The sequence below is a fragment of the Mesorhizobium sp. M0870 genome (assembly GCF_040319775.1).
GTDB lineage: Bacteria > Pseudomonadota > Alphaproteobacteria > Rhizobiales > Rhizobiaceae > Mesorhizobium.
This window is the reverse complement of record NZ_JAMYOI010000010.1, coordinates 1-114,647: the sequence shown is the minus strand read 5'-3', so window position 1 is coordinate 114,647 and position 114,647 is coordinate 1. Positions and strand designations below refer to the sequence as shown.

The 114,647-nt window shown below is 63.1% G+C and carries 100 protein-coding genes, 1 tRNA gene and 1 pseudogene (1 of these 102 running past the window's edge); 58 read left to right on the top strand and 44 right to left on the bottom strand.

What is annotated here, in order from left to right:
- The 3 genes in view from NKH97_RS14555 to NKH97_RS14545 are tightly spaced (each overlapping or abutting the next) and all read right to left on the bottom strand, a layout consistent with a single transcriptional unit that may run on beyond the window.
- Positions 1–262 carry the 5' portion of an ABC transporter permease gene (locus NKH97_RS14555; protein ID WP_127322263.1) on the bottom strand. 734 nt of this gene lie to the left of the window's left edge, so only the first 262 of its 996 coding nucleotides appear in the window; its start codon is at positions 260–262; the stop codon falls past the left edge of the window.
- Positions 262–1,260 (bottom strand): ABC transporter permease, encoded by a 999-nt coding sequence (locus NKH97_RS14550; RefSeq protein WP_352439787.1) that lies wholly within the window; start codon positions 1,258–1,260, stop codon positions 262–264. The genes NKH97_RS14555 and NKH97_RS14550 overlap by 1 nt, the downstream gene beginning before the upstream one ends.
- Positions 1,257–2,759: a sugar ABC transporter ATP-binding protein gene (locus NKH97_RS14545; RefSeq protein ID WP_352439788.1), complete on the bottom strand. Its 1,503-nt coding sequence runs from the start codon at positions 2,757–2,759 to the stop codon at positions 1,257–1,259. Before NKH97_RS14545 ends, NKH97_RS14550 begins: the two co-directional genes overlap by 4 nt.
- A gap of 337 nt (positions 2,760–3,096) precedes the next feature.
- Here NKH97_RS14545 and NKH97_RS14540 point away from each other — a divergent pair, with 337 nt between their 5' ends.
- The 4 genes from NKH97_RS14540 (at position 3,097) to NKH97_RS14525 (ending at position 6,683) form a co-directional block, all read left to right on the top strand.
- Positions 3,097–3,771 carry a GntR family transcriptional regulator gene (locus NKH97_RS14540; RefSeq protein WP_352797499.1) on the top strand — a complete coding sequence of 225 codons (675 nt, stop codon included), beginning with the start codon at positions 3,097–3,099 and terminating at the stop codon, positions 3,769–3,771.
- 19 nt (positions 3,772–3,790) lie between these two features.
- Positions 3,791–4,120, top strand: a complete 330-nt coding sequence (locus tag NKH97_RS14535) for an L-rhamnose mutarotase (protein WP_352461279.1) — start codon at positions 3,791–3,793, stop codon at positions 4,118–4,120.
- Between the two features lie 236 nt (positions 4,121–4,356).
- Positions 4,357–5,868 (top strand): UxaA family hydrolase, encoded by a 1,512-nt coding sequence (locus NKH97_RS14530; protein WP_352439790.1) that lies wholly within the window; start codon positions 4,357–4,359, stop codon positions 5,866–5,868.
- A gap of 68 nt (positions 5,869–5,936) precedes the next feature.
- Positions 5,937–6,683: an SDR family NAD(P)-dependent oxidoreductase gene (locus NKH97_RS14525; protein ID WP_128302814.1), complete on the top strand. Its 747-nt coding sequence runs from the start codon at positions 5,937–5,939 to the stop codon at positions 6,681–6,683.
- Positions 6,684–6,697: 14 nt separating this feature from the next.
- Here NKH97_RS14525 and NKH97_RS14520 read toward each other — a convergent pair whose 3' ends face one another.
- The 6 genes from NKH97_RS14520 to NKH97_RS14495 form a co-directional block, all read right to left on the bottom strand.
- Positions 6,698–7,603 (bottom strand): dihydrodipicolinate synthase family protein, encoded by a 906-nt coding sequence (locus tag NKH97_RS14520; protein ID WP_128302813.1) that lies wholly within the window; start codon positions 7,601–7,603, stop codon positions 6,698–6,700.
- A 7-nt stretch (positions 7,604–7,610) separates the two neighbouring features.
- A complete protein-coding gene (locus NKH97_RS14515; protein ID WP_352797493.1) occupies positions 7,611–9,323 on the bottom strand; it encodes an IlvD/Edd family dehydratase in 1,713 nt (570 codons plus the stop codon).
- Positions 9,324–9,337: 14 nt separating this feature from the next.
- Positions 9,338–10,117: an SDR family oxidoreductase gene (locus tag NKH97_RS14510; RefSeq protein ID WP_128302811.1), complete on the bottom strand. Its 780-nt coding sequence runs from the start codon at positions 10,115–10,117 to the stop codon at positions 9,338–9,340.
- 15 nt (positions 10,118–10,132) lie between these two features.
- On the bottom strand, positions 10,133–11,083 hold the full coding sequence (gene araH / locus NKH97_RS14505) for an L-arabinose ABC transporter permease AraH (protein WP_023811524.1): 951 nt from the start codon (positions 11,081–11,083) through the stop codon (positions 10,133–10,135).
- 10 nt (positions 11,084–11,093) lie between these two features.
- Complete coding sequence (gene araG, locus NKH97_RS14500; protein WP_352673253.1) at positions 11,094–12,605, bottom strand: L-arabinose ABC transporter ATP-binding protein AraG; 1,512 nt, start codon at positions 12,603–12,605, stop codon at positions 11,094–11,096.
- Between the two features lie 70 nt (positions 12,606–12,675).
- Positions 12,676–13,665 carry an arabinose ABC transporter substrate-binding protein gene (locus NKH97_RS14495; protein WP_224698169.1) on the bottom strand — a complete coding sequence of 330 codons (990 nt, stop codon included), beginning with the start codon at positions 13,663–13,665 and terminating at the stop codon, positions 12,676–12,678.
- Positions 13,666–13,864: 199 nt separating this feature from the next.
- On the opposite strand from NKH97_RS14495, the gene NKH97_RS14490 reads away from it, so the two are divergent.
- Together NKH97_RS14490 and dgoD are read left to right on the top strand one after the other, a co-directional pair.
- Complete coding sequence (locus NKH97_RS14490; RefSeq protein WP_352774471.1) at positions 13,865–14,611, top strand: FadR/GntR family transcriptional regulator; 747 nt, start codon at positions 13,865–13,867, stop codon at positions 14,609–14,611.
- 7 nt (positions 14,612–14,618) lie between these two features.
- Positions 14,619–15,767 carry a galactonate dehydratase gene (gene dgoD, locus NKH97_RS14485; protein WP_352774470.1) on the top strand — a complete coding sequence of 383 codons (1,149 nt, stop codon included), beginning with the start codon at positions 14,619–14,621 and terminating at the stop codon, positions 15,765–15,767.
- A 192-nt stretch (positions 15,768–15,959) separates the two neighbouring features.
- On the opposite strand, the gene NKH97_RS14480 is transcribed toward dgoD, so the two are convergent.
- Both NKH97_RS14480 and NKH97_RS14475 read right to left on the bottom strand, forming a co-directional pair.
- Positions 15,960–16,035, bottom strand: a tRNA-Ala gene (locus NKH97_RS14480).
- A 173-nt stretch (positions 16,036–16,208) separates the two neighbouring features.
- On the bottom strand, positions 16,209–16,598 hold the full coding sequence (locus tag NKH97_RS14475) for a TIGR02300 family protein (protein ID WP_023811519.1): 390 nt from the start codon (positions 16,596–16,598) through the stop codon (positions 16,209–16,211).
- Between the two features lie 206 nt (positions 16,599–16,804).
- Between NKH97_RS14475 and aroA the strand changes: the two genes are divergently transcribed.
- From aroA to rpsA, 3 genes are all read left to right on the top strand, one after another.
- Complete coding sequence (aroA, locus tag NKH97_RS14470) at positions 16,805–18,163, top strand: 3-phosphoshikimate 1-carboxyvinyltransferase (protein ID WP_352797485.1); 1,359 nt, start codon at positions 16,805–16,807, stop codon at positions 18,161–18,163.
- Between the two features lie 254 nt (positions 18,164–18,417).
- Entirely contained in the window at positions 18,418–19,068 is a 651-nt protein-coding gene (cmk, locus tag NKH97_RS14465; RefSeq protein WP_352774466.1) for a (d)CMP kinase, read from the top strand.
- A gap of 209 nt (positions 19,069–19,277) precedes the next feature.
- Positions 19,278–20,975 (top strand): 30S ribosomal protein S1, encoded by a 1,698-nt coding sequence (gene rpsA / locus NKH97_RS14460; RefSeq protein WP_023811516.1) that lies wholly within the window; start codon positions 19,278–19,280, stop codon positions 20,973–20,975.
- Positions 20,976–21,088: 113 nt separating this feature from the next.
- Here rpsA and NKH97_RS14455 read toward each other — a convergent pair whose 3' ends face one another.
- From NKH97_RS14455 to NKH97_RS14445, 3 genes are all read right to left on the bottom strand, one after another.
- Positions 21,089–21,796 (bottom strand): SDR family NAD(P)-dependent oxidoreductase, encoded by a 708-nt coding sequence (locus tag NKH97_RS14455; protein ID WP_352797480.1) that lies wholly within the window; start codon positions 21,794–21,796, stop codon positions 21,089–21,091.
- A gap of 186 nt (positions 21,797–21,982) precedes the next feature.
- The gene (locus NKH97_RS14450) at positions 21,983–23,584 is read right to left on the bottom strand and encodes a 5-guanidino-2-oxopentanoate decarboxylase (RefSeq protein ID WP_352751704.1); all 1,602 of its coding nucleotides are present in this window, start codon (positions 23,582–23,584) and stop codon (positions 21,983–21,985) included.
- Positions 23,581–24,429 (bottom strand): dimethylarginine dimethylaminohydrolase family protein, encoded by an 849-nt coding sequence (locus NKH97_RS14445; protein ID WP_128302804.1) that lies wholly within the window; start codon positions 24,427–24,429, stop codon positions 23,581–23,583. Before NKH97_RS14445 ends, NKH97_RS14450 begins: the two co-directional genes overlap by 4 nt.
- A 243-nt stretch (positions 24,430–24,672) precedes the next feature.
- On the opposite strand from NKH97_RS14445, the gene NKH97_RS14440 reads away from it, so the two are divergent.
- From NKH97_RS14440 to NKH97_RS14405, 8 genes are all read left to right on the top strand, one after another.
- Entirely contained in the window at positions 24,673–25,488 is an 816-nt protein-coding gene (locus NKH97_RS14440) for an ABC transporter ATP-binding protein (RefSeq protein WP_352439802.1), read from the top strand.
- Between the two features lie 54 nt (positions 25,489–25,542).
- On the top strand, positions 25,543–26,343 hold the full coding sequence (locus NKH97_RS14435; RefSeq protein ID WP_352797475.1) for a transporter substrate-binding domain-containing protein: 801 nt from the start codon (positions 25,543–25,545) through the stop codon (positions 26,341–26,343).
- Positions 26,344–26,545: 202 nt separating this feature from the next.
- Entirely contained in the window at positions 26,546–27,211 is a 666-nt protein-coding gene (locus NKH97_RS14430; protein ID WP_032909264.1) for an ABC transporter permease subunit, read from the top strand.
- On the top strand, positions 27,211–28,020 hold the full coding sequence (locus NKH97_RS14425) for an ABC transporter permease (RefSeq protein ID WP_023811509.1): 810 nt from the start codon (positions 27,211–27,213) through the stop codon (positions 28,018–28,020). The genes NKH97_RS14430 and NKH97_RS14425 overlap by 1 nt, the downstream gene beginning before the upstream one ends.
- 147 nt (positions 28,021–28,167) lie before the next feature.
- Positions 28,168–29,169 carry an Ldh family oxidoreductase gene (locus NKH97_RS14420; protein WP_164892839.1) on the top strand — a complete coding sequence of 334 codons (1,002 nt, stop codon included), beginning with the start codon at positions 28,168–28,170 and terminating at the stop codon, positions 29,167–29,169.
- Between the two features lie 240 nt (positions 29,170–29,409).
- Complete coding sequence (locus tag NKH97_RS14415) at positions 29,410–29,691, top strand: hypothetical protein (protein ID WP_023811506.1); 282 nt, start codon at positions 29,410–29,412, stop codon at positions 29,689–29,691.
- A 195-nt stretch (positions 29,692–29,886) separates the two neighbouring features.
- Positions 29,887–30,339 carry a DoxX family protein gene (locus NKH97_RS14410; protein WP_023811505.1) on the top strand — a complete coding sequence of 151 codons (453 nt, stop codon included), beginning with the start codon at positions 29,887–29,889 and terminating at the stop codon, positions 30,337–30,339.
- A gap of 93 nt (positions 30,340–30,432) precedes the next feature.
- The gene (locus NKH97_RS14405) at positions 30,433–31,410 is read left to right on the top strand and encodes a complex I NDUFA9 subunit family protein (protein WP_023811504.1); all 978 of its coding nucleotides are present in this window, start codon (positions 30,433–30,435) and stop codon (positions 31,408–31,410) included.
- 28 nt (positions 31,411–31,438) lie between these two features.
- Here the strand turns inward: NKH97_RS14405 and NKH97_RS14400 are convergent, their stop codons facing one another.
- Positions 31,439–32,806: a cytochrome P450 gene (locus NKH97_RS14400; RefSeq protein ID WP_023811503.1), complete on the bottom strand. Its 1,368-nt coding sequence runs from the start codon at positions 32,804–32,806 to the stop codon at positions 31,439–31,441.
- Positions 32,807–32,983: 177 nt separating this feature from the next.
- On the opposite strand from NKH97_RS14400, the pseudogene NKH97_RS14395 reads away from it, so the two are divergent.
- The 4 genes and pseudogenes from NKH97_RS14395 (at position 32,984) to NKH97_RS14380 (ending at position 40,046) form a co-directional block, all read left to right on the top strand.
- A pseudogene (locus tag NKH97_RS14395) lies at positions 32,984–33,553 on the top strand (NADPH-dependent FMN reductase).
- A 91-nt stretch (positions 33,554–33,644) separates the two neighbouring features.
- The gene (locus tag NKH97_RS14390) at positions 33,645–36,263 is read left to right on the top strand and encodes a caspase family protein (RefSeq protein ID WP_352439797.1); all 2,619 of its coding nucleotides are present in this window, start codon (positions 33,645–33,647) and stop codon (positions 36,261–36,263) included.
- 161 nt (positions 36,264–36,424) lie between these two features.
- Positions 36,425–38,896, top strand: a complete 2,472-nt coding sequence (gyrB, locus tag NKH97_RS14385) for a DNA topoisomerase (ATP-hydrolyzing) subunit B (RefSeq protein WP_023811500.1) — start codon at positions 36,425–36,427, stop codon at positions 38,894–38,896.
- A gap of 232 nt (positions 38,897–39,128) precedes the next feature.
- The gene (locus tag NKH97_RS14380; RefSeq protein WP_352797469.1) at positions 39,129–40,046 is read left to right on the top strand and encodes a hypothetical protein; all 918 of its coding nucleotides are present in this window, start codon (positions 39,129–39,131) and stop codon (positions 40,044–40,046) included.
- 97 nt (positions 40,047–40,143) lie between these two features.
- Here NKH97_RS14380 and NKH97_RS14375 read toward each other — a convergent pair whose 3' ends face one another.
- From NKH97_RS14375 to NKH97_RS14325, 11 genes are all read right to left on the bottom strand, one after another.
- Complete coding sequence (locus tag NKH97_RS14375) at positions 40,144–41,619, bottom strand: hypothetical protein (RefSeq protein WP_352797467.1); 1,476 nt, start codon at positions 41,617–41,619, stop codon at positions 40,144–40,146.
- Positions 41,620–41,750: 131 nt separating this feature from the next.
- Positions 41,751–43,148 (bottom strand): NAD(P)(+) transhydrogenase (Re/Si-specific) subunit beta, encoded by a 1,398-nt coding sequence (locus tag NKH97_RS14370; protein ID WP_352611587.1) that lies wholly within the window; start codon positions 43,146–43,148, stop codon positions 41,751–41,753.
- 6 nt (positions 43,149–43,154) lie between these two features.
- Positions 43,155–43,580: an NAD(P) transhydrogenase subunit alpha part 2 gene (locus NKH97_RS14365; protein ID WP_502897077.1), complete on the bottom strand. Its 426-nt coding sequence runs from the start codon at positions 43,578–43,580 to the stop codon at positions 43,155–43,157.
- Positions 43,580–44,848, bottom strand: coding sequence for a Re/Si-specific NAD(P)(+) transhydrogenase subunit alpha (locus NKH97_RS14360; protein WP_352797460.1), 1,269 nt, complete (start codon positions 44,846–44,848; stop codon positions 43,580–43,582). The genes NKH97_RS14365 and NKH97_RS14360 overlap by 1 nt, the downstream gene beginning before the upstream one ends.
- A gap of 85 nt (positions 44,849–44,933) precedes the next feature.
- The gene (locus tag NKH97_RS14355; protein ID WP_013528204.1) at positions 44,934–45,158 is read right to left on the bottom strand and encodes an aa3-type cytochrome c oxidase subunit IV; all 225 of its coding nucleotides are present in this window, start codon (positions 45,156–45,158) and stop codon (positions 44,934–44,936) included.
- Positions 45,159–45,362: 204 nt separating this feature from the next.
- Positions 45,363–45,512: a DUF3096 domain-containing protein gene (locus NKH97_RS14350; protein ID WP_013528205.1), complete on the bottom strand. Its 150-nt coding sequence runs from the start codon at positions 45,510–45,512 to the stop codon at positions 45,363–45,365.
- 120 nt (positions 45,513–45,632) lie between these two features.
- Positions 45,633–46,412 (bottom strand): N-acyl amino acid synthase FeeM domain-containing protein, encoded by a 780-nt coding sequence (locus tag NKH97_RS14345; protein WP_352797456.1) that lies wholly within the window; start codon positions 46,410–46,412, stop codon positions 45,633–45,635.
- A gap of 150 nt (positions 46,413–46,562) precedes the next feature.
- A complete protein-coding gene (locus tag NKH97_RS14340) occupies positions 46,563–48,875 on the bottom strand; it encodes a putative bifunctional diguanylate cyclase/phosphodiesterase (RefSeq protein ID WP_352797453.1) in 2,313 nt (770 codons plus the stop codon).
- Between the two features lie 144 nt (positions 48,876–49,019).
- Complete coding sequence (locus tag NKH97_RS14335) at positions 49,020–52,514, bottom strand: indolepyruvate ferredoxin oxidoreductase family protein (protein WP_352797450.1); 3,495 nt, start codon at positions 52,512–52,514, stop codon at positions 49,020–49,022.
- Between the two features lie 218 nt (positions 52,515–52,732).
- The gene (locus NKH97_RS14330; RefSeq protein WP_352611591.1) at positions 52,733–53,269 is read right to left on the bottom strand and encodes a hypothetical protein; all 537 of its coding nucleotides are present in this window, start codon (positions 53,267–53,269) and stop codon (positions 52,733–52,735) included.
- Positions 53,262–53,873, bottom strand: a complete 612-nt coding sequence (locus tag NKH97_RS14325; RefSeq protein WP_352629873.1) for a CGNR zinc finger domain-containing protein — start codon at positions 53,871–53,873, stop codon at positions 53,262–53,264. The genes NKH97_RS14330 and NKH97_RS14325 overlap by 8 nt, the downstream gene beginning before the upstream one ends.
- A 148-nt stretch (positions 53,874–54,021) precedes the next feature.
- Between NKH97_RS14325 and NKH97_RS14320 the strand changes: the two genes are divergently transcribed.
- From NKH97_RS14320 to NKH97_RS14305, 4 genes are all read left to right on the top strand, one after another.
- Positions 54,022–54,927: a branched-chain amino acid ABC transporter permease gene (locus tag NKH97_RS14320; RefSeq protein WP_128302789.1), complete on the top strand. Its 906-nt coding sequence runs from the start codon at positions 54,022–54,024 to the stop codon at positions 54,925–54,927.
- A gap of 190 nt (positions 54,928–55,117) precedes the next feature.
- Positions 55,118–55,702: a TRAP transporter small permease subunit gene (locus NKH97_RS14315; protein ID WP_127412900.1), complete on the top strand. Its 585-nt coding sequence runs from the start codon at positions 55,118–55,120 to the stop codon at positions 55,700–55,702.
- On the top strand, positions 55,702–57,483 hold the full coding sequence (locus tag NKH97_RS14310) for a TRAP transporter large permease (RefSeq protein WP_128302891.1): 1,782 nt from the start codon (positions 55,702–55,704) through the stop codon (positions 57,481–57,483). Before NKH97_RS14315 ends, NKH97_RS14310 begins: the two co-directional genes overlap by 1 nt.
- 18 nt (positions 57,484–57,501) lie before the next feature.
- On the top strand, positions 57,502–58,530 hold the full coding sequence (locus tag NKH97_RS14305) for a zinc-dependent alcohol dehydrogenase family protein (RefSeq protein ID WP_352673199.1): 1,029 nt from the start codon (positions 57,502–57,504) through the stop codon (positions 58,528–58,530).
- 85 nt (positions 58,531–58,615) lie between these two features.
- Here the strand turns inward: NKH97_RS14305 and NKH97_RS14300 are convergent, their stop codons facing one another.
- Positions 58,616–59,725, bottom strand: a complete 1,110-nt coding sequence (locus NKH97_RS14300; RefSeq protein ID WP_013528215.1) for a TRAP transporter substrate-binding protein — start codon at positions 59,723–59,725, stop codon at positions 58,616–58,618.
- Between the two features lie 263 nt (positions 59,726–59,988).
- On the opposite strand from NKH97_RS14300, the gene NKH97_RS14295 reads away from it, so the two are divergent.
- The gene (locus NKH97_RS14295) at positions 59,989–60,762 is read left to right on the top strand and encodes a gamma-glutamyl-gamma-aminobutyrate hydrolase family protein (RefSeq protein WP_023813605.1); all 774 of its coding nucleotides are present in this window, start codon (positions 59,989–59,991) and stop codon (positions 60,760–60,762) included.
- Here NKH97_RS14295 and NKH97_RS14290 read toward each other — a convergent pair whose 3' ends face one another.
- The 5 genes from NKH97_RS14290 to NKH97_RS14270 form a co-directional block, all read right to left on the bottom strand.
- The gene (locus tag NKH97_RS14290; protein ID WP_352442674.1) at positions 60,763–61,167 is read right to left on the bottom strand and encodes a hypothetical protein; all 405 of its coding nucleotides are present in this window, start codon (positions 61,165–61,167) and stop codon (positions 60,763–60,765) included.
- A 77-nt stretch (positions 61,168–61,244) separates the two neighbouring features.
- Positions 61,245–62,228 (bottom strand): 2-hydroxyacid dehydrogenase, encoded by a 984-nt coding sequence (locus tag NKH97_RS14285; RefSeq protein ID WP_352753156.1) that lies wholly within the window; start codon positions 62,226–62,228, stop codon positions 61,245–61,247.
- Positions 62,225–63,247 (bottom strand): LacI family DNA-binding transcriptional regulator, encoded by a 1,023-nt coding sequence (locus NKH97_RS14280; protein ID WP_352673202.1) that lies wholly within the window; start codon positions 63,245–63,247, stop codon positions 62,225–62,227. Before NKH97_RS14280 ends, NKH97_RS14285 begins: the two co-directional genes overlap by 4 nt.
- A 77-nt stretch (positions 63,248–63,324) precedes the next feature.
- Positions 63,325–64,209 (bottom strand): DMT family transporter, encoded by an 885-nt coding sequence (locus NKH97_RS14275; protein ID WP_352753153.1) that lies wholly within the window; start codon positions 64,207–64,209, stop codon positions 63,325–63,327.
- 192 nt (positions 64,210–64,401) lie between these two features.
- On the bottom strand, positions 64,402–64,809 hold the full coding sequence (locus NKH97_RS14270; RefSeq protein ID WP_352753151.1) for a DUF2000 family protein: 408 nt from the start codon (positions 64,807–64,809) through the stop codon (positions 64,402–64,404).
- A gap of 48 nt (positions 64,810–64,857) precedes the next feature.
- On the opposite strand from NKH97_RS14270, the gene NKH97_RS14265 reads away from it, so the two are divergent.
- Positions 64,858–65,727, top strand: a complete 870-nt coding sequence (locus NKH97_RS14265; protein WP_352797442.1) for an AraC family transcriptional regulator — start codon at positions 64,858–64,860, stop codon at positions 65,725–65,727.
- 24 nt (positions 65,728–65,751) lie between these two features.
- Here the strand turns inward: NKH97_RS14265 and NKH97_RS14260 are convergent, their stop codons facing one another.
- Entirely contained in the window at positions 65,752–66,222 is a 471-nt protein-coding gene (locus NKH97_RS14260) for a MarR family winged helix-turn-helix transcriptional regulator (RefSeq protein ID WP_352442660.1), read from the bottom strand.
- 213 nt (positions 66,223–66,435) lie between these two features.
- On the bottom strand, positions 66,436–67,167 hold the full coding sequence (locus NKH97_RS14255; protein WP_352797438.1) for an intradiol ring-cleavage dioxygenase: 732 nt from the start codon (positions 67,165–67,167) through the stop codon (positions 66,436–66,438).
- A 201-nt stretch (positions 67,168–67,368) separates the two neighbouring features.
- Between NKH97_RS14255 and NKH97_RS14250 the strand changes: the two genes are divergently transcribed.
- From NKH97_RS14250 to NKH97_RS14240, 3 genes are all read left to right on the top strand, one after another.
- Positions 67,369–68,421 carry a CobW family GTP-binding protein gene (locus tag NKH97_RS14250; RefSeq protein ID WP_352611596.1) on the top strand — a complete coding sequence of 351 codons (1,053 nt, stop codon included), beginning with the start codon at positions 67,369–67,371 and terminating at the stop codon, positions 68,419–68,421.
- Positions 68,422–68,465: 44 nt separating this feature from the next.
- On the top strand, positions 68,466–68,621 hold the full coding sequence (locus tag NKH97_RS14245; RefSeq protein WP_502895800.1) for a type II toxin -antitoxin system TacA 1-like antitoxin: 156 nt from the start codon (positions 68,466–68,468) through the stop codon (positions 68,619–68,621).
- Between the two features lie 146 nt (positions 68,622–68,767).
- Complete coding sequence (locus tag NKH97_RS14240) at positions 68,768–69,742, top strand: WD40 repeat domain-containing protein (protein WP_352794635.1); 975 nt, start codon at positions 68,768–68,770, stop codon at positions 69,740–69,742.
- Positions 69,743–69,748: 6 nt separating this feature from the next.
- On the opposite strand, the gene NKH97_RS14235 is transcribed toward NKH97_RS14240, so the two are convergent.
- Positions 69,749–70,201 (bottom strand): hypothetical protein, encoded by a 453-nt coding sequence (locus NKH97_RS14235; protein ID WP_352611598.1) that lies wholly within the window; start codon positions 70,199–70,201, stop codon positions 69,749–69,751.
- A 156-nt stretch (positions 70,202–70,357) separates the two neighbouring features.
- Here NKH97_RS14235 and NKH97_RS14230 point away from each other — a divergent pair, with 156 nt between their 5' ends.
- The 4 genes from NKH97_RS14230 to NKH97_RS14215 all read left to right on the top strand — a co-directional run bounded on the left by NKH97_RS14230 (position 70,358) and on the right by NKH97_RS14215 (position 75,943).
- Positions 70,358–71,737, top strand: a complete 1,380-nt coding sequence (locus tag NKH97_RS14230) for an aspartate aminotransferase family protein (RefSeq protein ID WP_352611599.1) — start codon at positions 70,358–70,360, stop codon at positions 71,735–71,737.
- Positions 71,734–73,155, top strand: a complete 1,422-nt coding sequence (locus tag NKH97_RS14225) for a glutamine synthetase family protein (protein WP_502895369.1) — start codon at positions 71,734–71,736, stop codon at positions 73,153–73,155. Before NKH97_RS14230 ends, NKH97_RS14225 begins: the two co-directional genes overlap by 4 nt.
- An 86-nt stretch (positions 73,156–73,241) precedes the next feature.
- Complete coding sequence (locus NKH97_RS14220) at positions 73,242–74,477, top strand: putative DNA modification/repair radical SAM protein (RefSeq protein ID WP_023813618.1); 1,236 nt, start codon at positions 73,242–73,244, stop codon at positions 74,475–74,477.
- 2 nt (positions 74,478–74,479) lie between these two features.
- Positions 74,480–75,943 (top strand): UdgX family uracil-DNA binding protein, encoded by a 1,464-nt coding sequence (locus NKH97_RS14215; protein WP_352442655.1) that lies wholly within the window; start codon positions 74,480–74,482, stop codon positions 75,941–75,943.
- A gap of 63 nt (positions 75,944–76,006) precedes the next feature.
- Here the strand turns inward: NKH97_RS14215 and NKH97_RS14210 are convergent, their stop codons facing one another.
- The 4 genes from NKH97_RS14210 to NKH97_RS14195 form a co-directional block, all read right to left on the bottom strand.
- Positions 76,007–77,272, bottom strand: a complete 1,266-nt coding sequence (locus NKH97_RS14210) for a glycerate kinase type-2 family protein (protein ID WP_352442654.1) — start codon at positions 77,270–77,272, stop codon at positions 76,007–76,009.
- Positions 77,269–77,772, bottom strand: coding sequence for a heme-degrading domain-containing protein (locus tag NKH97_RS14205; RefSeq protein WP_352551286.1), 504 nt, complete (start codon positions 77,770–77,772; stop codon positions 77,269–77,271). Before NKH97_RS14205 ends, NKH97_RS14210 begins: the two co-directional genes overlap by 4 nt.
- Before the next feature lie 217 nt (positions 77,773–77,989).
- Positions 77,990–79,306, bottom strand: a complete 1,317-nt coding sequence (gene guaD / locus NKH97_RS14200; RefSeq protein ID WP_128302777.1) for a guanine deaminase — start codon at positions 79,304–79,306, stop codon at positions 77,990–77,992.
- A 1-nt stretch (position 79,307) separates the two neighbouring features.
- Entirely contained in the window at positions 79,308–80,525 is a 1,218-nt protein-coding gene (locus tag NKH97_RS14195; protein ID WP_352442653.1) for a urate hydroxylase PuuD, read from the bottom strand.
- A gap of 162 nt (positions 80,526–80,687) precedes the next feature.
- Here NKH97_RS14195 and NKH97_RS14190 point away from each other — a divergent pair, with 162 nt between their 5' ends.
- From NKH97_RS14190 to NKH97_RS14180, 3 genes are all read left to right on the top strand, one after another.
- Positions 80,688–81,608: a LysR family transcriptional regulator gene (locus tag NKH97_RS14190; protein ID WP_128302775.1), complete on the top strand. Its 921-nt coding sequence runs from the start codon at positions 80,688–80,690 to the stop codon at positions 81,606–81,608.
- Between the two features lie 103 nt (positions 81,609–81,711).
- On the top strand, positions 81,712–82,728 hold the full coding sequence (locus NKH97_RS14185) for an LLM class flavin-dependent oxidoreductase (protein ID WP_352442652.1): 1,017 nt from the start codon (positions 81,712–81,714) through the stop codon (positions 82,726–82,728).
- On the top strand, positions 82,725–83,978 hold the full coding sequence (locus NKH97_RS14180) for an LLM class flavin-dependent oxidoreductase (protein WP_023813626.1): 1,254 nt from the start codon (positions 82,725–82,727) through the stop codon (positions 83,976–83,978). The genes NKH97_RS14185 and NKH97_RS14180 overlap by 4 nt, the downstream gene beginning before the upstream one ends.
- Positions 83,979–83,997: 19 nt before the next feature.
- On the opposite strand, the gene xdhC is transcribed toward NKH97_RS14180, so the two are convergent.
- The 4 genes from xdhC to uraH all read right to left on the bottom strand — a co-directional run bounded on the left by xdhC (position 83,998) and on the right by uraH (position 89,208).
- Positions 83,998–84,936, bottom strand: coding sequence for a xanthine dehydrogenase accessory protein XdhC (xdhC, locus tag NKH97_RS14175; RefSeq protein WP_023813627.1), 939 nt, complete (start codon positions 84,934–84,936; stop codon positions 83,998–84,000).
- A gap of 61 nt (positions 84,937–84,997) precedes the next feature.
- Positions 84,998–87,349, bottom strand: a complete 2,352-nt coding sequence (gene xdhB / locus NKH97_RS14170) for a xanthine dehydrogenase molybdopterin binding subunit (protein WP_023813628.1) — start codon at positions 87,347–87,349, stop codon at positions 84,998–85,000.
- The gene (gene xdhA / locus NKH97_RS14165) at positions 87,349–88,830 is read right to left on the bottom strand and encodes a xanthine dehydrogenase small subunit (RefSeq protein ID WP_352797427.1); all 1,482 of its coding nucleotides are present in this window, start codon (positions 88,828–88,830) and stop codon (positions 87,349–87,351) included. The genes xdhB and xdhA overlap by 1 nt, the downstream gene beginning before the upstream one ends.
- A 3-nt stretch (positions 88,831–88,833) precedes the next feature.
- Positions 88,834–89,208 carry a hydroxyisourate hydrolase gene (gene uraH, locus NKH97_RS14160; RefSeq protein WP_023813630.1) on the bottom strand — a complete coding sequence of 125 codons (375 nt, stop codon included), beginning with the start codon at positions 89,206–89,208 and terminating at the stop codon, positions 88,834–88,836.
- A gap of 203 nt (positions 89,209–89,411) precedes the next feature.
- On the opposite strand from uraH, the gene puuE reads away from it, so the two are divergent.
- The 16 genes from puuE (at position 89,412) to NKH97_RS14080 (ending at position 106,549) form a co-directional block, all read left to right on the top strand.
- Entirely contained in the window at positions 89,412–90,830 is a 1,419-nt protein-coding gene (puuE, locus tag NKH97_RS14155; protein WP_023813631.1) for an allantoinase PuuE, read from the top strand.
- 10 nt (positions 90,831–90,840) lie between these two features.
- Complete coding sequence (locus NKH97_RS14150; protein WP_352797423.1) at positions 90,841–91,704, top strand: bifunctional allantoicase/(S)-ureidoglycine aminohydrolase; 864 nt, start codon at positions 90,841–90,843, stop codon at positions 91,702–91,704.
- Positions 91,701–92,192, top strand: coding sequence for an ureidoglycolate lyase (locus NKH97_RS14145; protein WP_128302770.1), 492 nt, complete (start codon positions 91,701–91,703; stop codon positions 92,190–92,192). Before NKH97_RS14150 ends, NKH97_RS14145 begins: the two co-directional genes overlap by 4 nt.
- A gap of 67 nt (positions 92,193–92,259) precedes the next feature.
- Positions 92,260–92,853 (top strand): nucleoside deaminase, encoded by a 594-nt coding sequence (locus NKH97_RS14140; protein ID WP_128302769.1) that lies wholly within the window; start codon positions 92,260–92,262, stop codon positions 92,851–92,853.
- A gap of 60 nt (positions 92,854–92,913) precedes the next feature.
- On the top strand, positions 92,914–93,219 hold the full coding sequence (locus NKH97_RS14135) for a type II toxin-antitoxin system MqsR family toxin (protein WP_352797418.1): 306 nt from the start codon (positions 92,914–92,916) through the stop codon (positions 93,217–93,219).
- A complete protein-coding gene (locus NKH97_RS14130; protein WP_050592750.1) occupies positions 93,216–93,635 on the top strand; it encodes a type II toxin-antitoxin system MqsA family antitoxin in 420 nt (139 codons plus the stop codon). The genes NKH97_RS14135 and NKH97_RS14130 overlap by 4 nt, the downstream gene beginning before the upstream one ends.
- A gap of 79 nt (positions 93,636–93,714) precedes the next feature.
- Positions 93,715–95,700 carry a CocE/NonD family hydrolase gene (locus NKH97_RS14125; RefSeq protein ID WP_352797415.1) on the top strand — a complete coding sequence of 662 codons (1,986 nt, stop codon included), beginning with the start codon at positions 93,715–93,717 and terminating at the stop codon, positions 95,698–95,700.
- Between the two features lie 154 nt (positions 95,701–95,854).
- Entirely contained in the window at positions 95,855–97,441 is a 1,587-nt protein-coding gene (locus NKH97_RS14120; RefSeq protein WP_023813638.1) for an ABC transporter substrate-binding protein, read from the top strand.
- A 16-nt stretch (positions 97,442–97,457) separates the two neighbouring features.
- The gene (locus NKH97_RS14115; protein ID WP_352629889.1) at positions 97,458–98,417 is read left to right on the top strand and encodes an ABC transporter permease; all 960 of its coding nucleotides are present in this window, start codon (positions 97,458–97,460) and stop codon (positions 98,415–98,417) included.
- A 9-nt stretch (positions 98,418–98,426) separates the two neighbouring features.
- Positions 98,427–99,251, top strand: coding sequence for an ABC transporter permease (locus tag NKH97_RS14110; RefSeq protein WP_027039888.1), 825 nt, complete (start codon positions 98,427–98,429; stop codon positions 99,249–99,251).
- A complete protein-coding gene (locus NKH97_RS14105; protein WP_352672745.1) occupies positions 99,251–100,906 on the top strand; it encodes an ABC transporter ATP-binding protein in 1,656 nt (551 codons plus the stop codon). Before NKH97_RS14110 ends, NKH97_RS14105 begins: the two co-directional genes overlap by 1 nt.
- 183 nt (positions 100,907–101,089) lie before the next feature.
- Positions 101,090–102,679, top strand: a complete 1,590-nt coding sequence (locus NKH97_RS14100; protein WP_352629893.1) for an ABC transporter substrate-binding protein — start codon at positions 101,090–101,092, stop codon at positions 102,677–102,679.
- A 98-nt stretch (positions 102,680–102,777) separates the two neighbouring features.
- Positions 102,778–103,617, top strand: a complete 840-nt coding sequence (locus tag NKH97_RS14095) for an alkaline phosphatase family protein (protein WP_023813643.1) — start codon at positions 102,778–102,780, stop codon at positions 103,615–103,617.
- Between the two features lie 271 nt (positions 103,618–103,888).
- Entirely contained in the window at positions 103,889–104,455 is a 567-nt protein-coding gene (locus NKH97_RS14090) for a sigma-70 family RNA polymerase sigma factor (RefSeq protein WP_023813644.1), read from the top strand.
- Positions 104,452–105,120 carry a hypothetical protein gene (locus NKH97_RS14085; protein ID WP_023813645.1) on the top strand — a complete coding sequence of 223 codons (669 nt, stop codon included), beginning with the start codon at positions 104,452–104,454 and terminating at the stop codon, positions 105,118–105,120. Before NKH97_RS14090 ends, NKH97_RS14085 begins: the two co-directional genes overlap by 4 nt.
- On the top strand, positions 105,110–106,549 hold the full coding sequence (locus NKH97_RS14080) for a S8 family serine peptidase (protein ID WP_023813646.1): 1,440 nt from the start codon (positions 105,110–105,112) through the stop codon (positions 106,547–106,549). Before NKH97_RS14085 ends, NKH97_RS14080 begins: the two co-directional genes overlap by 11 nt.
- 32 nt (positions 106,550–106,581) lie before the next feature.
- Here the strand turns inward: NKH97_RS14080 and NKH97_RS14075 are convergent, their stop codons facing one another.
- Positions 106,582–107,604, bottom strand: a complete 1,023-nt coding sequence (locus NKH97_RS14075; RefSeq protein WP_023813647.1) for a substrate-binding domain-containing protein — start codon at positions 107,602–107,604, stop codon at positions 106,582–106,584.
- A gap of 361 nt (positions 107,605–107,965) precedes the next feature.
- On the opposite strand from NKH97_RS14075, the gene NKH97_RS14070 reads away from it, so the two are divergent.
- The 5 genes from NKH97_RS14070 (at position 107,966) to NKH97_RS14050 (ending at position 114,524) form a co-directional block, all read left to right on the top strand.
- Positions 107,966–109,321, top strand: a complete 1,356-nt coding sequence (locus NKH97_RS14070; RefSeq protein ID WP_127267791.1) for an ABC transporter substrate-binding protein — start codon at positions 107,966–107,968, stop codon at positions 109,319–109,321.
- 227 nt (positions 109,322–109,548) lie between these two features.
- The gene (locus NKH97_RS14065) at positions 109,549–110,562 is read left to right on the top strand and encodes a carbohydrate ABC transporter permease (protein WP_023813648.1); all 1,014 of its coding nucleotides are present in this window, start codon (positions 109,549–109,551) and stop codon (positions 110,560–110,562) included.
- Position 110,563: 1 nt separating this feature from the next.
- A complete protein-coding gene (locus NKH97_RS14060; RefSeq protein WP_352794646.1) occupies positions 110,564–111,718 on the top strand; it encodes a carbohydrate ABC transporter permease in 1,155 nt (384 codons plus the stop codon).
- 4 nt (positions 111,719–111,722) lie between these two features.
- A complete protein-coding gene (bglA, locus tag NKH97_RS14055; RefSeq protein WP_031213706.1) occupies positions 111,723–113,387 on the top strand; it encodes a beta-galactosidase BglA in 1,665 nt (554 codons plus the stop codon).
- Between the two features lie 24 nt (positions 113,388–113,411).
- Positions 113,412–114,524, top strand: a complete 1,113-nt coding sequence (locus tag NKH97_RS14050; protein ID WP_023813651.1) for an ABC transporter ATP-binding protein — start codon at positions 113,412–113,414, stop codon at positions 114,522–114,524.
- Positions 114,525–114,647: the final 123 nt, after the last annotated feature.

The window sequence follows — 114,647 nt, the reverse complement described above, 5'->3', positions numbered from 1 at the left end:
GGAGGATGCCGATCTCTCGCTGCAGGATGACCGATACGATGCCGGCCAGGGCAAACACCGCGCCACCGGAGAGGTCGATCTGGCCCGATATCAAAAGCACCGTCAGGCCGATCGCGATCAGGCCGATCGTCGCCGCCCGGTCGAGGCCGAGGCCGAGGGTCGATGCCGAGAGGTAGCCGGGGACCACCAGCGCGGAAATGACGAGCGTCAGACCGAGAATGACGATGACGCGATACTGCGAGACAAGCGAAAGAAAACGCATCACGACACGCCCCGCTTGCGCAGCGCCGCATCCATGCCGACGGCGCCGACGATCAGGATGCCGAGCACGAAACCCTGGATCGGCGTGCGCACACCGTCGAGCACCATGACGTTGGTCAGCAGTTGCACGAAGATGAGGCCGGCAATGGCCCGTGGCACCGATCCGAAGCCGCCGACGATCGACACGCCGCCGACCACCACCGCCGTGATGGCACTGAATTCGTAGCCGCCGCCGATGAGCGGCCGCGCGCTCTGCAGCGTCAGCCCGAGCAGGCCGCCGCTGATGCCGGAAGCGAGTGCTGTGATCACGAAGGCGCCAGCCTTCACGGCCTGCACCGGAACCGCACTTGCCTCGGCGGCGCTGTAATTGCCGCCGGTGGCAAGCGTCCATCTGCCCCAGAAGGAGCGGGACAGGACGAAATGGCCGACAAGAGCAATGACCAGGAAGATCAGCACCACGACGGGAATGCCGAACAGCCGGCCCTTGGCGAGTTCGGCGGAGGCGGGATTGCTGCCATAGACGATGACCCCGCCGACAGCCGCCTGGACGATGCCCAGTCCGATCGTGCCAATGCCGAGCGTGGCAATGATTGGATTGATGCCGACATATCCGACCAGGACCCCGTTGAGCAGGCCTATGAGGCCCGCGAGACCAACCGCCAGCACGAAGGCCGGCAGCGGCCCGATCATCGGCTGCAGCCCGAGCGACAGGATGGCGCCGCAGGCGATGGTGGCCGGCACCGACAGGTCGGCCAGGCCGCCGACCACGAGCACGAAGGTCATGCCGACTACGACGATGCCGACGATGGACATCGAGGTCAGGACGTTGAGCAAATTGCCTGATGTGAAGAAGGCGGGGCTGACGAAGGAGCCGTAGAGCATCACGGCGAGGATAGCGAAGGCCAGCCCCGCCTTCGACAGGACATCGACAAGCCTGCTGCCACGCGTAAAGCGGTCGTTGCGGTTCACGCCGCCGATCTCCATGGCAGCTTCGGTCACGCCGTCTCCTCCCCCGTGGCTAGCGCCATGATGCGCTCCTCGCTCAATTCGCTGCGCAGGAGAGGCTCGGAGGCATAGCCATCGCGCATCACCACCACGCGGTCGCAGACGCCGAGGATTTCGGGCAGCTCCGACGAGATCATCACGACCGCCATGCCGCCGGCGACGAGTTGGCCGATGATGTGGTGGATCTCGGCCTTGGCGCCGACGTCGACGCCCCGCGTCGGCTCGTCGAGGATCAAGGCCGAAGGTTTGGCGGCAAGCCATTTGGCGATGACCGCCTTCTGCTGGTTACCGCCCGACAGAAGGCTGATGCGCCGTTCGCCGTCGGGCGGTGAAATCGAAAACTGCTTGACCGAGTCCGCGGCAAGCGAGTGATCGGCGCTGCGGCTGATGCGCCCGAAACGGCTCAGGCGGCGCAGTATGGGCAGGCTGATGTTTTCCCGGATCGACATTCCAGGCACGACGCCGTCGCCCTTGCGATCTTCCGGAACATAGGCAATGCCTGCCCTGACCGCCTGGGATGGCGAGTTGATCGAGACCTCGCGTCCGTTGACGCTGACCGAGCCCTCGACAAGCCGCGACAGGCCGAAGATTGCGCGGGCGACCTCGGTGCGGCCAGCGCCCACCAGCCCCGTCAAGCCCAGTATCTCGCCGGCGCGTACATCGAAGCTGACATTGCGGAAGCGCGTGCCGTCGCTGATGCGTTCGACGCGCAGCACCGACTTGCCGATCTCGGCCGGGCTTTTCGGGAAGACATTGCTGACTTCGCGACCGACCATCAGCCTGATCATGTGAGCGGCATTTATGCCTTCGATCGGACGCGTCTCGATCATTGAGCCGTCGCGCAGCACAGTCACCTCGTCGGCGATTTCCAGCACCTCCTTCAGTCGGTGGCTGATGTAGATGATGGCGATGCCGTCATCGCGCATCTTGCGCAGGATCCGGAACAACGCCGCCGTCTCATGCTCGCTGAGGCTGGATGTCGGTTCGTCCAGGACGATGATCCTGGGCTGCGCCGCGTAGGCCTTGGCGATCTCGACGAGCTGCTGCTGGCTGATAGAAAGGTTGCCGAGCCGTTCACGCGGGTTGATGGCCGCTCCAAGTTCGTCGAGGACGGCAGCGGCCGCCCGGATCATCTCGCCCTTGCGCAGAAAGGACCATTTGCCGGGCATGCGGCCGAGATAGACGTTCTCGGCGACGGTCAGGTCGGGGACCAGATTGATCTCCTGGTGCACCATGCGAATGCCGAGCGCCTGGGCGTCGGCGGGCTGGCGCATGCGCACCTCGGCGCCGCCGACCCTGATTGTGCCGCTGGTGGGCGCGTAGGATCCGTTGAGGACCTTCATGAGCGTCGATTTGCCGGCGCCGTTCTCACCCACGACCGCATGAACGGTACCGAATTTTACGGCGAAATTGACGTTGGACAGAGCCTTCACGCCCGGGAACGTCTTGCTGATGCCTCGCATGTCCAAGGCGCAATCGTCGGCGACAGTCATATCTGGCTAGGTTCCTCCTGGCGGCTGGCCGATCATCCTCTGTATCGGCCATCGATATGTTAGTATAATAGTTTCTTCAACGCAGCTCGACCCCTCTTCGAACTGGCTTGAACATCCGGGCTTTTGAACACGCGGCTCAGTCCAGGCTCTCGGTTGCGGATTGAATTTCTCACCGCGGATGATGACTATTGCACTAATATAACAGTTCTGGCAAGCTGGATTCCGGCGGTCGTTATGGACATCGTGTCACCGACACCCGACGCTTCCATTGGATGCGTTCCAATTGACATTCTAGTATTATCTAGCCATTTCTGGTGAACGAAGACACGGATTTACAATGGACCTGGATCCTTCGACGCTCAATCGGGCTCTTCCGCTCCGCGATCAGATCTACCACAAGATCCGCAACCTGATCGTCGTCGGGCAGCTGAAGCCGGGAGAGGTGATCAACGAAGTCGCCATCGCGGAGGCCCTGGGGGTGTCTCGCACCCCCGTTCGCGAAGCGGTCAAGCGCATCAGCGACGAGGGCCTGGTCAAAATCCTGGCACAGACCGGCACCTATGTCGCTCCGATCAGCCGGGCTGACCTGGAAGAAGCCTATGTCATCCGGCGGGCCCTGGAGACGGAAAGCGCCCGACGCGCGGCCGCCAAGTTCACAGCGGCAGCCAGCGAATTGCTGGAAGACAACATGGCGGCGCACCGGCTTGCCATATCGCGCGGCAGATATGCCACCGCGATACAACTCGACGATGTCTTCCACCGCACCATAGCCGAGATCTGCGGCCTGCCGATGATCTGGAGAGCCGTCGACATCTCGAAGGCACAGATGGACCGCGGACGCTATCTCGCCATCCCAAGACCGGGTTATGGCGAACAGACGATCGAGCAGCACGAGGCCATTTTCGACGCGCTGAAGCGCCACGACGCCGAGGGGGCGGCAAGGGCCATGGAACATCATCTCGAGACGTCGTTCCGCAACACGCTCGAAGTCGCCGCCGACCTTCTCGACTGAAGCCTCGCGAGCAACCGGCATGCAAAGAATGGGGCTTTGTATCGGCGTGAAAGCCGAGGCGATCGCGGACTACAAGCGCGTCCACGCCGCCGTCTGGCCGGAAGTGCTCGACGTCATCAGTCGCGCCGACATCCGCAACTATTCGATCTTCCTGCGCGAACCGGAGAACCTTCTGTTCGCCTGCTGGGAGTATCACGGCAGCGACTTCGCCAGGGATGCGGCGCGGATGAGCGAGTCGCCGGCCATGCGCAAATGGTGGGAACTGTGCGACCCCATGCAGACGCCGCTACCGACGCGCGCCGACGGCGAATGGTGGGCGGCCATGCAAGAGGTCTTCCATCTCGATTGACCGTGTCCCGGGCGTGCGGCGGTCCGTTGTTTCATCCAGCCGTTTGCCGCCCTCAAACTCCGCCGCAAGGCGCACTCATTGCAAGCCACTCACCTAACCGATCCGCCGCAACGCCCTGCAGTCCAAGCCTTTCGCAACCGCACCTTGACCGCTGACATTCTGTTATATTAGTATTCTAAATCACTTTTGTCTCTCGACGCTCCTTGTCGGGGAGGCCTTCTTCAGAGTTTGGGTTCATGGCACGGTTCATCAAGCTGTCGGATATCGACAACATTCTTCTGGCGGTCGATCCGTTGAAGATCGGCGAAAAAGCCGGGGACGTGGCGGCCAGGGCACGCATACCGCGCGGGCACAAAATGGCCTTCCGCGACATCGGCTCGGACGAGCCGATCGTGAAATACGGCCAGACCATTGGTTTTGCGCGGGGATCCATCGTCGCCGGCGACTGGGTTCACGAGCACAATGTGTATCTGCGCAATTTCGAACGCGACTACGTCTTCGGCACCAATACCAGGCAAACCGAGGTCGTTGCCGAGGCCGAGCGCGCTACTTTCATGGGTTACCGCCGGCCGAGCGGCAAGGTGGGCACGCGCAACTTCATTGCCGTCCTGACCTCGGTGAACTGCTCTGCCAGCGTCGCCCGGTTCATCGTCGACGAGGTCAACCGGTCTGGCATCCTGCGCGACTATCCCAATGTCGACGGCATCATCGCACTCGTCCACGGCACTGGCTGCGGCATCGACACCAAGGGCCCCGCTTACGACCTGTTGAAACGGACGCAATGGGGCTTTGCCACCAACCCCAATGTCGGCGGCGTGCTGATGGTCGGACTCGGCTGCGAAGCGTTCCAGATCCCACGCTGGATGCAGTCGTACAACATCGAGGAGAGCACGATTTTCCGCACGATGACCATCCAGGAAACCGGCGGCACGCGAAAGACAGTCGAGGCCGGCGTCAAGGCGATCGTCGACATGCTGCCTACGGTGAACGCCGCCGAAAGGACTCCGCAGCCGGCCTCCGAACTGGTGCTTGCGCTGCAATGCGGCGGATCGGACGGCTATTCCGGCATCAGCGCCAATCCGGCACTGGGTGCTGCGGTGGACCTGCTTGTCGGGCAAGGCGGCACGGCCGTGCTCTCGGAGACGCCCGAGATCTATGGCGCCGAACATCTTCTCGCCTTGCGCGCCGAGAGCCGCGCGGTGGGTGAAAAGCTGATCGAGCGCATCCGCTGGTGGGAGGATTATACCGCCAGGCACGACATGGAGATGAACAACAACCCTTCGCCCGGCAACAAGCTGGGTGGGCTGACGACCATCCTGGAGAAATCGCTCGGCGCCTCCGCCAAGGGCGGCACCACCAATCTGCGCGCGGTGCTGGAATATGCCGAGCCGATCAACGAGCGCGGCCTCGTCTTCATGGATACGCCTGGCTACGATCCGGTCTCGGCCACCGGGCAGGTCGCCGGCGGAGCCAACATATTGTGCTTCACCACCGGCCGCGGTTCGGCCTTCGGCTGCAAGCCGACGCCCTCGATCAAGCTCGCCTCCAACAGCTTCATCTTCGAGCAGATGCGCGAGGACATGGACATCAATTGCGGAGACATACTGGACGGCGTCTCGCTGGCCGAGAAGGGCGAGGAGATCTTCGCCGAGATCCTGCGCGTCGCTTCCGGCGGGCGCACCAGGTCGGAAGCGCTCGGCTATGGCGACAACGAGTTCGTGCCATGGAGCCTCGGCGCGACGATGTAGCGATATCGCCCGCCTGCACAGGCCGGCCTTTATCCCGGAAGTAGCTCAAACGGAAAGAACCGCTCGACATGAACAGGATTGATCTTGACGGCCAGCACGCTGTGGTCACCGGCGGCGCCCAAGGCCTCGGCTTTGCGATGGCCAGACGCTTCGTCGCCTCCGGCGCGACGGTAACCTTGTGGGATCTCGATGAGGCTCGCCTCGAAACCGCCAAGAAGGAACTCGGCAACGCCGCCACGACAGAGATCGTGGACGTCGCCGATTGGGTGTCGGTGGACGCGGCGCGCGCCAGGACCGAAGAGCTGGCCGGCAACATTTCCATTCTGGTCAATTCCGCCGGAATCGCCGGCCCGGCCGTCCCGCTCGACGTCTACGACATCGAGACGTGGAAAAAGGTCATCGACGTCAACGTCAACGGTACGTTCTACGTCAATCGCGCCGTGGTTCCCGGGATGAAGGAGCGCAATTACGGGCGGATCGTCAACATCGCTTCGGTCGCCGGCAAGGAGGGCAACCCCAACGCCTCCGCCTATTCAGCCTCGAAGGCGGCGGTCATCGGCTTGACCAAGTCGCTCGGCAAAGAACTGGCGCAGTACGACATCGCCGTGAACTGCATCTCGCCGGCCACGGCACAGACGCGCATCCTTGAACAACTGACGCCGGAGCATATCGAATATATGCGCTCGCGCATTCCGCGCGGCCGCCTGTTGGAGGTCGATGAGGCCGCTGCCATGGTCGCCTGGCTCGTCTCCAAGGAGAACAGTTTTACAACCGCCTCCACGTTCGACCTGTCGGGTGGGCGGACGACCTATTGAAAGGCAGTTGACGTTCAGCCAGGCAACCGACCGAGACCAATCGCAAAGCGCTCCACCATCGCGAGGCCAGGCTCGCTGGGCCGCATCGCCGGAGCCCGGGCGTGTATCGGGATGCCTGCGCGGGCGCCGAACAGCCGCTTGCCATAGCAGATCAAGTTTTCGATGCCTTGCATGACGAAGACCGCTGCCGGCAACATTCTTGCATATTCAGCCTCGGCCGTGGCTTCGCCTCCGGCGCGGAACGCATGATAGGCGCGCACGGCATAGTCGGCGCAATCCGGCGCCAGGATCATGCCGCGGCAACCGATGCGGAAATTGTCGATCAGTTCCAGGCCGCCACGCCCGTTGAAAACCGGTATCCGGCCATCGGTGCGCTCGATCAGCCCGGCGATGTCGGTAACCGGACCCTCGCCCTTGATCAGCCTAACGTTGGGATACAGCGTGACGAGGTCGCGGATTTCGTCTGATGAAAGGCCGCGCCCGAAAAACGCCGGCGCGTTCTGGATCGCCACCGGCAGATCGGTCGCCTCGGCAACGCGGCCGAAGAACTTGATGTATTCCGGCGCACCATAGGACCCAACCGGCGGCGGCTGCAGGATCACCCAATCCGCTCCCACGCTTTCAGCATGGCGAACCTGTGCGACCTGCTCGGCCACCGAAGCGCCGAAGATGGTGAAAGCGAGTGGCACTTTTCCGTCGGTGTCTTCCGCCGTCCAGTCCATGATCGTCCGGCGCTCGGCCTCGGACAGCTTGGCGACTTCCGTCGCCAAGCCGAGCGCCGCCATGCCGTGCACGCCGCTCGCCAGGCAGATCTCGACCTGCCTGCGCATCGCCGCGCGGTCGAGTTTTTCGTTCTCATCAAAGAGCGCGTAGAGAATGGCGTGAATGCCGTGGAAATCATAAGGTTTGAATTTTGTCACGCGGACCTCAATGGCTTTCGCGTTGAATGGCGTGGCCACGGCATCCGACGAGAAAATCGAGGTCGGCGCCGCGATCCGCCTGCAGCACATAGTCGACGTAAAGACCCTGATAGCCGCCGCGCATAGCCGGCTGCGGCGGAGCCCAGGATGTCCGCCGCTTTGCGAGTTCCTGTTCTGACACGTCGAGATGCAGCTTCCTTGCTTCGACATCGAGCTCGATCATGTCGCCGCTCCTCACCAGCGCCAGCGGGCCGCCGACAGCGGCTTCGGGTGCGGCATGCAGCACGACGGTGCCGAAGGCGGTGCCCGACATGCGGGCATCGGAGATACGGATCATGTCGCGGACGCCTTGCTTCAACAGCTTCTGAGGCAGCGCCATGTTGCCGACCTCGGCCATTCCCGGATAGCCCTTGGGGCCGCAATTCTTCAGCACCATGATCGAGCCCTCGTCGATGTCCAGCAAGGGATCGTCGATGCGCGCCTTGTAGTCGTCAATGTCCTCGAAGACGACGGCGCGGCCGCGATGCTTCATGAGAGCTGGCGACGCGGCTGACGGTTTGATGATGGCGCCGTCGGGCGCCAGATTGCCGCGCAGCACCGCGATGCCGCCGTGCGATGTCAGCGCCTTGTCGCGCGGGCGGATCACCTCCGGATTGTAGTTTTGGGCGTCAGTGATGTTCTCGCGCACGCTCTTGCCGGTGACGGTCAGCGCATCGAGATCGAGCATGTCGGCGATCTCTTTCATGACGGCCGGAATACCGCCGGCGTAGCAGAAATCCTCCATCAGGAAACGGCCTGACGGCATCAGGTCGAGGATGGTCGGCACGTCGCGGCCATATCGATCCCAATCATCCAGGGTCAGCTCGGTGCCGACGCGGCCGGCGATGGCCAGGAGATGCACGACCGCATTGGTGGAGCCGCCGATCGCGCCATTGACGCGGATGGCGTTGGCGAAAGCTTTTCTCGTGAGGATAGCCGACGGGCGCAGATCCTCATTGACCATCACGACGATGCGCCGCCCCGTCATGCGGGCGATGCGGCTGCGGCGCGCGTCGACCGCCGGATAGGCAGCGTTACCGGGCAGCGCCAGGCCGAGCGACTCGACCATGGAAGCCATGGTCGAGGCCGTGCCCATGGTCATGCAGTGACCGGGCGAGCGCGACATGGCGCTCTCGGCATTGGCGAAATCCTGCTCGCTCATCACACCGGCGCGAACGTCTTCCGAAAATTCCCACACATCGGTGCCGGAACCGATTTCGTGGCCCTGGAAGCGGCCATTAAGCATCGGCCCGCCGGAGATGGCGATCGACGGCAGGTCGCAGGAGGCCGCGCCCATGACCAGCGACGGTGTGGTCTTGTCACAGCCGGCCATCAGCACGACGCCGTCCATCGGGTTGCCGCGGATCGCCTCCTCGACATCCATCGAGGCGAGGTTGCGAAACAGCATCGCCGTCGGCCGCAGATTGGACTCGCCGCAAGAGAAGACCGGGAATTCGAGCGGCAGGCCGCCGGCTTCCAGCACGCCGGCCTTGATGTGCTCGATCAGAGCACGGAAATGCACGTGGCAAGGCGTGAATTCGGAGAATGTGTTGCAGATGCCGATCACCGGACGGCCGTCGAAGGCATCGTCGGGCAGGCCGTTGTTCTTCATCCAGCTGCGGTGGATGAAGGCATCCTTGCCCAGCCCGCCGAACCAATGCTGCGATCGTCTCTTGGTCATGGTCTTTCCGGCGTTCAGGCGGGATGCTGCAGCTGGCTCAGCCCGCCATCGACGACGAGCGTCGCCGCGTTCATGAACGGGCATTCGTCGGAGATCATGAACACCGCAGCCCGCGCGATCTCGCGCGCCGTGGCGATGCGGCCGCCGGGATGCAGCGCCATGGTGTTGGCGCGTGCTGCGGCCGGATCGGCAAAGCTGTTCCAGTAGTCGATCGCCTTCTGCGTCTCGACATAGCCCGGCGCCAGCGCGTTCACGCGCACGCCTTGCGCCGCATATTCGAGCGCCAGCGATTTGGTCAGGCCGAGCAGCGCGTGCTTGGCGACGGGATAGGGGAAGGTGTGCGGAATGATGGTGAAGCTGTGCGTCGAGGCGATGTTGAGGATGGCGCCGCCGCCGCTTGTAATCATGCCCGGCAGCACAGCCTTGCTGCAATTCCAGGCGCCCTTGACGTTGACGTCGAAATTGCGGTTCCACTCTTCCTCGGTCGCCTTGAGCGGCGTCGAGAACACATTGACCCCGGCATTGTTGATCAGCGCGTTGATGTGGCCGATTTCGTCGGTCGCTTGGCCGACGGCAGTGGCAATCGCGGCTCCGTCGCTGATGTCGGCTGCCGCATGCCCGACATGGCCGTGCGGCGCGGCAAGGCCGGCGACGGCCTTGTCCAGCAGTGCGCCGTCGCGGTCGACGAGGAACAGTCTTGCACCTTCGGCAAGGCAGGCCTCGGCGATGGCCAGCCCGATGCCTTGCGCGGCGCCGGTCAGGAAGATGCGTTTGCCGGAAAGGCGCTCAGCCATTTTTGTCCCTCCAGCTTAGCGCCGGCCCAGTGCCGACGAGCGCAGATTGTCGAGCAGCACGGCCAGCAGCAGGATCACGCCACGTACGATGTACTGGTAGAAGGCCGGGATGTTGAGCAGGTTCATGGCGTTTTCGGCGATGCCCATGATCAGCACGCCGACGATGACGCCCGACATGGTGGCGCGGCCGCCGGCAAGCGAAACACCGCCGAGCACGCAGGCCGAGATGACCGAGAGTTCGAGCCCGACCGCCGCGTTGGGCTGGCCGGAGGTGATGCGCGACGCCAGCAGGATGCCGGCGATGCCGCAGACGACGCCCTGCAGCGCAAAAATCCAGATGCGCGTCCGGTCGACATTGACGCCGGCAAGACGCGAGGCCTCCGGATTGCCGCCGATGGCCAGCGTGTTCTTGCCGAAGACGGTGCGGTTGAGGACGAAGCCGAAGATGCAAAACAGGATAGCGAGCACCCAGACCGGCGTCGGTATGCCGAGCAGTTTCGAGAGCGCCAGCTGATAGAAATCCGAGCTGTTGATGCCGACGGCACGGCCGTCGGACGCGATCAGCGCAAAGCCGCGCACGATCTGCATGGTGGCCAGCGTCGTGATCAGCGCGTTGATGCGGAATTTGGCGATGACGACGCCGTTGATGAAGCCGACGAAAGCGCCGCAGGCGATTGCCGCCAGCAGGCCAAGCAGGATCGAGCCGGTGTAATTCGACGCCATCACAGCGACCATGCCGGCAAAGGCGACGATCGAACCGACCGACAGGTCGAAGTCGCGCGCGGCGAGGCAGAACATCATGGTGCAGGCGACGATGCCGACGGTGACCACCGACTGCAGCAGGCCGAGCATGTTGCGGTCCGTAAGGAAGTTCGGCACCAGAGCCGACACCAGCGCGAAGGCGACGACGAAGATGACGACGAGGCCCTGTTCGCCGAGCAGGATTTTTTTCAACTGGTCGGTCATGCCAAAGTCCTCAGGATGCGATCGCGTCGGGAGTTTTCTGATCGGGGAGAGCGGCGGCCAGGATCGCCCTTTCGGCGAACTGGTCGCGGGTGAGTTCAGCGCTGACGCGGCCACCGCACATCACCAGAATACGGTCGCAGATGCCCATCACTTCCGGCAGTTCGGACGAGACCACGACGATCGCCATGCCGTCCTGCGCAAGCTGGTAGAGCAATTCGTAGATTTCCGATTTGGCCCCTACGTCGATGCCGCGCGTCGGTTCGTCGACAATGAGAACCCGCACCCCTTGTTCGGACAGCCAGCGGCCAAGGATGACCTTCTGCTGGTTGCCGCCGGAGAGATTGATGATGTCCTGCTTGCGCGACGGCGTGCGCACCTTGAGCTTCTTGATGAAGGTTTCGGCGGTGGCGATCTCGCTGGCGCGGTTGAGCACGCCGAAGCGCGTGTGATGGCGCCGCGACGAGATGTTGATGTTCTCCTCGACCGAGCGGCCCTGGATGATGCCGTCATGCTTGCGATCCTCCGAGCACAGCACGATGCCGGCCCGGATCGTGCCACGCGGATCGGCGGCACGGACCAGCTTGCCGTCGACGGTGATGCTACCGCCCGAGCGCGGATCGGCGCCATAGACCAGCCGCATCAGTTCCGAGCGCCCGGCGCCGATCAGGCCGAAGAAGCCGACGATCTCGCCTGCCCTCGCCTCGAAACTGGCCGGCGTCTTCAGTTTGGGGCCGCTGAGAGCGTCGACCTTCAGGCGGACATCGCCTGCCCTGCGCGGACGAAAACCCCAGATGTCGGAGATTTCGCGACCGACCATTTCGGCGACGACCTGGTCGCGCGTGACACCCTTCAATGATGCATGATGCGCCGCGAGCTTGCCGTCGCGCAGCACGGTCAGGCTGTCGCAGAGCCGGAACACTTCGTCGAGCCTGTGCGAGACGTAGATGATGACCTTGCCCTCGCCGCGCAGGCGGTCGATCAGAGCAAACAGGATTTCGCTTTCGCGCGAGGACAGCGACGAGGTCGGCTCGTCCAGCGCGATGACGCGTGCGTCGAGCATGATCGCCTTGGCGATCTCGACCATCTGGCGTTCGCCGATGGACAGCGTCTTGACCTTGCGGCGCATGTCGATGTCGATGCCGGCCGATTTCAGCTTGGCGCCGACGTCGTCCAGCATCCGGCGGCCGGCGATGATGCCGGCGTTGGCGGGGAAACGACCGAGGCTGAGGTTTTCGGCAACGGTGAGTTCAGGAACGAGTTGCAGTTCCTGATGAATGACAATGACGCCATTGTCGAAGGCATCCCGGGTCGAGGTATAGGCCTGAATCCTACCGTCGATGCGGATCTCGCCCTGATCGGCATGCTGGTCGCCGGACAGTATCTTGATCAGGGTGGATTTGCCGGCGCCGTTCTCGCCCATCAAACCATGCACGGCGCCTTTGTCGACACCGAACGAGACGTCCGACAGCGCCTTGACGCCCGGATAGGTCTTGGTGACGTGCGAGAAGTCGAGAAAGGACACGGGCAGCGATCCTCTTATGGAATGGCAAACAGGCGGCGGGATGAGCCGCCGCCTGTTTGTACAGGGAGGATTATTCGATGCCGAGACCCTGGCGGACCTTCTGGTAGTCGTCGCGCTTGGCGAGTGCACCCGAGGTCAGGATCAGCTTCTCCGGTTCCTTGTTGTTGGCAACCCAGTCATACATGTTGAGCGCCGTCTCGTAGCCATGACGCTTCGGCGAGATGATCACGGTGCCGACGAAGCCGGTGGCCGTCGGCTTCTTGAACTCGTTGATCGCCGAATCCGCGCCGCCAATGCCAACACCGATCATGGCGTCCGCCGGAATGCCAACGCTTTCGGCTGCACGCACGGCGCCGAGCACCGCCTCGTCGTTGAGGCCGAAGGAGACCCACTTCTTGATGTCGGCATGGGCGTTGAGCACGACGGTCGCCGCGTTGAGGGCAGCTTCCGTGTCGGTCTTGGCCTGAGGGGCGTCGAAGATGTTCTCGGCCTTGAAGCCGTTTGCCTTCAGCACCGAGATGGCGCCTTCGACGCGATCGACGGCGGTCGGCAGTTGGTCATACGAGACGCGGATCGCGCCGACCTCGTCGGCCTTCCAGCCGCGCGCCTTCATTTCGTCGACGATCGCCTGGCCGACGGCTTCGCCGATCTTGGTGGCCGAAATGCCCATATGCGGCACGTCTTCCAGTGCCTTGCCGTCGGCGCCGACCAGACGGTCGTCGACAGTCATAAGCTTGAGATTGTTGGCGGCGGCCTTGGCGACGATGCCGGGGCCAAGCTTCACGTCCGGTGTGCAGACGATGAAGCCCTGGGCGCCCTGGGCGCCGAGATTGTCGATCGCCGACATCAGCTTCTCACCGTCCTCGGCACCGATCTTGACCAGGGTAAAACCCTTTTCCTTGGCGGCCTGGTCGGCGAACTTCCATTCGTCCTGGAACCACGGCTCCTCGGGCTGTTTGACGATGAAGCCGATCTTGGTGTCCTGAGCATATGCAGCGATGGTCGTGACGGACAGCACGGCAAGCGCGCCCGCGACGAGCGCGGTCTTTAGAAGTCGCATGATTTCCTCCCAGCGATAGACCGGGCGCTCAGCCCGGATGCCGGACTCTCTAATCGCTTTTATCATACTAGTCAATTGATCTGGTATGATAATTAATGTACATGCTCTGACCAGTGACCGCTGGCGCAATTGATCCGCATCCGTTAAGGCCGGACCGGTTGTGCGAAACCAGCGGTTCGCCGCCTTGGAGGAGGGCTGGGTGACCGGGACTTTGAAGAAACCGCAAGGTGACACAGCCACTCGCCGCCCGCGCGTCATGCCCGATGTGACCAAGGCAATGGCCTCAGACATCTTTTCCGGGCGCTACCCGGCCGGATCCTCCTTGCCGACCGAAAACGAACTCGGCGTCGAATATGGTGTCAGCCGCACTGTCATCCGCGAGGCCCTGAAAGTGTTGGCGGCAAAGGGGCTGGTGCTGTCGCGGCCGCGCGTCGGCACGATCGTCTGCAACGAGGACGACTGGAACATCATCGACCCGCAGGTGCTTGCCTGGCACGCGCCGCACGCGCTGGACGACAAGCTCTTCGACGCCATTCTTGAAACGCGCCGGGCCATCGAGCCGCTGGTTGCCGAACTGGCTGCCACGCGCGCGACGCTGCAGGAGATCGCCGATCTGGAGGCCGCCTGGCGCGGCATGGCCGGCGCCGGCGAGGATCTCGCCGCCTTCTCGCGCAGCGACATCGCTTTCCACCAGATCGTCTATGCCGCGAGCCACAACCCGATCTTTCGCCAGATCGGCAATCTCATCGACACCGGGCTGAAATTCTCGCTCGAGGCGACGGCGGTGATTTCGCTCGACCGGCGCATGGAGGCCGTGGCGGCGCACCGCGAGGTGGTCGAAGCGCTGCGCATGCGCAATGCCGAGGCGGCGCGTGGGGCCGCAAACAAGATCCTCGACCTCGCGGCGCGCGACCTCGTCAGCGCCAAGAAACTCAAAAGCAACTGAGACGCGCATGAAAATCATCTCGCTCACCACCTACATCGTCCCGCCGCGCTGGCTGTTCCTGAAGATCGAAACCGATGCCGGCGTCACCGGCTGGGGCGAGCCGGTCGTCGAAGGCCGGGCGCTGACCGTCGAGGCAGCGGTCAAGGAGCTTGGCGATTATCTCATCGGCAAGGACCCGCGCCTGATCGAGGACCACTGGACGGTGATGCATCGCGGCGGCTTCTACCGCGGTGGGCCGATCCTGATGAGCGCCATTGCGGGCATCGACCAGGCACTGTGGGATATCAAGGGCAAGGCGCTCGGCGTTCCCGTGCATGAATTGCTCGGCGGCAAGCTGCGCGACACGATCAAGGTCTATTCCTGGATCGGAGGGGACCGGCCGGCCGAAGTGGCCGCTGGTGCGAAGGAAATGGTTGCACGCGGTTTCCTGGCGTTGAAGATGAACGGCACCGAGGAACTGCAGATCGTCGACAGCCACGACAAGATCGACGCCGCTGTCGAACGCGTCGCCATGGTGCGCGAGGCTGTCGGACCCAACATCGGCATCGCCGTCGATTTTCACGGCCGCGTGCACCGGCCGATGGCGCGCGCCCTGGTCAAGGAGTTGGAGCCTTACAGGCTGATGTTCATCGAGGAACCGGTACTCAGCGAAAACCGAGAAGCGCTGAAGGAGATTGCCGCGCTTGGCTCGACACCGATCGCGCTCGGCGAGCGGCTCTACAGCCGCTGGGACTTCAAATCCGTGTTCGAGGAAGGCGTCGTCGACATCATCCAGCCCGATTTGTCGCATGCCGGCGGCATCACCGAATGCCGCAAGATCGCGGCGATGGCGGAAGCCTATGACGTCGCGGTGGCGCCGCACTGCCCGCTCGGGCCGATCGCGCTTGCCGCGTGCCTGCAGCTCGACGCAGTCAGCTACAACTGCTTCATCCAGGAGCAGAGCCTCGGCATCCACTACAATGCCGCCAATGACCTGCTCGACTACGCCGCCAACCAGGATGTCTTCCGCTACGAGGATGGTTATGTCGCCATTCCCGACGGCCCGGGCCTGGGTGTCGAGATCGACGAGGAGTATGTCAAGGAACGCGCCAAGGAAGGCCACCGCTGGCGCAACCCTGTCTGGCGCCACAAAGACGGCTCCTTCGCCGAGTGGTGATCGGGCTGGCTTTCAGTCTCCAAGCGCTCCATGAACAGTGAAGACTTTGTCCGGCGAGCAGTTGCTCTCGAGAAATGGCTGGTTCGTTCCGTTTGATGGGGGCGCTTTCAGCGGCGTTGCCTGAACTGACCATCAAACGCAGATGACCGCAGTACGGCACATTCATCGGCTGCGAATTGCAGAGGGACTGTTTGGTGGAGCCAATCGGGATCGAACCGACGACCTCTTGAATGCCATTCAAGCGCTCTCCCAACTGAGCTATGGCCCCACTTCCGGCAGTCAACCGGCGCCGTTTCCGGCGAAGAGATCCGGCGCGGGTTGGAGACCGCGCCGTTAGTGCAGGCGGCTTCTAACCCCGCCCTTCTCAGATATCAAGCCTTCAAGAGCCGCTTTTTCTTCGCAGGCCGCGAAAGCCTGCAAACGCCCGCTTTCAACGCCCGATCAGACCTCGTCGTCGTCGTCGCCGACGCCGATCATGTCGGCAACGTCGTCATCTTCTTCCTCTTCGTCGGCGAGGAAGGTGTCATCCTCGTCGTCGCCCAGGTCGACGTCATCCTCGTCGTCGCCGAGATCCGGCAGGTCGTCGCCCTTGGCGTCCTCGTCGGCCTCTTCAAGCGAGACGACCTCAACGCCCTCTTCTTCCTCGGCGTCCACTTCCTTCTCGGCCACTTCCTCTTCCTCCTCGAGAGCGGCAATCTTGCCTTCCTCGAAATAGGAACGCGGATAGGTCTTGCCGGTGTAGGGCGAGACGATCGGGTCCTTGTTCAGGTCGTAGAATTTTCGGCCCGTCTCCGGGTCGATACGTTTTGTGCCAAGTTCGGTTTTTGCCACGGCAAGCCTCGTCAATAAAAGAGTGGTCCCCTTAACCACAGTTTGCAGCGCTGTCAAAGCGAAAAGCCGGCGTCACAAAACCATACGTTGAAAGGCGTCGCGTCAGTGACGACCATGGGGGATGACCATTTCGGCCCGCCGTGATACGAGACCGCCGCAACAAATGAAAAGCGCCGGCCCGCCGGCATTCCGTCCAGGGAAATTCCATGTCTCACGCCGCCGCGCCCAAGCCGGCCACCGCCCGCCAATCCCCAGCCCTTTCTGGTATCGCGCGCGTGCCGGGCGACAAGTCGATCTCGCACCGCTCCTTCATGTTCGGCGGCCTCGCCTCGGGCGAGACCCGCATCACCGGCCTGCTCGAAGGCGAGGACGTGATGCGCACAGGTGCTGCCATGAAGGCTATGGGCGCACATATCGAGAAGAACGGCGACGAGTGGGTGATCCGCGGCACAGGCAATGGCGCACTGCTGCAGCCGGAAGGCCCGCTCGATTTCGGCAATGCCGGCACCGGCTCGCGGCTCACCATGGGCCTTGTCGGCTCTTATGACATGGAGACGACCTTCATCGGCGACGCCTCGCTGTCGGGCCGGCCGATGGGCCGCGTGCTGGAACCCTTGCGCCAGATGGGCGTGCAGGTGCTGAAGGCGACACCGGGTGACCGCATGCCGATCACGCTGCATGGGCCAAAGCATGCCGCGCCGATCACCTATCGTGTGCCGATGGCCTCGGCGCAGGTCAAGTCGGCGGTGCTGCTTGCCGGGCTGAACACGCCGGGCATCACCACCGTCATCGAGCCCGTCATGACGCGCGACCACACCGAAAAGATGCTCAGAGGATTCGGCGCGAACCTGTCGGTCGAAACCGACGAGCGCGGCGTGCGCCACATCTTCATCGAAGGACAGGGCAGACTGACCGGCCAGACCATCGCCGTGCCGGGCGACCCGTCCTCGGCCGGCTTCCCGCTGGTGGCCGCACTGATCGTGCCGGGTTCGGACATCACAATCGAAAACGTGTTGATGAACCCGACCCGCACCGGCCTGCTTTTGACGTTGCAGGAGATGGGCGGCAAGATCGACATCCTGAACCCGCGCAATGCCGGCGGCGAGGATGTCGCCGATCTGCGCGTGCGCTACTCCGAACTGAAGGGCGTCACCGTGCCGCCCGAGCGGGCGCCGTCGATGATCGATGAGTACCCCGTGCTTGCGGTCGCTGCCAGCTTCGCCGAGGGTGAAACGCTGATGCAGGGGCTGGAGGAACTGCGGGTGAAGGAATCCGACCGGCTGTCTGCCGTCGCCAACGGACTGAAGCTCAACGGCGTCGACTGCACCGAGGGCGAGGCTTCGCTTGCGGTGCGCGGCAAACCCGGCGGTAAGGGCCTTGGCGGCCATCCGAACGGTCAGGACACCACCGTGCAAACCCATCTCGACCACCGCATCGCCATGAGTTTTCTCGTGATGGGCCTGGCGACGGAAAAGCCGGTGACCATTGACGACGCCGCCATGATCGCGACCAGCTTTCCGGAGTTCATGGGCCTGATGAAGGCGCTGGGCGCGGAGATCGGCTAGTCGATGGCTTGGGACCAGACTGCAACGCTGGCGGGACAGCACCCCCCTCTGTCCTGCCGGACATCTCCCCCGCAAGGGGAGAGATTGGCGGCTTTGGCGCTCCATTCAATCCTGCAATATTGGCGATTGGCTAAGTCAGCGGTGATGGCTGATCTCCCCCCTTGCGGGGGAGATGTCCGGCAGGACAGAGGGGGGTGTGAAGAATCTCGGCGCCCGTCTTCTTCATCGCACCTGTCAATCGCGGCGGCCCGCCAATGACTCACACCTTCACCATCGCCATCGACGGCCCCGCAGGCGCCGGAAAAGGCACGCTGGCCCGGCGGCTCGCCGACCACTACCGGCTGAACCTGCTCGACACCGGTCTCACCTATCGCGCCGTCGCCTATGCGCTCATCCAGCACGCGCTGCCGCTCGACAATGTCTCGGCCGCCGAAACCGCGGCCCGCCAGGTCGATCTGGCGAAGCTCGACCGGGCGGTCTTGTCAGCGCATGCCGTCGGCGAGGCTGCCTCCAAGGTCGCGGTGTATCCGACGGTGCGGCGCATCCTCGTCGAAAAGCAGCGCGACTTCGCCAAGACGCCGCCGGGCGCGGTGCTCGACGGGCGCGACATCGGCACCGTTGTCTGCCCCGACGCCGACATCAAACTCTATGTGACAGCGAGCGCCGAGGTGCGGGCACAGCGCCGGCTGTCGGAGATCGAGAGCATCGGCGGGACCGCCGATTTCACCGAAATCCTCGCCGATATCGTGCGCCGCGACGAACGCGACATGAGTCGAGCGGACTCACCGTTGAAGCCGGCGGCCGACGCGCACTTGCTTGATACCAGCGAAATGGCTATAGAAGCCGCGTTTCTTGCAGCCATGGCGATCATAGACGACGTGCTGGCCAAAAGAGACAACGCCTGATCCGGGTTTTCCCTCGTATTTCCGTTGTCGGAGGCGAAGAAAATACCCATATCGGGCACGAACCAGCCTGCCAGCATTCTTCATGCGCCGGAATTGCCGTTTAAAGAGCGGCCCAGGGTTTTTGTAGCCCGGAACGCCGGTAGGCCAAACGCAACGCTAACCCACGGCGCCCGTCCCGCTTTTAGATGCGGGGCACTCCAGGAGAAACAATGTCAGCTGCAAATCCCACTCGCGACGATTTCGCGAGCCTGCTCGAAGAATCTTTTACCGCCGGCCATTCCGGCGAAGGTCAGGTCGTCAAGGGCATCATCACCGCCATTGAAAAAGACATGGCTATCATCGACGTCGGCCTCAAGGTCGAAGGCCGCGTGCCGCTGAAGGAATTCGGCGTCAAGGGCAAGGACACCACCCTCAAGGTCGGTGACACCGTCGAAGTCTATGTCGAGCGCATCGAAAACGCGCTTGGCGAAGCGATGCTTTCACGTGAAAAGGCCCGCCGCGAAGAGAGCTGGGTCCGCCTGGAAGAGAAGTTCACCAAGGGTGAGCGCGTCGAAGGCGTCATCTTCAACCAGGTCAAGGGCGGCTTCACCGTCGACCTCGACGGCGCCGTGGCCTTCCTGCCGCGCAGCCAGGTCGATATCCGCCCGATCCGCGACGTCTCCCCGCTGATGCACAACCCGCAGCCGTTCGAGATCCTCAAGATGGATCGCCGCCGCGGCAACATCGTGGTGTCGCGCCGTACCGTGCTTGAGGAGAGCCGCGCCGAACAGCGTTCGGAAATCGTGCAGAACCTCGAAGAAGGCCAGGTTGTCGAAGGCGTCGTCAAGAACATCACCGATTATGGTGCGTTCGTCGACCTCGGCGGCATCGACGGCCTGCTGCATGTCACCGACATGGCATGGCGCCGCGTCAACCATCCGACCGAAATCCTCAACATCGGTCAGACGGTCAAGGTGCAGATCATCCGCATCAACCAGGAAACCCACCGCATCTCGCTCGGCATGAAGCAGCTCGAGAGCGATCCGTGGTCCGAGATCGGCACCAAGTTCCCGATCGGCAAGAAGATCAAGGGTACCGTCACCAACATCACCGACTACGGCGCGTTCGTCGAACTGGAGCCGGGCATCGAGGGTCTCATCCACGTTTCGGAAATGTCGTGGACGAAGAAGAACGTGCATCCCGGCAAGATCCTGTCGACGACCCAGGAAGTCGACGTGGTGGTGCTCGAGGTCGATCCGGCCAAGCGCCGCATCTCGCTCGGCCTCAAGCAGACGCTCGAGAATCCGTGGCAGGCTTTCGCCTCGAGCCATCCGGTCGGCAGCCAGGTCGAGGGCGAGGTCAAGAACAAGACCGAGTTCGGCCTGTTCATCGGCCTCGAAGGCGACGTGGACGGCATGGTGCACCTTTCCGACCTCGACTGGACCCGTCCGGGCGAGCAGGTCATCGAAGAGTACAATCGCGGCGACATGGTCAAGGCGCAGGTGCTCGACGTCGACATCGACAAGGAGCGCATCTCGCTCGGCATCAAGCAGCTGGCCAAGGATACGGTCGGCGAAGCGGCGACTTCAGGCGAACTGCGCAAGAACGCGGTCGTCACCTGTGAAGTCATCGGCGTCAAGGATGGCGGTCTGGAAGTGCGGCTGGTCGACAGCGGCATCGAAACCTTCATCAAGCGCTCCGATCTGAGCCGTGACCGCGACGAGCAGCGCCCCGAGCGCTTCACCGTCGGCCAGAAGGTCGACGCGCGCGTCATCGCCTTCGACAAGAAGACCCGCAAGCTGCAGGTCTCGATCAAGGCGCTGGAAATCGCCGAAGAGAAGGAAGCGGTCGCTCAGTACGGCTCGACCGACTCCGGCGCTTCGCTGGGCGACATCCTGGGTGCCGCGCTGAAGAAGCAGGGCAGCTAAGCCCTTCGCACCGCGAAGCCCTTCGAAGCGAAGTTTTCGCACAGGCTCGAAAACAAAACCCCGCCGGAGCGATCCGGCGGGGTTTTTCTTTGACCGAGGTAAAGGTTGGAAGGTTACGCCCTGCCGTAAAGCGGCACCAGCGTACCACTCATCGCCTGGTTGGCCGGCGAGGCAAGGTAGGCGATGGCCTCGGCGGCGGCTTCGAGGCTGACCCATCTGGTGACGTCGGCATCCGGCATGTCGGCACGGTTGGCCGGCGTATCGAGCGTCGACGGCGCCACCGCATTGACCAGGATACCCCTGTGCTTCAGCTCTTCGGCCACCGCCACCGTCATGGCTGCCACTGCCGCCTTGCTGGCGGCGTAAGCGACCATGCCGGCGCCGCGCCGCGGGTCGAGCCCGGCGCGCGCCGTGACGTTGACGATGCGGCCCGCCGTGTCCGACGACAGCATCGAGCGGATCGCGGCGCGGCAGCACAGGAAGGCGGTGCGCGCATTGGTGTCCATCATCTCGGCAAAGGACGCCGACTCGATCTTTTCAACAGGTGCCGAGGTGAAGCCGCCGGCCAGATGGATCGAGCCCCAAAGGCCTGGAACCTGGCTGTAGAACGCTTCGACCTTGGCAGGGTCCGAGAGATCGACGTTGTGCACCAGCTGGACACGGTCATGCGTGGTAAAGGGGAAATGCGTGGGGGCGGCAGCATGGGCGTTGGGCACATGGCAGATCGCGCCGTCACTCAGCAGTTTGCCGACAACCGCACCGCCGAGCGCACCGGTTCCACCGGTCACGACGATATGCTTGCCTTCAAGTGTTTCCGTCATCTTGGACGCTCCTGTCATTTTTTTGTCGTTAGGTCGTTTCTGTGCCGCCGACGCGAAGCGTCGCGCCTTTTGCGCCATCACTCAATTGACATCTCGACATGGCAGTTGTCGCGTCTTTGCATGCGTCCGCCCACCGGCCGGCCGTGGTTCAGGGCCGTCGAGACGGGAAATACGTAGCACCGTCCTTCAGTCAACCGTGATTTCGATGACGCGCGGCAGTCCGGTGGCCCGGGCGCGCTTCAACGCGTCCGCGAGAGCGTCGATATCGGCAAGCCGTTCGGCGCCGATGCCATAGGCCTCGGCCAGCTTGCAGAAATCGGGCGGCGCCGGCGATACGCCGACGGGCTCGACACCGACATCGAGCATGGAGGTTTCGATCTCGCGGTAGCCTCTGTTATTCCAGACGATGAAGATGACCGGCGCCCGCGCATCGAGCGCGGCGCCCAACTCCGGCAGCGTGAACTGGAAGCCGCCGTCGCCGGTCAGGCAGACAACCGGCGCATCGGGTATCGCAAGGGCCGCGCCAATCGCCGCCGGCGGGCCATAGCCGAGCGCGCCGAAGCCGGTGGCGGCATTGAACCAGCCGCCTGGGCGGTCGTGGTCGTAATAGAGGTTGGCCGCATAGATCGGCTGCGTCGAATCGCCGACGATGAGCGCGCCCGGCAAGGTGTCGCGGATCATCTCGACGGCACGCACTTGCGCCTGCAGGGTCGGATTGAGCTCGGCAAAGGCTGCTTTTCGTGTAGCAGCGGCGCGCGACGGACCGCCCTCGCTTGCCCGGACATGGCCCGTTTCCAGAAGCAGCGCTTCGAGCGCCTCGGCGCAATCGGCCTGGATCGAAACGGTTGCCGGGCGGCGGGCAATCTGGTCCGCGCCGATATCGATGCGGATCAGATTGGCGGGCAGGACGAAGCCGCCATCGCTGTAGCCGTCATAGTCGGTCGGGCCGAATTCGGTGCCGGCGGCAATGACCAGATCGGCTTCGGCCATCAGCGCCCGTACTGTCTTCAGGCTGGGACTGGCCGGCACGCAAAGCGGATGACCATGCAGCAGGCCGCGCGCATTGGTGGTCTGGACGACCGGCGCTCCCAGCCGCTCGGCCAGACGCCGCAATGGCGCCCCGGCGCGTTTGGCGCCGCCGCCGACCAGGATCAGCGGGCGGCGCGCGGCAGCGATGAGTTTGGCCGCGCTGGCAATTGCGGCACCTTCCGGCGCGGGTGGCGTCACATTGCTCAGCATGGCAGCGATGCCATCCGCCGGCTTGACCATGACGTCGGTCGGGATCTCGATATGCACCGGGCCGGGCCGGGCCAATGAAAACAGGGCGAAGGCCTGCGCCAGAGCAGCGGGCAATTCGCTGGCCTCGGTGACGCGCTTCGAAAACAGCGCCACCTTCTCCATCATGCCGCGCTGATCCGGCAGTTCATGCAGATGGCCGAGGCCCTTGCCCAGCGTCGGCATGGCGTTGACGCCGGATATGACCAGCATCGGCACCGAATCAGCGCGTGCCTGCCCCATGGCGGTGATGGTGTTGGTCAGCCCCGGTCCGGTGATGACGAAGGCGACGCCCGGCCTGCCGCTGGCGCGCGCATAGCCATCGGCCATGAAGCCGGCGCCCTGTTCGTGACGCGGCGTGACGTGGCGGATCTTCGAGCGCGCCAGCCCGCGGTAGAGCTCGACCGTGTGGACGCCCGGAATCCCGAACACCGTGTCGACGCCATGCGCTTCGAGCAGCGAAATCAACGCCTCCCCGACCGTCGTCCCAGTGGTGGCCCCAGTGGCGATCATTGGCGCAGCACCGGGCGCGTCAGGCAGGTCGGACCGCCCTCGCAGGCGATGCAGAGCGCATCCGCATCGAAGGTGGCGACCGTGCAGCCGGCCGCTTCCATGGCGGCCGCCGTCCTGGGAAAGCCGGCAACGGCAATGATCTGGCGCGGCGCGGTCGGCAGCACATTGAGACTGAGCCCGCTGGAGGCGAAGAACTCGTCGGCATCGCCCTCGACCAGCTTGATGCCGCGCGCCCGCAGCATCTGGTAGAAGGCGGCCGGCAGCAAGGGCGCATAGACCAGCGCCAGATCGTCGGCGAGCGGGCTGATCACCGACATCAGATGCAGGCAGGCTTCCTCGCCGTGCCAGAGCGGCAGATCGAAACCGAAGACCGAAATGCCCTTAGGCGAGAGCAGGTTCGAAAGCTGCTGGATGCCGTCCTGGTTGGTGCGTACGCCACGACCGACGGCCAGCGTGGTTGCGTCGACCCAGACACAGTCGCCGCCTTCCACCTGGCCCGGATCGTCGATCCGGCCGAGAATGGGGATCCCCATGCGCTTGTAAGCTGCCTCGTGCAGACCGGGCTCGGCACGGCGCAGCGCCTTGCCCATCGAAAGGATAATCGCGCCATGATCGGTCATCAGCGACGGATCATGGGTGAAGACGGAATCGGCCAGCCCGTCATCGGCGTCCGTCAGCCATTCGATCTCGGCGCCGGAAGCCGCGACCATGCTGGTCAACTGCTCATGCTGGGCCGCGGCCTTCTGCGGATCGAACCCCGGACCATAGTGCCATTCCTGTGCCCTGGCATGACGCATGGCGCTCGTGGCGGACCGCATCAACACGCGTTTCAGGGGTCCGGCCATGGACTGCGACCCGTATGATTTGCCCACTAAATTCTCCCTGAACGTCGGTTGGCGCACTAACCACTACAGCAAGCTGTGATCAATAGTCCAAAAACCATGGTTGACGGAGGCAAGCGGAACGGTCCATCCTGAGCATGGGAACTCTGTCCAGTGACGGGTAATGGGTAAAAGATACCAGCAGCGACGAGCTCGAACGCTCCGCGGAGCGTGGAAGGAATGACGGCCATAAGCGCCGCATCCGGGATGACAGCGCAAAGCGCCGCACCCGCATTGAAACATACGGCGCAGGACGGCGCCGCCGAAGCCATCCATGTCGAGAACCTGCACAAGAGATTCGGTGAGCTGCATGTGCTGAAGGGCGTCTCGCTGTCGGCGCGCGACGGCGAGGTCATCGCCATAATCGGCGGCTCGGGCTCGGGCAAATCGACCCTGCTGCGCTGCATCAACTGCCTGGAAAACCCGACGAGCGGCATCATTCGCGTCAATGGCGAGGAGATCAAGCTCAAGGCCGACAGCCATGGGCACACGGTTCCGGCCGACCGCAAGCAGATCGAACGCATCCGCTCCAAGCTTGGCATGGTGTTCCAGAACTTCAACCTTTGGAGCCACATGACGCTGATCGAAAACGTCATCGAGGTTCCCGTACATGTGCTTGGCATCAAGCGCGATGTGGCGATCGACGAGGCCGAAAAGCTGCTCGCCAGCGTCGGTCTGGCCGAAAAGCGCGACGTCTATCCGGCCTATCTGTCGGGCGGCCAGCAGCAGCGCGCGGCGATCGCCCGGGCGCTGGCCATCAATCCGCGCGTCATGCTGTTCGACGAGCCCACCTCCGCACTCGATCCCGAGCTGGTCGGTGAGGTGCTGAAGGTGATCGGCGACCTGGCGCGCGAAGGCCGCACGATGGTGCTGGTCACCCACGAGATGAAGTTCGCCCGCGAGGTCGCGACGCATGTCGTCTATCTCTACAATGGATTGGTCGAGGAAGAAGGCCCGCCCGAGCAGATCTTCGGCGCGCCCAAATCCGAAAGGCTGAAGCAGTTCATCCGCAACATCGGCTAGGACAGGCCGGGACGGAAGAAAACCGGGAACCAACAACAAACTGGGAGTCGTGACATGAAGACTGTTCTGAAAACATTCGCCGCAGCGCTGCTGCTCGGCGTCGCCGCCATGGGCATGGCCAAGGCCGATCCGGTCAAGATCGGCGTCGCCGCCGAGCCTTATCCGCCCTTCACCTCGCCCGATGCTTCGGGCAAGTGGGTTGGCTGGGAGATCGACTTCATCGATGCCGTCTGCGCCGAGGAGAAGCTCGATTGCGTCATTACCCCGGTCGCCTGGGACGGCATCATCCCGGCACTGACGACCAAGAAGATCGACCTCATCGTCTCCTCGATGTCGATCACCGCCGAACGCGCGAAGACGATCGATTTCTCGGACAAGTACTATAACACGCCGACCGCGATCATCGGCCCCAAGGACCAGAAATTCGGCTCCGCCCCGGACGACCTCAAGGGCAAGATCGTCGGCGTGCAGGTTTCGACGGTGCACGCTGTCTACGCCAAGAAGCACTTTGGCAGCACAGCCTCGGAGATCAAGGAATACCAGACCCAGGACGAGGCCAACAACGATCTGGCCGCCGGCCGCCTCGATGCGGTTCAGGCCGATTCCATCGCGCTTGGCGAGTTCCTGAAATCCGACCAGGGCAAGGCCTGCTGCGACTTGAAGGGGATGGTCGCTCCTGACGACGAAGTGCTCGGACCGGGCGTCGGGGCCGGCGTGCGCAAGGAAGACACCGAACTGAAGGGCAAAATCAACGCCGGCATCAAGGCGATCCGCGCCAACGGCAAATATGACGAGATCTCGAAGAAATACTTCGATTTCGACATTTACGGCGGTGGCGGCGCACAGTCGAACTGACGATCCTCGTATGAGCGGTGGGGCATGGCGCCAGCGCCATGCCCCCTGCTCGATCTTTCCCAGGCATGTTTGCCGCCGACGCAGCCGTCGGCGGTTGGCCAGCACTTCGGGGGCGACGCTGATCGACGCACTTCTTTCGGCCTCCGCGGCCGGCATCACCGAGCTTCTCTCGCCCTACCCGCCAGGCTGGGGCGGGGCTCTTTTGGTTGGGCTGCTCCATTCGATCGAGATCGCGCTGGGCGCCACGTGCCTCGGCCTTCTGATCGGCACCGGCGGCGCCTATGGCAAACTTTATGGCGGGCCGGTGGTGCGCGATCTCCTGGCGGTCTACACCACCATCGTGCGCGCGGTGCCCGAACTGGTGCTGATCCTGCTGCTCTATTACGCCGGAACCGACCTGATCAATCAGGCGCTGACGGCCATGGGCTATCAGCGCGTCGACGTGAGTGGCCTTGCCGCCGGCATCGCCGTGCTCGGCTTTGTCCAGGGCGCCTATTCGACAGAGGTGATACGCGGCGCGATCCTGGCCATTCCGCAGGGCCAGATCGAGGCCGCCCGCGCCTATGGAATGTCTCCGGGCCTGATGTTGCGGCGCATCACCTTGCCGTCAATGCTGCCCTTCGCCATACCGGGCCTCGCCAATCTCTGGCTGATCGCCACCAAGGACACCGCGCTGCTGGCGGTCGTCGGTTTCTACGAACTGGCGCTGGCGACGCGGCAGGCGGCGGGCGTCACCAAAGCCTATTTCACCTTCTTTTTCGCGGCGGGCGTGCTCTATCTGCTGCTGTCGCTGGTCTCCAATCTCATCATCGGCCGGGTCGAGGCATGGTCGCGGCGCGGCATGCCTTCGCTCAAGGAGGCGCGCTGATGGCCAACGAGGCCGCCATCATCAATGTCGTCGCGCGAACGTCGCTGTGGCTGCAGCCGCACCGCATCGTGCTGATCCTGATCGCACTCGGCCTGGTTCTGTCGGCCGCCTTTTTCATGCGCTGGGACTGGCTGCCGCAATATTATGAAATGGGCTTGATCGGCATCTGGCGGTCGCTGTGGATCCTGGCCGTCACCTGCGTCCTGGGCTTCCTGCTGGCCGTGCCGCTAGGGCTGGCGCAAGCCGCCGGCTCATTCTGGTTCGCCGCGCCCGCCAAGGTGTTCTGCACGGTGATCCGGGGCACGCCGCTGCTGATCCAGCTATGGCTGCTTTACTACGGCCTGGGCTCGCTGTTCCCGCAATATCCCTGGATCCGCGAATCCTGGATGTGGCCATATCTGCGGCAAGCCTGGCCCTATGGCGTGCTGGCGTTGACCCTGTCGTTCGCCGGCTATGAGGGCGAGGTGATGCGCGGCGCCTTTGCGGGCGTGCCGAAGGGGCAACTCGAAGCCGCCCGCGCGTTCGGCATGAGCCGCTGGAAGGCGTTCCGGCGCATCTGGCTGCCGCAAGCCATCTATCGGGCGTTGCCGACGCTGACCGGGGAGACCGTGCTGCAGTTGAAATCGACGCCGCTGGTGGCGACGATCAGCGTCATCGACATCTTCGCCGTTTCGTCCAAGGTGCGGCAGGACACCTATCTCACCTATGAACCCCTGCTGCTGCTGGCGCTGATCTACATGATGATCACCGGTATTCTGGTCTTTGCGTTCAGCAGGATAGAAGCGCGGATCCCCAACAAGATTGGTTAGAGGGGAGTAGGGGAGTAGGGGAGTAGGGGAGTAGGGGAGTATCCGGCTACTATCCACATTCACATTTCCATCCCCATTCGCTATTCACTGCTCACTGTCCCCTACTCCCGTACTCCCCTATTCCCTTACTCCCCTAGGACGGCCATGATGCAACTCAGTCTCGACCAGGCAAAAGGACTGTGCCGGATGGCGGCACTTGGCGCCGGCGCCAATGAGGAAGCGGCACAATCGCTCGCTGCTTCGATCATATCAGCCGAGGCCGAAGGGCTTTCCTCGGTCGGTCTGTCGCATTTCATCGACTATCTTGAGGCGCTGGAAGCCGGACGCATCGACGGCAATGCCGATCCGGTGATCACCCGGCCGGCGCTTGCGGTCTATCTCTCCGATGCACGCGGCGGGCTGGCGCATACCGGCTTCGACCGCACCATCGACGACCTCGCCAAGGCGGCAAAGCTGTTCGGTGTCGCCATCTTCTCGCAGAAGAACGCCTATACATGCGGCGCGCTCGGCTATTTCACCGGAAGGCTGGCAGCACTTGGACTGGTGTCGTTCGCCGCCACCAACGGCCCGGCCGTGCTTGCCGGCTCGGGCTCGGTCAAGCCGGTCTATTGCACCAACCCGATGTCGTTTGCCGCACCCGCCGCCGACGGCGCGCCGCTGGTCATCGACCAGTCGTCAAGCGCCACCGCCTTCGTCAACATCCGCAAAGCGGCCGAAGAGGGCAAGACAATCCCGGAAGGCTGGGCGCTGGACGCCAGCGGCAACCCGACCACCGATCCGGCCGCCGCCATGAAGGGCGCCATGCTTGCCTTCGGCGGCCAGCGCGGTGCCAACATCGCGTTGATGGTCGAAGTGCTGGCAGCCGGCCTGTCAGGCGCCAACTGGTCGCTCGACGCGCCATGGTTCAGCGGCGGGCCGGACAGTCCCGGCACCGGCCTGTTCGTGCTTGCCGTCGAGCCCAAGCTGCTCGATCCGGATTTCGAGCAGCGAATGAAGGACCAACTCGACCGGCTGCGGCGGCGCTTCGGCGTGCACGTGCCGGGCCGCGCCCGTGCAGAGGCGGCAGAGAAGGCGCAAGCGCGGGGCATCACCGCATCCAAGGCGGTGGTGCAGCGCATTTCCGAATTCGCCGCACGCTACTCTTCCTGAATAATAATTAAATATCAATTGGTTATCTGAAATCAGCCCGCCCCAGGCGCGGTGCGGTGCGATTTTCTTTGCGCGCCGCTGAACCTTTCCGCGCCTTGCTGCGACACAGCTTTGTCCAGGGCAAGGCGAGCTTGCCCGATCCACACCGGGGGAAGCAGCAAACCGAAATCGAAAGCCTGCATCACGCGATGGCCGGTCCTTCGCGCCTCGGAAACTCAACCCAAATCAAAGGAAATTGTCATGACCAACACCAAGATCACCATGCTGACCGCCGTCCTTCTGCTCGGCTCGTTCATGGGTGCCACACAGGCAGCCACCTTGAAGGCCGCGCCGGCCAAGCCGTCCAGCCCGGGTGTCATCACTGCCCCGAGCGGCGGGGCCACCGAAGATCACTACTGCAAGAACGGCCATGCAAAATTCGCCAATTGCAGCGCCGATTTCGTCGCCGCCTGCAAGAAGGTTGGTGGCACCATGTCGGATGTTCAGGGCTGGGGTGGGCGTACTTGCTTCACGCCCTCCTGATACCGTCTCAGGTCAGGCCGCTCCGTCGGCACCTGACTTCACATGGACGTCGCCCGGAAAACCCCGCTTCTGCGGGGTTTTCTGCGTTTGGCCGCGCAATGTTAAAACATTCGTAGTTTGGTCAACTTTTGTTTATTTGACTTCGTCCGACCTGATCGGCCGTTTGCGCTGATCAAGCAAAACAGAGGAGCTACAATGTCGGCAAGCACGGACAATCCCCGCAACGCCCTTATCATTCCGGCCCTTGGCAGGGTTTACGCCGCTCTGCACGATGGTGCCGAAACGGTTCTTCGCGTCGTCGCCGGTGGGTTTCTAGCCATCCACGGTTCGCAGAAGATCACCAATCCTTTCGGCGCCGCCGAGATGGTCGAGGGTCTCGGCTTTTATCCGGGTGCGTTGTGGTCCTTGCTTTTGGCCTGCACTGAATTCTTCGGCGGCATCTTCATCGCCATCGGGTTTTTGACGCGGCCGGCCGCCTTTGCCGGCCTGTTCGTGCTGCTGGTCACGGTCTGGTTCCACTGGGTTACGATGGACCAGGGTTATTCGGGCGCGGAGAAGTCGCTGCTGTGGGCGGCGATCCTGCTCTTCTTCGTCATTCGCGGCGGCAACCGCCATTCGGTCGACGCCCGTATCGGCAAAGCGTTCTGACAGGCTGATAGCGACGACGCGTCGCCCTTTGCCTTTGGCACGAAACGGATTATGAAACGGCTTCAGCCAAGCTTGCGAGCGCCGGAGCCAGCCATGACCGAAATCCTGCAGACCCCAAAGCTCGTCGTCGTCTTTGGCGGGTCAGGCTTTGTCGGGCGCCATGTCGTGCGTGCGCTGGCCAAGCGCGGCTATCGCATCCGGGTCGCCTGCCGGCGGCCCGATCTTGCCGGCCATTTGCAGCCGCTTGGCAATGTCGGCCAGATCCAGCCGGTCCAGGCCAATGTGCGCGTGCGTTGGTCGGTAGACCGCGCCGTGCAAGGCGCCGACCATGTCGTCAACCTGGTCGCCATCCTGCATGAGAGCGGCCGGCAGAAATTCTCCGCCGTGCACGAATTCGGCGCCCGCGCAGTGGCCGAGGCCGCGCGCTCGGTCGGCGCCGGCCTGACCCACATTTCTGCGCTTGGCGCCGATCTGGACTCCGAATCGGACTACGCGCGCACCAAGGCGCTTGGCGAAAAGGCTGTGCTGGAGACGATCAAGGACGCCGTGATCTTCCGGCCGTCGATCAATTTCGGACCCGAAGACGGCTTCTTCAATCGCTTCGCCAACATGGCGCGCTATTCGCCGGTGCTGCCGCTGATCGGCGGCGGCCAGACCAAGTTCCAGCCGGTCTATGTCGGCGACGTTGCCGAAGCGGTGGCGCGCTCGGTCGACGGCAAGGTGGATGGCGGCCATATCTATGAACTCGGCGGGCCGAAGGTGCTCACCTTCAAGGAATGCATGGAAGAGCTGCTCGAGGTGATCGAGCGCAAGCGCCTGCTGGTGCCGGTGCCGTGGTGGGTGGCCAACATCCAGGCCTCGATCCTCGGCCTCTTGCCCAATCCGCTGCTGACCAAGGACCAGGTGATGCAGCTGCGCGAACACAACATCGTTTCGGACGCGGCCGCCAAGGCCAACCGGACGCTTGCGGGGCTCGGCATCCAGCCGCAATCGATCGCGACGATCCTGCCCAGCTATCTCTGGCGCTACCGCGCCGCCGGCCAGTTCCAGCAGCGCAAGCCTGCAGCATAGTCGTTACAGCTACCTGAAGGGGTCACGCCTATCTTGGCGTCACCCGCATCGGCAGACCGCCTTGTGGCTGCGTGGTGAGTTTCTGCACCGGCCAAGGCTTGGTTTCGGCGGTGGTGTCGAAGCGGAAGCGCGACAGCATGATCGCCAGCGCGATGATCGCCTCCTGCATGGCGAAGCTGGCGCCGATGCAGACGCGAGGACCGGCGCCAAACGGCAGATACTGGAAGCGGTCGATCTTTTCGCGATTTCCCGGGTGGAAGCGCTCCGGCAGGAAGGCATCCGGCCGGTCCCAAAGCTTCCTGTGGCGATGCACGACCCATGGCATCACCAGCACGGCGGCATGCTTGGGGATATGAAGATCCTTCCACATTTCCGGTTCGATCGGCTCGCGGTTGATCGACGGCGCCGGCGGATAGAGCCGGAGCGCCTCGTCGAAGGCGGCGCGGGTGAACGGCATGGCATCGAGCCATTTCGTCGGATCGGGCTCGCGCGCCAGCACCTGGTCAATCTCCTGCTCGACCCGGTTGCGCTCCCACGGTGATTCCGCCAGGCAATACAGCGTCCAGCCCAAAGCCCGCGCGGTCGTCTCATGGCCGGCGCCGATGAAGGTGATGATGTTGTCCTCGACCTCGGCCCGTGTCAGTCCGTCGGGTCCCTCGGCCTTGAGCAGCAGTGTCAGGAAATCCTGCGGCACGGCATCAGGGTCGCGCTTGAATTTCGCTTCGCGCATCGTGACCGTGTCGGTGACGATCTTGCGGAAATAGGCCATGGTCTTGCGGCCGCGGATGCGGGTCAGCCTCGGCAGCCAGTCGGGCGCGCGCAACAGATCGAGCGGATCGACGCGGCCCATGGTCTCGAACAGGCGGTCGATCTCGTTGGCGAAACTGCCCGGCTCGCCCGATATCTCGCCGGAAAATAGCGTCTCGGCCAGGATGTCGTAGGTGAGCAGCGTCATGTCATGAGCGATGTCGGACGTGCCGCCGTCTTCATAGCGGGTGACGAAGTCCAGCGTGCGTCTCAGCATCGGCTGGGCGAAGCCGAAGATGTGGCGCGGCGTGAACACCGGCGCCATCGCCTTGCGCGACCGCTTCCAGACCTCGCCCTCGGCGGTCAGCAGGCCGTCGCGCAGGATCGGCCGCAGGATCTTCTGGCGCACCGTCGCCATCTTGTAGTTCCTGGCGTTGTCGACCAGCACATGGCGGATCAGGCCGGGATCGTTGGCGACGATCAGATGTCCGCCAACGCCATTGGCCGAAATCCAAGGCTCGTTGTAGGTGTGTTCACCCCACAATTCGAGCGGGTTGCGGTAGACGATGCGGATCATCTCCAGCGTCGAGGGCGGCGTCGTGCGCGGCTTCGGCGCCGGGGGAATGAAGGGGGCGGGCTGGATGTCCATGCTGTGCTCCGCTGATGACCCAATGTAGTGGGCCGCAAAGCAGGCGTCCATGTGACCGTACGGCAAGGCCCTGCTCTCCGGAACGTGACCGGTTACCGTGAGGTGCCTTCTTGTTGCCCCGAGCGGCATGCCCTAGGTGGCAGTCACCAATGGATACCGCTATCGCAGGAGCCCAGCTTGAAGCACCAGTTGAACATCATCATCGGCAGCACGCGGCCAGGCCGCGCAGGGCCGGTTTTTGCCAAGTGGCTGGAGACGTTCGCGCGCGAGCATGGAAAATTCGAGCCGGTACTGACCGACATCGACACGTTCAAGCTTCCGGTGCTGGACGAACCGCACCATCCAAGACTCGGCAATTACCAGAACGACCATACCAAGGCCTGGTGAAAAGCGATCGATGCCGCCGATGCCTTCGTCTTCGTGGCGCCGGAATACAATTATTTCGTGGCGCCGGCGATCGTCAACGCGATCGATTATCTCTCGCGTGAATGGAAGTACAAGCCTGCCGCCATTTTCAGCTATGGCGGCGTCTCCGGCGGCCTGCGCGCGGCGCAAGCGCTGAAGCCGCTGCTGACCTCGGTGGGTGTCATGCCGATCTCGGAAGGCGTCGCCCTGCCGATGTATCAGAAACTGCTCGACGAGAACGGCGCTTTCAACGCCGGCGAACAGGTGCAGGGCGGAGCCAAAACCATGCTCGACGAGCTGTTGCGCTGGAGCGAGGCTTTGAAGCCTATGCGGGCTGCCTGAAAACGCTGGTCTTCCGCAAAAAGCCCGGCTTGCTCATGGCATAAAGAGGTGGAATGTTCGCGCAAAGGGACAAGCCGGGGGGCGGTTCGACTTGCGTTTGCTTTTTGCCTTGCTGCTGATGCTCATGACCACCGCCACCGCGGCGGCTGAGCGGCGCGTGGCCTTGATCATCGCCGACGACGACTACCGCCTGATCCGGCCGCTTGCCAACCCGGTTCATGACGGCGAGGCGATGGGAGCGGTGCTGAAGAAGCTCGGCTTCGAGGTCGTCCTCGAAACCAACCGCGACCTGCGGCGCATGCGCCGCGCGCTCGACGATTTTCGCCAGGATGCCAAAGGCGCCGACGTGGCGCTGGTCTACTTCTCCGGCCACGGCGTGGAAATCTCGGGCGATAACCGGCTGCTGCCGGTCGATGCCGACCCCTCTTCGCTCGATGCGCTGGAGAAGACCAGCTTGCCTCTGGAGGAGGTGCGCAAGACCGTGGCCGCCACCGCCAAGGTCGGCCTGATCATGCTCGACGCCTGCCGGAGCGATCCGTTTTCGGGCACGGTGGGTGACGGGCGCGGTGCGACGTCGCTGGTCAAGGATGTCGTGGAAAATGTCCGGCCGGGGCTTGGTCGGACTGGCCGCGCCGAAAACATCCTGTTCGCTTTCTCGGCAGCACCCGGCGAGACGGCGGCCGACGGAACCGGCCAGAACTCGCCATTCACCACGGCGCTGACCAAATATCTCGGCACCAGCGGGCTCGAAATCCGCTCGGTGCTGACGCTGGTGCAGCAGGAGGTCTACGATTTGTCGCGGGGCAAACAGCTGCCTTACGTCGAGAGCGGCCTGCCGAAGCTGTTCTTTGCCGCGGCCGCCATGGAACAATTGCCGGAGCGCGAGCGCCTGTTGCTTGCCATGGCCGACGTGACGCCGGAAATGCGCGGTGAGGTCGAGCAGGTTGCCAGCGATGCCGACATGCCGCTGGCGCCTCTCTACGGCGTGCTGATCAGCTCCGACGCCAGCCACCTTTCGGCGGACAGCCTGAATGCCCGGTTGCGCGAGGCGGCGGACGCCTTCGTCAAGGTGCGCGGCGAAATGAGGACGCTGGCCTCCGATGATCCGCAGGTGACGGAGCTGCGCCGGCAGGCCGAGGAGCAGCTTTCGCTCGGCGCCTTCGATGGGGCTCGCGCCATCCTCGCAAAGGCCGCCGACATCGACAATGTTTCGCGCAACGCCTTGAAGGCCAATTTCGTCGGCCGCACGCTGTCCGAGGCGGCGACGCGTTTCCTGTCCGGCGGTGCGGCGCGCGCCGACCTCGACTACGCCACGGCCATCAACGATTATGAATCGGTCCTGGCTCTTTACCGCGAGGCCGGGCAGACCGATCTGACCCTGGACCAGGCCGACCGCCAGATCCGCACGCTGGACGAACTCGGCAAGCTCTACACCCTTGTCGGCAACACCGATGCGGCAGGCCGCGCCTTTGCAGCGCTGGTATCCAATCTCGAGCTGCGTTCGGCCCGGGAAACCGACCCGAGCGTCAAGCGCGATTTTGCCGTCAGCCACATCAAGCTCGGCAACGTCAAGCTGGCGCAAGGGGACCTGCCGGAAGCGCTGGAAAACTATCGGACCGCCAGAACCATGCTCAGGGATTTGACCGCTGCCGAACCCGATCGGCTGCCATGGTTCGGGGACTTCGCCATGGTCGACGACAAGATCGGCAACGTGCTGGTGACGCAAGGCGATCTGGCCAGCGCCGCACAAGTCTACCAGGAAAGCCTGTCGATCAAGAAGCAACTTGCCGATAATGAACCGGAGCGCGCCGAGCTGCAGCGCGACCTGACCATCACCTATGACGAGATCGGCGGCCTTGCCCGGGTCATGGGGCGACTGGACAACGCCCAGATGGCCTACGAGGAGAGCCTGAAGGTCCGATTGGCGCTGGCCGAGAAGAAGCCGTGGGACGCCGAGCGGCAACGCGATGTCTCCGTCAGCCATGATACGATCGGCGACCTCAAGCGCGAGCGCGGCGATGCGGCGGGCGCACTCGCGTCCTATAAAGCGGGCCATGCGATCGTCGAACAATTGGTGGGCCGCGACCCCGACAACAGTGAGCTGAAGCGCGACCTGTCGGTCGGCAACGCAAAGATCGGCAATGCGCTGAGCGATCAAGAGGACTGGCCGGCAGCCCTCGCCGCCTACAGGCAAGCCCTCTCGATAGCCGGCGTGCTGGCGGCCAGTGACCCTGCCAACGCCGACTGGCAACGCGACCTCTCGGTCAGCTTGGAAAAAGTAGCGGGCATTCGGGCGATACAGGGCGACCGCGCTGGAGCGCTCAAGGCCTATACAGACAGTTTCGCCATCGCCGACCGGCTGGCCAAGCTCGACCCTGCCAATGCCGACTGGCAACGCGACCTGTCGATCACTCTGTCCGAGATCGGCATGCTCAAGGCCAAGCATCGCGACGTCAAAGGCGCGCGGCAGGCTTTCCAGGACAGTCTCGACATCCGCCAGCAGCTCGCCCGGTCCGACCCAAACAACGCCACCTGGCAGCGCGACCTGGTGGTGGCCATGATCGACTACGCTCAGGTCGCCAAGAACCCCAAGGCCGTGCTTTCCCAGGCGCTGGACATGACGCTGGAGCTCGACCGCAGCGGGCGGCTGGCGCCGCGATATAAGTTCATGATCAAGTTTCTCAGGGACCGGCTGGCCAAAGTGAAATAGGGCCTGACGGGAGGCTGTCATGGACAGCCGGCTCATTCCCCGTGAAATGCCTGCAAACCTTGGAAAAACCGCCTTTTGCGCCTATATCTAGTGCATATCAGAGGCGCGATTCGAAGCGGGTTTTTCGCGCCGTGCAAGCGGCATCCAGACAACAGGTTTTCATGAGCGATCAGATCGACAACAACAACGGCGCTGAAGCCGAATACGGCGCCGATTCCATCAAGGTTTTGAAGGGGTTGGATGCTGTCCGCAAACGCCCCGGAATGTATATCGGCGATACCGACGACGGTTCGGGCCTGCATCACATGGTCTATGAAGTGGTCGACAACGCCATCGACGAGGCGCTGGCCGGTCACGCCGATCTCGTCACCGTGACGCTCAACCCCGATGGTTCGGTCACCGTGATCGACAATGGCCGCGGAATTCCAACCGATATCCACACCGGAGAAGGCATTTCGGCGGCCGAAGTGATCATGACGCAGCTGCATGCCGGCGGCAAGTTCGACCAGAATTCCTACAAGGTCTCGGGCGGCCTGCATGGCGTCGGCGTCTCGGTGGTCAACGCGCTGTCGGCGTGGCTGAAGCTGAAAATCCGCCGCAACGGCCAGATCTTCGAGATGAGTTTCACGCATGGCAATGCCGACGCGCCGCTGAAGGCCACCGGCAGCTATGAGCAGGACAAGCAGCCGGGCACCTATGAGGGCCGCAGCGGCAGCCAGATCACCTTCTTCCCGTCGGCCGAGACCTTCACCATGGTCGAGTTCGACTTCGGCACGCTGGAACACCGGCTGCGCGAGCTTGCCTTCCTCAATTCCGGCGTGCGCATCATTTTGACCGATGCCCGTCACGCCGATGTCGTGCGCCATGAACTGCACTATGACGGAGGCCTCGAAGAATTCGTCAAATATCTCGATCGGGTCAAGAAACCGCTGATCGACAAGCCGATCGCCATCAAGGCGGAGCGCGACGGGATCACCGTCGAAGTGGCGATGTGGTGGAACGACAGCTACCACGAGAACGTGCTGGCCTTCACCAACAACATCCCGCAGCGCGATGGCGGCACGCATCTGGCCGGCTTTCGCGGCGCGCTGACGCGCCAGATCACCGGCTATGGCGAATCGTCGGGCCTGACCAAGAAGGAAAAGGTCTCGCTGATCGGCGACGATTGCCGCGAAGGCCTGACGGCGGTGCTTTCAGTCAAGGTTCCAGATCCGAAATTCTCCTCGCAGACCAAGGACAAGCTGGTCTCGTCGGAGGTCCGTCCTGTCGTCGAAGGCCTGGTCAACGAAGCGCTCGGCACCTGGCTTGAAGAACATCCGAGCGAAGGCAAGGTGGTCGTCGACAAGGTGATCCAGGCCGCGGCGGCGCGTGAAGCGGCGCGCAAGGCGCGCGATATCACCCGCAAGAGCTCGCTCGGCGTCACTTCCCTGCCCGGCAAGCTGGCCGACTGCCAGGAACGCGACCCGGCGAAGTCCGAAATCTTCATCGTCGAGGGTGACTCCGCCGGCGGCTCGGCCAAGGGCGGCCGTTCGCGCCAGAATCAGGCCATTCTTCCGCTGCGCGGCAAGATCCTCAATGTCGAGCGGGCTCGCTTCGACCGCATGCTCGGCTCCGACATGATCGGCACGTTGATCACGGCGCTCGGGACCTCGATCGGCAAGGACGAGTTCAACGCCGACAAGCTGCGCTACCACAAGATCATCCTGATGACCGACGCCGATGTCGACGGCGCCCATATCAGAACCTTGCTGCTGACCTTCTTTTTCCGGCAGATGCCGGAGCTGATCGAGCGCGGCCATCTCTACATCGCCCAGCCGCCGCTCTACAAAGTGACGCGCGGCAAGAGCTCGCAATACATCAAGGACGAGAGCGCGTTCGAGGAGTTCCTGATCGGCTCGGGACTGGAGGAAGCATCGCTTACCCTCGGCTCGGGCGAGGTTCGCATCGGACAGGACCTGCGCGGAGCCATCGACGACGCGCTGGCGGTGCGCCAGCTGATCAACGGCCTGCACACGCGCTACAACAGAGGCGTGGTCGAGCAGGCGGCGATCGCCGGCGGGCTCAACCCGGACGTGTTCACCGATCTCGGCCGCGCCAACGACATGGCGGAGCGGATTGCAAAACGCCTCGACATCATCGCCGAGGACACCGAGCGCGGCTGGACCGGCCGCATGTCGACCTCGAATGAAGGCGTCGGCGGCTATGTGTTCGAGCGCACGGTGCGCAGCGTCAAGGAATACGCGCATCTCGACCTGGCGCTGATCAATTCGGCCGACGCACGCCAGCTCGACCGCTACGCACAGCGCCTCAGCGAGGTCTACGGGTCGCCGCCGGTGCTGCGCCGCAAGGATGTCTCCGAAACCATCTCGGGGCCGCTGGCGATGCTCAACGCGGTCTTTGCGACCGGCCGCAAGGGCCTGACGATGCAACGCTACAAGGGTCTCGGCGAGATGAACGCCGAACAGCTGTGGGAAACCACGCTCGATCCGAACGTGCGCTCGCTGCTGCAAGTCAAGGTCAATGACGCGACCGATGCGGATTCGCTGTTTTCGCGGCTGATGGGCGATGAGGTCGAACCCAGGCGCGAGTTCATCCAGGACAACGCGCTGTCGGTCGCCAATCTGGACATCTGATCTGGACATCAAATCTGAATTGGCGCGCTGCGGCGCGCCAATGTTCCGCTGGCGGCAAGAAAATCATTTTACAACGCGCCGGAACGGAAGTTCCCTTGGAACATTGTGACAACATCGATTCACAATATTCTAACAGGAGGCCTCCATGGGACGTGGCATTTTGCTCTGGTTGCTCGGCATTCCGATTCCGATCATCATTCTGATCATGCTGTTCGTACGATAGGGGGCTTCCATGCAGTCCACCCTGTCGGCGGTCGATGTTTCCGCCTCAACCGAGTCCTCCTCCACCGCCGTCAGCTGGGGACCGATCATCGCCGGAGCCTTCGCTGCCTCGACATTGACCCTCATCCTCATGCTGCTCGGTTCGGGGCTGGGATTGACCATGGTGTCGCCATGGTCGGGATCGGGCGCATCTGTGACCACTTTCGCGGCGTCCACCGCGATCTGGCTTGTCATCGTGCAATGGCTGTCCTCCGGCGTCGGCGGCTATCTTGCCGGACGCCTGCGCACCAAATGGGTCGGCATCCACACCGATGAAGTCTATTTCCGGGACACCGCACACGGCTTTCTTGCCTGGGCGCTGGCCACGTTGCTCGTCGTCGGCGTGCTTGGCTCCGCGCTTTCCGCTGCGATAGGCTCAGGCGTGCAGGCGGTGTCCACCATCGCGTCTGGCGCGGCCATGGGCGCATCGGCGGGAGCTTCGGCCAATGCCGACAGCACATCGGCAGACAATGCGACCTCCTACCTGGTGGATTCGCTGTTCCGTCCGGCTGATCCGGGCAGGCTGGCTGCCGCCAATCCGGACAGCGATGCGGCTGCGGTCGGTCAGGCTTCGCGCATCCTGATCGCCGGTGCAGCGGCAGGCGAGGTTTCCGCAGACGACAAAACGTATCTGTCGCAGCTGGTCGCCGTCCGCACAGGGCTTTCTGAAGCAGACGCCAGGACCCGGGTGGATGCCGTCCTCGCCAAGGCTCAGGACGCCAAAGTCAAGGCGCAGCAGGCCGCCGACACCGCCAGGAAGGCCAGTGCGACGTTTGCCCTGCTTGGTGCGCTCTCGCTGGCCATCGGCGCCTTTATCGCCAGTGCCGCCGCGGCCCTCGGAGGCAGGCAGCGCGACGATGAGGAAGCGGTTTTTATCGCCAACCGCTGAACTGCACTTGCAACAAAGCCACTCCGGCCCGCCCGGAGTGGCTTTGCTTTGAATTGTCGCACAGCGTTGCCTCGACCCCGTTCGCTGAAGTCCGTTCCTATTTTCGGGGAGGAATCGTCGGTGCTTCGGCTTGGCTCGGCTCCAGTTTGCGACCGAGGTCGACCGCGTCGCGCAGCACGGCTAGATGCGAGCGCGGCCGATCGCCGACCTCGACACCGGTCGCCGTCAACGACCAGTACAGCGTGTGGGTGAAGACACGGCCGAGGCAACCGCGTAGCTCGACCTGGATGTTCTCCACGCCCGGGCCGAAATTCTCCGCCATCGGCCCGGAGATCGGATCCCCCGTCAGCCAACCGTTGCCGCGGTCGAAGATATTGGTCCAGCGCGTCGCAGCAAACACCGCGCCATGATGCACCGCGCGCTGCGGCTTGCCCGAAGAACGGTTGCGCCCTTCCTGATAAAGCAATGTGCCACCGGCCGCCGCTCCCTCGGCGACCGGTGGACATGCCGAGAACAGACGCTCGGCGATGCCGCGTCTGAATTCGGCGAGATTGTGCGTCACCAGAAATTCGCTGTGGGTCAGCGGGCTGCCAAGCGTGACGAAATCGCTGATCTTCCAAGGCCCATGGTTGTCGTCCTTGGTGCGCAGTTGGCGATAGAGTTCCCACTGATGGCGCCTGAAGCCGGCAAGATCGTCCAGGCTGCCGGGCCATGCCGAGCCGGCGACGAGCGTCGCCTTGTCGATGGCGTGGATCACCTTCAGTTTCGCCTTGTCGCGGATGGCCTCCAGTTTTCGGGGCCTGAAATCGGCCCACAAGATCTGCAGCAGGTCATAGGCGATCATCGACCCGAGGCTGTGCGAGACCAGCACGATGCGATCGTAGGTATCGTCCATCATCAGACACTTCAGCAGCTTCAGACCACGGCTGCGGATCAGAGCCCGCTTCTCGACGGTTGCAGCTTCAGCGCGCACATAGGCCGCGACATCGCCGAAATAGGGAAGGCCAAAACGATCCACTGACCAGATGACGAACGAGGCCAGGATGGTGACGAGCGCGCCGACGGTCCACGAAATTTGCTGCTGCCAAACCGACGTCGCAAGCGCGAGAGCCGCGACCAGAACGATGATGACGGCCAGAAGCGTGACCAGATAGAGCTTTCGGGCGTCGGGTGGTATGTCGGCGGGCTTGCGCCACAGCAGGTTTGTCACCCAGGCGGCAAGTCGGCCCCGCGTCGTGCCCTGCGTGATGTCGGCCCAGTAGAGCTCGTAGAAATCGGTGCGACGGCTATCGACATCGTAAGGCGTGGTGATCCGGCGAAGTTCGTATGAATTGGTCCGGCTGTCGGGTGTGATCCAGCTCTGGTTGATCTTCGCGCCGGCGGGGTCGGCCGGATCGGCGACATGGGCATAAAACGGCGCGCGACTGGGGTCATGGCTCCAGACGGCGCTGACAAAGCCGCGCAGCGTATCCATCGGCCGCTGTTCGCCCATGCCATGCACGATCACCACCGCCTGGCCAGGCTTGCGCGGCGGTTTTCCGACGGGCGGCGGTGCGATGATGGGGTCGGGCACCAACGTCTCCGTTGACGACAATCCCGCCAGCGAGACGGGAATTCTTCATCGTAGCCTGGAAATCGCCATCAAGCCAAGAAAAAGCCCGACGCGAGCCGGGCGTTCCTTGGCGTGTCTCAAGTGATCGCCGATCAGTGGTCCATCGCCTTGACGATCTCTTCGGTCATTTTCTTGGCATCGCCGAGCAACATCATGGTGCCGTCCTTGTAGAACAGCGTGTTGTCGATGCCGGCATAGCCGGAGCCGAGCGAGCGCTTGACGAACAGGCAGGTGCGGGCCTTGTCGACATCGAGGATCGGCATGCCGTAGATGGGTGAGGACTTGTCGTCGCGCGCGGACGGGTTGGTGACGTCGTTGGCGCCGATGACATAGGCAACGTCGGCCTGCGCGAACTCGGAGTTGATGTCCTCGAGCTCGAACACTTCGTCGTAGGGCACATTGGCTTCGGCGAGCAGCACGTTCATGTGGCCGGGCATGCGGCCGGCGACCGGGTGAATGGCGTACTTCACGTCGACGCCATTGGCCTTGAGCTTGTCGGCCATTTCGCGCAGCGCGTGCTGCGCCTGGGCAACCGCCATGCCGTAGCCCGGCACGATGATGACTTTCTGGGCGTTCATCATGAGATAGGCGGCGTCGTCGGCCGAGCCCTGCTTGACCGTGCGCTCGATGCCGTCGTCGGCCTGAGCTGCCGTCTCGCCGCCGAAGCCGCCGAGGATGACGGAGATGAAGCTTCGGTTCATGCCCTTGCACATGATGTAGGACAGGATCGCGCCGGATGAGCCGACCAGCGCGCCGGTGATGATCAGCGCCAGATTGCCGAGCGTGAAGCCGAGGGCGGCAGCTGCCCAGCCCGAATAGGAGTTGAGCATCGAGACGACGACCGGCATGTCGGCGCCGCCGATCGGAATGATCAGCAGGATACCGAGCACCAGCGAGGCGGCAACGATCAGCCAGAAGACCAGCTTCGATTCCGTGGTGACCAGCAGCACGATCAGCACGACGAGCGCGATGGCAAGTGCCGCGTTGATGAAGTGGCGTCCGCCGATCATGATCGGCTTGCCCGACATGCGGCCATCGAGCTTGAGGAAGGCGATGACCGAGCCGGTGAAGGTGATAGCGCCGATGGCGACGCCAAGGCTCATCTCGATCAGCGCCTGGGCGTGGATGTCACCATCCGTGCCGATGCCAAAACTTTCCGGCGCATAGATGGCGGCGGCCGCCACCATGACGGCGGCGAGGCCGACCAGCGAGTGGAAGGCGGCGACCAGTTGCGGCATCGAGGTCATGGCGATGCGCCGCGCGGTGACGGCGCCGACGCCGCCGCCAATGGCAAGGCCGAGCACGATGAGGCCGAAGCGGCCCGCTGACGGGGTTGCCAGCGCCAGCGTGGTGGCGATGGCGATGCCCATGCCGATCATGCCATAGAGATTGCCCTGGCGACTGGTGGTCGGATGCGACAGGCCGCGCAGCGCCATGATGAACAGAACGCCGGAGACCAGATAGAGGAAGGACGCGAAGTTGGCGTTCATGGCGCTCTACTTGTCCTTCTTCTTGTACATGGCCAGCATGCGCTGGGTGACGAGGAAGCCGCCGAAGATGTTGACCGAGACCAGCATCAGCGCGACGAAGCCGAAGCCCGCGGCAATGCCGGAGGCGGCGATGCCGACGGCAAGCAGCGCGCCGACGACGATGACCGAGGAGATGGCGTTGGTGACGGCCATCAGCGGCGTGTGCAGTGCGGGGGTCACCGACCAGACGACGTAGTAGCCGACGAAGATCGCCAGGACGAAGATGGCGAAGCGGAAGACGAAGGGATCGATGGCGCCCCCGGAGAGCGCATGCGCGGCATCACCGGCCGCGTCGACGCCGCCTGGAGCATTTGCCAGGTTCTGCACCGCCAGCCGGACGGCGGCGGAAGCCTGGTCGAGCTGGTCCAGGGCTTTCTGCAGGGTCTGGTCCATCACGCGATCCCTTTCGGCTTCGACGAGGGCGACTTGGAGGCGGCCGCCTTCTTGGGCGCGGCTTTCTTGGGCGAAGCATCGGCGACCATGGTCTTGGCCGGGATTGCGGCCGGCTCGACATGGGGCTGCTGGTCGGCCTTTATGAAAGCCGGATGCACGATCTTGCCGCCATCGGTCAGCATCGTCGCCTTGACCAGATCGTCGTCGCGATTGATGGCAAGCGTCTTGGTCGTCTTGTCGACCAGCGTCTCAACGAAGGCAAACAGATTCCGGGCGTAGAGCAGCGATGCCGACGCCGCGATGCGGCCGGGCACATTGAGATGGCCGACGATTTTCACCCCATTGGCCGTTGTCACCACCTGGCCCGGTACAGCGCCCTCGACATTGCCGCCGCGCTCGACCGCCAGATCGACGAGCACCGAGCCCGGCTTCATCGAGGCGACCATCGCCGCCGACACCAGCTTTGGCGCCGGCCGGCCGGGAATAAGCGCCGTGGTGATGACGATATCCTGCTTGGCGATGTGCTCTGATGTGAGTGCCGCCTGCTTGGCCTGATATTCCTTCGACATTTCCTTGGCGTAGCCGCCGGCCGTTTCCGCAGCCTTGAATTCCTCGTCCTCGACCGCGAGGAACTTGGCGCCGAGCGAGGCGACCTGTTCCTTGGCGGCGGGGCGAACGTCGGTGGCGGTGACGACCGCACCCAGACGCCGCGCGGTGGCGATCGCCTGCAGGCCGGCAACGCCGACGCCCATGATGAAGACCTTCGCCGCCGGCACCGTGCCGGCAGCCGTCATCATCATCGGCAGCGCGCGATCATATTCCGAAGCCCCGTCGATCACCGCCTGATAGCCGGCCAAATTGGCCTGCGAGGACAAGACGTCCATCGACTGCGCGCGGGTGATGCGCGGCATGAATTCCATCGAGAAAGCGGTGACGCCGGCCTTGGCAAAGGCTGCCACGGCGGCATCGTTGCCATAGGGATCCATGATGGCAATGACCGCTGTACCGGGTTTGTAGCTCTTCAGTTCGGCATCGCCGGGCCGACGCACCTTCAGCACGACATCGGCCTTGGCGACATCGGAAGCCTTGCCTATGGCGGCGCCGGCGCTCGCATAGTCGGCATCGACGATGCCCGAATTCAGACCGGCACCGGCCTCGACGACGACGTCGAAGCCCAACGCCGCCAGCCGTTTCACCGTATCGGGCGAGGCCGCGACGCGCGGCTCGTTGGCATCGAGTTCACGAGGGATGAAAACCGTCTGTCCCACCGCATGATCCTTTCGGCCGGAAGCTATTTCCCGCAAGACGCCGGCCGGCCTCGCGGCGGCGCCATGGACAAGGTGTCGGAAAAATCTATCGGAGGATAAAGGCGCCGACAGCCAGAATCAGCACGAACAGAATGGTCGCCGAGAAGAAGCCGCCCGCGAAGAAGCCGAAGGCCATCGCCAGAAGCAGGGCTCCGCAAAACAGCGAGCCGTACTTGGCCAGCGCGAGGAAGCCCGCATAGGTGCGGTCATGCTCGGCATAGTCCATCTTCGCGCCCAGTTCGACAGGACCGGTCGGCGAGTGATCAGCCATAGGAATACCCCTTCGAAGACATCTTTCAGGCACATAGCGAAAAGCCGGGCCGAGAGCAATGGCGCTATTGCCGCACAACAACCGACAACTGCCTCAAAGAAAGGTTGAAGCCGGCTGCCGACGCGCGACGGAGTCCAATCGCTGGATCCGGTGCTTGATGCGGAAAGATGCTCCGAAAGCGGACGCCTGCGTGCAGCCGGCGCCTCAGCCGGCTAGATGCGGAAATAGCCCGAGCAACCCGACGACGATCAGATAAAGCGCGACGATGTAGTTCAACAGCCTTGGCATGACCAGGATCAGCACGCCGGCGATCAGCGAGATGAGCGGGGTGAGCGCAAGTGTGGAAATGGTCATGACGGGTTCCCTCAAAAACTTCAGAATCGACCCGGAGCGCTGCTCGTGGCCGCACCCAGAACGCCGAAGTCGCCAAAAGGCTCCCTGTCGGCCCTGCAAAATCGTGTGAATCCTGCCGTATCAGGCGGCTTCGTGATAGTACTTTGCCGTGGGCAGGATGGTCAGCGGCGCGAGTTCTCCGACATGCGGCGTATCGAACAGCATGCGCTGTTCCATTGGCGTCGAGCGGAAGAACGGGAACCGTGAGAACGACCGCTCGCGAATGGCAGCGACATTGGCGCGATAGAGCACGACCTTGTAGTTCAGGCCCGGATAGTCGCGCAGCTCACCGATCTGCTCAGAACTGTAGATACGACGGTAGAAACCCGCATGTTCGGGCCGGATAGTCGAGAGACAGTACGGTGCGTCGAAGTAAAAACAGGCCATTCCGGCAAGGCGCAGCGTCAGGTAGGGGATCTGCGGATAGACCTTCGACCAGTCTGGGTCGGCGGCAAAGCGGCTTGGATCCGCAAAGTGCGCCCCGGCAGCCAGCATCGGGCGCAGGATGTCGCCGTAGACAGTTGTAGACGGCGATTGCGGCGTGGCCCGGCAGGCATGATGAATGCGCACCGTGGAGACCAGGATTCCGTCAATATAGACGCCGAACTTGGAACAATTTTCAGCTTCGTCGAGCTCGTCATGCACTATATGTTCCGGGTTTTCTGGAACCATATCATTCAAGATATAGGATTTGTAGCGCAACCTATAGATGTCTTCGAGATCCTCGCCCTTGTCGCAGCGGCGATATTCCGTCCGCTCAAGCATCGCTGAAACATTGCGGGCGAAACTCGACATGCTGTCGGGCGAATTTTCTTCACCCCCGCCCGCCACATGGCCAAGCGCTTCCAACTGCACATCCATACTTCAAACCCTCGTAAGTTTCCGCCACAGTTCAACCTACGACGGGATCCTGAGATGTAAAAGATGAAAATGGAGCGCACCTCGTTTACCGATCATTAACGTTAACGGTCCGTAAATTTTTATGAAAAGGCGACGCTCTTCCGGCACCGGTCAGCGACGTGCGGCTCTCTTGGCTGTATTGATGTCCTTGGCGAAGGGCCATACCGTGTTCGACATGGTCTCGATGCCGGAAGCGCTGAGCGCCGAACCGAACAGGAACCCCTGGACGAGATCGGGCTTGACCTGCAGCGCCAGTATCTTGAGCTGCTCGAAGGTCTCTACACCCTCGACGGTGACCGAAAGCCCCAGCGGCCGCGACAGATTGACGATGCCCTTGAGCAACTCGAGCGAACGGGGGTTCTGGGTGACGTCCATCAGGAACGAGCGGTCGATCTTGATCTTGTCGAGCGGCAGTTTGTGCAGGTAGCTCAGGCTCGAATAGCCGGTGCCGAAATCGTCGAGCGCGATGCGTACGCCGATCTGCTTCAGCTCCTCGATATACTGGCGCGTCAGCGACTTGTCGTCGAGCAGCGCCGTTTCGGTGACCTCGATCTCGAGCCGGGAGGCGGCGAGGCCGGAGGTGGCCAACGCATCGCGAACCTTCTGGATGACGTCGCGGTTGCGGAAATCCTTGGCCGAGAGATTGACCGAGACGCTGGTCTGGTCCGGCCATTTGGCGCATTCGGCGCAGGCTGCCTGCAGCACGAAGGTGCTGATCTCGGAAATGATGCCCATTTCCTCGGCCAAAGGAATGAAGATGCTGGGCGAGATCGGCCCGAGATCGGGGTGATCCCACCGGCACAACGCCTCGCAGCTGGCGATACGCATGGTGCTCATCGCCACGATCGGCTGATAGACCACCCTCAAGCTCTTGCTTTCCACGGCTGTACGCAGGTCCGCCTTCATCAGCTGACGGTTGCGGAAGGCGGCATCCATCGAGGCTTCGAACAGCCGCCAGCTGTTCTTGCCGAGCTCCTTGGCCTTGTAGAGCGCCAGGTCCGCCTTGACGATCATGGCGTCGACATCGGTATCCTTGACCCGTGACAGCACCGCGCCGCCGCTGGCCTGAATGCGCAGCCCGTGACCGGCGACGTCGACTTCCCCTTGCAGGCCGGCGAAAATCTCGTCGAGCTGGCTGGTCAGATGGCTCTCATCCTCGACGCGGTCGAAGAAGATCATGAACTCGTCGCCACCGAAACGGCTGACGGTGATATCTTGCCTGGCAATGGCGGCAAGCCGCTCGGCAACGGCATAGATCAAGCCATCGCCGATCGGATGGCCAAGCGTGTCGTTGACGCTCTTGAAATCGTCGAGGTCGAGCACCGCAAGGCCGCAGAGACGATCGCGATCGCCTGATACCATGGCCTCGCCAATCAGTTCATGGAAGTAGGCGCGGTTGGGCAGGCCGGTGAGGTTGTCGTAACGTGCCATGAAGCGGATCTTGTCTTCCGCCTCGACACGGGCGGTGACATCCTCGAAGGTGATGACGCCCAGTTCCTGGCTGCCTTCGCGAGCCGAGAACTCGTAATGCTGGCCATTGGCGAGGGAAACCAGCACCTTGCGGTCGCGGCCCTCGCGCAGGGCACGCGTCAGCTGCGCCTCGATGTAGCGGCAATCCTTGGGCGCCAGCATGCCGCCGGCGACACCGCGCATCAACAGACCATGGATCGACCGGCCGAGCAGCGCGTCGGGCGACTTGAGCGACATCAGATGCGCGGCCTCGGCATTGGCCACCGCGACGCGGCCGTCCGGGCCGAGCATGACAAGGCCGTGCGACATGGTGTTGAGCGCCCGATTGAAGCGCTGGGCGATGCGGTTGGCCTTCTTTTCCTCGGACAGGGCGGCGAAAAGCACCTCGCGGACCAGATCGGCGAAGCGCTTGATGGCAAAAAGAAATGGCGCCGAAAGCAGGCCGAGAATGAAGTGATAGGGATCGCCCCGCAGGATGAAGCCCAACGAGATCGGCCAAGTCATGGTCATAATGAAGATCACGACCATCCTGGGCGAACCATAGTTGCGGCCAGCAATAGACGTGGCGGAGGCAAGCGTCACGCAGACGGCAGCTATTTCCGCGAACGGGTCATAGGCAAGATAGATGCCGACAAAGCAAAAGGCACCAAGCATGAAGCCATGCATCGAGCCGTACAGTATGTAGTCGTTCTCGCGGCGACGCGCCTCTTCCCAATTTTGAGGCGAAGGAGCGTGACGATATTTCCTGATGTTGCGAAGACGAAGGAAGGCGACGGCCAGCAGTCCGAGGGTGACCGCGAGATAGGCCGGATCCATGGTTTTCCAGTAAACCAGCACGACCAGCAGGGTTTGGGCAAAGAATCCTATCGAAAGCGTCAGCCCGTCGCGAAACAAGGTTTCCACGAACGGAATGTAGACGTCGACCGGAATCTCGTTCTTTTTTCTCAGATTCAACGCCTGAATCCCAACCCTGGGGAGCCAAGCAGTGCCACATCCGCCTTAAGAAAGATTTAGAGAGACCCCCGCGCTCCTGCCGTCAAGCCGAGTGACGTAACGGAAAGCAAGGAAACTGTCGTTCAGGTAAACAAGGCGTATCGATCATTCGGCGGCCTGAAGTTCGGGCCGCGCCGGCGTACTCGACAGGCGTTCGAGCAGCCTTTGGCGTTCGCTCGAAGCCTTGTCGGCGCTGGCTCGACGGACGTGGCCGTAGCCGCGAATGAGGGCAGGCACCGAAGCCAATGCAGCCGCCGCATCGACCCTGGCCGGGGCCAGCGATCCGGCGATGAGCTCCAGATCCGCCTCGTACCGCGCCAGCAGCTGCCGCTCCATGCGCCGTTCGGCGGTGTAGCCGAACAGGTCGAAGGCGGTGCCGCGCAGGCCCTTCATCGCCGCCAGAACCCGAAAGCCCTTCATCATCCACGGACCGAAGCTTGATTTCCTCGGGCTGCCGTCATTGCCACGACGGCCCATGAGCGGCGGAGCGAGGTGGAATTCGAGCTTTTCATAGCTCTGGAACTGTTTTCCAAGTTCGGCAACGAAAGAGCCGTCCGTGTAAAGACGCGCCACCTCGTATTCGTCCTTGATCGCCATCAGCTTGAACAGGTTCCTGGCGGCTGCCTGCGCCACCGCAGTCGAACCCGGCACGGCCTTCGCTTCGGCGGCGCGCAAAACGGCCAGCTTTTCGGCATAACGCTTGCCGTAGGCCGTATTCTGATAGGCGGTTAGGAAGGCGACGCGGCGGGCAATGATGTCGTCCAGCGTCTCGGCGATATCCGTGGCCTGGTCGGCCTTTCCAGCCACGGCCGGACCCGGCTGGGCAACGAGCCGGCGCACGAAATCCGGCTGATAGGCAGCACGACGTCCCCAGCGGAAAGCGGCGATGTTCATCGCCACGGCTTCGCCGTTGAGCTCGATCGCCTTTTCGACGGCCTCGGCCGACAATGGCAGGCCGCCGTGCTGGAAGGCAAAGCCGAGCATGAACATGTTGGCGCCGAGCGAATTGCCGAAAAGTGCCGTGGCGGTGCGGGTGGCGTCGAAGAAATGCGCCTTGTCGTCGCCCGCTGCCGCGCGGATCGCCTTTTTCAGCCGCTCTGTCGGCAACGAAAAATCAGCCGAGCGGGCGAATTCGCCGGGCATGATCTCGGCGGTGTTGGCGACGAAGATGGTGTGGCCCTCGCGCACCGCGGTCAGCACCTTCTTGGCGCCCGACACGACGAGATCGCAGCCAAGCACCAGATCGGCCTTGCCGGCCGAAACGCGGATGGCATGGATGTCGTCCGGGGTGCGGGCGATGCGGACATGGGTGAACACCGAGCCACCCTTCTGGGCGAGGCCGGCCATGTCGATCATGCCGCAGCCCTTGTCCTCGAGATGCGCCGCCATGCCGAGCACCGCACCGACGGTGACGACGCCGGTGCCGCCGACGCCGTCGATGATCGCCGCCCAGCCCTGCTCGCCAAGCGGGAATTGCGCCGGCACAGGCACGCCTTCCAGCGGATCGGCTTTGCCGGCCAGGCCTTCGGCCTTGCGAATCTTGGCGCCGTGCACGGTGACGAAGGACGGGCAGAAGCCGTTGACGCAGGAGAAATCCTTGTTGCAGCTCGACTGGTCGATCTTGCGCTTGCGGCCAAATTCGGTCTCGACCGGCTGGATCGAGACGCAGTTCGACTGCACGCCGCAATCGCCGCAGCCTTCGCAGACCAGTTCGTTGATGAAGACCCGCTTGTCGGGATCGGGGAAGGTGCCGCGCTTGCGGCGGCGGCGCTTTTCGGCGGCGCAGGTCTGGTCGTAGAGCAGCACCGAAACGCCCTTGACGTCGCGCAGCTCGCGCTGGACGAGATCGAGGTCGTCGCGGTGATGGATGGTGGCGCCGGCCGGGAATTCGGCCTTCCCGGCATATTTGCCGGGCTCATCGGTGACGATGGCGATGCGGTCGACGCCTTCGGCGCGCACCTGCCTGGCGATCATGTCGACGGTCAGGCCGCCTTCGTGCGGCTGGCCGCCGGTCATGGCGACGGCGTCGTTGTAGAGGATCTTGTAGGTGATGTTGGCGTCGCTCGACAGCGCGAAGCGGATCGCCAGCGTACCGGAATGGTTGTAGGTGCCGTCGCCAAGATTCTGGAAGATGTGCTCGCGCTTGGAGAACGGCGCCTGGCCGACCCATTGCGCGCCCTCGCCGCCCATGGCCGTGAAACCAACGGTGTTGCGGTCCATCCACAGCGCCATGAAGTGGCAGCCGATGCCGGCCGCGGCGATAGAGCCGTCCGGCACTTTGGTGGACGAATTGTGCGGACAACCGGAACAGAAGAACGGCGTGCGCGAGCCGATGTCGGTGGCGTCGGCGAGCATTGCCTGGAACTGGCGCAGCTTCGCCACCCGCGCCGAAATCTCTTCGGACGGGCCGATGGTCCTGACGATCCTCTCGCCAAGCGCGATGGCGATCTCGTTGGGATCGAGCGCGCCCTTGGCCGGAAACAGCCAGTCGCCGCGCTCGTCTTTCTTGCCGATAATGACCGGTTGGGTGGCAGTGCCATAAAGGCTTTCGCGCAGCTGCACCTCGATCAGCGAGCGCTTCTCCTCGACGACGATAATGGTGTCGAGGCCGCGGGCGAAATCGGCGATGTGATGCAGGTCGAGCGGCCAGGGGCAGCCGACCTTGAACAGCCGCACGCCGATGCGGTTGGCGGCCGCCTCGTCGATGCCGATGTCCTCCAGCGCCTGGCGGACATCGAGATAGCTCTTGCCCAGCGTGATGATGCCGATCTTCGGATTGCGGCCGCCCGAATAGACGATGCGGTTCAGCCCGTTGGCATGGATGAAGGCGGAAGCCGCGGCGCGCTTATGCTCATGCAGCCGCTCCTCCTGGCCGAGCATGTCGATCTCGTGGCGGATGTTGAGACCGCCAGGCGGCATGTCGAACTCCGGCACGACGATGTTCAGCCGCTCGAGCGCGGCATCGACCGAGGCGGTCGATTCGATGTTGTCCTTGACGCATTTGATCGCCGCCCACGTGCCGGCAAAGCGCGACATGGCGAAGCCGTAGAGCCCGTAGTCGATGATCTCCTGGACGCCGGCCGGGTTGAGGATCGGCACCATCGTGTCGACGAACAGGAATTCGGTGGCGTGCGCATTGGTCGAGGATTCGGCCATATGGTCGTCGCCCATCAGAGCGAGCACGCCGCCATGCTTCGACGAGCCGGCGAGGTTGGCATGGCGGAACACGTCGCCTGAGCGGTCAACGCCCGGCCCCTTGCCGTACCAGACCGAAAAGACGCCGTCATGAGTGCCCTCGCCCAGCAGTTCCGTCTGCTGCGCGCCCCAGCAAGCGGTGGCGGCCAGCTCCTCATTGAGACCCGGCTGGAAGACGATGTCAGCCTGGGCGAGCTGTTTCTTCGCCTTCCACAGCTGCATGTCGAGGCCGCCGAGCGGCGAACCGCGATAGCCGGAGACGAAGCCGGCCGTGTTCAAGCCCGCGCGACGGTCGCGCTCGCGCTGCATCAGCAGCATGCGAATGACCGCCTGCGCGCCAGACAGGAAGATGCGCTCCTTTGCGAGATCGAACTTGTCGTCGAGCGCGACGTCGTGCAGCGTCATCAGGCATTTCCTCTGCGGAGGCCACGCGGGGCAGGCAGCCAACGTCGGGGTCGGATGACGCATCCTTTCTCCCCTTGCAAGGCAGGTCAAACAAAATCGCAGATGCCAGGCAACGCGCAACGAACAGTCCGCGGCCATCCTGAATAGGGTATGAAACGATCCGCGGACATTGCCCGGCGCACGGAAATTTCAGCTGCGGCCCGGATGGCCGCGACGCGTCAGCCGCCCTTCGAGCAATCCGGCTTCGGTTCGCCCGGCAGCTTGCCGTCGGGATGGCCGACGAGATCGGGGTTGGCGGTGTAGAGCTGATCGATGACCAGCGGCCGGTCGGGCAGGATCGACTGGTCTTCCGTCGACATCAGCGTGGTATCGATCTTCTGCAGGACCGCGCCGTCGGCGCCCTTGATGCTGATGGCAATCGCATAGGGCTTGTTCTTGACGACGCAGGTCAGTGCCGGGCTCTCCAGCGTCACCTTGTCGAGCTTCGGCCAGACCTTCTGCTCGACCACCAGAGGCACGCCGCCGGCGGGATCCTGGAAGCTGGCGACCGCGACCTGGCCCTCTCCCATCGGCTTCAGCGGCCGCAGGGTCACGACATAGGTCGCCCTTGCGAGGCGGTAGTTGAAGACGAATATCTTGCCGGAAATCTCGAACAGCTTCCCTTCGTCGCTGCCGGTATCGCGGCAGGCGCCGAGCGCAACGGCCGCGATGAGTGCCGCGCCGACAAGGATCGAACGGGAAAGGCCGCTACGCATTCCTGACCTCATTTTCCGCCATGCGACGGCGACGATAGTGACGGCTTGCCTTCTGCCTGTTGCCGCACACCGCCATGTCGCACCAAAGGCGGCTGGAATTGCGGCTTCTGTCGACGAACAGCCAGGTGCAGTTGGGACAGATCCTGAGCCTCGCGACGGTGTCGTCGCGCAGAAGGGACAGCGCCGAAACCGCCAGTGCCGCCTCGAAGGCGATCGGAGTCAGGGGATCACCGAAGGGCCTCCCCGGCGCACCGATCTCGGTCCGGCTGCCGGCAAGGCCATCGCCGCAGGCTCTCAGGAATCCGGGCAGATCAGTGGTGGCAACCGCGCCCTTCGACGCCGCATCACGAAACAGCCGGTCCGTCGCCTCGCGGATCGACAGCACGACGGGCGCGATCGCCACCGCCGAGGATACCGCCAGCGGCCTTTCGCCAAGTTCGGCGGCGCGAAAGCGGCTCGCCGCATCGGCGAAGCGGGCAATCTCGGCCGGGTCGTCGAAGCGATCGAACGTCCGCTCCGGATCGCCGCGCAGCACGACGGTGTTCGCCGTGTCGAGCGCAAGCAAGCCGCCGGTGAAGCGGTGCGGGATCCAGGATACCGTCATGCCTAGAATCTAACCGATAAATCGCATTTGACAAGTTAGATTTAGCGATGCACCCTCACTCCGGGATGCGGTGATCTCCGCAGCCTTTTGAGCATGTCGTTGGCCAGAACCGCTTCGCACTTTTGGGCGGCATGCTTCGAGGTTTTGCATGCTCTATTTCTTCCAGCAGGTGCTGAACGGGCTGCATTCGGGCGCGCTTTATGCGCTGCTCGCCTTTGGTTATGTGCTGACCAACGGCATCCTGCACCGCACCAATCTCGCCTATGGCGCATTGTTCGCCTTTTGCGGCCAGACGATGATCCTGACCGCGGCCTTCGGCTATCAGATGCTGTGGCTGACGCTGCTGGCGGCGGTGGCGCTCGGCGTCGTGGCGGCTTTCCTTTATGCCGCGCTGATCAGCCACGTGCTGTCGCGCAGTGTCTTCGAACCTTTGGCCGACCGCACGCCAAATGCGATCGTGGTGACGACGCTCGGCATCCTGTTGCTGCTGTCCGAAGCGAGCCGCATCGCCGCCGACACGCATGATCTGTGGCTCCCGCCGATGCTGGCGCAGCCTATCGTTTTCGCGCAGGGCGCGACCTTCAAGGCGACGCTGACGCTCATCCAGCTCATCGACTGTGCGGTGGTGCTGACGGCAATCGTGCTGGCCAGCTGGGCGTTTGCCCGGTCGAGCTTCGGCCGGCGCTGGCGTGCCGTCTCCGACGACCCCAAGGCAGCCGCGATGTGCGGCGTCGACGTACGCGCGGTGTTCCGGCACGCGGTGCTGTTCGGCGGCTTCTGCGCCGCGCTGGCCGGTGTGATGGCCGGGCTCTATTACGGCAATGTCAGCTTCGGCTCAGGCCTCGTCTACGGGCTGAAAATCCTATTCGTGACGGCGGTCGGCGGCTATCTCTCGCCACCGCGCGCAGCACTCGGCGCGGCCGCCTTCGGCATGGCCGAATCGCTGTGGGCCGGCTATTTCCCGGTCGAATGGCGCGACGCGTGGATGTATCTGTTCCTGGTCACGACGCTGATCCTGATCGGCGCCGGCCGCGACACCGGCAAAATCGCCTGAAAAGGTCAGACTTTGGTTGCATGACGCGAGGGCAGATCGCCGGTATCGGGCACTGTCTGCCATGCGATGATATTTGCTGCCTCTATGCTTGTTGACCCGTCAGTCCACGCGCGGCATACCGTTGGACCACGCGGCGTGACGGACAAAAAAGGGGGGAGCCGGCACGCCTCCGGTACAAGGGAGGAAATGCATGGCAGGGCTTCTTGCTCTATCCAGGACTATTGATCGCGCCAACGAATTCATCGGCAAATGGATATCGTGGCTGATCCTGCTGGCGATCCTGGTGAGCGCCGCCAACGCCATTATCCGCAAGGTGTTCGACATATCCTCGAACGCCTGGCTCGAGCTGCAATGGTACCTGTTCGGCGCCGCCTTCATGTTAGCCGCCGCCTATACGCTGAAGCAGAACGAACATATCCGCATCGACATCGTCTACGGCCTGTTTTCACGCCGCGTACAGCACTGGATCGACCTGCTCGGGCATCTCTTCTTCCTGATGCCGTTCGTGACGCTGATGGTGATCTATTTCGTGCCCTATGTGTCGCTGTCGTTTCGCAGCGGCGAGATGTCCAACAATTCCGGCGGGCTGATCATCTGGCCGGCCAAGGCCATCCTGCTCATCGGTTTTTTCCTGCTCGCGCTGCAGGGCATCTCCGAAATCATCAAGAAGATCGCCATCATGCGCGGAGACATGGACGACCCCAATCCCTTCATATCGGTGCATGAGCAGGCCGAACTCGAAGCCAAGGCGCTGGCCGACGAGGTGCGCTCGTGATGGAGTTCATCGCGCAGAACATGGCGCCGATCATGTTCGCCTCGCTGATCATCTTCCTGCTGATCGGCTACCCCGTCGCCTTTTCGCTGGCCGCCAACGGCTTGATGTTCTTCTTCATCGGCGTGCTGCTATCCCCCTATTCCGGAGGATCGATCAACCTCGCCTGGCCGCTCCTGCACGCATTGCCGGATAATTTCTACGGCAGCCGGGTGATGTCGAACGACACGCTGCTGGCCATCCCGTTCTTTACCTTCATGGGCATCGTGCTCGAGCGGTCGGGTATGGCCGAAGACCTGCTCGACACGATCGGCCAGCTGTTCGGGCCCATCCGAGGCGGCCTCGCCTATGCGGTGATCTTCGTCGGCGCGCTCTTGGCGGCGACCACCGGCGTGGTGGCGGCTTCCGTCATCGCCATGGGCCTGATCTCGCTGCCGATCATGCTGCGCTATGGCTATGACCGCCGGCTCGCATCCGGTGTCATCGCTGCCTCCGGCACGCTTGCCCAGATCATCCCGCCGTCGCTGGTGCTGATCGTGCTTGCCGACCAGCTCGGCCGCTCGGTCGGCGATATGTACGCGGGCGCGTTGATCCCGGGCCTCGTGCTCACCGGCCTCTATATGTCCTACATCCTGATCATGTCGATCATCCGGCCGAACTCGATGCCGGCGCTGCCGCTCGAGGCTCGTACACTCGGCCATGGCGTGATGTCGCTGCTGGTGGCTTTGCTGGTCACATCAGCGGTTTCCTACGCGGCGTATCGTTATCTGGCGCCGGCGCATGGCGACAATGCCGACATTCTCGGCGCGACGGCCGGAGTGCTGTTCATCTACATCGTCGCCATTGCCGACAAACGCCTGAACTTCAACATGATGTCCAGGCTCGCGCAGCAGGTGATCATCGTGCTGATCCCGCCACTGGCGCTGATCTTTCTGGTGCTGGGCACCATCTTCCTGGGCATCGCCACGCCGACGGAAGGCGGCGCCATGGGCTCGGTCGGCGCCTTGTTCATGGCGGCGGCCAAGGGGCGCTTGTCGCTTGACGTCGTCAAGCAGGCGCTGGCCTCGACGACAAGGCTGTCGTCCTTCGTGCTGTTCATCCTGATCGGCGCACGGGTGTTCTCACTGACCTTTTACGGCGTCAACGGCCATATCTGGGTCGAGCACCTTTTGACGTCGCTGCCGGGCGGCGAGGTCGGCTTCCTGATCGGCGTCAACATGCTCGTCTTCTTCCTCGCCTTCTTCCTCGACTTCTTCGAATTGGCGTTCATCATCGTACCACTGCTGGCGCCCGCCGCCGACAAGCTCGGCATCGACCTGATCTGGTTCGGCGTGCTCCTGGGCGTCAACATGCAGACCAGCTTCATGCACCCGCCCTTCGGCTTCGCGCTGTTCTACCTGCGTTCGGTGGCCGCGCGCGTGCCCTATCTCGATCGTCTCACCGGCAAACAAATCGCGCCGGTGACCACCGGACAGATCTATTGGGGCGCGGTGCCCTTTGTCTGCATCCAGGTGATCATGATCGGCTTGACCATCGCCTTCCCGCAAATGGTGATGCACTACAAGGGAACGACCGTCGATCCGGGCACCATCGACTACAAGGTACCGGAGGTGCCCGGCCTGTCGCCGCTCGGCACGCCGCCGGCGGATGGAGCGGCGCCCGCTGGTGGCGGCACGGCGCCGGCAGCTCCCGACCTTTCGCAACCGCCCAGTTTCGGCGATCCGACACCGGCAAAGCCGGCAGCGCCACAGCCTGACCTGTCGCAACCGCCAAGCTTCAACTGAACCGGCATGGTCAAAACCATGAAAGCGGTGCGGCTGGAAGCAGTGGGCGGCATCACGCTGCGCGACGTCGACATGCCTGACATCGGTGCGGATGAGCTACTGGTGCGCATCGAAGCCTGCGGCGTCTGCGGCACGGATCGGCATCTGTTTCACGGCGAGTTTCCGTGCACGCCGCCGGTGACGCCCGGCCATGAATTCTCCGGCATCGTCGAGGCGGTCGGAAAATCCGTCTCCGGCTTTGCCGTCGGCGACCGCGTCACCGGCGATCCCAACATCGCCTGCGGGCGTTGCGTGCATTGTCATGCCGGGCGGGTCAACCTCTGCAGCAATCTGCGCGCCATCGGCATTCATCGCGACGGCGGCTTTGCCGAATATCTTGCCTTGCCGCAGAAGCAGGCTTTCGTCCTGCCTGCGGGCCTCGATCCCATGCACGGTGCCTTCTGCGAGCCGCTCGGCTGTTGCCTGCATGGCGTCGACCTTGCCGGGATCAAACCGGGCAGCTCGGTGGTCGTGCTTGGCGGCGGCGTGATCGGCCTGCTCACCGTGCAGCTGGCAAGATTGGCGGGAGCCACGACCATCATTCTGTCGACCAGGCAAGCTTCGCGGCGCGCGCTCGCCAGGGATTTCGGCGCGACAGCGACGGTCGATCCGACTGCCGCCGATGTCGTCGACGCCATCGCCGGGCCAGCCGGCCTGGCGCCGGGCGGAGCCGACGTGGTGTTCGAATGCGCGGGCGTGCGAGAGACCGTCGAGCAGTCGATGCGGCTGGCCCGCGCCGGTGGCACGGTCGTCATCGTCGGCGTGACGCCGCAAGGCGTGAAAGCTGAATTCGAGCCGTTCGACCTGCTGTTCCGGGAACTGAAGGTGCTCGGTTCCTTCCTCAATCCCTACACCCATCGCCGCGCCGCTGAACTCATCGCTTCCGGTGCGATAGAGATCGACAGGCTGATCTCCAGGCAGGTGTCGCTTGAAGAAGCGCCAGCGGTGATCGCCAATCCGCCGGCCCCCGGCGAGGTCAAGGTTCTGGTGGTCCCGCGCCGAGGCTGAACCGCCGGCTTCGCCTCCCGGGATATACAGAAAAGCTCCCTGAGCAGGTTCCGCCCAGAGAGCTTTTGAGCAGAAGTCCGGCCGACTACAGCTTGCCGTTGCGCTGCTGGACCATCATGAAGGTGTCGTAATTGTATTCGGCCACCTGCGCCCAGAGATAGTGCTCCTTGCGGAAGCCCTTGATCGATTCCCAGATCTTCTTGAACGGGGCGTTGGAGGCTTCCATTTCGGTATAGACCTCGTTGGCCTTTTCGAAACAGGCAGCCATGATCTCCTGGCTGAACGGGCGCAGTTTCGCGCCGCCGGCCACCAGTCGCTTCACCGCCGCAGGGTTCAGATAATCGTATTTCTGCAGCATGTTGGCGTCGGCCGCCTGCGCGGCAGTGTGCAGCAGCGACTTGTACGTCGGCGAAAGTTCTTCGTACTTCGCCTTGTTGAACATCAGGTGGACGGTCGGGCCGCCCTCCCACCAGCCGGGATAATAATAATAGGGCGCGACCTTGTAGAAGCCGAGCTTCTCGTCATCATAGGGACCAACCCATTCGGCCGCGTCGATGGTGCCTTTCTCCAGCGCGGGATAGATATCACCGCCGGCGATCTGCTGCGGCACGACGCCGAGTTTCTGCACCACCTTGCCGGCAAAACCGCCGATTCGCATCTTGAGGCCGGAAAGGTCGGCCACCGTGTTGATTTCCTTGCGGAACCAGCCACCCATCTGGACGCCGGTGTTGCCGCCCGGCAGGCCGAAAAGGCCCTGCGTGGCGAGAAACTCGTTGAACAGGTCGATGCCGCCGCCATGGTAATGCCAGGCATTCATGCCGCGTGCGTTGAGCGAAAAGGGAACCGCCGCACCGAGCGCCCATGTCGGGTCCTTGCCCCAGTAATAATATGCCACCGTATGGCAGGCCTCGACCGTGCCGGCGGTGGTGGCGTCGGCGGCCTGCAGGCCAGGCACCAGCTCGCCGGCAGCAAAAACCTGGATCTGGAAATTGCCGTCGGTGGCTTCCGACAGCATCTTCGAGAACACCTCGGCGCCGCCATAGATGGTATCGAGCGACTTCGGGAAGGACGATGCCAGCCGCCATGTCACCTTGGGATTGGACTGGGCGATGGCAGGCGCCGCCAGCGTGGCCGCCGCCGCCGCGGCACCGACGCCGGTGACACCGGCCTTGCGAATGAATGAACGACGATCCATGAACTTCCTCCCTTTTGGATCAACAGGCCGACGTCAGGAAATCCTCGGTTTCCCTGTCGGTTCGTTCGAGACAATACACGGGCAAGAAGTCGAGTCCAGCAGGCCGACCCGATTTGACGGCGAAGCCCAGCTACCCTGCAACTATAGTCTAACAGGCCATTTCGTGGCCCATGCGACACGTTGAAACTTGGCATGGAAAAATGCCCGGCGATGGCCTATTTTGCAGGCAGGACATCCTTGCCCAGATGGAACATAGAGCCAAAATGCACCAGCCGCTCGTCGCCATATCGACCGACGTCCGTCAGTTCGACAACTACACCTGGCATGCAGCCCCACAACAATATCTGGAAGCGGCGATCACCGGCGCCGGCGTGTTTCCGGTGCTGGTGCCATCGTTCGGCGACCGGCTCGATTTCGACGAACTTCTGTCGTCGGTCGACGGCGTCATGGTCACCGGCTCGAAATCCAATGTGCACCCCTCGCTTTATGGCGGCGACGCCAGCGAAGCCAATGGCCCCTATGATCCGGCGCGCGACGCCACGACGCTGCCGCTCATCCGGCGGGCGATCGAACGCGGCGTGCCGCTGCTCGCCATCTGCCGCGGCATCCAGGAATTGAACGTGGCGCTGGGCGGCACGCTCGGCACCGAGATCCAGGAGCGCGAGGGTTCGCTCGACCACCGCGCACCGGTGAGCGACAAGCAGGACGAACGCTTCGCCATCCACCAGACCATTTCTATCAAACCCGACAGTTGCCTGGCCGGTGTGTTCGGTGCCGGCGACATCAAGGTCAATTCGTTGCACCGCCAGGCGATCGACCGGCTCGGCTCGAAGCTGCAGATAGAGGCCGTCGCCAGCGACGGCACAGTCGAGGCGGTTTCGGTGCGCGACGCCCGCGCCTTCGCCGTCGGCGTGCAATGGCATCCGGAATACTGGGTCAAGTCGGACAGCAATTCGGTGAAGATATTCCGTGCCTTCGGCGATGCGGTTCGGCTGCACGCCGCAGCGAAGGCTGGCGCACGGGCCGCAGCGGAATAATCAGTCGCCAGATTTCTTATCGCCTATGGCCGCCAGCGACAGCAGCGGCAGCGCCGGGGCATAGGATTCGTAGCCGTCGCCGTCGGCAGTCGCGAAGGTGACGATCGGATCGACGCCGTTGGCGCTGAAGGCGACCGTGCCGTCGTTTTGCTCGCGCCAGAACTTCGCCTGCTCTATGCCCGGCAAGAGCCGGCGGCATTTCGGAGCAACGGTGAGCAGCGACAAACCGTCCGAAATTTCAGCCCCGCGGCTGACTGCACAGACCGCCTCATCGCCATTGGCGACCAGCCTGTAGCTGTTGGACGGGGCGGCCTCGTTGGCCACGCTTTCCACGCTGCCGCCATGAAACAGCTGAATGCCACCAAACAGCGCTGCGGCAGCGATCAATGCGGAAAGTGCTTTCATCATTCTTCATCCACGTACACGGATAGGTTGAAGAATGATTCCAAAGGGTTAAGCTGACGTTAATAAGTGAGGCAGCCTCAAGCTCGCGCCTTGACTTCCGCCGTCTCGGGCACCGGGGTCAGCGGACGGCGCTCGGTGAACCAGGACACCAGATTGTCGACGCAGAGATCCGCCATGGCGCGGCGGGTATGGTCCGAGGCCGAGCCGACATGCGGCAGTAGCGAGGTGTTGGGCGCGTCGAGCAGCGCCTTGGGCACGTTCGGTTCGTAGGCAAAGACGTCGAGGCCGGCGGCGGCGATGATGCCGGTGGCGAGGGCTGCCGCAAGCGCCGCCTCGTCAACCGTGCTGCCGCGACCGATGTTGACGAAGACGCCGTTGGCGCCAAGCGCCGACAGGATCTCGGCATTGACCGCCTTCTCCGTCGAGTCGCCCCCCGGCACGACCGAAATCAGCGTATCGACGGCTTCGGCAAGTCCTTTCAGGGTCGCATGGTACTGGTATGGAAGACCTTCGACACGGCGCCGGTTGTGGTAGGCGACCGGCAAGCCAAAAGCTTCCAGACGCCGGGCGATGGCCTGCCCAATGCGGCCCATGCCGAAAATACCCACACTGCGCCCGCGCAAGGTCAGCCGGCTCAGCGGATAGTTGCCGTTGCGCACCCAGCTGCCGTCGCGCAGCCAGGTTTCGGCGCGCGGCAGGTCGCGGATGGTGTTGATCAACAGCCCGATCGTGGTATCGGCGACCTCCTCGGTCAACACGTCGGGCGTGTTGGTAACCATGATGTTCTTCGCTCGGGCATGGCCGACATCGACCGAATCATAGCCGACGCCAAAGGAGGCGATGAGCTCGAGGTTGGGCAATGCATCCATCATCGCCGCGTCGATGCCGGCAAACGAAGCGATGCCGCGCACATCACTGCGCATCTCGTCGGTGACGAGCGCCGGATCGGCGCGTTCGATTCTGACACGCCTGAACGTGCGGTTGATGCGGTCGACCGCATGGTCGTTGAAATCGCCCGGCACCAGGATGGCGACGGATTGCAGCTGTTCGGCCTTGGTCATACACGCTCCACCGGCTTGCCGGTCGACTGACGCACATGCAGTTCCGGCTTGATCAATTCCTGCGAGGGCCGCACCGTCTGGCCGTTGAGCTTGTCGAGCAGCGCGCTGGCGGCGCGGCGGCCAACCTCGCGCTGGCCGTTCCAGACAGTGGTCAGCGCCGGCGTCGCGATCGCCGCTTCCTCAAGGTCATCATAGCCGGTAACGGAGATGTCGACGCCGGGCACAAGGCCGGCACGGGCAATGCCGTTCATGAGGCCGATGGCGACAAGGTCGTTCCAGCAGCAGGCAGCCGTCGGCCTGTCCTTCAGCGCCAGGAACTGTCCGGCGGCCTCGAAGCCGGCCTGCTTGGTGCGCGGCCCGGCGATGCGCCATGACGACCTGACTTCCAGCCCGGCCGCCTCCATCGCATTGACATAGCCCTGGTAGCGGTCACGGCCGGTCGAGGTCTGGTCGGTGCCGCCGATCATGGCGATGCGCTTGTGGCCGAGCGAGATCAGATGGTTGGTGGCGAGACCTGTCCCGTAAGAGTCGTCGCCGCGAAAGACCGGCACGTCGGCACCCTCGACGGTGCGCGCGATCAGCACAGCGGGGAGGCCGTTCTCCTCGGCCATCAGGATATCGGAAGCCGGCGTGCCTATCGCCGGCGACATGATGACGCCGTCGGCGCCGAGCTGCAAAAGCGTATCGATGAAGGTGCGCTGCTTTTCGAGCTGATCATAGTGGTTGGACAGGATGAAGGTCTGCCGGCTGCGGTCGAGCTCGCTTTCGATCGAGCGCAGGATCTCGGCGAAGAATGGGTTCATGATGTCGTGGACGACGACGCCGACAATGCCGGAACGCGAGGTGCGCAGGCTGGCGGCGCGTCGGTTGTAGATATAGCCGATGGCGCGGGCATGTTCCTTGATGCGGTCACGGGTGGTCCCGGCAACCAGAGGGCTGTCGCGCAGCGCCAGCGAGACCGTGGCCGTGGACACGCCGAGCGCATCCGCGATCGTCGAAAGCTTGATTTTTTGTGCCAGCGACGTGTGCTCCCCGGACCTGAACTTCCAGACCTAAACTGTTTAAAGGCGGCGTTATGCCACCGATCGGGGGCAAATCAAAGTTTTTTTGCCAACGCTTCGGCCTCGACATCCGAGGCCGCGCGGCTCCGCAGCCGAAGCCTATGCTCGCGATGGACGATGTAGAGACCGCTGGCGACGATGATGGCGGCGCCGACCAATGTCCAGCGGTCGGGAAACTGCTTGAAGACGATCCAGCCGGAAATGATCATCCACACCATCTGCGAATAGGGATAGGGCGCCAAAGCCGTGGTTGTCGCCAGCCGGTAGGCCTGGACCAGCAGCCAGTGACCGACGCCGCCGAACACGCCGAGCATCAGCAGCACGAACCAGTGCCAGCCATTATGCGGCAGGGAAAACGAAAACGGCAGCAGGGGCAACAGCAGCAGCGCCGGCGCCAGCGCCGAAAACAGGATGAGGCTCTCCGATGTCTCGGTCGCCGACATGCGGCGCGTCATGATGACGTAGAAGCAGTTCGACAGCATCGAGCCGAGCGCGAAGAGATGTCCGATGCCGAAAACGCCGACGCCCGGCCGGGTGATGATGAGGACGCCGGCAAAGGCCGCCAGGATGGCCAGCCAGCGCCGCCAGCCGGCCCACTCGCCAAGCAGCGGACCGGCCAGTGCCGTGATCACCATCGGCCCGAAGAAATAGATCGAGGTTGTCTCGGCCAATTGCAGGGATTTGAGCGCCAAGACATTGAATATGGTCGATCCGAACAGGAACGCGCCACGCAAGATATGCGCCGGCAGGTTGACCGGACGAAACCGCACCGGTTCGCGCCAGCCGCGCAGCAGCGCGCCGACCAGCACCACATGCACGGCGAAGCGCACCCAGGCAACGACCAGCACGGAAACGCCGGCAAGGACGAGGTATTTGCTTGATGTGTCGAGGAAGGTGAAGCAGACATAGGTGGAAAGCATGCACAGGATCGCCACCGGGGGCGTCGCGCTTTCTACATGTCTTTGGGGAGCACTCACTTGCAGGCCGGGTGGGAAGCTAGGCTGGAGCCCACCTTTGCGGGAATTGCCGGGTCCCGGCAAGCCAATTGTCGCCAGCCGCGACGTGAAAGCCTGCTGGCACAACAAGAGCCGCCGGCAGGCGTAGTGCCTTGGCTAGGCGTGCATGCGGGCGCCCTTGGTGATTTTATCGACCAGTTTCTTGTCGGCGCGAAGCGCGATCCCGACCACCTTGGCGTCTTCAGGCGCGAATTCGGCGAAGACGGCACGGTTGGCCGCGTCAAAGCCGGTCGAAAACATCTCCTCGACATAGAGCGAGGTGGTCACGCCGCGCTCCAGTGTGCGCCGATGGATGGCCCCCAACGTTGTCTGGTCGGCGGACAAAACGATGACCGGCTGGATCGACAGCGGGTTGTAGAGATTGCCGGCGCGGTCGCGATAGGGTTCACCGATGATATCGGGAAACTGCGCGACGATGCCGCTGGTCAGGAAAGCGGTGACGTTGAGTTTCTGCCAGACCGGCAGATCTTCCCCGAGCACGATTGCAAATTTCGTATCGAACATGAGACATTGGCCATTCGGTTGTGCCCCAATGCGAGGCTGAAGGAGACGATGTCGCACGATCTAGACAGCCAGGCTTTCAAGGGTCTTGGACGTTTGTGCGTCGATGCGGCGGAAAACCGTATCATCTCCGCCCCCGATCCCGCAGGCATGGAGCGGATCGAGGCGCGCTTCCATGGCAGCGCGTTCGACCTGCATCGCCACGACACCTATGCGATCGGGGTGACGCTGCACGGTGTGCAGACGTTTCGCTATCTCGGCGCTGCGCGCCACAGCCTTCCGGGCCAGATCATCGTGCTGCATCCCGACGAGGTGCATGACGGCGGCGCCGGCACCGAGGACGGCCTGCGCTACCGAATGCTCTATCTGGAGCCGTCGCTGATGCTCGCCTGTCTTGGCGGCGCTTCGCTGCCTTTTGTCAGGGATGGCGTGGTGACGGACGCCGCCTTTTGCGCAACGCTGCTTTCGGCGCTGGGTCCGCTGGAGCAGGAACTCGACGAGTTGTTCGTCGACGACTTCCTGACGCAACTGATGCAAAGCCTGATCCGGCATGGCGGCCAGTCGGCGAAGCCAATGACCAGGACGGCGTGGCGGGCGGCTGCGCTGGCGCGCGACTATCTCACGGAAAACCTGAACCGGCCGGTGCGCTCCGGTGAACTGGAAGCGGTAACCGGGCTTGATCGCTATGCCTTGTCACGGCATTTCCGTGCCGCTTTCTCCACCAGTCCACATCGCTTCCTGGTGATGCGCCGGCTTCAGCGCGCGCGGCGGATGATCGCCGCCGGCGAACCATTAGCACAGATCGCGGTCGAAGCCGGCTTCAGCGACCAGAGCCATTTCATCAGGCAATTCAAGAAGGCGTTCGGCATGACACCGGGACGCTGGTCGTCGCTGATCCAGGGCTCTGCCGCGGCGGCCTGATCGCCTGCCGCGACAATCCGCCGGTCAGCCGTCCGATTCGGCGTCGTCGTCGATGAGCACCAGTTCCTCGTTCGAGAGGTTGGCCTCGATGCGGGCAAGCAGTTTGAACAGCGACTTCTGGTCCTTCTTGTCGAGGCCCTTCAGCGCCTGCTTTTCGGTCTTCTTCACCGATTTCTCGATGGCGTGGATGATGTCGCGACCGGTGTCGGTGAGGAAGATATGCGCCTGACGGGCATCGGCCGACGAAGCGCGCTTCTCCAGAAAACCCTGCGCCTGCAGCCGGTTGATAGTCTTGGTGATGGTCGGCGGGCGCACGCCGAGGCGTCCGGCCAGATTGCCAGGCGTCTGGCCGTCCTCACGGTCGAGCGACAGCATGATCTGGTCCTGGCCGGCATAGAAGCCGTGCGCCAGAAGCCGCGCCGCCAGCGCCGTTCTTGCCAGCCTTGCCGCCGAATGCAGCCGGCTCATTGTCGCAGTCTTGTCCGCCTTGGCCATGGTCTTCCCTCTTCGGCCGTACCGGTGCGGGCAGCATAGAGGCAGCCGGCCGGTTGGCAATCGACGATCAAAAAGATTCCGGTGCTTCAAACAGCTTTGCCGGCAAGCATTGTGGTCCGCCGTGGCTAATGCCAGATGTTTATTTCAGTTAGATGACAAACGAATTCCCCGTCGGAGTTTTCGTCGCCAGCAGGGTGGTGGCGTGACCGCCGCTCAGCCAGGCTTCACCGCTACGATCATCAGCGCCTGATTGGCATCCTCCAGCTCGCGCAGCGCGGCCTGCGATTGCGGTCCGGCCTGCCTGGCTATGCCGTCCGCGGCATTCGAGGTGTCGCGCTTGCCCGGCCGGTCGTTGTAGGGTGCGACCGTGGTGAAAATCTGCTCGCTGAGGCTGTCGGGGAAGAACAACTGTCCGGTCATCACCGAACTGTCGTTAGGGAAGATCTTGAAATGGATATGGGTGGTGCGGCCGCGATACCAGCCGGGATAGATGGTGGCGAAGGAAACGATGCCGCTCGCGTCGGTCCTTTGCCAACCACGCAGGAAGGTCCGGCCCGACGTGTCGACGTCGCGGTCGTCACCCTGTCTGGGATAGCCGGAATAGGCGCCTTGCGCGTCGCAATGCCAGATGTCGACGCGGGCGCCGGCAAGTGGGCGGCAGTCCGCGTCGACAACCTGCAGCCGAACGCCAAGGGCTATGCCCTTCTTGCCTTCGGTGACGTCCGCACGTTCGAGTTTCGGGTCGAAATAGAACGGCCCCTCGGTCACTTCAGGCGTAATGGTGCAGACACCGGCGCCGTTTTCGAACAAGGCCAGTCCGGCATAGGGTAAAGTCTGGTCTGCAATCGCGGCGGCGGGCAGGAAGGCACCACCGCCGGCGGTGACCGCGATCAAACCGAGCGCCTGGCGCCGGCTCATTGAGAAGGAGGATGGCTTGCCGGACATATCTTGCCTCTCGAATTGGCCTCTCGTATCCTGATCTAAGCGGTCACAGCGGCTCTCGCCAATGAAAATTCAGCAATGTCGGCAAGCCGGTTTGGCCCATCGGTTTGCCCCGTGCAAAAGCCCGACACACACCCTATATGGAGCCGACATTCCCTTTTTCTCAGGCCGAATTTTCGAGGCCCAGCACTTTCGAGGCAAGCCATGAGCGACGCACAGACGCAGATCCCCGTAACCGTTCTCACCGGCTATCTCGGCGCCGGCAAGACGACGCTGCTCAACCGCATCCTGTCGGAAAACCACGGCAAGCGCTACGCCGTTATCGTCAACGAATTCGGCGAAATCGGCATCGACAATGATCTGATCGTGGAATCCGACGAGGAAATCTACGAGATGAACAATGGCTGCATCTGCTGCACGGTGCGCGGCGACCTGATCCGTGTCGTCGAGGGCCTGATGCGCCGGCCAGGCCGCTTCGACGCCATCGTGGTCGAGACCACCGGGCTCGCCGATCCGGTGCCGGTGGCGCAGACCTTCTTCATGGACGACGACGTGCGCTCCAAGACCAGGCTTGACGCGGTGGTGGCGCTGGTCGACGCCAAGCACCTGCCGTTGCGGCTCAAGGATTCCAGGGAAGCCGAGGACCAGATCGCCTTCGCCGACGTCGTCGTGCTCAACAAGACCGACCTCGTCACATCAGAAGAGCTCGCCAAGGTCGAGGCGACGATCCGCGCCATCAATCCGGCGGCGAAGATCCATCGCACGACGCGAGCCGGCGTCGACCTGACCGAAGTGCTCGACCGCGGGGCCTTCGACCTGTCGAGGGCACTGGAAAACGATCCGCACTTCCTCGAGGCGCATGAGGATCACCACCATCACGACCACGATCATGACGGCCACGATCATCACCATCATGATCATGACGGGCACCACCATCACGACCATGCGTCCGACATCCATGACGTGACAGTGCAGTCGGTGTCGCTGCGCGGTGGCGAGATGGACCCGAAGAAATTCTTCCCGTGGATCGAGAAGATCACCCAGATGGAAGGTCCCAACATCCTGCGGCTGAAAGGCATCATCGCGCTCAAGGGCGACGACGAGCGCTATGTCATCCAGGGTGTCCACATGATCATCGAGGGCGACCACCAGCGCGCCTGGAAGGACGGCGAGAAACATGAGAGCCGGCTAGTGTTCATCGGCCGTGAACTCGACGCCGAGCGGCTGAAGAAGAGCTTTGACGCCTGCCAGGCGTAATTTTGCTCGGGTAGGAACAAGTGATGCCTAGATCGACCGATAGCATGACTGAGCATGAAGCCCAGCCCGCGATCGATGCCGCCGAGGTAGTGAGGGTGTCCGCCACCGATTTCGTGCGTATCCTCGATCTGCTGGAACGCCCGCCGAAGCCCAACGCCAAGCTACGCAAAGTGATAGCGGCGTTGCCAAACACACTGTAACGGCACCCGCTTAACGCGAGGAGTCGATCGCGAAACAGCGCGATCGAACATCCTTCGATGGCAACCCTTATGGTTGCCGGAACCGCAAACGTCGAGTAAGCCGCCGGGTTGTCTCTGCAATCTCGTCTAGGTGAATAAAGATAACCATGCCAACCGTCGCCCCGCTTGATCTCCAGGGACATTGCATCGCCGCCGTCTTTCTCGGCGACGTGCCGCATTTTGCGATGGCCGACGGCGCCGTCCATCGGCTCGACCATGGCCACAAGACAGTTCAGGCCAATGACGGGGTGCTTGCCGCCTTCCATGATGCAGCCAATGACCGGCTGATCACCGGCGGCGAGGACGGCAAGGTGTTTGCCGTGAAGGCGGGCGGCGAGGTCACCGAATTGGCAAGCGCGGCCAAGAAGTGGATCACCAGCGTTGCCGCCGGGCCGCAAGGCGCCATCGCCTATGCCTCAGGCAAGACCGCCTTCGTGCGCTTCGCCGACGGCAAGACCAGGGAATTCGTCCATCCGCGTTCGGTGGAGGGGCTGGCCTTCTCGCCCAAGGGCATGCGCTTCGGCGTTGCCCGCTACAATGGCGCGACGCTGCATTTCCCCGCGGCCGAGGGCAAGCCGGTGGAACTCGAATGGGCCGGTGCCCACACCGGCGTCACCTTCTCTCCCGATGGCGCCTTCCTCGTCACCACCATGCAGGAAAACGCGCTGCACGGCTGGAAGCTCGCCGACGGCAAGCACATGCGCATGACCGGCTATCCCGGCAAGGTCAAAAGCCTGTCGTGGAGTGTGAAGGGCAAGTGGCTGGCGAGTTCCGGCGCGCCGGCGGCGATCGTCTGGCCGTTTTCCGGCAAGGACGGCCCGATGGGCAAGGCGCCGCTGGAGCTCGGCACGCGCGGCAACGCCATGGTGACGGCTGTCGCCTGCCACCCGAGCCAGGATGTCGTTGCCGTCGGCTATGATGACGGCATGGTGATGGCGGTGCGTTTTGCCGACGCCAAGGAAGTGCTGTTGCGACGGCCGGGCAAGGGCGCCGTCACCTCGATGATGTGGGACAAGGAAGAACGCCGGGTCGCCTTCGGTAGTGCCGCCGGCGATTGCGGCGTCATCGATATCACGGCCTGACCCCGCTCACTCCGCTCCGCACGACACTTTGCCGCTGATTTCAACCGGTTTGCCGTCCTGGTCCGTATCCGCCGCGGCGTCGTAGACGGCGAGCGTATAGTTCCCGTCGTAGACGCCTTCGTCGCTGGTCTTGGTCAGGATCGTCAGTTCAACTGAGTTGATCTTTTGCGCGGCCTCGTGCTCACGATAGATGTTCAGCCGCAATTCCTTGCCGTCGAGCCAGTACTGCGTCAGGTTGGAATCCTCGAACACGGTCTTGCGCAGGCTGTCGCCGGCAGGCCGGCTCAGAATTTCGAGGTTGCCGCGAAAGTTGAAGGTCGGCCCGCCCATGCCTCTGGTGACGCCTGCCTCGACCTCGAATATCGCCGCCGTGTCCTCGGTGGAGCACCAGATGCCACCCGACGCGAAGGCAGCGCCAGCCGACGACAGAAGCATTGCCACACACATGATCGTTCTCATTTTGCCCCTCCACCTCAAATCCCGCTCATATTGGCGCTGACTTCGGCAGCACGGTCAAGCGCCGCTGCCAAAGGCTGAGCCAACGCAGGACAGATGCGCGGCCAATTGCGGATGCGGACACGGATTGGCTAAGAGGGATCGACCAGAGGGGTTTTCATGCACAGCGATATGTCCAAGACGTCCATCGGCGGCATCGGCCGCGACCGCATTGCCGATTTGCGCGAAACCGAGGGGGCAGCCTTCCGCAAGGCGCGGCCAAAATCGCAAGCCAAGATCGGCAACGGCCTGCCCGGCTTCTTCGGCGGCGTGCCTATGCACTGGATGAACGATTGGCCGACGCCGTTCCCGATCCTGGTCGACAGCGCCAGGGGTGCCACGATCACCGATATCGACGGAAACAAGCTCGACGATTTCTGCCTTGGAGACACCGGCTCGATGTTCGGCCATTCGCCGCCACCGGTGGCACGCGCCATCCGCCGCCAGGCTGGACGCGGCCTGACCTATATGCTGCCTTCGGAAGATGCGCTGGCCATAGGGTCGCTGCTGCAGCAGCGCTTCGGCATGCCGTTCTGGCAGATCGCGACGACGGCGACCGACGCCAACCGCTTTGCATTGCGCGTCGCCCGCGCAATCACCGGCCGCGAAAAAATCCTGGTCTTCAACGGTTGCTATCATGGCTCGGTCGACGAGACGATGGTGCGGCTGATCGACGGCAAGCCCGTCAACCGGCCGGGATTGGCCGGCGAGTTCCGCGACCTGACCCGCACGGCCAAGGTCATCGAGTTCAACGATGTTTCAGCACTCGAAGCCGCGCTCAGGGATAAGGATGTGGCCTGCGTCATTGCCGAACCGGTGCTGACCAACTCCTGTATGGTGCTGGCCGATCCGGGTTACCATGACGCCCTGCGCAAACTGACACGCCAAGCCGGCACGCTGCTTCTGATCGACGAGACGCACACGATCTCGACCGGCCCCGGCGGCTATACGAGGAAGTATGGCCTCGACCCGGACCTCTTCGTGCTGGGCAAGCCGATTGCCGGAGGTGTGCCGGCCAGTGTCTGGGGCATGAGCGACGACGTTGCCTCACGCTACGCGGATTACAACAGGACCAAGGAGCCGGGCTATTCCGGCATGGGCACGACGCTGTCGGCCAACCCGCTGCAGTTCGCGGCGATGCGCGCCACGCTCGAAGAGGTGATGACCGAGGGGAATTACGACCGGATGGATCATCTGGCGCGGCGGCTCGATGCCGGGCTGATCGGCGTGATCGATCGCTATCGTCTGCCCTGGCATGTTTCCCGCGTCGGCGCCCGCGTCGAGTTCATCTGTGCGCCCGGTCCGCTGCGCAATGGCGCCGAGGCGGAAATGGCGCATGCACCGGAACTGGAGGCCGCCATCCATGTCGCGCTGGTCAATCGCGGCGTGCTGATCGCACCCTTCCACAACATGATGCTGATCTCGCCGGCGACCTCGGCTGCCCAGGTCAACCGGCTGATCACCGCCTTCGGCGCGGTTGCGGCGAAGCTTGCGGCATGAGACAAGCGGCGATGGACCACCCCAATGCCATGATAACCTCACCTTCGGGCTCGACACCTGCCGAGGCGCAAGCCTTTCTCGACGCCCATCCCGAGATCGAGGCCTTCGATATCGTCCTGACCGATGCCAATGGCGTCGGCCGTGGCAAGATCGTGCGCCGGCATGAGCTGAAGAGCATCTTCGAGGGCGGCCGCCACATGCCGATCTCGATCCTCGGCCTCGATATCACAGGCGAGGATGTACACGAGACCGGGCTGATCTGGACCACCGGCGACGGCGACCTCAGGGCCTGGCCGATCCCCGGCACGCTGGTGCCGCTCTATGGCACGAGCCCGCCGCGCGGCCAGTTGCTGATGGCGATGTACATGCTCGACGGCCGGCCGATGTCGTCGGATCCGCGGCTGGCGCTGGCTCGGCAGGTGGAGATCCTGGCGGCCAAGGGTCTCTATCCGGCCGGCGCCTTCGAACTTGAATTCTTCCTGCTGGCCAACGAACGCGACGCCGACGGCAAGGTGCAGCCCGCGCGCGCCGTGCTCGACGGCCGCGTCTCGGGCAAGACTGAAGTCTATTCGGTCGATCATCTGCACGGCATGGAGCCGCTGTTCTCCGACATCTATGCCGCGGCCAAGGCGCAAGGCATTCCGGCCGAGACGGTGATTTCCGAATATGCGCCCGGCCAGTACGAACTGACGCTGAACTACCGCAAGGATGTGATGCGGGCGGCCGACGATCTGGTCATGCTGAAGCGGCTTGTGCGGGCGCAGGCGCGCCGCCATGGCGTCACCGCCTGTTTCATGGCCAAGCCGATCGAGAAATATGCCGGCTCGGGCATGCATTTCCACGTCTCGCTGCAGGACAAGGCCGGCCGAAACGTCTTTGCCGAAGCCGGCGGCGAGAGCTGGTCGCTGCCGCTGCTGCAGGGGCTTGGTGGCCTCATCCAGACGATGGCGGAATCGATGCTGGTGTTTGCGCCGCACGCCAATTCCTGGCGGCGTTTCGTCTCGCAATCCTATGCGCCGGTGGCGCCGACCTGGGGCGTCAACAACCGCTCGGTGGCGCTACGCGTGCCGGCAGGCGACGCGAAGAACCGGCGCATCGAGCACCGCCCGTCCGGCGTCGACGCCAACCCTTATCTGATCGCCGCGACCGTGCTCGCCGGCATCATCAAGGGCATGGATGAAGGCCTCGATCCGGGCCCCGAAACGACCGGCAACGGCTATGAGGCAGCGGTCACGCGCACGACCATGCCTGTCGACTGGCGCGCCGCGATCGAAGCGGCGCGGACGTCCAGCTTCCTGAAGAACGCGCTCGGCGAGGACCTGCACCGGACGTTCGTGGCGATCAAACAGTCCGAGTATCTGCGGGTGGCACGCACGGTCAGCGAACTGGATTACCACCTCTATCTGCACGAGGTTTGATGGATTCATGATGGGCGGCGATCACTTTTTCGCCGCCTCCATCAAATGAGGTAGCGGATCTCCTGTTCAGAACATATCATGAACATATGAGCGCACTTACCGTCCGTGAAAAGCTGGCGATCCTCTCCGACGCCGCCAAATACGATGCCTCCTGCGCCTCTTCCGGTGCTGCAAAAAAGGATTCCTTGAAATCCGGCGGCATCGGCTCCACCGAAGGCATGGGCATCTGTCATTCCTACGCGCCGGATGGCCGCTGCATTTCCCTTCTCAAGATCCTGCTGACCAATTTCTGCATCTACGATTGCAGCTATTGCATCAACCGCTCGTCGTCCAATGTGCGGCGCGCCCGTTTCACCATCGAAGAGGTGGTGAAACTGACCATGGATTTCTACAGGCGCAACTATATCGAAGGCCTGTTCCTGTCCTCCGGCGTCGTCCGCTCACCGGACGAGACCATGGGCGAGATGGTCGAGGTGGCACGCCGGCTGCGCTTGGAGGAGAAGTTCTCCGGCTACATCCATCTGAAGACGATCCCGGAAAGTTCGGCGGAACTGGTCGAGAAGGCAGGGCTTTATGCCGACCGGCTGTCGATCAACGTTGAACTGCCGACCGATGAGGGCGTGAAGCGGCTGGCGCCCGAGAAGAAGCCGGAGACAATCCGGCTTTCCATGGCCAGGCTGCGCCAGAAGATGGAGGAGAAGGCTGAGCCGACTTTGAAGACCAAGAAGCGCGAACGCTTTGTGCCGGGCGGTCAGTCGACGCAGATGATCATCGGCGCCGACAAGACATCCGACGACGGCATCCTTCACACCAGCGCGCGGCTCTATGGCAGCTATCATCTGCGGCGCGTCTATTACTCGGCTTTCAGCCCCATTCCGGATTCGTCATCGTCGCTGCCCTTGCTGAAACCACCGCTGATGCGCGAGCACCGGCTCTATCAGGCCGACTGGCTGATGCGGTTCTATGGGTTTTCACAGCCGGAAATCCTTGCCGGGAGCAGCGACGGCATGCTCGATCTCGCCATAGACCCGAAGCTCGCCTGGGCGCTGCGCAACCGGGGACAGTTTCCGGTCGACATCAACCGCGCCGACCGCGAAGCGCTGCTGCGGGTGCCGGGTCTCGGCACCAAGGTGGTGGCGAAGATTTTGGAGACGCGCCGGCACCGGCGCATGCGGCTCGAGGACGTCGGACGGATCTGCCAGTCGGTCGCCAAGCTCAGGCCCTTCATCATCGCCGAAGGCTGGTCACCTGGTGCGCTGACCGACAAGGCCGGCCTGCGCGACAGGATCGCCTACTCCTGCGAACAATTATCGTTGTTTTGATCATGCGGCCGGCGCAACTCGATCTCGCCAGATACAGAGTTCGGCTCGACAGCGAGACGGATTTTGCCGGCTGGCGTGACGCGGCACGGCGGCTCGCCCTGAATGAGGTCAGGCCCGAGGACGTCGGCTGGCATGTCGCGCCGGGCTCTGATCAGGCAGAATTGCCTGAAGTGCCTGCGGGCGCGCAGCTCGTCGTGCCGCGCGACTTCATCGGGCATGCCGAAACGGCGTTCTGCCATTCCGATTCCGGCCGGTTTGCCTTTATCTACAGAGTGCTTTGGCGATTGCGCGACGAGCCTAAACTGCTGGAAATCGCGTCGGATCCCGACACCAGGCGGCTTGAGACCATGGAAAAGGCGGTGCGGCGCGACAGCCACAAGATGCACGCCTTCGTGCGCTTCCGAAAAATCGGCGACGGTGCCGATGAGCGCTATGTCGCCTGGTTCGAGCCGGATCATTTCATCGTCGAGCGCAACGCCGATTTCTTCGTCAGGCGTTTCACCGGCATGCGCTGGACGATCCTGACGCCCTATGCCTCCGCCGATTGGGATGGCGAAAGGCTGGCGATGGGGCCGGGTGCTGCCAAGGGCGATGCGCCTGATCAAGACGACACCGAGGCGCTCTGGCGGACTTATTTCGAGAACATCTTCAACCCGGCGCGGCTGAAGGTGAAGGCGATGCAAAGGGAGATGCCAAAGAAATATTGGCGGAACCTTCCCGAGGCCTCGCTCATTCCAGACATGATCGCAGGAGCGGACAAGGCCGCCAAGGACATGATTGCGAAGATGCCGACAACACCCGCGCCGCACCACGCAAAGGTGCAGGCACGGCATTGGCCGAAGCAACAGCCTGCCGAGACGGCGGAGGACGATGCCGCAAGCACGATTTCCGAGTTGCGTGAGGTAGCGAAAGGCTGCCGTCGCTGCCCGCTTTGGCGCGACGCGACGCAGACCGTCTTCGGTGAGGGCCCCGACAATGCCAAAGTGATCTTCGTCGGCGAACAGCCGGGGGATCAGGAGGATCTCGCCGGCAAACCTTTCGTTGGTCCGGCCGGCAAGGTGTTCGATGCGATCCTGGACGATGCCGGTGTCGATCGGCAAAAGGTCTATGTCACCAACGCAGTCAAGCACTTCAAGTTCGAGCCGCGCGGCAAGCGCCGCATCCACTCCAAGCCGAATTCCGGTGAGATTCAGGCCTGCCGCTGGTGGATCGACCAAGAATTCGAGCTGATCAAGCCTAACCTCGCCGTGGCACTCGGCGCGACAGCGGCGATGTCGCTGCTCGGCAAGGCGATCCCGGTGACAAAGATGCGCGGACAAGTGATCGAGCGCGAGGACGGATTGCGCGTGTTCATCACCATCCATCCCTCCTTCATCCTGCGCATCCACGATCGGGCGGACAAGGAAGCCGAACGCGAACGGTTCCTGCAGGATATGAAGCTGGTGAAGCGGCTGATGGCCGCCTGATCAGTTTTGTTTTTGCGCGATTCCAGACGGAAAACCGCTTCACACTTCCTGGAATTGCTTCAGCTACCTGATCAGAATTGCCCTGAGATCGTTGACATTCGTACCGGTCGGGCCGGGTACGAAAAGATCGCCAACCGCGTTGAAGGCCGTCCAGGCATTGTTGCCGGCAAGCATAGCCTTGGCGTCCACCCCGGCTGCGCGCATGCGCGATACGGTCGAGCCATCGGCGAAGGCGCCGGCATTGTCTTCCGAACCGTCGATGCCGTCGGTGTCGGCGGCCAGCGCGTGAATGCCGTCGACGCCATTGATGCCGATGGCGAAGGCCAGCAGGAATTCCGAATTGCGGCCGCCCTTGCCTTTTGCGCGCAGCGTCACGGTTGTCTCGCCGCCCGACAGGATCAGCACCGGCTTTTGAAATGGCCGGTTGCGCGTCGCCACTTCGCGCGCGATCGCGGCATGGACGCCGCCGACTTCGCGCGCTTCGCCCTCGATCGCATCGGAGAGGATGATGGCTTCAACGCCTTGCCGTTTCGCTTCCGCAACAGCCGCTTCGAGCGACACCCCGGCCGAAGCGATCAAATGCACCTCGTTGCGCGAAAAGCGCTCGTCATCCGGGCTTGGCGCATCGGCGGCCGGCGAATTGATATGCGCCATCACCGAGGCCGGCAGTTTCATGCCATAGGCCGATATCGAGGCCAGCGCGTCTGCGCGGCTGCCTGTATCCGGTACGGTTGGGCCGGAGGCGACCATTGCCGGATTGTCGCCGGGAATATCGGAGACGATCAGCGACACCACCCTGGCCGGCCATGCGGCCGCTGCCAGCCTGCCGCCCTTGATGGTGGAAAGGTGCTTGCGGATGGTGTTCATCGCCGCGATCGGCGCACCCGAGGCGAGCAGCGCCTCATTGACGGCGATCTCGTCGGCCAGCGTCAAGCCGCCGGCGGGCGACGGCAACAGCGCCGATCCGCCGCCGGAAATCAGCGCCACCACTAGGTCATCCTCAGTCAGCCCCTGGACCTTGGCGAGCAGGCGCCGCGAGGCTTCCAGACCGGCAGCGTCCGGCACCGGATGAGCCGCCTCGATGATCTCGATGCGCTCGCAGGTCGCGCCATAGCCATAGCGGGTGACGACCAGCCCTTCGATCGGGCCGGCCCACACTTTCTCGAACGCTGCCGCCATCTGCGCCGAGCCTTTGCCCGCGCCGATGACGATGGTACGGCCCTTTGGCTTGGCCGGCAGATGATCCCGGATGGTTCGTTCCGGATCGGCGGCGGCAACGGCGGCGTTGAAGATGGAGGTCAGGAAGGCCTTGGGATCGAGCACGGTCATTCGGCGTCCCGAGGCAATGCCAGCCCGCGCTTGTCGACGCCCAAATGATCGCACAGCGCATCGACGACGACGCCATGATCCTCCCGCTCCGGCAGTCCGGAGACGGCGATCACACCAATGACGCCGGCGCCCTTGACGGTCACCGGAAAGCCACCGCCGGCCAGCACGTAGTCGGCAATATCCAGCCCTTCGCCGATCTTGAAGCTGCGGTCCGGGCGCTGCTGTTCCAGCACCATGCGGTAGGTGCTTCTCAGGAACCGCTTGACCACATTGGTCTTGCGCCGCGCCCAGTCGGGGTTCGAGGCGTTCGAACCCGGCATCGCGGCGTAGAACAGCGGCCGGTCCCACAGCCTGATGTCGACTATGATGGGCAGGTTCTCGGCAATTGCACGATCGCGAATGGCGGAGCCGATTTTGAAAGCGACGGCCTCGTCGAAGGTGGCGAAGACAAGGGTCTCTTCCTGTCTCTTGATCAGAGCGATGTCGTCAGCAACGGCCATTTTCTTTCTCCGAAATCGTCACACGTCGTGTGTACGACAAGCTCCGCTCGGTCAAGCTTCCGTGGAGCGGCCCCTCATCCGGCCGCTTCGCGGCCACCTTCTCCCCGGTGGGGAGAAGAGGAAAGCGTCGGCACTGGCGATCTCCTCTCCCCTCGGGGAGAGGTCGGATTGCCCCGAATTGCCCTTGCAATTTGGTTGGCAATCCGGGTGAGGGTTCTTACCCCGCGATCATATCCGCCTTGGCTGGCCGCCCCGCCACATAAACCTCGCGGACAGTGCGGTCGTCACCCAGCGTTTGCAGGAGAAACAGTTCCTGCGCCAGCGTCTCGACCGTTTCCATCCTGAGCCGCATCGCCGGCGTTGCCCTGGCGTCCAGCACGACGATGTCGGCATCGCTGCCTTCATCCAGCGTGCCGATCTTGTCAGCCACCGACAGCGCCTCGGCATTGCCGCGCGTCATCTGCCAGAAGGACTGGAGCGGGTTGAGCTTCTCTCCGTTCAGCGCGATCACCTTGTAGCCCTCGTCCATGGTACGCAGCATGGAGTAGTTGGTGCCGCCGCCGACATCGGTGGCAGCGGCGATCCGGACCGGCTTGCCGCGGCGCCGGAAGCGCTGGTAGTCGAACAGGCCGGAACCGAGGAACAGGTTGGAGGTCGGGCAGAACACCGCTACCGAGCCCGAGTCCGAAAGCGCATCCGCTTCGCGCTCCGACAGATGGATGCAATGTCCAAACAGGCTCTTTTTGCCCAACAGCCCGTAGTGCTCGTAAACGTCGGTATAGTCGCGCGACCACGGGTAGAGTTCCTGCGTGAAAGCGATTTCGGCGTGGTTTTCCGACAGATGCGTCTGCATGTGCAGGTCGGGATATTCCAGACACAGCGCGCCCGCCATCTCCATCTGCTCCGGCGACGAGGTGATGGCGAAGCGCGGCGTGATGGCGTAGTGCTGCCGTCCCTTGCCATGCCATTCCTTGATCAGCGCCTTCGTGTCGTCGTAACCGGATTGCGGTGTGTCGAGCACGCCGTCGGGAGCATTGCGATCCATCATCACCTTGCCGGCAATGTTGAGCATGTTGCGGTCATGCGACTCGGCGAAAAAGGCTTCGGCTGAAGCCTTGTGCACCGAGCAGTAGGCGGCGACCGTTGTTGTACCGTGGCGCACCATTTCGTCGAGGAACAGCCGCGCGATGCGGCGGCCGTGCTGGGCGTTGGCGAACTTCGTTTCCTCCGGAAAAGTGTAGGTTTTCAACCAGTCGAGCAGTTCTGCGCCATAGGAGGCGATGACCTGCATCTGCGGAAAATGCACATGGGCATCTATAAAGCCGGGCAGCAGCAGATGCGGCCGATGGTCGATTCTCTTCACCGTTTCGCCGGCCTGCTTTTCAACCTCGGCATAGGCGCCGGCGGCGACGATCCTGCCGTCGCGGATCAGCAGGCCGCCATCCTCTTCGTAGCGCCAGGCGGAATGGTCGTCGATGGTTTGCGGCCAGCGCACGAAGGACAGCGTGCGGCCGCGCAGAAGTGTCGAGGTCATGCTATTTCCCTGCGCCTTCGAACCAGGCCACCAGCAGCGCCCGTTCCTTGTCGGTGATCTGTGAGACGTTGGCGGGCGGCATGGCGTGGCTGCGACCGGCCTGCAGATAGATCTCGCGGGCGTGGTTGGCGATATCCGCATCGGTGTCGAGCATCACGCCCTTCGGTGCATGATAGATGCCCTCATAGACCGGCTCCGCCGCATGGCACATCGAGCAGCGGCCGAGCACGGTGTCGCGCACGGCCGGGAAATGCGCTGAAGCGACATAGATTTGCGCCGACGCGGATTCCTTGGGTTCGCCGGTCAGCACTTTCGGCGCAGTCGACAGCCAGATGATGACGATGAACAGGACGAGTGCCGCCATCCAGGTCCAGGTCGGATTGCCTTTGCGGGCATGGATCGAGTTGAAATAGTGCCGGATCAGCACGCCGATGATGAACACCAGCGAGGCGATGACCCAGTTGAACTCAGTGCCGAACGCCAGGGGATAATGGTTCGACAGCATCAGAAACAGCACCGGCAGCGTCAAATAGTTGTTGTGCAGCGAGCGCTGCTTGGCGATCTTGCCGTATTTCGGATCGGGCTTGCGGCCAGCGATGAGGTCGGCGACAACGATCTTCTGGTTGGGGATGATAACCATGAAGACGTTGGCCGACATGATCGTGGCGGTGATGGCGCCCAGATGCAGGAAGGCGGCGCGGCCGGTGAAGAGATGCGTCAGCCCCCAGGCGATGAACACCAGCACACAGTAGAGCACCAGCATCAGGCCGGTGTCGCTTTTGCCGAGCGGCGAGCGGCACAGCAGATCATAGACCACCCAGCCGACGCCGATCGTTGCCAACGACAGCAGGATGCCGACCGGGACGGACATTGGGAGCACGTTGGGATCGATCAGGAACAGATCGGCCCCGGCATAATAGACGACGCACAGCATGGCGAAGCCGGACAGCCAGGTGGCGTAGGATTCCCATTTGAACCAGGTCAGATGCTCGGGCATTTCGGCCGGCGCCACCAGATATTTCTGGATGTGGTAAAAGCCGCCGCCATGCACCTGCCATTCCTCGCCGAAGGCGCCGACGGGCATGCCGGGACGCTGGCGCAGGCCGAGGTCGAGCGCGACGAAGTAGAAGGACGAGCCGATCCAGGCGATGCCGGTGATGACGTGCAGCCAGCGCACGGCAAAACTTAGCCAGTCCCAGAAAATCGCGAAATCCATCATTGAAATCGTCCCTGCCGATTGGGCGACTTTACGGGTTGGAGCGCAAACGGAAAGAGGCGAGGCGCACGATGACTTTCAAAAAAAAATGGAAAATACTAGGGTAGTCACACGCAGCAGGATGGGAGCCGCCCGAAGGCGGCCTCAGGAAAGCCACGAAACCGCATGGCCTATCTGGACAACATTGCCGTCTTCGTTCGCGTGGTCGAACTCGGCAATCTGTCGGCGGCCGGTCGCGACATGCGGATTTCGCCGGCGGTCGCCTCCAACCGCATCAAGGAGTTGGAGAAGCACCTGGGCGTGCGTCTGTTCAACCGCACGACGCGGCAATTGATGCCGACCGAGCATGGCACGGTTTTTTACGGGGGCGCCAAGCAGGTCTTGGAGGCGATCACCGAGGCGGAAGCCGCGGTCTCGGCGCTTTCCGGCCAGCCGCGCGGCACCATCCGCGTTACGGCACCCTTGGGCCTCGGCCGCCGGCTGGTCGCCTCGGGCATTCCCGATTTTCACGACAAATACCCAGACATCGAGGTGAGGCTGAGGCTTTCGGACCACAATGTCGACATCATGAAGGAAGGCATCGATGTCGCCTTCCGGCTCGGCATCATCGAAGATTCCAGCCTCAGGATGCGCGGCATCATGGAATGCGAGCGCGTGCTGGTGGCGGCGCCGAAATATCTCGAGGCCCGCGGCGAACCGTTGGAGCCGCAGGAGCTGATCGGCAAGAAGCACGACTGCCTGATGCTGCGTTATTCCGGCGCGCGCGAATATGTGTGGACGCTGCAGACCCCCACAGGCCCGCAGAAATTCGAAGTGCACGGGCCCTACGACACCGACGATGGCGACGTGCTGACCGGCTGGGCGCTTTCGGGGCGCGGCATCATCAACAAGCCGCGCTTCGAGGTCGAGCCATTCATCCGCGACCGGCGGCTGAAGGTGATCCTGAGCAGCACGCCACCGACACCGGTGCAGTTCGCCGCCGTCTATCCGCACAAGAAGCTGCAGGATCCAAAAGTACGGCTGCTGCTCGACTTCATGGCCGAGCGCTGCCAGCGACTGATCAACGATCTGCTAGCTGGGAAATAATGCTGGCCGGCACGTGACCGGCGCTTGGCCCAGCGCCAGCGGTTGCCATCCCTGGATGTGGCGAACATAGTTCGGGTGGTATTTCGTCTCGCAGGGACCATCGATGGACAACGGCGCCACAATGCATCTTGCCGTTTCGCTGTTTCCGGGAACCATCGATCCATCACCGGGGCGGGAATTCAGCCGCCTGGCCGGTTTAGTGCAAAAGGCCGAAGCGGCGGGCCTGGACATGGTGCTGCTTGCCGATTCAGCGCCGGCTTCCGGCGGCGGTGCCGCGAACAGTCCGATGCCCTTCGAAGCGACCACTTTGCTGGCCGCATTGGCAACTGTCACAAGCAGGATCGGCCTGGTTGCCGCTGCCTCGACAATTGCCCACCAACCCTACAATCTGGCGCGCCGTTTCGCTTCGCTCGACATCATCAGCCATGGCCGCAGTGGCTGGAACGCGACCATGGCGCAGGCGCCACGGGAAACAGCCAATTTCAGCCGGCCCGAAGGATTTTCGCCTGACGATTTCCGCCGTCGCAGTGAGGAATATATCGGCATCGTGCAAGGTCTGTGGCAGGGCTGGGATGCGGACGCGCTGCTGTTCGACCAGAGCGGCGGCCGCTTCCACGACCCCGGAAAGATGCACCTGCTCGACCACAAGGGCGAGTTCTTCTCCGTGCGCGGACCGCTGAACATCGCGCGGTCGCCGCAGGACACACCGGTGCTCGTCTTGTCGGGCCTGTCGGTATCAGACCTGGATATTGCCGCCCGCACCGCCGATGTCATCCTGCTGGACGACGGACCGATCGATGGCGCGAAAGCGCGTTATGAGGAGCTGAAGCGCCGCGTTGCCACCTGCGGACGCGAGCCTAATGCTGTGAGGCTTCTGACGAATATCTCGCTCGTCGCCGATGGTACCGCCAAGCCGACCATTGCCGACAGCATGGAAAAAGGTTTCCGAGCGAAAAGCTGCGACGGGTTCAACATCCAGATGCCGGCACAACTCTCCGCGCTCGAGGATCTCGTCGATCTGGTTTTGCCGGAGATGAGGCGGCGCGGCCTGTTTCGAGAGAGCTATCGCGGCGCAACGTTGCGCTCGCATCTCGGACTCACCGGCGGAGGTGATCAATGACCCGCCAGATGAAGCTCGGCGCCTTCCTTTGGGCGACAGGCCACCACATTGCCGCTTGGCGCCACCCACAAGCGCATGTGAGGGCCGGCATCGACATCGACCATTACATCCAGCTGGCCCGCGCGGCGGAAGCAGCTAAGTTCGACATGGTGTTCTGCGAGGACGCCGCCGGCCTGCGTGAGGCCAATGTCGGCATCGCCAGCCAGACCTCGCGTTCGATCGGTTTCGAACCGATCAGCCTGCTGTCGGCGCTTGCCGTCCAGACCAGCCGCATCGGTCTCGTCTCCACCGCTTCGACAAGCTACAACGAGCCCTATGGGCTGGCACGAACCTTCCTGTCGCTCGACCATCTGAGCGGCGGTCGCGCCGGCTGGAACCTGGTCACCTCGGCCAGCCCCATCGAGGCCGCCAATTTCGGCTCGACCGGCCTCAAGCCCCATGCCGATCGCTATGAACGCGCGCGTGAATTCGCCGAAGTCGTCACCGGGCTCTGGAACGGCAAGCTCGGCGCCTCCGGCCACGACGGCCAGAGCTTTTCGGTTCGCGACCCGCTCGATCTGCCGCGTTCGCCGCAGGGCGCGCCGGTGATGGTCCAGGCCGGCGCCTCGGATGTCGGCCGCGACCTTGCCGCCCGCACCGCCGATGTGGTGTTCACGGCGGCGCAGACCTTCGAGGAAGGGAAGGCCTTCTACGACGATCTCAAGGGGCGTATGGCCGCTTATGGGCGTGAGCCGGACGACATCAAGATCATGCCGGGCGTCGCGCCAGTGGTGGCGGAAACCGAGGCTGAGGCCCGCGAGAAATACGAGGAATTGCAGGACCTGATACCCGACGACGTCGGCGTTGCGCTTCTGTCCAGCTATCTCAGCATCTCCGATCTGTGGCGCTACCCGATCGACGGGCCGCTGCCGGATCTGCCGGAGAGCGAGGGGATGAAAAGCCGGCAGGCGCTGGTCATCGAGCAATCGCGCCGCGACGGCCTCTCCATCCGCCAGCTTGCCCGGCATTTCGCCGGCGCGCGTGGCCATTGGCGCATCGTCGGCACTGCGGCCCAAGTCGCCGACGAACTGCAGGCTCGGTTCGAGGGTGGCGCGGCCGACGGTTTTAACGTCATGCCGTCATATTTCCCCGGCGAACTTGATGCCTTTGCGACGCTGGTCGTGCCGGAACTGCAGCGGCGCGGCCTGTTCCGCAGGGACTATGAAGGCCGCACCTTGCGCGAGCATCTGGGCTTGAAGCGGCCGGCATGAGATGCGTTGAGGCGCAAGCTTAGCCGACCATCACCTTGTCGTGCGGGACCTGATGGTCGGCATTTGATGCTGTGGCGTGCATGACCAGCGCCGTCATGATTTCGGCGGCCGCGAGCGCTGCAATGACTTGCGGGCGCTTGTCCTTGACGGCAGCGCCGCCGATCGGCGAGACGAGGCGGGCAAATTCCGCCTCGCTGCCGTCCGCCGATTTCAGGAACCAGTTCTTGAACGTCGCTTTCTTGGTCTTGGACCCGATCATGCCGACATAGGCGGCATCGCCGCGTTTCAGCGCCTCGGCGACGATCAGGAAATCCAGCGCATGATCGTGGGTCAGGATGGCGAAGGCGGCGCCAGCGGGAGCGTTTCGCACCATCGCTTCCGGCATAGCTGTCAGCCTGGTCTCGACGGATTCCGGCATGCCTTCCAGTGCTTCGGCCCGCGTCTCGATGACGATGCCGTGCACGGGAAGAAGTGCGATCGTCGACGCCAGCGCCTGGCCGACATGGCCGCCGCCGAAGATGTAGACACGCGGCAGGTGCGCCTCCTCGGCTTCCGCAGCCGCAACCAGATCGGCGGCAAGGGCTGCATCGACGAGCCGGATCAGCACTTCGACGCGCCCGCCGCAGCATTGGCCGATTTCCGGGCCTAGCGGCACATCGAGGGTCGCGCGGCTTTCCCTGCCCCTTGAGGGGAGGGTGGCGGCGAAGCCGCCGGGTAAGATCGGATCGGCGCGGGTTCTCTCCCCCCTTGAGGGGGAGAAAAGCATCTGCCGGGCTTTGTCGATCGCCATGTATTCGAGTTGACCGCCGCCGATGGTGCCAAAGATCGCCGCCTGCGAGACGAGCATGAAGGCGCCCTTCTCGCGTGGCGTCGAGCCTTTTGTTCCGGTCACTTCGACCAGGGCAACCTGGCCGGCGCTGGTGAGAAAGGCTTTCAGGCTTTGCACTTTCGAGTTCATGGTTCACATTCCCGAATGGGAAATATAGGTTTTTCGGCCCAGATTGCACATTCTGCCAGATTCAGGCGCCGGCCTTCGTCTCTTTCTTCAGCCTCTCGATCGCCATCAGCACCCGCTCCGGCGTTGCAGGAGCATCGAGGCGCGGACAGATCTTGTGGTCGGCGACGCTGGCCACTGCATCCGACAGGGCGTGCAGCACCGACATGCCGAGCGGGAACGGCGGCTCGCCGACTGCCTTGGAGCGGTGGATGGTCGGCTCGCTCGCTTCCGGCCAGTCGGCCAAGGTGATGTTGAATATCTTCGGCCGGTCGGAGGCGAGCGGGATCTTGTAGGTCGATGGCGCGTGCGTGCGCAGCCGGCCCTTGGCGTCCCACCACAGTTCTTCCGTCGTCAGCCAGCCCATGCCTTGGATGAAGCCGCCCTCGATCTGGCCGATGTCGATGGCGCTATTCAGAGATCGGCCGCAGTCATGCAGAATATCGGTGCGCTCGACCATGTATTCGCCGGTCAGCGTGTCGACCGAGACCTCCGAGCACGACGCGCCATAGGCGAAATAATAGAAGGGGCGGCCCTCGCCCTTGTCGCGGTTCCAGTGGATTTTCGGCGTCTTGTAGAAACCCGCCGCCGACAGCTGGATGCGAGCCATATAGGCCTGCTTGATGAGGTCGGCGAAGGCGATTTCCTGGTTGCCGATGCGCACCCGGTTGGGCAGGAACAGCACCTGATCGCGCGGCACCTGATATTTTTCAGCGGCGAAATCGATCAGCCGGTCCTTGATCTGGCGAGCGCCATTTTGCGCCGCCATGCCGTTGAGATCGGAGCCGGACGACGCTGCCGTGGCCGAAGTGTTCGGCACCTTGCCGGTCGTGGTCGCGGTGATCTTGACCTGGTCGAGGTCGATCTGGAACTCTTCCGCCACCACTTGCGCAACCTTGACGTAGAGGCCCTGCCCCATCTCGGTGCCGCCATGGTTCAGATGCACCGAACCGTCGGTATAGACATGCACCAGCGCGCCGGCCTGGTTATAATGCGTGGCGGTGAACGAGATGCCGAACTTGACCGGCGTCAGCGCCAGGCCGCGCTTGATGAAACGGCTGTTGGCGTTGAAGGCCGATATCTCACGCCGGCGCCGCGCATAGCTGGCGCTTTGCTCGAGCTCGGCGACGATGCGCTGGATGATGTTATCCTCGACCGTCTGGTGGTAGGGCGTGATGTTGCGGTCTGACGTACCATAAAAATTCTTCTTGCGGATTTCGAGTGGATCCTTGCCGACGGCGAAGGCCACCTCGTCGATGACGCGCTCGGCGCCGACCATGCCTTGCGGGCCGCCGAAACCACGAAAGGCGGTGTTCGACACGGTGTTGGTGTAGAGCGGCGCCGATTGCGCATGCACCGCCGGCCAGAAATATGTGTTGTCGCAGTGGAACAGTGCGCGATCGGTCACCGGGCCGGAAAGGTCCGACGAAAAACCGCAGCGCGCCGCGAACATGAAATCGACGCCGAGGATGTTGCCCTCGTCATCGAAGCCGACTTCGTAGTCGACGAGGAAATCGTGACGCTTGCCGGTGGCGATCATGTCGTCGTCGCGGTCGGGCCGGATCTTCACGGCGCGATGGTGTTTCTTCGCGGCGATCGCCGCCAATGCGGCAAACTGGTTGCCTTGCGTCTCCTTGCCGCCGAAGCCGCCGCCCATCCGGCGGATCTCCACCGTGATGGCATTGCTCGGCACGCCGAGTGCATGGCTCACCATGTGCTGGACTTCGCTCGGATGCTGGGTCGAGGAATAGATGGTGACGTCCTGATCCTCGCCCGGAATGGCCATGGCGATATGGCCTTCGAGATAGAAGTGTTCCTGGCCGCCGATGCGCATTTTTCCCTTTAGCCGGCGCGGCGCCTGACGGATCGCTGTAGCGGCATCGCCGCGCTTCAGCGTCAGTGGCGGCGTGACGACCTTGTCCTTCTTCGGATCGAGCGCGCCAATGTCGGTGACGAAGGGCAATTCCTTGTATTCGACCTTGGCCAATCTGGTGGCGCGACGCGCCTGCTCGCGCGTCTGCGCAATGACGCAAAAGATTGGCTGGCCATAGAATTGCACCTTGCCGTCGGCCAGCACCGGCTCGTCGTGGCGGCCTGTCGGCGAAATGTCGTTCTCGCCCGGCACATCCTTGGCCGTCAGCACGTCGACAACACCGGGCGCTGTACGCACCGCCGAGAGATCCATGCTGGTAATCGTGGCATGCGTGGCGGCAGAAAGCCCGAGGCAGCCATGCAGCGTGCCGGCCGGTTCCGGCATGTCGTCGATATAGACGGCCGTGCCGCTGACATGCTTGTGCGCAGAGTCATGGCGTTGATCGGTGGCAACGCCGCCGGCGATCTTTTCAGCCTTCAGATTGGGGGGAGCGTGCTTGTTCATCATGCCGCCTCGTGCCTCGAAACCTGGATCGGCTCCCTGGTACCGCTGGTCTCGGCGAAGAAGCGCAGCAAGAGGTTGCGCGCCGCGAGCGCACGATACTCGGCCGAGGCCCGCATGTCGGTGAGCGGGGTGAAATCCCTGGCGTACTCGGCCATCGCCGCTTCTACCGTCTGTTCGGTCCATGCCTTGCCGAGCAGCGCCTTTTCGACAAAAGACGCCCGCTTCGGCGTTGCCGCCATACCGCCATAGGCGATGCGCACCTCCGCCACCGTGCCATCCCCGGTCAGCGTCAAAAAGAAAGCGCCGAGTGCTGCAGTGATGTCCTCATCGCGGCGCTTGGTGATTTTGTGGACGGCGAATTTCGTGCCCTTGGCCGGAACCGGAACGTGCACGGCCTCGACGAATTCGCCCGGCTGCCGGTCCTGTTTGCCATAGGCAATGAAGAAGGTTTCCAGCGGAATCGAGCGCCGCTTCTTGCCCTTGCGCAGGGTGAGACTTGCGCCAAGCGCGATCAAGGGCGGCGGCGTGTCGCCGATCGGCGAGCCATTGGCGATATTGCCGCCGATGGTGCCCATGTTGCGCACCTGTTCGCCGCCGATGCGATCGAACAACGGCCCCAGCGCCGGGATACGCTTCGCCAATGTCGCGAAGGCATCAGTGTAGGTGACGCCCGCGCCGATCGAAATGATGCCGTTGTCTTCCGAGATGGTGCAAAGTCCGTCGAGATTGCCGATAAAAATGGCCGGCGAAATATCGCGCATGTGCTTGGTCACCCAGAGGCCGACATCGGTTGAGCCGGCAACGATGGTGGCGTTGGGGTCCCTGTCCAGCACAGCGGCGAAATCGTCGACATCGGCCGGCACGACCAGCCGCGTCTTGGCCGAACCGATCTCAATCCGGGCGCCGTCATGCATGGCCTCGAGCCTGGCGGTGATCGCCTTGCGCTCCGCCGCCAGCGGATCTTTTGCCGCTTTGCCGTAGCTCGAGATGGCCTGGGCCGCGCGCATGATCGCCTCGTAGCCGGTGCAGCGGCAGAGATTGCCTTGCAAGGCCTTTTCGATATCCGCGTTCGACGGATTCGACGACTTCATCCACAGGCCATAGAGCGACATGACGAAGCCCGGCGTGCAGAAGCCGCATTGCGAGCCGTGGAAATCGACCATCGCCTGCTGCACCGGATGCAGTTGGCCTGATACGCCGCGCAGATGCTCGACGGTCACGACATGGGTGGCGTCCAACGAGCCGAGGAAACGGATGCAGGCATTGACGCTTTCATAGACCAGCCCGCCGGCCGAGAGCTTGCCGACCAACACGGTGCAGGCGCCGCAATCGCCCTCGGCGCAGCCTTCCTTGGTGCCGCGCAGCGACCGGTCGAGCCGCAGCCAGTCGAGCAGGGTCGCGTCGGGTGCCACCGACGAAAGCGCGACGTCCCTGCCGTTGAGGATGAAGCGGATTTCATTGCGGATGCTAATTTTGGCCATGCCTCAGCTCCCCCTGTAGGTCGAATAGCCATAGGGCGAGACGAGCAGCGGCACATGGTAGTGCAGCGGTTCGGCCATGCCGAAGCGGATCGGTATCACATCGAGAAAGGCGGGGTTCGGCAGGCTCGACCCCTGCTGGCGCAAATAGTCGCCTGCGGCGAAGACCAGTTCATATTCTCCGGGGCGGAACTCCGCGCCGGCGAGCAGCGGCTTGTCACAACGGCCGTCGGCATTGGTGACAACGGTCTTCAAATGTGTCCGCGCCTTGCCCTCGAGGTGATAAAGCGCGATCGACAATCCCGCCGCCGGCTTGCCTGTCGCCGTGTCGAGGACATGGGTCGTCAGACGCCCGCCATCAGCATTCGACGTTTCTGCCATTGGCCGCCTCCCATTTCCGGTACGAGCGAATTGGCCCGGTACGATCAAGTATCAACAGTGAATTGTGCGCCAATTAAAGGCGATGCATAAGTCCCGGTCGAGCGGAGTGCGACAAAAACACTTTCAAAAATTTTCGGGGGAATGCGAGAAGCACCCTTTCGATATTCTGATCATACTTCGGGCCATGCCCGGCGGGAGGGACGATGCGTTACAGCAGAGACATGCGCGGCTACGGAGTCAATCCGCCGGACCCGAAATGGCCTGGCGGCGCGCATGTCGCCGTGCAGTTCGTCGTCAACTACGAGGAAGGCGGCGAGAACTGCGTGCTGCATGGCGACAAGGCGTCCGAAGCCTTCCTGTCGGAAATCGTCGGCGCGGCACCCTGGGTGGGCCAGCGCCACTGGAACATGGAATCCATCTACGAATACGGTGCCCGCGCCGGTTTCTGGCGGTTGCTGCGGCTGTTCAGCGAGGCCGAGGTGCCGATCACCTGCTATGGCGTCGCCACCGCGCTCGCCCGTTCGCCGGATCAAGTCACGGCCATGCAGGAAGCCGGCTGGGAGATCGCCTCGCACGGGTTGAGATGGATCGACTACCGCGACCACAGCGCCGAGGATGAGCGCCGCGACCTCGAGGCGGCGATCAAGCTGCACTACGAAGTGACCGGCGCGCGCCCGACCGGCTGGTATACGGGTCGCACATCGATCAACACAGTGCGGATTGTGGCGGAAGAAGGCGGTTTCGACTATGTGTCGGACACCTATGACGACGAGCTGCCCTACTGGTTCGAGCATGATGGCGGCGCGCAGCTCATCATTCCCTATACGCTCGACGCCAACGACATGCGGTTCGCAACGCCGCAGGGCTTCAACTCCGGCGACCAGTTCTTTGCCTATTTGAAGGACAGCTTCGACACGCTCTATGCCGAGGGCAAGGCAGGCCGGCCACGCATGATGAACATCGGCCTGCACTGCCGCCTCGTCGGGCGGCCGGGCCGGGTGGCGGCGCTGAAGCGCTTCGTCGACTATGTGAAGTCGCACGACAGGGTCTGGCTGGCGCGGCGCATCGACATCGCCCGCCACTGGCAAGAGGTCAATCCTTATCAACCGGCGGCACTCCGCCCCTCGAAGATGGAATTCGAGACCTTCGTCCACACTTTCGGCGGCGTGTTCGAGCATTCGCCCTGGATCGCCGAACGCGCCTACGAACTGGAACTGGGCCCGGCGCATGACACTTCAGGCGGCCTGCACAATGCGCTTTGCCGTGTCTTCCGGTCCGCCAGCGAAACCGAGCGGCTTTCCGTGCTCAACGCTCATCCCGACCTTGCCGGCAAACTTGCCAAGGCCAAACGGCTGACGGCGGAATCGACCAGGGAACAGGCTTCGGCCGGCCTCGACGCGCTGACCGACAAGGAGCGCGAACTGTTTTCCAAGCTCAACGCCGCCTACGTCACCACTTTCGGTTTCCCCTTCATCATCGCGGTGAAGGGCAAGACGAGGCAAGAGATTCTGGCGGAATTCGAGGCGCGCATCGGCAACAGCCGCGGCGTCGAATTCGAAACCGCCTGCAAACAGGTCGAGCGCATCGCGCTGCTCCGCCTCAAGGACATGCTTCCGCAATAGGTTTGAACCCATGGATACGATCAGGATGCCCGAGCGAACCTATTACGCACCACATGGCGGCCACCCCGGCCAGAGCGAGCTTCTGACCGGCCGCGCCGTCTTCACCGAGGCCTATGCCGTCATTCCCCGGGGTGTGATGCAGGACATCGTGACCAGTGCGTTGCCGTTCTGGGACAAGACCCGCACCTGGATCTTGTCGCGACCGCTATCCGGTTTTGCCGAGACGTTCTCGCAATACATTGTCGAGGTCGCGCCGAGCGGCGGCAGCGAGCGGCCGGAACCCGATGCCGGCGCCGAGGGCGCCCTGTTCGTGGTCGAGGGCGAGTTGACGGTTCTGCTTGCCGGCAAGAAGCATGTCTTGCGGCCCGGCGGCTTTGCCTTCCTGCCGCCGGCCAGCGGCTGGACGGTTCGCAACGAAAGCAAGGCCGACGTGCGCTTCCACTGGATTCGCAAGGCTTACGAGGTGGTTGACGGCCTCGATGTGCCGGAAGCCTTCTTCACCAACGAGCAGGAGATCGCGCCAACCCCTATGCCCGGCACCGAAGGCCGCTGGGCGACGACGCGGTTCGTCGATCCGGCCGATTTGCGCCACGACATGCACATGACCATTGTCACGCTGGAACCCGGCGCGGTCATTCCCTTCGCCGAGACCCATGTCATGGAGCATGGGCTCTATGTGCTGGAGGGCAAAGCGGTCTATCGCCTCAACCAGGACTGGGTCGAGGTCGAGGCCGGCGACTATATGTGGCTGCGCGCCTTCTGTCCGCAGGCCTGCTACGCGGGCGGCCCGGGAAAATTCCGCTATCTGCTCTACAAGGACGTGAACCGGCACGCCAAGCTCGGCGGCGCCGGTGTCCCCGGGCGGACGCCGTGACGCGGATCATTGCGCGGCCACTGACCCGCGAGAGCTTTGCTCCGTTCGGCGACGTCATCGATATGGGCGGCGACAACCACTACCCGATCAATGGCGGCCGCGCGGAACGCTATCACGATCTGGCGACCGCCGAGGCGATCGGACCGAATGCCCGCGTGCTGATCTCGATGGTGCGCGGCACGCCTTACGAACTGCCGCTGAAGCTGAGCATGGTCGAGCGCCACCCCTTCGGCAGCCAGGCCTTCATCCCGCTGTCGCCGCGCCCATTCCTGGTCGTCGTCTGCCATGATGGCGATGAGGGGCCGGGCGAGCCGCATGCCTTCACCACCGCACCCGGACAAGGTATCAACTATTCCCGCAATCTCTGGCATGGCGTGCTGACGCCGCTCGGCGAGCCTCAGGACTTCCTGATCGTCGACCGGGGCGGCGACGGCTCCAATCTCGAAGAATTCCATTTCTCGCATGCTTACGAGATCCATCTCCCTTAATTTTTTGTGCATGTCGTTACCCCAAAACCGGGGCACTTTTGGGCGACATGCAGCAGGAGAGCCTGAAATGACCGACATTTCTTTGATCGACCGCCTGCTCGACGTGATCGAACACGACATCGTGCCGAAGACGGCCGACGGTGTTGTCCATGGCAACAAGCTGTTCGGCGCGGCGATCCTGCGCAAGGACGACCGTTCGCTGGTGCTGGCCGAGACCAACAACGAGAGGGAAAACCCGCTCTGGCATGGCGAGGTGCACTGCCTGAAACGTTTCTACGAAATGCCGAAGGCGGAGCGCGTCGATACAAGAGACGCCATTTTCCTCGCCACGCATGAGCCCTGCTCGCTCTGCCTGTCGGCGATCACCTGGACTGGCTTCGACAATTTCTACTATCTGTTCAGCCACGAGGATTCGCGCGACAGTTTTGCCATCCCGCACGATCTGAAGATCCTGAAAGAGGTCTTCACCCTCGACCCCGGCGGCTACAATGCCGAGAATGCCTACTGGAAGAGCTTTTCTATCCGCAGGCTGGTGCGAGCGTTGCCCGAGGTAGAGCGGCAACGGCTGGAAATACGCATCGGCGCGATTTCGGCGCGCTACGATGATCTGTCCGGCGTCTATCAGGCGAACAAGGACGATAACGACATCCCGCTGAATTAGGGCTCTCGGCCTACCGGGGGGCACCCTTGAATTGCCACCTTTATGGTGGCATATTGCGTCATGGAGAAACGAAGGCCCACCTACGATCTTGATGCCATCAAGACGACGTTCGGGTCTGTCGGTACGCTGGCGATCACGACGTCCGCTCTGCGGGATGCCACAGGCCTTGGCTTCGACCGTGCCGGCGTCGTCGAGGTAATCGGCGGCATGACGAGGAAAATGTTCGTGAAATCCATGACGACCTTTGCGGATCACCGGGTCTGGCAGGATGTCTATCACGTGCCCGTGCGCGACCTGATCCTCTACGTGAAATTCCAAGCGGATGTCGTGACCGAGTTCACGGTCATGTCGTTCAAGGAGAAATGACCATGGCGACAAGAGAAGAAAATCGGACCATGATTTCCCCCGAAACCGGGGAAACGCTCACGCGTGACGTGCGTCCATTCACAGTGGCGTACAAGGGCGAGAGCATAATTGTCGACCTTCCGGGTTACTATCCAGCATCCGGTGACGAGGGTGTGCATATCGGAGGCGACATGGCTGCCGTCGATGCCGCACTACGCGCCCTCAAGGAGAGGATCGATGGCGTGCCGGCCCCGGCAACCATCCGCCGCATGCGCACAAAGCTCAATCTGTCGCAGCGCGAGGCAGGATCCCTGTTCAAGGTCGGCGAGAATGCTTTCGACAAGTATGAAAGGGGCCTGATCGAGCCGAGTGGCCCGACCATTCAATTGATGACGCTGCTGGAAAAACATCCTGAACTGCTGGATGAATTGCGGTAGCGGCACAGGTCGCATTTTTCGCTGCTCCAGTCGCGAATGGTGATTGAAAGTCGTCGCGCCGCGGGGCGTTATGCGGGCCATGAAAACCGTCACCGAATTTCCCCGCAAGGTCGTCGAGTTCCCGGATATGGGCATCGTCATGCCGGATGGCTGCCGGCTGTCGGCGCGGGTCTGGATGCCGGAGGACGCCGGCGACGATCCGGTGCCTGTCATCCTCGAACACCTGCCCTACCGCAAGCGCGACGGCACCATCTTTCGCGATCAGCTGACGCATCCCTATTTCGCCGGCCACGGCTACGCCTCGATCCGGGTCGATATGCGCGGCAATGGCGATTCCGAAGGGCTGATGGACGACGAATATTCCGAGCAGGAATTGCAGGACGCCTGCGACATCATCGCCTGGGCGGCAAGCCAGCCCTGGTGCAACGGCAATGTCGGCATGATGGGCATTTCCTGGGGCGGCTTCAACTGCCTGCAGGTGGCGGCCAAGCAGCCGCCGGCGCTCAAAGCGGTGATCAGCCTGTGCTCGACCGTCGACCGCTACGCCGACGACATTCACTACAAGGGCGGCTGCCTGCTGATCGAGAACTTCGGCTGGGCCTCGACCATGCTGTCCTACTCGTCGCGGCCGCCGGACCCGCTGCTGGCCGGCGACAACAGATGGCGCGATCTGTGGCTGACCCGGCTGGAGAACCAATCCTTCCTGGCGCCGCTGTGGCTGAAGCACCAGCACCGTGATGCCTACTGGAAGCGCGGCTCGATCTGTGAGGATTTTTCCGCCGTCAAAGCCGCGGTGCTGTCGATCGGCGGCTGGCATGACGGCTACCGCAACACGGTCTCGCATCTGGCCAGCAACATCGAAGCCCCGGTCAAGGGCATTATCGGGCCATGGATCCACAAATACCCGCATTACGCAGGACCAAAACCCGCCATCGGCTTCCTGCAGGAGGCCTTGCGCTGGTGGGACCGCTGGCTCAAGAGTGTCGAAACCGGTGTCGAGTCCGACCCGGCCTACCGCGCCTATGTCATGGACAGCGTGCGTCCGGCGCGCTGGCACCCCGAGCGTCCCGGCCGCTGGATTGCCGAGCAGCAATGGCCCTCGCCAACCATCAAGACGCAGACGGTCGATCTGATCCCCGCAACGGAAAAACCCGCCATCGTTGCCTCGCCGCAAAGCTGCGGCTTGGCTGGCGGCGAGTATTTTCCCTTCACCTTCGGCCCCGAACTGCCAGGCGATCAGCGCCCCGACGATGCGCTGTCGGTGTGTTTCGACCAGCCGGAACTCAGTCAGGCCATCGACATCGTCGGCGCCCCGGAAGTCGAATTGCGGCTGTCCTCCGACCGTCCGCAGGCCAACATTGCGATCCGACTCTGTGACGTGCATCCCGATGGCGCCTCGGAACTGATTTCCTATGGCGTGCTCAATCTGACGCATCGCAATTCGCATGAATTTCCCGAGGCGCTGGTGCCGGGCGAACCCGTGTTCGTGCGCGTCGTGCTCGATCAATGCGGCTATCGCGTTCCGCCCGGCCACCACCTGCGTGTTGCCGTTTCGAACGCCTATTGGCCTGCCATCTGGCCGTCGCCGGAGCCGGTCCGGCTGACCTTGTCGGCGGCGACGCTCCGCTTGCCGCTGCGGCCGCTGGCGACAGACGACGAAGCGGCGTTCGCCGAGCCGGAAGGTGCCACTCCCTGGGCAACGGAGACGATCCGCGCCAGCAATTCCGAGCGCCATATCGATCGTGACGAAAAGACGGGAATCGTGACGCTTTCCATCGTTGATGATTTCGGTGAGGTCCGCGATCTCGATCACGGTCTTGCCAATGGCAGCATTGCCCGCGAGACCTGGACGATCCATCCCGACGATCCGCTGTCGGCCTCAGGGAAGACACACTGGACGCAGACCCTGTCGCGAAACGGATGGTCGGTACGCACCGAAACGACAGCCGAAATGCGATCGGACGCGCAAAACTTCATCGTCAGCGCCAGAATCGAGGCTTATGAGGACGAAACGCTCGTCTTCGAGCGCAATTTCGAGCAGAAGGTGCCGCGCGCGCTTCTTTGAGCACTGAGCTCATTGGTCCAATTGCGACGTACGATTTACGCCACGGCATGTCGCATTCGGTCTTGCTTACCGCTTTCCCTTGCGGTCATTATTCTCCTCACAAGAAACAAGAAAAACGACCGCAGAGTCGAACCAACAGAGTGAGGAACTCAAAATGTCGAACGAACTGGAATTTCTTAGCCGGCGTGTCGCGTCGGGCAAACTGAGCCGTCGTGATTTTCTCGGCCGGGCGGCGGCGCTCGGTATCTCCGCACCCTTCGCTAATTCGCTGCTTTCAAGCGCTGCACGCGCGGCAGGTCCGGTCAAGGGCGGCACACTGAAGGCCGGACTTGTCGGCGGCGAGTCCACCAACAGCCTTGATCCGGCACTGTTCATGACTCAGGTGCCGTTCGCCTTCGGCAAAATGTGGGGCGAATTGATTGTCGAGCTTTCGCCGGAAGGCAAGCTCGAGAACCGCATCGCCGAGGAGATCGGCTCGTCGGACGACGCCAAGGTATGGACGCTGAAGATCCGCGACGGCGTCGAATTCCACAACGGCAAGACGGTGACCGCCGAGGACGTGGCCGCCACACTTGAGCGCCATTCCGACGAGAAGTCGAAATCCGGCGCGCTCGGCTACATGAAGGGCATCGAGACCATCAAGGCCAGCGGCAAGGAAGTCGTGCTGACCCTGAAGGAAGCCAATGCCGATCTGCCCTATTTGCTCAGCGACTATCACCTGATCGTCCAACCGAATGGCGGCAAGGATAAGGCCGACGCAGGCATCTCGGCCGGTCCTTACAAGGTCACGACCAATGAGCCCGGCGTGCGCCATGGCGGCGAGCGTTTCGCCAATTATTGGCAGGGCGACAAGATGGGCCATGCCGACCAGATCGAGATCATCGTCATCAACGATGCGACGGCGCGCACCGCCGCCCTGCAAGGCGGCCAGGTCAACATGATCAACCGCGTCGAGCCGAAGATCGTCGACCTGATCAAGCGCCTGCCTGGCGTGACCATCCGCAACCATGCGGGTCCTGGCCACTATGTCTTCATCGCGCATTGCAACACCGCCCCCTTCGACAACAACGATCTGCGCATGGCCCTGAAGCTGGCCATCGACCGCGAAGAAATGCTCGACAAGATCCTGCGTGGCTACGGTTCGATCGGCAACGATTTCCCGATCAACGCTTCCTACCCGCTGTTCACTGATATCGAGCAGCGCAAGTACGATCCCGACAAGGCCAAGTTCCACTTCAAGAAGTCGGGCCATGACGGCGCCGTGCTGCTGCGGACTTCGGACGTCGCTTTCCCGGGCGCCGTCGACGCTTCCCAGCTCTTCCAGCAGAGCGCTGCCAAGGCCGGCATCAAGATCGAGCTCAAGCGTGAGCCCGGTGACGGCTATTGGAACGAGGTCTGGAACAAGCAGCCCTTCTGCGCTTCCTACTGGGGTGGCCGCTCGACCCAGGACCAGATGTACTCCACCGCTTATCTGTCGACCGCCGACTGGAACGACACGCGTTTCAAGCGCCCGGACTTCGACAAAATGGTGCTGGCCGCGCGCGCCGAGCTAGACGAGACCAAGCGCAAGCAGATGTACCATGACATGGCTGTCCTGGTCCGCGACGAAGGTGGCCTGATCTTGCCGATGTTCAACCAGTTCATCGACGCTACCGGCGCCAAGGTCGACGGCTGGGTCGACGATCCACATCAGGAGCTGATGAACGGTTACGCGCTGGCGAAGTGCTGGCTCGAAGCCTGAGCTTGGCCTTGCGGATATGTCCTCACCCATCTTGAAACTGGTGGCCCAGCGCGTTGCGCTGGGCATTCTCCTCTTGTTGGCCGTTTCGGTCCTGATCTTCGCCGGCACCCAGATCTTGCCCGGCGACGTCGCGCAAGCCATTCTCGGACAATCGGCGACACCGGAGTCGCTCGCCAATCTGCGCGAGCAACTCGGGCTCAACCAGCCAGCCTATCTCAGGTATTTTCATTGGCTGGGCGGCGTGCTGACCGGCGATCTCGGCACGGCCATGTCGAGCGGGCAGGATATCGCCACGTCGATCAAGGGACGGCTGTGGAACACGCTGTTCCTCGCCTTCTGGGCAGCGATCGTCGCCGTGCCGCTGGCGATCATCCTCGGCCTGATCGCGGTACGCTATCGCAATGGCTGGGTCGACAAGCTGATCTCCGGGCTGGCGCTGGCCTCGACCTCCTTTCCCGAGTTCTTCATCGGCTACGTGCTGGTCTATTTCTTCGCCGTGAAATGGCAAATCTTCCCCGGCATCTCGACCGTCTATGACGGCATGCCTTTTGGCGAGCGCATGCAGGCGATCGCCCTGCCGGCGGCAGCGCTGACGCTGGTCGTGCTCGCCCACATGATGCGCATGACACGCGCGGCGATCCTCAATGTCATGCAGTCGGCCTATGTCGAGACGGCGGAACTGAAAGGCCTGTCGGCCTTCAACGTCATCCGCAAGCACGCCTTCCCCAATGCCATCGCGCCGATCATCAACGTCGTCATGCTCAACCTCGCCTATCTGATCGTCGGCGTCGTCGTGGTCGAGGTGATCTTCGTCTATCCGGGCATGGGGCAGTATCTCGTCGACCACGTCACCAAACGCGACGTGCCGGTGGTGCAGGCGGTCGGCCTGATCTTCGCCGCCGTCTACATCAGCCTGAACATCATTGCGGACATCGGGGCTATCGTCGCCAATCCGCGTCTCAGACACCCGAAATAGGGGGCGGATATGCTCGATATCAAACGCATCCCCATCCCCGCGCTGATCGGCATTATCCTGACGACGCTGTTCGTGCTGGCGGCGGTCTTCGCACCGTGGATCGCACCGCACGGCAATGGCGAAATCGTCGGCGATGTCTGGGAACCGATGTCGGCTGCCCATTTGCTGGGCACCGACAATCTCGGCCGCGACCTGCTTTCGCGCATGATCTACGGTGCCCGCATCACTTTGTTCATCGCGGTGCTGGCCACCGCGCTGTCATTCTCGCTCGGCGCCATCCTCGGCTTCTCGGCGGCGGTGTTCGGCGGCTGGTTCGATACGCTGCTGTCGCGCCTCGTCGATCTCTTGATGTCTATCCCGACGCTGATCATGGGTCTCGTCGTGCTGTCCGTGCTGCCTACCAATCTGGTGACGCTGATCCTGGTGATGGGCATTCTGGACTCGACCCGCGTCTATCGCCTGTCGCGCGCGGTCGCCGTCGACATCAACGTCATGGACTATGTCGAGGCGGCGAAACTGCGTGGTGAGGGCAGCGGCTGGATCATCTTCCGCGAGATCCTGCCCAACGCATTGTCGCCGCTGGTTTCCGAACTCGGTCTGCGCTTCATCTACGCGGTGCTGTTCCTGTCGACGCTGTCGTTCCTCGGCCTTGGCGTGCAGCCACCGGACGCCGACTGGGGCGGCATGGTCAAGGAAAACAAGGACGGCATCGTCTTCGGCATCGCGGCCGCACTCATCCCGGCGGCGGCGATCGCCTTGCTGGCGATTTCCGTCAACCTGGTTGCCGACTGGGTGCTCAACCGGACGACAAGCCTCAAGGGAGGACGCGGGTGATGGCCGACACCAAAGCGAAACCTGGCTTGTTGCTCGACATCCGCAATCTGCGCATCGAGGCCACCGTCTTCCCGCCCGGAGAGCCGCCGAAGAACATCGTGCTGGTGCACGATGTCTCGCTGACGCTCGAGAAGGGCAAGGTGCTCGGCCTGATCGGCGAATCCGGGGCCGGCAAGTCGACCATCGGTCTGTCGTCGATGGGCTATGGCCGCGGCGGCGTACGCATCACCGGCGGCGAGGTCATCCTGAACGGCCGCGACATCCTCAAGGGCGGCAAGGATGGCTTCCGCAAATTACGCGGCCGCGAAGTCTGCTATGTCGCGCAGTCGGCGGCAGCGGCCTTCAATCCGGCGCACAGACTGATGGACCAGGTGGTGGAAGCCACGCTGCTGCACGGCACCGCGACACGAGCCGAGGCCGAGAAGCGCGCGGTTGCGCTGTTCAAGAAGCTCAGCCTGCCCAACCCCGAAACCATCGGCGAGCGTTTTCCGCACCAGGTTTCGGGCGGCCAGTTGCAGCGTGTGATGACGGCGATGGCGCTCTGCTCCGAGCCGGACCTGATCGTCTTCGACGAGCCCACAACGGCGCTCGATGTGACGACGCAGATCGACGTGCTGGCGGCGATAAAGGACGCCATCCGCGACACCCATGTCGCTGCGCTCTACATCACGCACGACCTTGCCGTCGTCGCCCAGGTCTCCGACGAGATCATGGTGCTGCGCCATGGAAGGCTGGTCGAATGGGGCGGCACGCGGCAGATCATCAAGGAGCCGCGTCAGGAATACACCAACGCGCTTGTCTCGGTGCATGAGATCGAACACCAGGAGCAGAAGCCCGGCACGGCACCGTTCCTGTCGGTGAAGAACATCACCGCCGCCTATGGCGGCAGCCATATCAAGGTGCTGAAAAACGTCTCCGTCGACATCTATCCGGGACAGACGCTTGCCGTGGTCGGCGAGTCCGGCTCTGGCAAGTCGACGCTGGCGCGCGCCATCACCGGTCTGCTGCCGCCCGAACAGGGCACCGTCACCTTCGACGGGCGCCCGCTGGCGAACCGGCTGGCCGACCGGCCGAAGGAGGATTTGCGCCAGCTGCAGATGATCTATCAGATGGCCGACGTGGCGATGAATCCCCGCCAGACCGTCGCCACCATCATCGGCCGGCCGCTGGAGTTCTATTTCGGCATGCGCGGCCGCGAGCGTGACAGGCGCGTTACCGAACTGCTCGACAAGATCGAGATGGGCAAGGGCTTTTCCGACCGCTACCCGGCCGAGCTTTCCGGCGGCCAGAAGCAGCGCGTCTGCATTGCCCGGTCGCTTGCCGCCAAGCCCAAGTTGATTATCTGCGACGAGGTCACCTCGGCACTCGATCCGCTGGTGGCACACGGCATTCTCGAGCTGCTGCTCGAGCTGCAGAAGGAAGAGAACGTCGCCTATCTGTTCATCACGCATGACCTCGCCACTGTGAAGTCGATCGCCGATTCGATCGCGGTGATGTATCGCGGCGAGGTGGTGCGCTACGGCCCCAAGAGCAAGGTGCTGAGCCCGCCCTTCGACGCCTACACCGACCTGCTGCTCTCCTCGGTTCCAGAGATGGAAATCGGCTGGCTGGAAAAGGCAATCAAGGGACGGCGCATGGCCAGCGCGGGGAACTAAAGCAATTCCGGGAAAACTGGAGACCAGTACTCCCGGAAGAAATGCAGGGCGCTTCCCTGGAAATCGCGTCAGATCAAGCCGCCACATCGGGGCGCCGGCGACCGTCATCCGGATGCAACACTAGAACGCCACACGTCCTTCGGGACAAGCGCCGCTCGCACGACTTTTAAACAGGGGTAGGACATGAAGACTGAATTCGATTATCTCGCTGAACTCGCCGGTCAAGGCCGGATATCGCGTCGCGCCTTTCTCGGGCGTGCCGCCGCGCTCGGCGTATCGGCGGCCCTGATGCCGGCGCTGGCCGGCAAGGCATTTGCCCAGACGGCGGTGAAGGGCGGTATCATCAAGGCCGGCCTGCAGGGCGGTGAATCCACCAACAGTCTCGATCCGGCGTTGAACCTCAGCCAGGTTACCTTCAGCTTCGGCAAGCTTTGGGGCGAGTATCTCGTGCGCCTCACACCGGACAACAAGCTGGTCAACCTGATTGCCGAGGAGATTGGCGCCTCGGCCGACGCCAAGACATGGACAATCAAGATCCGCGACGGCATCGAGTTCCACAATGGCAAGACGGTCGGCGCGGAGGATGTTGCCGCCACCATCGAGCGACATGCGGATGAGAAGTCCAAGTCCGGAGCACTCGGCATCCTCAAGAACATCAAGGGGATCAAGGCGAGCGGCAAGGAGGTCATCGTCACGCTCGGCGACGCCGATGCCGACTTCCCCTATCTGATGGCCGACTATCATCTCACCATCCAGCCGAATGGCGGCAAGGACGATCCGAACGCCGGCATCAGCGCCGGTCCCTATAAAGTTAGCGTCAACCAGCCCGGCGTGCGCCATGGCGGCGAGCGTTTCGCCAATTACTGGCTGCGCGACAAGGCCGGCCATGCCGACCAGGTCGAGATCATCGTCATCAATGATGCGACCGCACGGCTTGCAGCCTTGCAGGGCGGCCAGGTGCACATGATCAACCGCGTCGAACCCAAGGTCGTCGATCTGGTCAAGCGCATCGCCGGCGTTTCCATCGAGAACGTCTCGGGCAAAGGCTACTATCCGTTCAACATGTTCTGCGACACCGCACCTTTCGACAGCAACGACCTGCGCATGGCGCTGAAGCTAGCCATGGACCGCGACGAGATGCTGGAAAAGATCCTGCGCGGCTATGGCTCGGTGGGTAACGACTTCCCGATCAACGAGGCCTATCCGCTGTTTTCCGCCGACATCGAACAGCGCAAGTTCGACCCGGAAAAGGCAGCGGCAGCCTACAAGAAATCCGGCCACAGCGGCTCGATCGTGCTGCGCACCTCGGACGTCGCTTTTCCGGGCGCCGTCGATGCCGCACAGCTCTATCAGCAGTCCTGCGCCAAAGCCGGCATCAAGATCGAGATCAAGCGCGAACCCGGCGACGGCTACTGGTCTGAGGTCTGGAACAAGCAGCCTTTCTCGCTCTCCTACTGGGGCGGACGCGCCACGCAGGACCAGATGTATTCCACCGGCTATGTCTCGACCGCCGACTGGAACGACACGCGCTTCAAGCGGCCGGAATTCGACAAGATGCTGTTTACCGCGCGCGGCGAGCTCGACCAGGCCAAGCGCCAGGCGATCTACCACGATATGGCAGTGATGATGCGTGACGAAGGCGGGCTGATCGTGCCCTTCTTCAACCAGTTCATCGACGCGGCCGCCACCAACAAGATCGGCGGCTATGCCAAGAGCCCTATCGGCGAAATGATGGACGGCTACGCGCTTGCCGAGTGCTGGCTCAACGCTTGAGCGGACTCTGATCGTCCGATTTCATCTATCAAGAACGCCGTGTGCCCGGGACGGCACACGGCGTTCCCGTTTCAACCGCCAACCGCATGGAGCAGCTCATGGCGCTCAAATCCAAGCTTCTGCTGATCATCCTCGATGGCGTGCCCTACCGGAACTGGCGCCGGCTGATGGGCAATCTCGAAGGTTGGGTGCAATCGGGCGAGGCGCGCGTCTGGAAGATGCGCTCGGTGCTGCCGTCGACCTCGGCCTGCTGCTATGCGTCGATCCACACCGGGGTCTCACCGCAGGTGCACGGGATTCTCTCCAACGAGAACCGGTTCCGCGTCGAGCAGCCCGATATCTTCTCCGAGGTCAGCAAGGCAGGCGGCAAGACGGGGGCGGTGACCCATTCCTACTGGTCGGAGTTCTTCCGCGCCTATCCGTTCGACCTGGTCGAGGACATGGAATTCGACGAGCCAAGCGGGCCGATCACGCATGGCCGCTTCCACACCATGACCGGTTACAATCTTCGCAACCAGATGACGCCGAGCGATGTCGACCTGTTCGCGACACTGACGATGCTGACGAAACGCCATGGCATCGACTACGGCATCCTGCACACCTGCACGCTGGATTCGATGGGGCACCGCTTCGGCCACGACTGCCATGAGATGGACCACGCTGTCTATGCGATGGACGGCATGCTGGCGGCCTTCCTGCCGCGCTGGATCGAAGCCGGCTATGAGGTGATCGTCACCGCCGATCACGGCCAGACCGATCGTGGCCATCATGGCGGCCATGACGACGAGATGCAGGATTTCGCGCTGTACTATTTTGGACAAGATAAGGGTCCGCAGGCCGACACGCTGCTCGACCAGCTGCAGCTGGCGCCGACAGTGCTGAGCCGGCTGGGTGTGGCAATACCGGAGACGATGAAGGCGAAGCCGTTTTTGGGGTGACAAGCGCTCCGTTGGCGTCCCCCTCTCCCCGTCCTTTACGGGAAGAGGGTAAGGATGAGGGCAGCGCCAACATGGCATATGAACAGCGAACGCCGGCGCCGCCCCTCATCCGCCTGCCGGCACCTTCTCCCCGTATAGTGACGGGGGAGAAGGGATGCTCTGGCAACCGCCCCGCTCTTCGGTTAGCCTCCTAAAAATTCCTTGGCGGAGGATGAACCTTTTTGGACCGATCAGCGACAGAGCAGACAGGAGCCAGGCGGCTCGACCGGCCATGACGGCAGCGACGGAGACCGATCGCGCTCTCGTCGACCGGGTCGCGAAGGGCGACCGTGCCGCCGTGCGGCTCCTGTTCATGCGTCACCATGCGCGGGTCTACCGCTTCGTGACGCGCCAGACGGGATCGGAAATGATGGCCGACGATATCGCCAACGAAGTCTTCCTCGAGCTGTGGCGCCAGGCGCCGGGCTTCGAAGGGCGCTCCGAAGTCTCGACATGGCTGCTCGGCATCGCCCGTTTCAAGGCGCTGTCCTTTCTGCGCAAGAAGAAGGAAGACTGGATCGACGACGAGGCCGCCGCCGCGGTGCCCGACGGCGCCGACACGCCGGAAGTCGTCACCATGAAGGAAGACAAGGCCGCCGCCCTGCGGCGCTTCGTCGAAACCTTGCCCGAAGAGCATCGCGTCGTCATCGATCTTGCCTATTATCACGGACAGTCGGTGAGCGAGATCGGCGAGGTGCTCGACATTCCGGTCGCCACCGTCAAGACCCGGATGTTCTACGCCCGCAAGAAACTCGGAGAGGCCCTCAAGGCCGCCGGTTACGACAGGGGGTGGCCATGAGCGCCGCTGAAAAGATGTCGCGCCGCGACGAAATGGAAACGCTGCTGCCGTTCTACCTGAACGGCTCGCTGGAAGGTTCCGATCTGGAAGCGGTCGAGGAATGGCTGGCCAGCGATCCGGCCGCACTTGCCGCCCTTGGTGAGGCTGAAGCCGAATTCTCCGGCGCCACGGCCGCCAACGAAGCAATCCGGCCGCCGGCCGATGCGCTCAGCCGCTTTGCCAAGGCACTCGACGCCGAGGCCGGGCCTGCGCGCAAGCCGGCAGGATCGTCCTGGCTGGCGCAGGCCTGGGGCCGCTTCATGGCGGTGCCGGTCGGTGTCGCCTGGGCGGCAGCCGCGGTTCTGCTGGCCCTGGTCATGGTGCAGTCGTTTGTCGAACCAGGCGGCAAAGGCAATGATTTCGAGATTGCCGGCGCGGAAAACGATCCGGCGAAAATGCCGTTCGCCCTGGTCAAGTTCAAGCCGGATGCCAACATGTCGGACATATCCGCCTTCCTCGGCAGCAACGGGCTGAAGATCATCGGCGGACCGACCGCCGACGGCGTGTTCCGGCTTGGCATTCCGGCCCCGACCGCTGCCGACTACAACAAGCAAATCGGCCTTGTTGCCGCCCAGGCTTTCACGGAAACTGTGATCGAGGGAAGGAAACCCGTTGATGGCGGCTGAGGCAGTCATTCGATTTGCGGCAATCCTTGCGGCGGCGATGACAATCGTCGCCGTGCCCGCGTCGGCGCAGACCAACGACCCCAATCCAGACCAGACCAAAATCGACTGCCGCGACGGGACCAATGCGGCGGGAGCCGACTGCGCCAAGAACGGCAATGACACAAAGGGCGGATCGGACGCAGGCCAATCCGGCGCCGTCTTCCTGCCGGCGCTGATCGTCGACCTGTTTCCCAACCCGGAGGCGCCTCCGACCCCTGTGCCGACGCCACGGCCGGCACCCGCGACGCTGCCTGCCGATACTCAAGCCGGCCCCCCGCCTGGCGGCCCGATCGTCTCGCCGACCGATCTCATCGCCGTTCAGCCGCGGCGCGCCGTGGTCGGCGATTTCGTGCCCGACGAGGTGCTGGTGACCGTCGACGGCGATGCCGGTGCCGTGCAGCAGATCGCCGCCTCCTTCGGCCTGCAGGTGCGCTCGCAGCGCCAGTCGCGGCTGCTTGGCACCACGCTGGTGCGCTTCGGCATTCCCGACGGCCGGCCCGTCGGCGTCGTGCTGGCGCAACTGGCCGCCGACGGCCGCACACAGCGGCGCGAGCCCAATCATGTGTATTCGCTGCAGCAGGCCGCCGGCATCGTCAACTATGCGTTCGATCATATCGCGCTCGATTCCAAACAGGCCAGCGGCGAAAACGTTCGCATCGCGGTGATCGACACCGGCATCGACGACACCAACCCGGCGCTGTCGGGCGTCATTGCCGGGCAGTTCGACGCCATGCCCGACGTGCCGATCGAAAAGCGCGATCACGGCACGTCGATCGACGGGCTGATCGCCGGCGTCGGCGTGCTGGAAGGCATGGCGCCGGGCGCAAAAATCTATCACGCCCGCGCCTTCGAGGGCGGCAAGTCGACCATGGACGTCATCCTGTCGGCGCTCGACTGGGCGGCGGAACAGGACGTGCGCATCATCAATATGAGCTTCGTCGGGCCGAAGAACGATTTGCTCGGCGTCGCCTGCCGCAATGCCCGCGCACTCGGCATGGTGCTGGTCGCCGCAGCCGGCAACAACGGGCCGAAGGCGCCCTATGGCTATCCGGCGGCCTTCGATGGTGTCATCGCAGTCACCGCCACCGACGCCAAGGATGGGCTGATGCCGCAGGCCAATCGCGGCGCCTATGTCTTCATCTCGGCGCCCGGCGTCGAGATGGTGGCGCCGAGCGGCGGCGGTTCGGACGTGGTCACAGGCACCTCGTTTGCGGCGGCGATCGTGAGTGGCGCCATCGCCAATCTCATCCATGCCGCGCCTGATCGTTCGGCCGACGACATCGAGAAAGCGCTCGCGGCGACGGCCAGGGATCTCGGCCCAAAGGGACGCGACAATGATTTCGGCTACGGGCTGCTGGACATCAAGGCGGCAGGGGCTGCGAAGGAGTAAGGTCGGCGCTTGCAGCGCTTCGGGAGACAGTTCTAAACAGGCGCCCCCGCCACCGATCCCCTAACCACCAGGTCGACCGGCCAGACCTCTCCGCGGGCACCCTCCTCCAGGCCGGAAATCCGTGCCGCCAGCCGCTCGGCGACACGGGCGCCGGCCAGACGGATCGATGAACGCGTCGTTGACAGCGGCACCGAAAAATTCTCCGGCCTCAGCCAGGGGAAGACATCGTCATGGGCGATCAGCGACACGTCGCCCGGAATGCTCAGGCCGAGGTCGCGCACCGCACGCACGACGCCCAGCGCCATGATCAGGCTGGAGCAGGCGATCGCGGTCGGCGCGTCGTCCTCTTCCAGCAAGCGCCTGGTGGCGCGATAGCCGTTCTCCTCGGTCATATCGACCGAGCAGACATGGCGTTCGCTCAATGTCAGTCCGCTCGCGGCAAGCGCCCGGCGCACGCCGCGTTCTCGATGGATGGCGAAGGTCTCGCGGTCGTCACCATTGATCAGCGCCAGCCGCCGATGACCGAGCTGGATCAGCAGCCTGGCCGCTTCGTGGAAGGCGCCCTCATTGTCGATGTCGGTAAAAGCATAGTCGAAGTCGAAGCCCTCACTGCGGCCATGGACGATGAAGGGAATGCCGAGCGTGTTGACCAGCGCCACGCGCCGGTCAACGGGCCGCGGCGAGGAGATGTAGACGGCGTCGACCTGCCGGTTGGCGACGATGCGCCGGTAGGTGGTTTCCTGGTCGTCGGCGTCGGCCGGCGACAGCACAAGATCGAGCTCGTGCGAGCGGGCATAGTCGCCAAGACCGGACAGGAACTCGACGAAATGCGGATCGATGTCGACGGACGCACCGGTCGGCAGGACATAGCCGATCATGCCGGTCTTGCCGGTCGCCAGCCGGCGCGCGCTCGGGTTGGGACGGTAGCCATGGCGCTTGGCGGCATCCATGACACGCCTGCGCGTTTCCTCGTTGACCTCGGGATAGCCGTTCAGAGCGCGGCTTACCGTGGTTTGCGAAAGTGCCAGCATGTGGGCGAGCTGCTTGAGGTTCACGAAAGTCTCCATTCCCTCAAAGCGCTTTTAAATTGAATCGACCCAAGTGCCACCGAGGCCGAGCCATACAAGCCGAACCATAGACGCGGTTTGGGCGTGTTTGAAACAAAAATTGCTGCTGCATCGCCATAATAGTATGCTGCAGCGCACTTTCAGGAGTTAAGATGCGCGAACCTAAATCGATTAATTCGCCAGCCTCTTGACTTTCTGGCAATTCAATGGCGTGATCGAAAAAGCCAAAGCGCTTTGGAAGACTCTTCGAAAGGTTGCGGTTCCTTTCCGACTGAGTCACAGTCCTGCGGCGTCGGCGGGCGGAATGGAGGTTCCGTCCGGTGTGTGAGACCCACTGGGAGGAATACCGATGAAGAAAATGCTTTTGCTGGGTGCTGCGTTTGCCACGTTCGCCCTGAACGCGCCCGCGCAGGCCGAACTGAAGTTCAAGCCCGGCGAAGACAAGCGCTTCAACTGGGCGAACTACGAAGAACTCAAGAAAGTCGACCTCAAGGGTGAGACACTGTCGATCTTCGGGCCGTGGCGCGGCGAGGACGAAGGCCTGGTGCGCGGCGTTCTCGACTATTTCTCGGAAGCCACCGGCGTCGAGATCAAATACTCCTCCTCGGAGAATTACGAGCAGCAGATCGTCATCGACACACAGGCCGGCAGCCCGCCCAACATCGCCGTGCTGCCCCAGCCGGGCCTGATCCAGGATCTGGCATCGAAGGGCCTTTTGACGCCACTCGGTGACGACACCGCCAAATGGGTCAAGGACAATTATGGCGCCGGCCAGTCATGGGTCGATCTCGGCACCTTCAAGGACAAAGACGGCAAGCCGGGCTTCTTCGCCTTCCCTTACAAGGCCGACGTGAAGTCGCTGGTCTGGTACTCGCCGGATAATTTCGAGGAAGCCGGCTACAAGGTGCCGAAGACCCAGGAAGAACTCGCCGATCTCGAAAAGAAGATCATCGCCGATGGCGGCAAGCCATGGTGCATCGGCCTCGGCTCCGGCGGCGCCACCGGCTGGCCGGCGACCGACTGGGTCGAAGACCTGATGCTGCGCACCCAGCCTCCGGAGGTCTACGACAAATGGGTGAAGAACGAGATTCCGTTCAACGATCCGGCGGTGGTCAACGCCATCGACATATTCGGCAAGATCGCGACCGACGACAAGATGGTCGACGGCGGCGCCAAGGCGGTTGCGGCGACCGATTTCCGCGACAGTCCGAAGGGTCTCTTTTCGGTGCCGCCGAAATGCTACCTGCACCACCAGGCATCGTTCATCCCGACCTTCTTCCCGGAAGGCACCAAGGTCGGCCAGGACGCGGACTTCTTCTACTTCCCGCCCTATGCCTCCAAGCCTGAACTGGGCACGCCCGTGCTCGGCGCCGGTACGCTGGCGATGATCACCAAGGACAGCAAGAGTGCGCGCGCGTTCATCGAATTCCTGAAGATGCCGCTCGCCCACGAGATCTGGATGGCCGAAGGCGGCTTCGTGACGCCGCTCAAGTCGGTCAACAAGGATGCCTATGCCAGCGACGCGCTGAAGAAGCAGGGCGAAATCCTCGCCAATGCCTCGACTTTCCGCTTCGACGGTTCCGACCTGATGCCGGGCAAGATCGGCGCCGGCGCCTTCTGGACCGGCATGATCGACCTGGTCGGCGGCAAGTCGGCGCAGGACGTCGCCACCGACATCCAGAAGAGCTGGGACGCGATCAAGTAGCGGCCGGCACGTAAGCGACCAACCATTCTCGCACTGGGTCCGGGCCCTACTGGCCCGGATCCGACGGCGGCCCGTGCCGCAGCCTTTCGTCATGAGCGCATTGACATGAAGCGCGATCGGCAATGTGCGCAAACCGCCGATGACGTGCTCCAAACAACTGAATCGGCGCCTGGTCCCCGTCACCAAGGTCATTCCTTGTCGGATCATGCGCAGGGGGAGAGGGACCCATGGCGGCTCAGATTTTCTCGGCCATAACTGTCATCATCATCGGGGTCGGCGGTTGCGTCGCCTATTTCTGGGGCGCCAACAGGCTGGTCGACCTGATATTCCCGTCACGCGGCGTCGCCGGTGCCGCGGCCATCGACAATCTGCGCCGGCAAGGGCTGGTCCGGCCATGGCTGTTCGTCGGTCCGGCGATGATCATCCTCACCATTTACCTGATCTATCCGGTGGTCGAGACGCTGCGGCTGTCGTTCCTCGATCGCAGCGGCATCAATTTCGTCGGCCTGGCGAACTATGAATGGGCGTTCGGCGATCGCGAGTTCCGCAACTCGATCCTCAACAACATCATCTGGCTCGCGGTGGTGCCGGCAGCTTGCACCTTCCTCGGGCTGATCATCGCCGTGCTCACCGACAAGATCTGGTGGGGCACGATCGCCAAGAGCCTGATCTTCCTGCCGCTGGCGATCTCCTTCGTCGGCGCCAGCGTCATCTGGAAATTCATCTACGAGTATCGGGGCGAAGGCCAGACGCAGATCGGCATCCTCAACGCCATCATCCAGCATTTCGGCGGCCAACCGCAGGTCTGGATATCGCTGCCGTTCTGGAACAATTTCTTCCTGATGATCATCCTGATCTGGATCCAGACCGGCTTTGCCATGGTCATCCTGTCTTCCGCCCTGCGCGGCATCCCCGAGGAAACGCTGGAAGCCGCTGTCATCGACGGCGCCAATCCGTTCCAGATCTTCTGGAAGATCATGGTGCCGCAGATCTGGGGCACCATCGCCGTGGTCTGGACCACGATCACCATTCTGGTGCTCAAAGTGTTCGACATCGTGCTGACCATGACCAACGGCCAGTGGAACAGCCAGGTGCTGGCCAATCTGATGTTCGACTGGATGTTCCGCGGCGGCGGCGATTTCGGCCGCGGCGCCACCATTGCCATCATCATCATGATCGCGGTCATTCCGATCATGGTCTGGAACATCCGCCAGGCGAACAAAGAGACGGGAGGACATTGAGATGGCCGTCGCGACCGGAAATTCCTTCGCCAGCCGCTTTGGCGTCCACATCGCCGTGCTCATCTTCGTCGCGATCTGGACCATACCGACGCTCGGCATCCTGGTCTCGTCGCTGCGCGACAAGAACCAGATCATCGCCTCGGGATGGTGGAACTCGTTCGCCAGTTCCACCCAGACGGAAGCCGGCCGGCTGCCGCCCGCCTCGGCGCAAGCCGAGAAGGACGGCAAGTTCGTCCTCGAAGGCAATATCTTCGGCGACGGCGCCAAGCGCGACATCAGCGCCTTCGGCGTCAAATCGGCGGCGCCGACGCAGTATACCTCCGGCACGACAGCCGATCTCGGCGACGGCGTGACCTTGCAACTCAATGCCGACGGCAGCTTCGTCATGCAGTCCCCGAAAGCGTTCGAAGGCGATCGCGGCCAGCGCATCTACTATGCCTCATCGGCGCCGCCGAAATTCACCACCGACAATTACAGAACCGTGCTGTTCTCCGAGGGCATCGGACGGTCATTCATGAATTCGCTGACCGTCACTATCCCAGCGACAATCATCCCGATCCTGATCGCCGCCTTTGCCGCCTATGCGCTGGCCTGGATGCGGTTTCCCGGCCGGGCGCTGCTGATCGCGGTTATCATCGGCCTGCTGGTGGTGCCATTGCAGATGTCGCTGATCCCGTTGTTGAAACTCTATAATGGCGTCGGCGCTTTCTTCGGCATGCCGTCGAAGACCTATCTCGGCATCTGGCTGGCGCATACCGGCTTCGGCCTGCCCTTCGCCATCTACCTGCTGCGCAGCTACATTGCCGGCTTGCCGCGCGAAATCATGGAATCGGCGCGCATCGACGGCGCCAGCGATTTCGAGATCTTCGTCAAGATCGTCTTGCCGCTGTCGTTCCCGGTGCTGGCTTCGTTTGCCATCTTCCAGTTCCTGTGGGTATGGAACGATCTGCTGGTGGCGATGGTTTTCCTCGGTACAGAGGCAGACCAGATCGTGCTGACCGCCAAGCTCAACGCGCTGTTGGGCTCGCGCGGCGGCGACTGGGAGATTCTGACGACATCGGCTTTCGTGACCATCATTGTGCCGCTGATCGTGTTCTTCTCGCTGCAGCGCTATTTTGTCCGCGGGCTGCTTGCCGGCTCGGTGAAAGGAGGCTGAGACGATGCAATCCGCTTTGAAGGCCAGCTCGAAGCCTGACCTCGCCATCGATCGCGACTGGTGGCGGGGCGCGGTGATCTACCAGATCTATCCGCGCAGCTATCAGGACTCGAATGGCGACGGCATCGGTGATCTCAAGGGCATCATAGGCCGCCTCCCCTACATCGCCGCACTCGGCGCGGACGCCATCTGGATTTCGCCGTTCTTCAAGTCGCCTATGAAGGATTTCGGCTACGACGTGTCAGACTATTGCGATGTCGATCCGATGTTCGGCACGCTGGCCGATTTCGACGCGCTGACCGCCGAGGCACACAGGCTGGGCTTGAAGGTGATGATCGACGAGGTGCTGTCGCACACCGCCGACAACCACCCATGGTTCAAGGAAAGCCGGTCCAGCCGCAGCAACCCGAAAGCCGACTGGTACGTCTGGGCGGACGCCAGGCCGGACGGCACGCCGCCCAACAACTGGCTGTCGATCTTCGGCGGCTCGGCCTGGCAATGGGACACCAGTCGCCAGCAATATTACATGCACAATTTCCTGGCCGAACAGCCCGACCTCAACTTCCACAACCACGAAGTCCAGGACGCATTGCTCGACGTCACCCGCTTCTGGCTGGAGCGCGGCGTCGATGGTTTCCGGCTCGACACCATCAATTTCTACTTCCACAGCCAGGGCCTGGAAAACAATCCGCCGCTGCCGCCGGAAGAGCGCAACGACCAGACCGCGCCGGCGGTCAACCCCTACAACTACCAGGACCATCTCTACGACAAGAGCCGCCCCGAGAACCTCGGCTTCCTCGAACGGTTCCGCGCCCTGCTCGATGAATATCCGGCAACCGCAGCGGTCGGCGAGGTCGGCGATTCGCAGCGCGGGCTTGAAGTGGTTGCCGCCTACACCGCCGGCGGCAAGCGCGTGCACATGTGCTACTCCTTCGATTTCCTGGCGCCGGAAAAGATCAGCGCGGGCAAGGTCCGCTCGGTGCTGGAATCCTTCGGCAAGGTCGCCAGCGATGGCTGGTCGTGCTGGGCCTTTTCTAACCATGATGTGATGCGTCCGGCCTCGCGCTGGGCGGCCAATGAGGCCGACCCGACCGCCTATCTCAAGGTCATCTCGGCGCTGCTGATGTCCCTGCGCGGTTCGGTCTGCATCTATCAGGGCGAGGAGCTTGGGCTCGGTGAAGCAGAGCTGCGATTCGAGGATTTGCAGGATCCCTATGGCATCCGCTTCTGGCCGGAATTCAAGGGCCGCGACGGCTGCCGCACACCGATGGTGTGGGATGGCGGCGCCAAGAATGGCGGCTTCTCCCCAGCAAAGCCCTGGCTGCCGGTGCCGGCCAAGCATCTAGCGCAAGCGGTCAATGTCCAACAGGGCGACGAGGCTTCGCTGCTTGAGCACTACCGACGCTTTCTCACCTTCCGGCGTGCCCATCCGGCGCTCGCCAAGGGCGACATCACCTTCATCGAAAGTGAGGGAGATACCGTCGCCTTCACGCGCCGCGCAGGCAACGAGCAGATCGTCTGCGTCTTCAATCTGGGAGCAGGGCCGGCCAAGGTTGACCTTGGCGGCCGATCGCTGCAACCTCTGCCCGGGCACGGATTTTCGGGGCAGGCGAACAGCGGTTCCATCGAGCTTGGCGGCTACGGCGCCTGGTTCGGGCGTCTCGACTGAATTTCCAATCACTGGAGGAAACCAATGGCCGATGTCACGCTAAGACAAGTGAAGAAGTCCTACGGCAATCTGAACATTCTCCACGGCATCGACCTCGATATTAAGTCGGGCGAGTTCATCGTCTTCGTCGGCCCGTCGGGCTGCGGCAAGTCGACATTGCTGAGATCGATCGCCGGGCTCGAGGAAATCACCTCCGGCGAGCTTAGAATAGCCGGCGAAGTGGTGAACGACGTGCCGCCGTCGAAGCGCGGCATCGCCATGGTGTTCCAGTCCTACGCGCTCTACCCGCACATGACCGTCTACGACAACATGGCGTTCTCGATGAAGATCGGCAAAGAGAACAAGGCCGAGATCGACCGCCGTGTGCGTCAGGCCGCCGAGATCCTGCAATTGACCAAATATCTCGACCGCCTGCCCAAGGCGATGTCAGGCGGCCAGCGCCAGCGCGTCGCCATCGGCCGCGCCATCGTGCGCAATCCGAAGGTGTTCCTGTTCGACGAGCCGCTTTCGAACCTCGACGCCGCGCTGCGCGTCGCCACCCGCATCGAAATTGCCAAGCTCAAGGAATCGATGCCCAACACGACCATGATCTACGTCACCCACGATCAGGTCGAGGCGATGACGCTTGCCGACCGCATCGTGGTGCTCAAGGACGGCCATATCGAGCAGGTCGGCACGCCGATGGATCTCTACAAGAAGCCCGGCAATCTGTTCGTTGCCCAGTTCATTGGCTCGCCGGCCATGAACATCCTGCCCGCGACCATCGAAAAGACCGGCAATCCGACCGTCGTCAGCCATGTCGGCGGACGCAAGGCAACCGTGCCGATCGCAACGCCTGCTTCGGCGAAGGGTGCTGCGGTGAGCTTTGGCGTGCGGCCGGAGGACCTGATCATCGCCAGCGGCGCGGACTATCTGTTCGAGGGGACGGTCGACTATCTCGAGCAGCTCGGCGAGGTTCAGCTGGTCTATGTCGACATCGGTCGCGCCGACCTGCCGCTGGTGACCAAGCTGCCCGGCAATGTCGAGGTCAAGCGTGGTTCGACGTTGCGGCTGAGCGCCAATGGCGAGGACCTGCATATCTTCGACGCTGACGGACGGTCGTTTGCCCTTCATGAGGCTGAAGCGAAGGCGGCCTGAGGCAGGACCGCGTCTTGGACGCAAAAAGAGGGGCGGGGGTGGGCCCCCCGGGGGTTTTTTTATGTAAACGTGGGGGGGTTTAGGGCGGAGCTATTTCGGGGGGGGGCCCGGGGGGGGGGCGTT

Excerpts from the sequence above, each read along its gene's own strand:
- NKH97_RS14495 (WP_224698169.1), bottom strand. The coding sequence starts at position 13,665 with ATGCGACTTCTAAAGACCGCGCTCGTCGCGGGCGCGCTTGCCGTGCTG.
- NKH97_RS14365 (WP_502897077.1), bottom strand. The coding sequence starts at position 43,580 with ATGGACCAGACCCTGCAGAAAGCCCTGGACCAGCTCGACCAGGCTTCC.
- xdhA (WP_352797427.1), bottom strand. The coding sequence starts at position 88,830 with ATGGCCAAAATTAGCATCCGCAATGAAATCCGCTTCATCCTCAACGGC.
- NKH97_RS14415 (WP_023811506.1), top strand. The coding sequence starts at position 29,410 with ATGACCAACACCAAGATCACCATGCTGACCGCCGTCCTTCTGCTCGGC.
- xdhC (WP_023813627.1), bottom strand. The coding sequence starts at position 84,936 with ATGAACTCGAAAGTGCAAAGCCTGAAAGCCTTTCTCACCAGCGCCGGC.
- NKH97_RS14370 (WP_352611587.1), bottom strand. The coding sequence starts at position 43,148 with ATGAACGCCAACTTCGCGTCCTTCCTCTATCTGGTCTCCGGCGTTCTG.
- NKH97_RS14240 (WP_352794635.1), top strand. The coding sequence starts at position 68,768 with ATGCCAACCGTCGCCCCGCTTGATCTCCAGGGACATTGCATCGCCGCC.
- NKH97_RS14180 (WP_023813626.1), top strand. The coding sequence starts at position 82,725 with ATGACCCGCCAGATGAAGCTCGGCGCCTTCCTTTGGGCGACAGGCCAC.
- NKH97_RS14190 (WP_128302775.1), top strand. The coding sequence starts at position 80,688 with ATGGCCTATCTGGACAACATTGCCGTCTTCGTTCGCGTGGTCGAACTC.
- NKH97_RS14515 (WP_352797493.1), bottom strand. The coding sequence starts at position 9,323 with ATGACCAAGAGACGATCGCAGCATTGGTTCGGCGGGCTGGGCAAGGAT.
- NKH97_RS14065 (WP_023813648.1), top strand. The coding sequence starts at position 109,549 with ATGGCGGCTCAGATTTTCTCGGCCATAACTGTCATCATCATCGGGGTC.
- puuE (WP_023813631.1), top strand. The coding sequence starts at position 89,412 with ATGCGTTACAGCAGAGACATGCGCGGCTACGGAGTCAATCCGCCGGAC.
- NKH97_RS14100 (WP_352629893.1), top strand. The coding sequence starts at position 101,090 with ATGAAGACTGAATTCGATTATCTCGCTGAACTCGCCGGTCAAGGCCGG.
- gyrB (WP_023811500.1), top strand. The coding sequence starts at position 36,425 with ATGAGCGATCAGATCGACAACAACAACGGCGCTGAAGCCGAATACGGC.
- NKH97_RS14425 (WP_023811509.1), top strand. The coding sequence starts at position 27,211 with ATGGCCAACGAGGCCGCCATCATCAATGTCGTCGCGCGAACGTCGCTG.
- NKH97_RS14380 (WP_352797469.1), top strand. The coding sequence starts at position 39,129 with ATGCAGTCCACCCTGTCGGCGGTCGATGTTTCCGCCTCAACCGAGTCC.
- NKH97_RS14125 (WP_352797415.1), top strand. The coding sequence starts at position 93,715 with ATGAAAACCGTCACCGAATTTCCCCGCAAGGTCGTCGAGTTCCCGGAT.
- NKH97_RS14070 (WP_127267791.1), top strand. The coding sequence starts at position 107,966 with ATGAAGAAAATGCTTTTGCTGGGTGCTGCGTTTGCCACGTTCGCCCTG.
- NKH97_RS14345 (WP_352797456.1), bottom strand. The coding sequence starts at position 46,412 with ATGGATGTGCAGTTGGAAGCGCTTGGCCATGTGGCGGGCGGGGGTGAA.
- dgoD (WP_352774470.1), top strand. The coding sequence starts at position 14,619 with ATGAAAATCATCTCGCTCACCACCTACATCGTCCCGCCGCGCTGGCTG.
- NKH97_RS14330 (WP_352611591.1), bottom strand. The coding sequence starts at position 53,269 with ATGCGTAGCGGCCTTTCCCGTTCGATCCTTGTCGGCGCGGCACTCATC.
- NKH97_RS14220 (WP_023813618.1), top strand. The coding sequence starts at position 73,242 with ATGAGCGCACTTACCGTCCGTGAAAAGCTGGCGATCCTCTCCGACGCC.
- NKH97_RS14210 (WP_352442654.1), bottom strand. The coding sequence starts at position 77,272 with ATGACCGTGCTCGATCCCAAGGCCTTCCTGACCTCCATCTTCAACGCC.
- NKH97_RS14090 (WP_023813644.1), top strand. The coding sequence starts at position 103,889 with ATGACGGCAGCGACGGAGACCGATCGCGCTCTCGTCGACCGGGTCGCG.
- NKH97_RS14450 (WP_352751704.1), bottom strand. The coding sequence starts at position 23,584 with ATGATCGCCACTGGGGCCACCACTGGGACGACGGTCGGGGAGGCGTTG.
- guaD (WP_128302777.1), bottom strand. The coding sequence starts at position 79,306 with ATGACCTCGACACTTCTGCGCGGCCGCACGCTGTCCTTCGTGCGCTGG.
- NKH97_RS14225 (WP_502895369.1), top strand. The coding sequence starts at position 71,734 with ATGAGACAAGCGGCGATGGACCACCCCAATGCCATGATAACCTCACCT.
- NKH97_RS14085 (WP_023813645.1), top strand. The coding sequence starts at position 104,452 with ATGAGCGCCGCTGAAAAGATGTCGCGCCGCGACGAAATGGAAACGCTG.
- NKH97_RS14410 (WP_023811505.1), top strand. The coding sequence starts at position 29,887 with ATGTCGGCAAGCACGGACAATCCCCGCAACGCCCTTATCATTCCGGCC.
- NKH97_RS14185 (WP_352442652.1), top strand. The coding sequence starts at position 81,712 with ATGGACAACGGCGCCACAATGCATCTTGCCGTTTCGCTGTTTCCGGGA.
- NKH97_RS14405 (WP_023811504.1), top strand. The coding sequence starts at position 30,433 with ATGACCGAAATCCTGCAGACCCCAAAGCTCGTCGTCGTCTTTGGCGGG.
- NKH97_RS14205 (WP_352551286.1), bottom strand. The coding sequence starts at position 77,772 with ATGGCCGTTGCTGACGACATCGCTCTGATCAAGAGACAGGAAGAGACC.
- NKH97_RS14255 (WP_352797438.1), bottom strand. The coding sequence starts at position 67,167 with ATGTCCGGCAAGCCATCCTCCTTCTCAATGAGCCGGCGCCAGGCGCTC.
- NKH97_RS14400 (WP_023811503.1), bottom strand. The coding sequence starts at position 32,806 with ATGGACATCCAGCCCGCCCCCTTCATTCCCCCGGCGCCGAAGCCGCGC.
- NKH97_RS14230 (WP_352611599.1), top strand. The coding sequence starts at position 70,358 with ATGCACAGCGATATGTCCAAGACGTCCATCGGCGGCATCGGCCGCGAC.
- NKH97_RS14540 (WP_352797499.1), top strand. The coding sequence starts at position 3,097 with ATGGACCTGGATCCTTCGACGCTCAATCGGGCTCTTCCGCTCCGCGAT.
- NKH97_RS14265 (WP_352797442.1), top strand. The coding sequence starts at position 64,858 with ATGTCGCACGATCTAGACAGCCAGGCTTTCAAGGGTCTTGGACGTTTG.
- NKH97_RS14115 (WP_352629889.1), top strand. The coding sequence starts at position 97,458 with ATGTCCTCACCCATCTTGAAACTGGTGGCCCAGCGCGTTGCGCTGGGC.
- aroA (WP_352797485.1), top strand. The coding sequence starts at position 16,805 with ATGTCTCACGCCGCCGCGCCCAAGCCGGCCACCGCCCGCCAATCCCCA.
- NKH97_RS14510 (WP_128302811.1), bottom strand. The coding sequence starts at position 10,117 with ATGGCTGAGCGCCTTTCCGGCAAACGCATCTTCCTGACCGGCGCCGCG.
- NKH97_RS14290 (WP_352442674.1), bottom strand. The coding sequence starts at position 61,167 with ATGAAAGCACTTTCCGCATTGATCGCTGCCGCAGCGCTGTTTGGTGGC.
- NKH97_RS14420 (WP_164892839.1), top strand. The coding sequence starts at position 28,168 with ATGCAACTCAGTCTCGACCAGGCAAAAGGACTGTGCCGGATGGCGGCA.
- NKH97_RS14525 (WP_128302814.1), top strand. The coding sequence starts at position 5,937 with ATGAACAGGATTGATCTTGACGGCCAGCACGCTGTGGTCACCGGCGGC.
- NKH97_RS14095 (WP_023813643.1), top strand. The coding sequence starts at position 102,778 with ATGGCGCTCAAATCCAAGCTTCTGCTGATCATCCTCGATGGCGTGCCC.
- NKH97_RS14050 (WP_023813651.1), top strand. The coding sequence starts at position 113,412 with ATGGCCGATGTCACGCTAAGACAAGTGAAGAAGTCCTACGGCAATCTG.
- NKH97_RS14110 (WP_027039888.1), top strand. The coding sequence starts at position 98,427 with ATGCTCGATATCAAACGCATCCCCATCCCCGCGCTGATCGGCATTATC.
- NKH97_RS14445 (WP_128302804.1), bottom strand. The coding sequence starts at position 24,429 with ATGGCCGGACCCCTGAAACGCGTGTTGATGCGGTCCGCCACGAGCGCC.
- NKH97_RS14140 (WP_128302769.1), top strand. The coding sequence starts at position 92,260 with ATGACCGACATTTCTTTGATCGACCGCCTGCTCGACGTGATCGAACAC.
- uraH (WP_023813630.1), bottom strand. The coding sequence starts at position 89,208 with ATGGCAGAAACGTCGAATGCTGATGGCGGGCGTCTGACGACCCATGTC.
- NKH97_RS14135 (WP_352797418.1), top strand. The coding sequence starts at position 92,914 with ATGGAGAAACGAAGGCCCACCTACGATCTTGATGCCATCAAGACGACG.
- rpsA (WP_023811516.1), top strand. The coding sequence starts at position 19,278 with ATGTCAGCTGCAAATCCCACTCGCGACGATTTCGCGAGCCTGCTCGAA.
- NKH97_RS14245 (WP_502895800.1), top strand. The coding sequence starts at position 68,466 with ATGACTGAGCATGAAGCCCAGCCCGCGATCGATGCCGCCGAGGTAGTG.
- NKH97_RS14295 (WP_023813605.1), top strand. The coding sequence starts at position 59,989 with ATGCACCAGCCGCTCGTCGCCATATCGACCGACGTCCGTCAGTTCGAC.
- NKH97_RS14285 (WP_352753156.1), bottom strand. The coding sequence starts at position 62,228 with ATGACCAAGGCCGAACAGCTGCAATCCGTCGCCATCCTGGTGCCGGGC.
- NKH97_RS14060 (WP_352794646.1), top strand. The coding sequence starts at position 110,564 with ATGGCCGTCGCGACCGGAAATTCCTTCGCCAGCCGCTTTGGCGTCCAC.
- NKH97_RS14310 (WP_128302891.1), top strand. The coding sequence starts at position 55,702 with ATGGAGTTCATCGCGCAGAACATGGCGCCGATCATGTTCGCCTCGCTG.
- NKH97_RS14545 (WP_352439788.1), bottom strand. The coding sequence starts at position 2,759 with ATGACTGTCGCCGACGATTGCGCCTTGGACATGCGAGGCATCAGCAAG.
- NKH97_RS14150 (WP_352797423.1), top strand. The coding sequence starts at position 90,841 with ATGGATACGATCAGGATGCCCGAGCGAACCTATTACGCACCACATGGC.
- NKH97_RS14250 (WP_352611596.1), top strand. The coding sequence starts at position 67,369 with ATGAGCGACGCACAGACGCAGATCCCCGTAACCGTTCTCACCGGCTAT.
- cmk (WP_352774466.1), top strand. The coding sequence starts at position 18,418 with ATGACTCACACCTTCACCATCGCCATCGACGGCCCCGCAGGCGCCGGA.
- NKH97_RS14350 (WP_013528205.1), bottom strand. The coding sequence starts at position 45,512 with ATGACCATTTCCACACTTGCGCTCACCCCGCTCATCTCGCTGATCGCC.
- NKH97_RS14275 (WP_352753153.1), bottom strand. The coding sequence starts at position 64,209 with ATGCTTTCCACCTATGTCTGCTTCACCTTCCTCGACACATCAAGCAAA.
- NKH97_RS14105 (WP_352672745.1), top strand. The coding sequence starts at position 99,251 with ATGGCCGACACCAAAGCGAAACCTGGCTTGTTGCTCGACATCCGCAAT.
- NKH97_RS14305 (WP_352673199.1), top strand. The coding sequence starts at position 57,502 with ATGAAAGCGGTGCGGCTGGAAGCAGTGGGCGGCATCACGCTGCGCGAC.
- NKH97_RS14325 (WP_352629873.1), bottom strand. The coding sequence starts at position 53,873 with ATGACGGTATCCTGGATCCCGCACCGCTTCACCGGCGGCTTGCTTGCG.
- NKH97_RS14315 (WP_127412900.1), top strand. The coding sequence starts at position 55,118 with ATGGCAGGGCTTCTTGCTCTATCCAGGACTATTGATCGCGCCAACGAA.
- NKH97_RS14195 (WP_352442653.1), bottom strand. The coding sequence starts at position 80,525 with ATGATGGATTTCGCGATTTTCTGGGACTGGCTAAGTTTTGCCGTGCGC.
- NKH97_RS14355 (WP_013528204.1), bottom strand. The coding sequence starts at position 45,158 with ATGGCTGATCACTCGCCGACCGGTCCTGTCGAACTGGGCGCGAAGATG.
- NKH97_RS14435 (WP_352797475.1), top strand. The coding sequence starts at position 25,543 with ATGAAGACTGTTCTGAAAACATTCGCCGCAGCGCTGCTGCTCGGCGTC.
- NKH97_RS14080 (WP_023813646.1), top strand. The coding sequence starts at position 105,110 with ATGGCGGCTGAGGCAGTCATTCGATTTGCGGCAATCCTTGCGGCGGCG.
- NKH97_RS14335 (WP_352797450.1), bottom strand. The coding sequence starts at position 52,514 with ATGACGCTGCACGACGTCGCGCTCGACGACAAGTTCGATCTCGCAAAG.
- NKH97_RS14130 (WP_050592750.1), top strand. The coding sequence starts at position 93,216 with ATGACCATGGCGACAAGAGAAGAAAATCGGACCATGATTTCCCCCGAA.
- NKH97_RS14535 (WP_352461279.1), top strand. The coding sequence starts at position 3,791 with ATGCAAAGAATGGGGCTTTGTATCGGCGTGAAAGCCGAGGCGATCGCG.
- NKH97_RS14270 (WP_352753151.1), bottom strand. The coding sequence starts at position 64,809 with ATGTTCGATACGAAATTTGCAATCGTGCTCGGGGAAGATCTGCCGGTC.
- bglA (WP_031213706.1), top strand. The coding sequence starts at position 111,723 with ATGCAATCCGCTTTGAAGGCCAGCTCGAAGCCTGACCTCGCCATCGAT.
- NKH97_RS14300 (WP_013528215.1), bottom strand. The coding sequence starts at position 59,725 with ATGGATCGTCGTTCATTCATTCGCAAGGCCGGTGTCACCGGCGTCGGT.
- NKH97_RS14440 (WP_352439802.1), top strand. The coding sequence starts at position 24,673 with ATGACAGCGCAAAGCGCCGCACCCGCATTGAAACATACGGCGCAGGAC.
- xdhB (WP_023813628.1), bottom strand. The coding sequence starts at position 87,349 with ATGAACAAGCACGCTCCCCCCAATCTGAAGGCTGAAAAGATCGCCGGC.
- NKH97_RS14235 (WP_352611598.1), bottom strand. The coding sequence starts at position 70,201 with ATGAGAACGATCATGTGTGTGGCAATGCTTCTGTCGTCGGCTGGCGCT.
- araH (WP_023811524.1), bottom strand. The coding sequence starts at position 11,083 with ATGACCGACCAGTTGAAAAAAATCCTGCTCGGCGAACAGGGCCTCGTC.
- NKH97_RS14320 (WP_128302789.1), top strand. The coding sequence starts at position 54,022 with ATGCTCTATTTCTTCCAGCAGGTGCTGAACGGGCTGCATTCGGGCGCG.
- NKH97_RS14260 (WP_352442660.1), bottom strand. The coding sequence starts at position 66,222 with ATGGCCAAGGCGGACAAGACTGCGACAATGAGCCGGCTGCATTCGGCG.
- NKH97_RS14215 (WP_352442655.1), top strand. The coding sequence starts at position 74,480 with ATGCGGCCGGCGCAACTCGATCTCGCCAGATACAGAGTTCGGCTCGAC.
- NKH97_RS14530 (WP_352439790.1), top strand. The coding sequence starts at position 4,357 with ATGGCACGGTTCATCAAGCTGTCGGATATCGACAACATTCTTCTGGCG.
- NKH97_RS14455 (WP_352797480.1), bottom strand. The coding sequence starts at position 21,796 with ATGACGGAAACACTTGAAGGCAAGCATATCGTCGTGACCGGTGGAACC.
- NKH97_RS14120 (WP_023813638.1), top strand. The coding sequence starts at position 95,855 with ATGTCGAACGAACTGGAATTTCTTAGCCGGCGTGTCGCGTCGGGCAAA.